General features: G+C 63.6%; 101 protein-coding genes, 1 tRNA gene and 1 pseudogene (1 of these 103 cut by a window edge). 52 read left to right on the forward strand and 51 right to left on the reverse strand.

Annotation, left to right across the window (positions count from 1 at the left end; translation table 11 throughout):
• The 5 genes from GDN70_RS11505 to GDN70_RS11525 form a co-directional block, all read left to right on the forward strand.
• Window positions 1–426, forward strand: partial view of an LLM class flavin-dependent oxidoreductase gene (locus GDN70_RS11505; protein ID WP_152102533.1) — the final stretch only. The gene continues 675 nt to the left of window position 1, outside the view; 426 of the gene's 1,101 nt are visible here — the last part of the coding sequence; its start codon lies beyond the left edge, outside the window; the stop codon is at window positions 424–426.
• The gene (locus GDN70_RS11510; RefSeq protein ID WP_152102534.1) at window positions 423–1,361 is read left to right on the forward strand and encodes an ABC transporter substrate-binding protein; all 939 of its coding nucleotides are present in this window, start codon (window positions 423–425) and stop codon (window positions 1,359–1,361) included. The genes GDN70_RS11505 and GDN70_RS11510 overlap by 4 nt, the downstream gene beginning before the upstream one ends.
• Window positions 1,362–1,602: 241 nt before the next feature.
• Window positions 1,603–2,448 carry a CmcJ/NvfI family oxidoreductase gene (locus GDN70_RS11515; RefSeq protein WP_038971181.1) on the forward strand — a complete coding sequence of 282 codons (846 nt, stop codon included), beginning with the start codon at window positions 1,603–1,605 and terminating at the stop codon, window positions 2,446–2,448.
• Window positions 2,449–2,551: 103 nt separating this feature from the next.
• Window positions 2,552–2,866, forward strand: coding sequence for a septal ring lytic transglycosylase RlpA family protein (locus tag GDN70_RS11520; RefSeq protein WP_038971180.1), 315 nt, complete (start codon window positions 2,552–2,554; stop codon window positions 2,864–2,866).
• A gap of 43 nt (window positions 2,867–2,909) precedes the next feature.
• Window positions 2,910–4,079, forward strand: a complete 1,170-nt coding sequence (locus GDN70_RS11525) for a Gfo/Idh/MocA family protein (RefSeq protein ID WP_152102535.1) — start codon at window positions 2,910–2,912, stop codon at window positions 4,077–4,079.
• Window positions 4,080–4,263: 184 nt separating this feature from the next.
• Here GDN70_RS11525 and GDN70_RS11530 read toward each other — a convergent pair whose 3' ends face one another.
• The 4 genes from GDN70_RS11530 to GDN70_RS11545 all read right to left on the reverse strand — a co-directional run bounded on the left by GDN70_RS11530 (window position 4,264) and on the right by GDN70_RS11545 (window position 11,135).
• A complete protein-coding gene (locus GDN70_RS11530; protein ID WP_028145396.1) occupies window positions 4,264–5,574 on the reverse strand; it encodes an ABC transporter substrate-binding protein in 1,311 nt (436 codons plus the stop codon).
• Between the two features lie 167 nt (window positions 5,575–5,741).
• Window positions 5,742–8,252, reverse strand: coding sequence for an excinuclease ABC subunit UvrA (gene uvrA, locus GDN70_RS11535; RefSeq protein WP_152102536.1), 2,511 nt, complete (start codon window positions 8,250–8,252; stop codon window positions 5,742–5,744).
• A 167-nt stretch (window positions 8,253–8,419) separates the two neighbouring features.
• Entirely contained in the window at window positions 8,420–9,604 is a 1,185-nt protein-coding gene (locus GDN70_RS11540) for a calcium-binding protein (protein WP_173015784.1), read from the reverse strand.
• A gap of 283 nt (window positions 9,605–9,887) precedes the next feature.
• Window positions 9,888–11,135, reverse strand: a complete 1,248-nt coding sequence (locus GDN70_RS11545; protein ID WP_038947578.1) for an SMP-30/gluconolactonase/LRE family protein — start codon at window positions 11,133–11,135, stop codon at window positions 9,888–9,890.
• Window positions 11,136–11,434: 299 nt separating this feature from the next.
• Between GDN70_RS11545 and GDN70_RS11550 the strand changes: the two genes are divergently transcribed.
• The 5 genes from GDN70_RS11550 (at window position 11,435) to GDN70_RS11575 (ending at window position 17,015) form a co-directional block, all read left to right on the forward strand.
• The gene (locus GDN70_RS11550; protein WP_038971177.1) at window positions 11,435–11,698 is read left to right on the forward strand and encodes a hypothetical protein; all 264 of its coding nucleotides are present in this window, start codon (window positions 11,435–11,437) and stop codon (window positions 11,696–11,698) included.
• Window positions 11,699–13,174: 1,476 nt separating this feature from the next.
• Entirely contained in the window at window positions 13,175–14,737 is a 1,563-nt protein-coding gene (locus GDN70_RS11560) for a 2-isopropylmalate synthase (protein WP_028144432.1), read from the forward strand.
• Window positions 14,738–14,959: 222 nt separating this feature from the next.
• Window positions 14,960–15,964: a TRAP transporter substrate-binding protein gene (locus tag GDN70_RS11565; RefSeq protein WP_028144433.1), complete on the forward strand. Its 1,005-nt coding sequence runs from the start codon at window positions 14,960–14,962 to the stop codon at window positions 15,962–15,964.
• A gap of 209 nt (window positions 15,965–16,173) precedes the next feature.
• On the forward strand, window positions 16,174–16,782 hold the full coding sequence (locus tag GDN70_RS11570) for a Spy/CpxP family protein refolding chaperone (RefSeq protein WP_028144434.1): 609 nt from the start codon (window positions 16,174–16,176) through the stop codon (window positions 16,780–16,782).
• 157 nt (window positions 16,783–16,939) lie between these two features.
• Window positions 16,940–17,015, forward strand: a tRNA-Lys gene (locus GDN70_RS11575).
• Window positions 17,016–17,490: 475 nt separating this feature from the next.
• Here the strand turns inward: GDN70_RS11575 and GDN70_RS11580 are convergent.
• The 7 genes from GDN70_RS11580 to GDN70_RS11605 all read right to left on the reverse strand — a co-directional run bounded on the left by GDN70_RS11580 (window position 17,491) and on the right by GDN70_RS11605 (window position 21,415).
• Window positions 17,491–18,279: a 3-hydroxybutyrate dehydrogenase gene (locus GDN70_RS11580; RefSeq protein WP_038973595.1), complete on the reverse strand. Its 789-nt coding sequence runs from the start codon at window positions 18,277–18,279 to the stop codon at window positions 17,491–17,493.
• Window positions 18,280–18,344: 65 nt separating this feature from the next.
• Entirely contained in the window at window positions 18,345–19,136 is a 792-nt protein-coding gene (locus GDN70_RS11585; RefSeq protein WP_038973596.1) for an acetoacetate decarboxylase, read from the reverse strand.
• A gap of 34 nt (window positions 19,137–19,170) precedes the next feature.
• Window positions 19,171–20,340, reverse strand: a complete 1,170-nt coding sequence (locus tag GDN70_RS11590) for a patatin-like phospholipase family protein (RefSeq protein ID WP_152102537.1) — start codon at window positions 20,338–20,340, stop codon at window positions 19,171–19,173.
• Window positions 20,341–20,491: 151 nt separating this feature from the next.
• The gene (locus tag GDN70_RS35365) at window positions 20,492–20,776 is read right to left on the reverse strand and encodes a hypothetical protein (protein ID WP_193374899.1); all 285 of its coding nucleotides are present in this window, start codon (window positions 20,774–20,776) and stop codon (window positions 20,492–20,494) included.
• Between the two features lie 40 nt (window positions 20,777–20,816).
• Window positions 20,817–21,035 carry a hypothetical protein gene (locus GDN70_RS11600; RefSeq protein WP_038951218.1) on the reverse strand — a complete coding sequence of 73 codons (219 nt, stop codon included), beginning with the start codon at window positions 21,033–21,035 and terminating at the stop codon, window positions 20,817–20,819.
• An 18-nt stretch (window positions 21,036–21,053) separates the two neighbouring features.
• The gene (locus GDN70_RS34900; RefSeq protein WP_167456562.1) at window positions 21,054–21,212 is read right to left on the reverse strand and encodes a hypothetical protein; all 159 of its coding nucleotides are present in this window, start codon (window positions 21,210–21,212) and stop codon (window positions 21,054–21,056) included.
• On the reverse strand, window positions 21,209–21,415 hold the full coding sequence (locus GDN70_RS11605; protein WP_038973599.1) for a hypothetical protein: 207 nt from the start codon (window positions 21,413–21,415) through the stop codon (window positions 21,209–21,211). The genes GDN70_RS34900 and GDN70_RS11605 overlap by 4 nt, the downstream gene beginning before the upstream one ends.
• Window positions 21,416–21,591: 176 nt before the next feature.
• On the opposite strand from GDN70_RS11605, the gene GDN70_RS11610 reads away from it, so the two are divergent.
• The 3 genes from GDN70_RS11610 to GDN70_RS11620 all read left to right on the forward strand — a co-directional run bounded on the left by GDN70_RS11610 (window position 21,592) and on the right by GDN70_RS11620 (window position 23,010).
• Window positions 21,592–21,885, forward strand: coding sequence for a hypothetical protein (locus tag GDN70_RS11610; RefSeq protein WP_038973600.1), 294 nt, complete (start codon window positions 21,592–21,594; stop codon window positions 21,883–21,885).
• A 4-nt stretch (window positions 21,886–21,889) separates the two neighbouring features.
• Window positions 21,890–22,327, forward strand: coding sequence for a hypothetical protein (locus GDN70_RS11615; protein WP_050995754.1), 438 nt, complete (start codon window positions 21,890–21,892; stop codon window positions 22,325–22,327).
• Between the two features lie 65 nt (window positions 22,328–22,392).
• Window positions 22,393–23,010 carry a TetR/AcrR family transcriptional regulator gene (locus GDN70_RS11620; RefSeq protein WP_240536551.1) on the forward strand — a complete coding sequence of 206 codons (618 nt, stop codon included), beginning with the start codon at window positions 22,393–22,395 and terminating at the stop codon, window positions 23,008–23,010.
• A gap of 19 nt (window positions 23,011–23,029) precedes the next feature.
• Here the strand turns inward: GDN70_RS11620 and GDN70_RS11625 are convergent, their stop codons facing one another.
• On the reverse strand, window positions 23,030–23,692 hold the full coding sequence (locus GDN70_RS11625) for a TetR/AcrR family transcriptional regulator (protein ID WP_038951224.1): 663 nt from the start codon (window positions 23,690–23,692) through the stop codon (window positions 23,030–23,032).
• Window positions 23,693–23,899: 207 nt separating this feature from the next.
• Here GDN70_RS11625 and GDN70_RS11630 point away from each other — a divergent pair, with 207 nt between their 5' ends.
• The 5 genes from GDN70_RS11630 to GDN70_RS35470 all read left to right on the forward strand — a co-directional run bounded on the left by GDN70_RS11630 (window position 23,900) and on the right by GDN70_RS35470 (window position 30,645).
• Window positions 23,900–24,760, forward strand: a complete 861-nt coding sequence (locus GDN70_RS11630) for a sensor histidine kinase (RefSeq protein WP_152103684.1) — start codon at window positions 23,900–23,902, stop codon at window positions 24,758–24,760.
• A complete protein-coding gene (locus GDN70_RS11635) occupies window positions 24,757–25,869 on the forward strand; it encodes an efflux RND transporter periplasmic adaptor subunit (protein ID WP_152102538.1) in 1,113 nt (370 codons plus the stop codon). Before GDN70_RS11630 ends, GDN70_RS11635 begins: the two co-directional genes overlap by 4 nt.
• The gene (locus tag GDN70_RS11640) at window positions 25,866–26,942 is read left to right on the forward strand and encodes an efflux RND transporter periplasmic adaptor subunit (RefSeq protein ID WP_097669176.1); all 1,077 of its coding nucleotides are present in this window, start codon (window positions 25,866–25,868) and stop codon (window positions 26,940–26,942) included. The genes GDN70_RS11635 and GDN70_RS11640 overlap by 4 nt, the downstream gene beginning before the upstream one ends.
• Window positions 26,939–30,091: an efflux RND transporter permease subunit gene (locus tag GDN70_RS11645; RefSeq protein WP_152102539.1), complete on the forward strand. Its 3,153-nt coding sequence runs from the start codon at window positions 26,939–26,941 to the stop codon at window positions 30,089–30,091. Before GDN70_RS11640 ends, GDN70_RS11645 begins: the two co-directional genes overlap by 4 nt.
• A 329-nt stretch (window positions 30,092–30,420) precedes the next feature.
• Window positions 30,421–30,645 (forward strand): hypothetical protein, encoded by a 225-nt coding sequence (locus GDN70_RS35470; protein ID WP_193374900.1) that lies wholly within the window; start codon window positions 30,421–30,423, stop codon window positions 30,643–30,645.
• Between the two features lie 422 nt (window positions 30,646–31,067).
• On the opposite strand, the pseudogene GDN70_RS11655 reads toward GDN70_RS35470, so the two are convergent.
• The 3 genes and pseudogenes from GDN70_RS11655 to GDN70_RS11665 all read right to left on the reverse strand — a co-directional run.
• Window positions 31,068–31,547, reverse strand: a pseudogene (locus GDN70_RS11655) (Lrp/AsnC family transcriptional regulator); the annotation flags it as partial.
• A 421-nt stretch (window positions 31,548–31,968) separates the two neighbouring features.
• Window positions 31,969–32,205 carry a hypothetical protein gene (locus GDN70_RS11660; RefSeq protein WP_038951231.1) on the reverse strand — a complete coding sequence of 79 codons (237 nt, stop codon included), beginning with the start codon at window positions 32,203–32,205 and terminating at the stop codon, window positions 31,969–31,971.
• A 977-nt stretch (window positions 32,206–33,182) separates the two neighbouring features.
• Window positions 33,183–33,524 (reverse strand): H-NS family nucleoid-associated regulatory protein, encoded by a 342-nt coding sequence (locus GDN70_RS11665; protein WP_083859405.1) that lies wholly within the window; start codon window positions 33,522–33,524, stop codon window positions 33,183–33,185.
• Between the two features lie 485 nt (window positions 33,525–34,009).
• Here GDN70_RS11665 and GDN70_RS11670 point away from each other — a divergent pair, with 485 nt between their 5' ends.
• The 16 genes from GDN70_RS11670 to GDN70_RS11750 all read left to right on the forward strand — a co-directional run bounded on the left by GDN70_RS11670 (window position 34,010) and on the right by GDN70_RS11750 (window position 59,114).
• Complete coding sequence (locus GDN70_RS11670) at window positions 34,010–34,726, forward strand: hypothetical protein (RefSeq protein WP_097669182.1); 717 nt, start codon at window positions 34,010–34,012, stop codon at window positions 34,724–34,726.
• A 2,409-nt stretch (window positions 34,727–37,135) separates the two neighbouring features.
• The gene (locus GDN70_RS11680) at window positions 37,136–46,339 is read left to right on the forward strand and encodes a VCBS domain-containing protein (protein WP_152102541.1); all 9,204 of its coding nucleotides are present in this window, start codon (window positions 37,136–37,138) and stop codon (window positions 46,337–46,339) included.
• Between the two features lie 486 nt (window positions 46,340–46,825).
• Complete coding sequence (locus GDN70_RS11685; RefSeq protein ID WP_038973515.1) at window positions 46,826–47,041, forward strand: hypothetical protein; 216 nt, start codon at window positions 46,826–46,828, stop codon at window positions 47,039–47,041.
• Between the two features lie 101 nt (window positions 47,042–47,142).
• On the forward strand, window positions 47,143–47,649 hold the full coding sequence (locus tag GDN70_RS11690) for a prepilin peptidase (RefSeq protein WP_038949703.1): 507 nt from the start codon (window positions 47,143–47,145) through the stop codon (window positions 47,647–47,649).
• Between the two features lies 1 nt (window position 47,650).
• Window positions 47,651–48,616, forward strand: coding sequence for a Flp pilus assembly protein CpaB (gene cpaB, locus GDN70_RS11695; RefSeq protein ID WP_152102542.1), 966 nt, complete (start codon window positions 47,651–47,653; stop codon window positions 48,614–48,616).
• Window positions 48,616–49,821 (forward strand): pilus assembly protein CpaE, encoded by a 1,206-nt coding sequence (locus tag GDN70_RS11700; RefSeq protein WP_038949701.1) that lies wholly within the window; start codon window positions 48,616–48,618, stop codon window positions 49,819–49,821. The genes cpaB and GDN70_RS11700 overlap by 1 nt, the downstream gene beginning before the upstream one ends.
• The gene (locus tag GDN70_RS11705) at window positions 49,818–51,242 is read left to right on the forward strand and encodes a CpaF family protein (RefSeq protein ID WP_152102543.1); all 1,425 of its coding nucleotides are present in this window, start codon (window positions 49,818–49,820) and stop codon (window positions 51,240–51,242) included. The genes GDN70_RS11700 and GDN70_RS11705 overlap by 4 nt, the downstream gene beginning before the upstream one ends.
• A complete protein-coding gene (locus GDN70_RS11710) occupies window positions 51,239–52,171 on the forward strand; it encodes a type II secretion system F family protein (protein ID WP_038949698.1) in 933 nt (310 codons plus the stop codon). The genes GDN70_RS11705 and GDN70_RS11710 overlap by 4 nt, the downstream gene beginning before the upstream one ends.
• Window positions 52,168–53,076 carry a type II secretion system F family protein gene (locus GDN70_RS11715; protein WP_152102544.1) on the forward strand — a complete coding sequence of 303 codons (909 nt, stop codon included), beginning with the start codon at window positions 52,168–52,170 and terminating at the stop codon, window positions 53,074–53,076. The genes GDN70_RS11710 and GDN70_RS11715 overlap by 4 nt, the downstream gene beginning before the upstream one ends.
• A 2-nt stretch (window positions 53,077–53,078) precedes the next feature.
• Window positions 53,079–53,726 (forward strand): isoprenylcysteine carboxylmethyltransferase family protein, encoded by a 648-nt coding sequence (locus GDN70_RS11720; protein WP_152102545.1) that lies wholly within the window; start codon window positions 53,079–53,081, stop codon window positions 53,724–53,726.
• Window positions 53,727–53,777: 51 nt separating this feature from the next.
• Window positions 53,778–54,209 carry a hypothetical protein gene (locus GDN70_RS11725; protein ID WP_097669187.1) on the forward strand — a complete coding sequence of 144 codons (432 nt, stop codon included), beginning with the start codon at window positions 53,778–53,780 and terminating at the stop codon, window positions 54,207–54,209.
• 9 nt (window positions 54,210–54,218) lie between these two features.
• Window positions 54,219–55,556 carry a TadG family pilus assembly protein gene (locus tag GDN70_RS11730; protein WP_152102546.1) on the forward strand — a complete coding sequence of 446 codons (1,338 nt, stop codon included), beginning with the start codon at window positions 54,219–54,221 and terminating at the stop codon, window positions 55,554–55,556.
• Window positions 55,553–55,972, forward strand: a complete 420-nt coding sequence (locus tag GDN70_RS11735) for a TadE family protein (RefSeq protein WP_152102547.1) — start codon at window positions 55,553–55,555, stop codon at window positions 55,970–55,972. The genes GDN70_RS11730 and GDN70_RS11735 overlap by 4 nt, the downstream gene beginning before the upstream one ends.
• Window positions 55,973–56,405: 433 nt before the next feature.
• The gene (locus GDN70_RS11740) at window positions 56,406–58,085 is read left to right on the forward strand and encodes a type II and III secretion system protein family protein (RefSeq protein ID WP_152102548.1); all 1,680 of its coding nucleotides are present in this window, start codon (window positions 56,406–56,408) and stop codon (window positions 58,083–58,085) included.
• Window positions 58,086–58,097: 12 nt separating this feature from the next.
• Window positions 58,098–58,496: a hypothetical protein gene (locus GDN70_RS11745; protein WP_038949689.1), complete on the forward strand. Its 399-nt coding sequence runs from the start codon at window positions 58,098–58,100 to the stop codon at window positions 58,494–58,496.
• Window positions 58,497–58,664: 168 nt separating this feature from the next.
• Window positions 58,665–59,114 carry a tetratricopeptide repeat protein gene (locus GDN70_RS11750; protein ID WP_240536539.1) on the forward strand — a complete coding sequence of 150 codons (450 nt, stop codon included), beginning with the start codon at window positions 58,665–58,667 and terminating at the stop codon, window positions 59,112–59,114.
• Window positions 59,115–59,151: 37 nt separating this feature from the next.
• Here GDN70_RS11750 and GDN70_RS11755 read toward each other — a convergent pair whose 3' ends face one another.
• From GDN70_RS11755 to GDN70_RS11805, 11 genes are all read right to left on the reverse strand, one after another.
• Window positions 59,152–59,922 carry a hypothetical protein gene (locus tag GDN70_RS11755; protein WP_038949688.1) on the reverse strand — a complete coding sequence of 257 codons (771 nt, stop codon included), beginning with the start codon at window positions 59,920–59,922 and terminating at the stop codon, window positions 59,152–59,154.
• A 244-nt stretch (window positions 59,923–60,166) separates the two neighbouring features.
• Window positions 60,167–63,319, reverse strand: a complete 3,153-nt coding sequence (locus GDN70_RS11760) for an efflux RND transporter permease subunit (protein WP_152102549.1) — start codon at window positions 63,317–63,319, stop codon at window positions 60,167–60,169.
• Entirely contained in the window at window positions 63,316–64,554 is a 1,239-nt protein-coding gene (locus tag GDN70_RS11765) for an efflux RND transporter periplasmic adaptor subunit (RefSeq protein ID WP_038973525.1), read from the reverse strand. Before GDN70_RS11765 ends, GDN70_RS11760 begins: the two co-directional genes overlap by 4 nt.
• Window positions 64,555–64,618: 64 nt before the next feature.
• Window positions 64,619–64,864 carry a hypothetical protein gene (locus GDN70_RS11770; RefSeq protein ID WP_028143801.1) on the reverse strand — a complete coding sequence of 82 codons (246 nt, stop codon included), beginning with the start codon at window positions 64,862–64,864 and terminating at the stop codon, window positions 64,619–64,621.
• Window positions 64,865–65,196: 332 nt separating this feature from the next.
• Window positions 65,197–65,754, reverse strand: a complete 558-nt coding sequence (locus GDN70_RS11775; RefSeq protein WP_028143800.1) for an HdeD family acid-resistance protein — start codon at window positions 65,752–65,754, stop codon at window positions 65,197–65,199.
• A 172-nt stretch (window positions 65,755–65,926) separates the two neighbouring features.
• Window positions 65,927–66,412 carry a DUF992 domain-containing protein gene (locus GDN70_RS11780; RefSeq protein WP_028143799.1) on the reverse strand — a complete coding sequence of 162 codons (486 nt, stop codon included), beginning with the start codon at window positions 66,410–66,412 and terminating at the stop codon, window positions 65,927–65,929.
• Window positions 66,413–67,003 (reverse strand): hypothetical protein, encoded by a 591-nt coding sequence (locus GDN70_RS11785; protein WP_038973527.1) that lies wholly within the window; start codon window positions 67,001–67,003, stop codon window positions 66,413–66,415.
• Window positions 67,000–68,130, reverse strand: coding sequence for an AI-2E family transporter (locus tag GDN70_RS11790; RefSeq protein WP_349643857.1), 1,131 nt, complete (start codon window positions 68,128–68,130; stop codon window positions 67,000–67,002). Before GDN70_RS11790 ends, GDN70_RS11785 begins: the two co-directional genes overlap by 4 nt.
• A 21-nt stretch (window positions 68,131–68,151) precedes the next feature.
• A complete protein-coding gene (locus GDN70_RS11795) occupies window positions 68,152–68,394 on the reverse strand; it encodes a hypothetical protein (RefSeq protein ID WP_028143796.1) in 243 nt (80 codons plus the stop codon).
• A gap of 30 nt (window positions 68,395–68,424) precedes the next feature.
• The gene (locus tag GDN70_RS11800) at window positions 68,425–69,864 is read right to left on the reverse strand and encodes a basic amino acid/polyamine antiporter (RefSeq protein ID WP_028143795.1); all 1,440 of its coding nucleotides are present in this window, start codon (window positions 69,862–69,864) and stop codon (window positions 68,425–68,427) included.
• 131 nt (window positions 69,865–69,995) lie between these two features.
• Entirely contained in the window at window positions 69,996–70,199 is a 204-nt protein-coding gene (locus GDN70_RS11805; RefSeq protein ID WP_028143794.1) for a hypothetical protein, read from the reverse strand.
• Window positions 70,200–70,431: 232 nt separating this feature from the next.
• Between GDN70_RS11805 and GDN70_RS11810 the strand changes: the two genes are divergently transcribed.
• The gene (locus GDN70_RS11810) at window positions 70,432–71,142 is read left to right on the forward strand and encodes a Bax inhibitor-1/YccA family protein (RefSeq protein WP_028143793.1); all 711 of its coding nucleotides are present in this window, start codon (window positions 70,432–70,434) and stop codon (window positions 71,140–71,142) included.
• 20 nt (window positions 71,143–71,162) lie between these two features.
• On the opposite strand, the gene GDN70_RS11815 is transcribed toward GDN70_RS11810, so the two are convergent.
• On the reverse strand, window positions 71,163–71,666 hold the full coding sequence (locus tag GDN70_RS11815) for a DUF1269 domain-containing protein (protein ID WP_028143792.1): 504 nt from the start codon (window positions 71,664–71,666) through the stop codon (window positions 71,163–71,165).
• Window positions 71,667–71,878: 212 nt separating this feature from the next.
• A complete protein-coding gene (locus GDN70_RS11820) occupies window positions 71,879–72,079 on the reverse strand; it encodes a DUF3551 domain-containing protein (protein ID WP_152102550.1) in 201 nt (66 codons plus the stop codon).
• A 290-nt stretch (window positions 72,080–72,369) separates the two neighbouring features.
• On the opposite strand from GDN70_RS11820, the gene GDN70_RS11825 reads away from it, so the two are divergent.
• The 11 genes from GDN70_RS11825 (at window position 72,370) to GDN70_RS11875 (ending at window position 85,955) form a co-directional block, all read left to right on the forward strand.
• A complete protein-coding gene (locus GDN70_RS11825) occupies window positions 72,370–73,458 on the forward strand; it encodes an efflux RND transporter periplasmic adaptor subunit (protein ID WP_173015942.1) in 1,089 nt (362 codons plus the stop codon).
• Window positions 73,455–76,520: an efflux RND transporter permease subunit gene (locus GDN70_RS11830; RefSeq protein ID WP_152102552.1), complete on the forward strand. Its 3,066-nt coding sequence runs from the start codon at window positions 73,455–73,457 to the stop codon at window positions 76,518–76,520. The genes GDN70_RS11825 and GDN70_RS11830 overlap by 4 nt, the downstream gene beginning before the upstream one ends.
• A gap of 143 nt (window positions 76,521–76,663) precedes the next feature.
• Complete coding sequence (locus tag GDN70_RS11835; RefSeq protein ID WP_152102553.1) at window positions 76,664–78,097, forward strand: basic amino acid/polyamine antiporter; 1,434 nt, start codon at window positions 76,664–76,666, stop codon at window positions 78,095–78,097.
• 26 nt (window positions 78,098–78,123) lie between these two features.
• A complete protein-coding gene (arcA, locus tag GDN70_RS11840; RefSeq protein ID WP_028143788.1) occupies window positions 78,124–79,386 on the forward strand; it encodes an arginine deiminase in 1,263 nt (420 codons plus the stop codon).
• A gap of 145 nt (window positions 79,387–79,531) precedes the next feature.
• The gene (locus tag GDN70_RS11845) at window positions 79,532–80,353 is read left to right on the forward strand and encodes an outer membrane beta-barrel protein (RefSeq protein WP_152102554.1); all 822 of its coding nucleotides are present in this window, start codon (window positions 79,532–79,534) and stop codon (window positions 80,351–80,353) included.
• A 586-nt stretch (window positions 80,354–80,939) separates the two neighbouring features.
• Complete coding sequence (locus GDN70_RS11850) at window positions 80,940–82,148, forward strand: ATP-binding protein (protein WP_152102555.1); 1,209 nt, start codon at window positions 80,940–80,942, stop codon at window positions 82,146–82,148.
• A gap of 60 nt (window positions 82,149–82,208) precedes the next feature.
• Window positions 82,209–82,832: a response regulator transcription factor gene (locus tag GDN70_RS11855; protein WP_018318087.1), complete on the forward strand. Its 624-nt coding sequence runs from the start codon at window positions 82,209–82,211 to the stop codon at window positions 82,830–82,832.
• A 168-nt stretch (window positions 82,833–83,000) separates the two neighbouring features.
• Window positions 83,001–83,636 carry a response regulator transcription factor gene (locus GDN70_RS11860; RefSeq protein ID WP_028143785.1) on the forward strand — a complete coding sequence of 212 codons (636 nt, stop codon included), beginning with the start codon at window positions 83,001–83,003 and terminating at the stop codon, window positions 83,634–83,636.
• Window positions 83,637–83,766: 130 nt separating this feature from the next.
• Window positions 83,767–85,113, forward strand: a complete 1,347-nt coding sequence (locus GDN70_RS11865) for a hypothetical protein (protein WP_173015786.1) — start codon at window positions 83,767–83,769, stop codon at window positions 85,111–85,113.
• Window positions 85,114–85,125: 12 nt separating this feature from the next.
• A complete protein-coding gene (locus tag GDN70_RS11870; RefSeq protein ID WP_028143783.1) occupies window positions 85,126–85,635 on the forward strand; it encodes a DUF2249 domain-containing protein in 510 nt (169 codons plus the stop codon).
• Complete coding sequence (locus tag GDN70_RS11875) at window positions 85,632–85,955, forward strand: metal-sulfur cluster assembly factor (RefSeq protein ID WP_028143782.1); 324 nt, start codon at window positions 85,632–85,634, stop codon at window positions 85,953–85,955. Before GDN70_RS11870 ends, GDN70_RS11875 begins: the two co-directional genes overlap by 4 nt.
• 17 nt (window positions 85,956–85,972) lie before the next feature.
• Here the strand turns inward: GDN70_RS11875 and GDN70_RS11880 are convergent, their stop codons facing one another.
• Both GDN70_RS11880 and GDN70_RS11885 read right to left on the reverse strand, forming a co-directional pair.
• The gene (locus GDN70_RS11880; protein ID WP_028143781.1) at window positions 85,973–86,569 is read right to left on the reverse strand and encodes a UbiX family flavin prenyltransferase; all 597 of its coding nucleotides are present in this window, start codon (window positions 86,567–86,569) and stop codon (window positions 85,973–85,975) included.
• Entirely contained in the window at window positions 86,566–88,089 is a 1,524-nt protein-coding gene (locus GDN70_RS11885) for a UbiD family decarboxylase (protein ID WP_028143780.1), read from the reverse strand. The genes GDN70_RS11880 and GDN70_RS11885 overlap by 4 nt, the downstream gene beginning before the upstream one ends.
• Window positions 88,090–88,255: 166 nt before the next feature.
• On the opposite strand from GDN70_RS11885, the gene GDN70_RS11890 reads away from it, so the two are divergent.
• Genes GDN70_RS11890 through GDN70_RS11900 form a run of 3 tightly spaced genes read left to right on the forward strand, consistent with a single transcriptional unit; the run spans window position 88,256 to window position 90,672 of the window.
• Complete coding sequence (locus GDN70_RS11890) at window positions 88,256–88,735, forward strand: SCP2 domain-containing protein (RefSeq protein ID WP_244429168.1); 480 nt, start codon at window positions 88,256–88,258, stop codon at window positions 88,733–88,735.
• Complete coding sequence (locus tag GDN70_RS11895; RefSeq protein WP_028143778.1) at window positions 88,735–89,712, forward strand: peptidase U32 family protein; 978 nt, start codon at window positions 88,735–88,737, stop codon at window positions 89,710–89,712. Before GDN70_RS11890 ends, GDN70_RS11895 begins: the two co-directional genes overlap by 1 nt.
• Window positions 89,713–89,739: 27 nt before the next feature.
• On the forward strand, window positions 89,740–90,672 hold the full coding sequence (locus tag GDN70_RS11900; protein ID WP_028143777.1) for a U32 family peptidase: 933 nt from the start codon (window positions 89,740–89,742) through the stop codon (window positions 90,670–90,672).
• Window positions 90,673–90,693: 21 nt separating this feature from the next.
• Here the strand turns inward: GDN70_RS11900 and GDN70_RS11905 are convergent, their stop codons facing one another.
• The 20 genes from GDN70_RS11905 to GDN70_RS12000 all read right to left on the reverse strand — a co-directional run bounded on the left by GDN70_RS11905 (window position 90,694) and on the right by GDN70_RS12000 (window position 113,024).
• Window positions 90,694–91,320, reverse strand: coding sequence for an FMN-dependent NADH-azoreductase (locus GDN70_RS11905; RefSeq protein WP_038973245.1), 627 nt, complete (start codon window positions 91,318–91,320; stop codon window positions 90,694–90,696).
• Between the two features lie 3 nt (window positions 91,321–91,323).
• Window positions 91,324–92,898 carry an isochorismatase family protein gene (locus tag GDN70_RS11910; RefSeq protein WP_028143775.1) on the reverse strand — a complete coding sequence of 525 codons (1,575 nt, stop codon included), beginning with the start codon at window positions 92,896–92,898 and terminating at the stop codon, window positions 91,324–91,326.
• A gap of 21 nt (window positions 92,899–92,919) precedes the next feature.
• Entirely contained in the window at window positions 92,920–93,768 is an 849-nt protein-coding gene (locus tag GDN70_RS11915) for an N-acyl homoserine lactonase family protein (protein ID WP_028143774.1), read from the reverse strand.
• Between the two features lie 31 nt (window positions 93,769–93,799).
• Window positions 93,800–94,684, reverse strand: coding sequence for an amidohydrolase (locus tag GDN70_RS11920; RefSeq protein WP_028143773.1), 885 nt, complete (start codon window positions 94,682–94,684; stop codon window positions 93,800–93,802).
• A complete protein-coding gene (locus GDN70_RS11925; RefSeq protein ID WP_152102556.1) occupies window positions 94,681–95,802 on the reverse strand; it encodes a VWA domain-containing protein in 1,122 nt (373 codons plus the stop codon). Before GDN70_RS11925 ends, GDN70_RS11920 begins: the two co-directional genes overlap by 4 nt.
• Entirely contained in the window at window positions 95,799–96,680 is an 882-nt protein-coding gene (locus tag GDN70_RS11930) for a MoxR family ATPase (RefSeq protein WP_028143771.1), read from the reverse strand. The genes GDN70_RS11925 and GDN70_RS11930 overlap by 4 nt, the downstream gene beginning before the upstream one ends.
• A gap of 10 nt (window positions 96,681–96,690) precedes the next feature.
• Window positions 96,691–97,713 (reverse strand): xanthine dehydrogenase family protein molybdopterin-binding subunit, encoded by a 1,023-nt coding sequence (locus tag GDN70_RS11935; protein ID WP_028143770.1) that lies wholly within the window; start codon window positions 97,711–97,713, stop codon window positions 96,691–96,693.
• A gap of 1 nt (window position 97,714) precedes the next feature.
• Window positions 97,715–99,307 (reverse strand): xanthine dehydrogenase family protein molybdopterin-binding subunit, encoded by a 1,593-nt coding sequence (locus GDN70_RS11940; protein ID WP_038973243.1) that lies wholly within the window; start codon window positions 99,305–99,307, stop codon window positions 97,715–97,717.
• Window positions 99,308–99,315: 8 nt separating this feature from the next.
• A complete protein-coding gene (locus tag GDN70_RS11945; protein ID WP_038949659.1) occupies window positions 99,316–99,792 on the reverse strand; it encodes a (2Fe-2S)-binding protein in 477 nt (158 codons plus the stop codon).
• A 4-nt stretch (window positions 99,793–99,796) separates the two neighbouring features.
• Window positions 99,797–100,615 carry a xanthine dehydrogenase family protein subunit M gene (locus GDN70_RS11950; protein WP_152102557.1) on the reverse strand — a complete coding sequence of 273 codons (819 nt, stop codon included), beginning with the start codon at window positions 100,613–100,615 and terminating at the stop codon, window positions 99,797–99,799.
• Between the two features lie 2 nt (window positions 100,616–100,617).
• A complete protein-coding gene (locus tag GDN70_RS11955) occupies window positions 100,618–101,061 on the reverse strand; it encodes an SRPBCC family protein (protein WP_038949657.1) in 444 nt (147 codons plus the stop codon).
• 2 nt (window positions 101,062–101,063) lie between these two features.
• Window positions 101,064–101,501, reverse strand: a complete 438-nt coding sequence (locus GDN70_RS11960) for an SRPBCC family protein (protein WP_018318067.1) — start codon at window positions 101,499–101,501, stop codon at window positions 101,064–101,066.
• A gap of 9 nt (window positions 101,502–101,510) precedes the next feature.
• Window positions 101,511–104,426: a flotillin family protein gene (locus tag GDN70_RS11965; RefSeq protein WP_028143765.1), complete on the reverse strand. Its 2,916-nt coding sequence runs from the start codon at window positions 104,424–104,426 to the stop codon at window positions 101,511–101,513.
• Between the two features lie 26 nt (window positions 104,427–104,452).
• Window positions 104,453–105,286, reverse strand: coding sequence for a phosphoenolpyruvate hydrolase family protein (locus tag GDN70_RS11970; protein WP_028143764.1), 834 nt, complete (start codon window positions 105,284–105,286; stop codon window positions 104,453–104,455).
• Window positions 105,287–105,289: 3 nt separating this feature from the next.
• Entirely contained in the window at window positions 105,290–107,500 is a 2,211-nt protein-coding gene (locus tag GDN70_RS11975; RefSeq protein ID WP_152102558.1) for an ABC transporter permease, read from the reverse strand.
• Window positions 107,493–108,275: an ABC transporter ATP-binding protein gene (locus tag GDN70_RS11980; RefSeq protein WP_028143762.1), complete on the reverse strand. Its 783-nt coding sequence runs from the start codon at window positions 108,273–108,275 to the stop codon at window positions 107,493–107,495. The genes GDN70_RS11975 and GDN70_RS11980 overlap by 8 nt, the downstream gene beginning before the upstream one ends.
• Entirely contained in the window at window positions 108,268–109,350 is a 1,083-nt protein-coding gene (locus GDN70_RS11985; RefSeq protein ID WP_038973241.1) for a branched-chain amino acid ABC transporter permease, read from the reverse strand. The genes GDN70_RS11980 and GDN70_RS11985 overlap by 8 nt, the downstream gene beginning before the upstream one ends.
• Before the next feature lies 1 nt (window position 109,351).
• Window positions 109,352–110,362, reverse strand: coding sequence for a branched-chain amino acid ABC transporter permease (locus GDN70_RS11990; RefSeq protein WP_028143760.1), 1,011 nt, complete (start codon window positions 110,360–110,362; stop codon window positions 109,352–109,354).
• Window positions 110,363–110,820: 458 nt separating this feature from the next.
• On the reverse strand, window positions 110,821–111,648 hold the full coding sequence (locus tag GDN70_RS11995; RefSeq protein WP_028143759.1) for an AraC family transcriptional regulator: 828 nt from the start codon (window positions 111,646–111,648) through the stop codon (window positions 110,821–110,823).
• A 125-nt stretch (window positions 111,649–111,773) separates the two neighbouring features.
• Complete coding sequence (locus GDN70_RS12000) at window positions 111,774–113,024, reverse strand: ABC transporter substrate-binding protein (RefSeq protein ID WP_028143758.1); 1,251 nt, start codon at window positions 113,022–113,024, stop codon at window positions 111,774–111,776.
• A 233-nt stretch (window positions 113,025–113,257) separates the two neighbouring features.
• Between GDN70_RS12000 and GDN70_RS12005 the strand changes: the two genes are divergently transcribed.
• Entirely contained in the window at window positions 113,258–114,115 is an 858-nt protein-coding gene (locus GDN70_RS12005) for an SDR family oxidoreductase (protein ID WP_038949650.1), read from the forward strand.
• 86 nt (window positions 114,116–114,201) lie between these two features.
• Here the strand turns inward: GDN70_RS12005 and GDN70_RS12010 are convergent, their stop codons facing one another.
• Window positions 114,202–114,717 carry a ferritin-like domain-containing protein gene (locus tag GDN70_RS12010; RefSeq protein WP_038973240.1) on the reverse strand — a complete coding sequence of 172 codons (516 nt, stop codon included), beginning with the start codon at window positions 114,715–114,717 and terminating at the stop codon, window positions 114,202–114,204.
• A gap of 87 nt (window positions 114,718–114,804) precedes the next feature.
• Here GDN70_RS12010 and GDN70_RS12015 point away from each other — a divergent pair, with 87 nt between their 5' ends.
• Window positions 114,805–114,999 (forward strand): hypothetical protein, encoded by a 195-nt coding sequence (locus tag GDN70_RS12015; RefSeq protein WP_038973239.1) that lies wholly within the window; start codon window positions 114,805–114,807, stop codon window positions 114,997–114,999.
• The gene (locus GDN70_RS12020) at window positions 114,996–115,307 is read left to right on the forward strand and encodes a hypothetical protein (RefSeq protein WP_131233148.1); all 312 of its coding nucleotides are present in this window, start codon (window positions 114,996–114,998) and stop codon (window positions 115,305–115,307) included. Before GDN70_RS12015 ends, GDN70_RS12020 begins: the two co-directional genes overlap by 4 nt.
• Window positions 115,308–115,343 lie beyond the last annotated feature (36 nt).

Genomic DNA, 115,343 nt, shown 5'->3' on the forward strand with positions numbered 1-115,343 from the left:
AGCCTGTCGGTGCGTCCGATCATTGCCCCCACCGAGAAGCAGGCCTGGGAAAAGGCCGAGGAAATCCTGGCGCGCGCCACCGCGCTGCAGGACAAGACCGGCTATCGCAAGCCCGCCGACGGCCACGCCACTGCCGGCGCGCGGCGCCTGCTCGCGCTGGCCGACCAGGGCAGCCGCATCGACAAGCGGCTGTGGACCGAGATCGCAAAGCTCACCGGCGCCAACAGCAACACCACCGCGCTGGTCGGCACGCCCGAGCAGGTCGCCGAAGTCTTCGGCGATTATTACGATCTCGGCATCAGCCATTTCCTGATCCGCGGCTTCGATCCCTTGATCGACGCGATCGAGTATGGTCGTGAGCTGATCCCGCTGACGCGAGAGCTGGTCGCCAGGCGCCAGGCCGTGCGTGGCGAGGCCGCGGAATGATCCGTCTCATGCTGGCTGGCGCGCTGCTGTTCGGCTCGTTCGAGCTGACGCCAGCGCAAACCACTTTGCGCGTCGGCGACCAGAAGGGCAATTCGCAGGCCGTGATGGAAGCGGCCGGCGTGCTCAAGGACGTTCCTTACAAGATCGAGTGGAAGGAGTTTCCGGCGGCAGCCCCGCTGCTGGAGGCGCTCAGCGCGGGCGCGATCGAGACCGGGCTCGTTGGCGACGCGCCCTTCACCTTCGCCGCCGCCTCGGGCGCGCCGGTCAAGGCGATCGCCGCCATCCGGCAGACGCGCGAGGGGCTCGCGATCCTCGTGCCGGAGAATTCGCCGATCAGGAGCTTTGCCGATTTGCGCGAGAAGAAGATCGCAACCGGCCGCGGCTCGATCGGCCATCAATTGATCCTCGCGGCGCTGGAGAAGAACGGCTGGAGCGCGAGCGACGTGCAGATCGCGTTCCTCGCGCCGTCCGATGCCAAGATCGCCTACACGCAAGGTTCGGTCGATGCGTGGTCGACCTGGGAGCCCTATGTCAGCCAGGAGGAGGTGCTGTTCAGATCGCGGCGCATCATCACCTCGGAAGGCCTGACGCCGGGCCTCAGCTTCCAGGTGGCGCGGCCTGACGCGATCAGGGACAAGCGCGCCGAGCTGACCGACTTCATCCGCCGCCTCACCGCGGCGCGCGCATGGTCGCTGAACAATGTCGACAGCTATGCCGCGACCTGGGGCAGGCTGATGAACATCCCGGTCGCCGTGCCGCAGAACTGGCTCTCGCGCGCAAAAATCCGCATCGCGCCGATCGACGACGGCGTCGTCGCGGACGAGCAGGGCACGATCGACCTCTATTTCCGCTGGGGCCTGATCAAGCAGAAGCTCGATGCCGCCGAGATCGTCGATCGCTCCTTTGTGGATGCGATTGCGAAGGCGGGGTTGTAGCGAAGTCCTCGTGTCCCGGACGCGGTGCAAGCTGCTCCGCAGAGCCGGGGCACGATATATCACCAACACTCAAGCATCCGTGAAGTAGGAAGAACCCGTTCCAGCGCAATCGTCTTGCGCGACACGTTCCTTCTGCATTCTTCGCTCCCGACAACATCCTCATTGCTATTTGCATCGCACCTCTTGTGCCACGTCGCGCGCCCTCAAAAATCAATCCGACGACCACATCGGGAGACCGGCCATGGGCCTGCAAGAAACAAAAATCGAATCGCTTCCCTTCGTCACTGCCGAGCTCAACTATCTCGCGCCGACATCCGCCAAGCCGCGTACCTACGCCTTCGATCCGCCGCCCGGTGAGCCCAGGAGTACGTCGCTGCCGGAGCCGCATCAGGTTCCGATCTTCGATGCGCGTCTGATCGCGAACAATTTCTCGCTCGATCGCGAAGGCTTTGCGCTGGTGCGCCATCCGACCCGGGTGAAGGATTTCTACGACGACGCAGAGGTGAGGGCGGTCTACTATCCCGCCGTCGAGGCGTTCCTGCGCGCGACGCTGAAGGCCGACCGCGTCGTCATCTTCGACCATACCGTGCGCAAGCGCGTCGAGGGCGCGGCCGACATCCGCGGCGGTGGCCCGCGCCAGCCGGCGACACGCGTCCATGTCGACCAGACCGCCATCTCCGGCGCCAACCGGGTGCGCGAGCATCTGCCTGACGAGGCCGAAGAGCTGCTGAAGGGCCGCGTCCAGGTGATCAACCTCTGGCGTCCGATCCGAGGTCCGTTGCGCGATTCACCGCTCGCCATGGCCGACGGCACCACGGTTGCGCCCGGTGATCTCGTGGCGTCAGACCTGATCTATCCCAACCGCCGCGGCGAGACCTATTCGGTGAAATACAATCCCGATCATCGCTGGTTCTATTTCCCGGAGATGACACCGGACCAGGCGCTGCTGCTCAAATGCTACGATTCCGCAACCGACGGCCGCACCCGCTTCGGGCCGCACACCGCCTTCGTCGATCCGACCACGCCGCTGGACGCCGCGCCGCGCGAAAGCATCGAGGTGCGCACGCTGGTTTTTCACAAACAGTAACAATCTTTGATGGCGCTGCCGGGATCCGTCCCGGCAGTTCCAGGAACTGAAGGGAACAAACTGACGTTTGCGGGACGGGTCTGGGCCAACCCGGAGCGGTGCAGTGCGCGCGCAGCCGACGCTATTGTTTTGTCTCGCTACTTTCTCGTTTTCACCATTTTCTGTTGCCCATGCCGAAAACGGGCTCGCCTCCTATTACAGCTACGCAAAAGCCGGCAAAGGCGGTGAACTGACCTGTGCACACCGCACGCGCCCGTTCGGCAGCGTGCTCAGGGTCTCCTATGGCAGCCGCACGATCCAGTGTCGCGTCAACGATCGCGGCCCGTTCATCCGCGGCCGTATCGTCGATCTCTCGGTGCCGGCCGCCCGCGCGCTCGGCATGATGAGTGCCGGCGTGGTGCGAGTCTCCGTGGAATAGGCCGGCCGGCGCGCTATAGTGCCGCCCAAAGCAAGGGGGCACTATGGCTGGGATCAGGATCGGACTCGTCGGCTGCGGCTTCGTGTCGGAGCTGCACATGTATGCGTTCCGGCGCGTCTATGGCGTGGACGTCGAAGTCGCGGCGGTGGCCGCGCGCGGCGACCACGTCGTCGAATTCGCTGGCCGTCACAACATCCCGCGGGTCCATCGCAGCTTTGCCGATCTGATCGCCGACCGCGAGATCGACGTGGTCGACATCTGCACCCCGCCCAATCTTCATGCCGAAATGATCGTCGCGGCGATGCAGGCCGGCAAGCACGTGATCTGCGAAAAGCCGTTCGCCGGCTATTTCGGCCGCGACGGCGACCAGCCGCCGATCGGCAAGCACGTGCCGAAGGCGCTGATGTATGAGCGCGTGCTGGAGGAGATGGACAAGACGCGCGCCGCGATCGAGCGCACCGGAAAGCTCTTCATGTACGCCGAGGACTGGATCTACGCGCCCGCGGTGACCAAGACCGCGGAGATCATCAGGGCGACCAAGGACAAGATCCTGTTCATGAAGGGCGAGGAGAGCCATTCCGGCTCGCACGCGGCCCACGCCGCGCAATGGGCGATGACCGGCGGCGGCTCGCTGATCCGCATGGGCTGCCATCCGCTCTCCGCCGTGCTCTACCTCAAGCAGGTCGAAGCGAAGGCGCGCGGCGAGAGTATCCGCGTGGCCAGCGTCACCGGCGATGTCGGCAACGTCACAGCCGGCCTCAAGCCGGAGGAGCGCACCTACATCAAGGCCAATCCCGTCGATGTCGAGGACTGGGGCACGCTGACCGCGACCTTCTCGGACGGCACCAAGGCCACCGTGTTCTCCGGCGACATGATCATGGGCGGCGTGCGCAATCTGGTCGAGACCTATACGTCGGGCGGCTCGCTGTTCGCCAACATTACCCCGAACAACCATCTGATGAGCTACCAAACCTCCGAGGAGAAGCTCGCCAGCGTCTACATCACCGAGAAGGTCGACCGCAAAACCGGCTGGCAATATGTCTGCCTCGAGGAGGAATGGACGCGCGGCTATCTGCAGGAGATCCAGGACTTCATGGAATGCGTCGCGACCGGGCGGCAGCCGCTGTCCGACCTTGCGCTCGCCTATGAGACGATCAAGGTGAACTACGCCGGCTATTGGGCCGCGGAGGAGGGGCGACGGGTGGTGTTGTAGGGTACGCTTCTCTTACCCTCCCCTGGAGGGGGAGGGTCGATCGCGCGCAGCGCGAGCGGGGCGGGGTGATCTCTCCACACGGGCAGTGTTCATGTGGAGAGATCACCCCACCCCGCCACGCATTCCGCTTCGCTGCATGCGTAGCGACCCTCCCCCTCCAGGGGAGGGTGGGAGCAAGCCGCCTCTACGCCCCGTAGGTCGAGCCCTTCGGCAGCGGGAATACCGGGTCTTGCGTCCTGATGTTCGTCGGCCACACCACCGAGATGTGCTCGCCCGCGTTCTGCATCACCACCGGCGTCGAGCGTTCGTTCTGGCCGGACAGCGGCGTGCCCGGCGGGAAGAATTTGACGCCATAGCCCTGGATGGTGCCGCCGGCGGGGATGTCGACGTCGAGCGCGGCCTTGCGGATCGCCTCCGGCTCGAAGCTGCCGTACTTCTCCTTGGCGACAGGCAGCACGTTGTTGAGCAGCACCCAGGTCTGGTTGAAACCCATCGAGCAGTGCGGCGGCACGTCGGTGGCACCGGTCTTGGTCTGGTAGCGCGAGACCATGGTCTTGATCAGCTCGCCCATGCCCGGCGCGAGTTTCGCCGCATCGAGCAGCTGCGCCGGCACCGGGTCGATGTTGCAGAAATTGTCGATGTCGGGGCCGAAGGTGGCGCGCAGCTTGTCGAGCTGGCTGTAGCCGGCGCCGGCGCCGAACAGCATCTTGAAGCGCAATCCGCTCTCGCGGGCCTGGCGCAGGAACAGGGTGATGTCGGGGTTGTAGCCGGCATGCGAGATCACATCGACCTTGGCCCGCTTGAGCTTGGTCACGAGCACCGAGAGGTCGGGCGCGGACGCCGAATAGCCCTCGCGCATCACCACCTGGATGCCGGCCTGCTTGGCATAGGCCTCGTCGGCGGCGGCGACGCCGACGCCATAGGGGCCGTCCTCGTGGATCAGCGCGACCTTGACGTCCTTTGCCTCCATGCCGAGCTTGGCTTGCGCATGCTCGGCGATGAAGCCGGCAAAGGCCTGGCCGTACTGGTCGGAATGGATCTGCGCGCGAAACACGTATTGCAGATTCTTGTCCTTGAACACGGCGGTCGAGACCGCGGTCGTGATCCAGAGGATCTTCTTCTGCTGCTCGACCTTCGCCGCCATCGGCACCGCATGCGCGCTGGAATAGACGCCGTTGATGATGTCGATCTTTTCCTGGCTGATCAGCCGCTCGGCCTCGTTGATGGCGACGTCGGCCTTGCTCTGGGAATCCGCCGCGACCGGCACGATCTTGGTCTTGCCGCCGATGCCGCCCTTCTCGTTGACGAGGTCGATGGCGATCTGCGCGCCGACCGAGGAGGCGACCGAGCCGCCTGCGGCGAAGGGACCGGTGAGGTCGTAGATCAGGCCGATGCGCAAATTCTCGGCCTGCGCCTGGGCCCTGGTCCAATCGAGGCTGAGTGTGGCGGCGGCAGCCGCCGTACCCTTCAGCAGCTGCCTGCGTGAAGTCGGCATCCTATCCTCCCTCAAAAACCGTCTTATGATTGGTTGTTATCTTTTTGCGAAGTATGGGGAGCGGGATGGCGGAAAGTCAACATCGCGAAAGTCGGGTCTGTCAGCTGCGCCATGGAACGCAATTGCGAAATGACCGCGAGGCGACCGCATCCGACAATCGTCGCGCGCTACTGCTTCAAGCGCCGCGCCAGATAATGCGCGGTCTTTCCGCCGGCCTTGGCAACCTGGTCCGGTGTTCCCGATGCGACGATGCGGCCGCCCTCGTCGCCGGCACCGGGGCCGAGATCGATGATCCAGTCGCTGTGCGAGACGACGTCCATGTCGTGCTCGACCACGACCACGCTGTTGCCGGTGTCCACGATCCGTTCGAGCTGGGCGATCAGCCGCTCGACGTCCCGTGGATGCAGCCCGGTGGTCGGCTCGTCCAGCACATAGAGCGTATGGCCCCGTTGCGGACGCATCAGCTCGGTCGCCAGCTTGATCCGCTGGGCTTCGCCACCGGACAGTTCGGTGGCGGACTGGCCGAGGCGGATATAGCCGAGGCCGACCTCGCGCACGACCGAGAGCGACCGGTTCAGCGCGGCATCGCCCTCGAAGAACTCGAAGGCCTCGTCGACGCGCATCGCCAGCACATCCGCGATGGATTTGCCGCGGATTGTCACCTCGAGCGTCTTGTCGTTGTAGCGGGCGCCCTTGCAGGTCGGGCAGGGCGCGTAGACGCTGGGCAGGAACAAGAGCTCGACACAGACGAAGCCTTCGCCCTCGCAGGTCGCACATCGTCCTTTCGCGACATTGAACGAGAAGCGTCCGGCATCGTAGCGGCGGGACTTTGCCTGCGGCGTTGCCGCGAACAGTTTTCGGACATGGTCGAACAGGCCGGTATAGGTCGCAAGATTGGACCGCGGGGTGCGGCCGATCGGCTTCTGGTCGACGACGACGAGGCGGTTGATTTGGTCAAGGCCGGCAACGATCCTGCCGCCCAACGTCTCGACCGTCGGGGCCAAGCTGTCGTCATCGGCGTCAGCGGCCAGCGTATGGCCGAGATGCGCGGCAACGGTATCGACGAGGAATTGGCTGATCAGGCTCGATTTGCCGGAGCCCGACACGCCGGTGATGCTGGTGAGAATGCCGAGCGGAATATCGACGTCGAGACCACGAAGGTTGTTGCGGGATACGCCGCTGAGCTTCAGATGGCCCTTCGGCTCGCGGCGCGCCGTCGGCAGCTTCTTGCGCGGACGTCCGAGGTAATGCGCGGTTCGCGATTGCTCGATGTTACCGAGCCCTTCCGGCGGCCCGCTGTAGAGGATGAGCCCGCCGCCGTCGCCGGCGTCGGGGCCGACATCCACCAGCCAGTCGGCGTGGCTGATCACCTCGATCTCGTGCTCGACCACGAAGATCGAGTTGCCGGCGTGCTTCAGCCGGTCCAGCGCCCGCAGCAGCGCCTCGGTGTCGGCGGGATGCAGGCCTGCTGACGGCTCGTCGAGCACGTAGACGACGCCGAACAGGTTCGAACGAACCTGCGTCGCAAGGCGCAGCCGTTGCAATTCGCCCGGTGACAGCGTCGGCGTGCTGCGCTCGCAGGCGAGATAGCCGAGGCCGAGGTCGAGCAGGACGGCGAGCCGCGCCAACAGATCCTCGCAGATGCGCCTGGCGACGACGGTCTTCTCCGTCTTGTCTGTCGAGGCCTTTGCGAACGGCTCGACCAATTCCTGCAATTGCTTGAGCGGCAGGTGCGACATCTCGGCGATGTTGAGGCCGGCGAACCTGACCTTGAGTGCCTCGGGCTTGAGCCGGGTGCCGTGGCAGGTCGGGCAATCCCGCGTGATCATGAATTGCGCGACGCGGCGCTTCATCATCGCGCTCTCGGACTTGGCGTAGGTTTGCATCACGTAGCGCTTGGCGCCGGTGAACGTGCCCTGATAGCTCGGCTCTTCCTTGCGGCGCAGGGCGCGTTTGACCTCGGCGGCGTCGTAACCGGCGTAAACAGGCACGGTCGGCTGCTCCTCGGTGAACAGGATCCAGTCGCGGTCATTTTTGGGAAGTTCGCGCCAGGGCTTGTCGACGTCGTAGCCGAGCGTCGTCAGGATGTCCCGGAGGTTCTGCCCTTGCCAGGCGCTCGGCCAGGCCGCGACGGCGCGCTCTCGGATCGTCCTGGTGTCGTCGGGCACCATCGACTTCTCGGTCACGTCGAGCATCCGGCCGATGCCGTGGCAGGTCGGGCACGCCCCCTCGGGCGTGTTCGGCGAGAACGCTTCCGCATAGAGCATCGGCTGTCCCCGCGGGTAATCGCCGGCGCGGGAATAGAGCATCCTCAGAAGGTTCGAGATGGTGGTCACGCTGCCCACGGATGACCTTGTCGTCGGCGCCCCGCGTTGCTGCTGGAGCGCGACGGCGGGCGGCAGGCCCTCGATGTCGTCGACTTCAGGGACTTGCATCTGGTGGAACAGTCGCCGGGCGTAAGGCGACACCGACTCCAGATAGCGCCGCTGCGCCTCGGCGTAGATCGTTCCAAAGGCGAGCGAGGATTTCCCGGAGCCCGACACGCCCGTGAACACGACGAGGGCGTTGCGGGGAATGCGAACGTCGACGTTCCTCAGGTTGTGCTCGCGCGCGCCCCGGACGTGAACGAAGCCGTCGTCCTGGGTCAGGCTCTCAGTCTGCTTTGGTCGATCATCCATCTCGCGCCTCTAACCCAGACGGGGGGTAACGACAAGATCGCAGGATGGGTCCTCCGGTGCCAGCGTGGGCTTTGGTTTCTGCACAAAGCGAAGGCCCGCCGCGGTAAATGCGACGGGCCCTGCTGGATGTGTTGGCTTGCCGGTGCCGACCGGACTCTCGCCGCACCTCAGACGATGAAATCCCTGGCGTTGAGATCGGCGGCGTGGATGCCGTCCAGCGTGATCGTGTCGTTGGCGGTCAGGTGGATCACCGCATTTCCGGCGTTGTCGTCGCTGATCAGGCTTTTCAGCTCGGCCCAGCCTGCAAAGTCGTAAGCGTGGACGTCGATCACATCGTGCTCCCGCGCCGTGCTGCCGGCCGCCTTGTTGCCCTGGTTGAAATCGTTGATCACGTCCTGGCCCGAGCCGGCGTTGAACACGAACAGATCGTTGTTCGGCCCGCCCCAGAGCTGATCATTGCCGCCTCCGCCGTTCAGGAGGTCGCGGCCGCCGGTGATCGAGCCGGCCGCGGCGGGAGTGTAGATGCGTGCATCGCCATACATCCAATCGCCGCGATCGCTCCCGTAGAGGGTATCATTGCCACACTGTGCGTTGCCGGACATCTGCGAGGCATCGCCGACGAGCGCGATGGAGGTCGAATCGGGATTGCCGGCGACGGCTGCGATCAGGATGTCGTCCCCGCCGCGGGCATTGTCGCTCATGTAGCCGCTGTCGCCGAGGAGCGATGCGCCGCCGGACCGCGCAGCGGCGCCGACGGTATAGATGAGGATGTCATTGCCGCCGCGTGCATCGCCGCTCATGGTCACCAAGGCATCACCGGATATCGACGCGTTGCCAGAGAATCCGGCCTGGACCACGCTGACGATGTCGTTGCCGCCTTCAGCGTTGCCGCTCATGAGCGATCCGGAATCGCCGCTGAACGCGCCATACGATCTGTCGCCCATCTCTGCCGTGATGAGGTCATTGCCGCCCTTGGCATCCCCGGTCATGGCGATCTCGGCGTCGCCCGAGAGATAAACGTTTGCATAGGTCGCGTTCGACGCCTCAACATGCAGCATGTCGTTGCCGCCATGGGCTTGATCTGACATGATCTGCGCGTCGCCATCAAAAGACACATAGGGCAAGCGACCCTCGACCGTCGCAACCAGAAGGTCGTTGCCGCCATGCGATCGGCCGTTCAGGATCGCCTCGTCACCGACAAACAGCAGGCTGCTGGGCCCGTCATCGACCGTTGCGATCATGATGTCGTTACCGCCGTGGCCGCCGACCGGCAGGCCGGGGTCTCCGAACGCGATCACGAGTTCCTGGCTTCCAACGCTGACGATGATCGTATCGTTTGGCATACGGCGCATCGCGTAGGCTCCCGGTCCATGTCAGGCGCGGATCGCGGCGGACATCATGTCCGCGCACCGCGCTGCGGCCATGCCGCGTCACGTATCTTCTTTGGTTTGATGGCGGAGATTGGCCCGCGGCGCAGCTTGATTGCGGCCGAGGAGCCGCATCGGAGGATGCGCGTCCGCAGTGCCGTAGGGTGGGCAAAGCGAAGCGTGCCCACGATCCCTTTGATACGGAACGAGATGGTGGGCACGGCGCTTTGCGCCTTTGCCCACCCTACGATAGCGGTGCACTCTCGCCTCAGCCGGGCCCTGCGCCTTGCGTCGCCGTGAACACCGCGTAGAGCGACTGGCTCGCGGCCATGAACAGGCGGTTGCGCTTGGGACCGCCGAAGGTGATGTTGCCGCACACCTCCGGCAGGCGGATGCGGCCGAGCAGCTTGCCCTCCGGCGACCACACCGTCACACCGCTGTAGCCGACGGCGCGGCCGGCATTGCTGGAAGCCCAGACATTGCCGTTGACGTCGCAGCGCACGCCGTCCGGCCCGCACTTCACGCCGTCGACCACGCAATCGCTGAACTTCTTGAGGTTGGAGAGCTTGTTGTCCCCGCCGACATCGAACACGAAGATCTCGCCCTTGCCGCCGGGGCCGGTATCGCCTGGCCCTTTGCCGGTCGAGGCGACGTAAAGCTTCTTGTAATCAGGCGAGAAGCACAGTCCGTTCGGATCGGGGACCTGCTCCTCGGTGACGACGAGATCGACGCGGCCGGAGGGGTCGATGCGATAGCAATTGGTCGGCAGCTCGCGCTTGCCTGGCTGGAAACCGGCCGGCTGTCCGATCCGCGGATTGAGCTTGCCGCCCGCATTGCTCGGACCGCCCGCCGCATCCGGCTCGCCTTCGTAGAGCTGACCGCCATAGGGTGGATCGGTGAACCAGTAACTGCCGTCGGGATGCGCGACGACGTCGTTCGGCGAGTTCAGCTTCTTGCCGTTGTAATTGTCGCAGAGCACGGTGGCGGTGCCGTCGTGCTCATAGCGCGTCACCCGGCGAGTCAGGTGCTCGCAGGAGAGCTGGCGGCCCTGGAAGTCGAAGGAGTTGCCGTTGGAATTGTTGGACGGCGTGCGAAACACGCTGACGCGGCCGTCGTCCTCGCTCCAGCGCATCTGGCGGTTGTTGGGAATGTCGCTCCAGAGCAGATACCTTCCTTGCGCGCTCCACGCCGGGCCCTCCGCCCACAGCACGCCGGTATAAAGACGCTTGATCGCGGTGTTGGGCTGCGCGAGATCGTTGAAGGAGGGATCGACCGCGATGATGTCGGGGTCCCAGAAATAAGTGGTCGGCGCGCCGTGGGGGCCGAAATCGCGCGGCGGGGTGGTGATGGTGGTCGGCGGTGCGGCGGGTCCGGTCTGGGCCAGCGCGGGGCCGGCGACCGTGGCTGCGGCGCCAAGCGCAAGCCCCCGGACAAGCGTTCGTCGTGAAAGCGCAGCATCCTGGTCATGCTGCTCGTGGTCACGAGCCGTGTGGTCACGAGCCTCTTGGCGTGTCATCGCGTCCTCCCAATGATGTTCGCTGGCCGGTTGATCCGGCCGAGCAACCGGAGGTTAATGCGGTCCGGCGCCGGTTGCGAGGGGTGGAATCGGATTCGCGCCGGTCTCAATCCTGTCATATTCGGATGCACTCCGCGTCCGCCTTGTGCCGTTTGCAAGGCGCGAAAATGTTCCGCGGATCGAAGCAAAAATTTGCTTGCGGCAAAGCGCGGCAAGCCGCCCATTCGGCGAAGTTCAAGCCTTGATTTTGCGCTGATTGCCACGCAGAACCCCTCCGGGGGCGATGGACGGAGTTGATTGTGGCTGGCGTCATCGTATTGATCGTGTTGCTGGGAATCGCGTTCGCGGCCGGCTATTTCACGCGTGAATTCATCTCCAACAAAAGACGCGCCGAAGCGCGTCGCTGGCGCGAATATACCGAGCCGGATTGGCTTCCCGCCAACGCGCCCGCCAACACCAACGAGATCCCCAGCGCCATCACGGCCATCCCCGTGGTCACCGGCGAGCTCGGCCAGATGCTGAACCGCTGGGAAAGCAGGGCCCGCGCCCGCCGCGCGGGATAGGGCGAAGTTCGGAAGTGCCAGTAGCCCCGATGAAGCGAAAGCGTAATCCGGGGCCGCTCGCCCGGCATTCGCACCGTCCCGGATTACGCTGGCGCTCCATCCGGGCTTCGCGACCGAGCCTGTGTCGCCCTCTGTCAATGCGCCTCGCCAAAAATATTCCACTTTACCGAAATTCGGTTTCGGCGTATGTGTTGCCCATCCCGGCTCACCAAGAGGGGCGATCATGTGTCGTCACGCGTCGCGAGCCGGGCTTGCGGTGGACGCGGCAGCGTCGGCACGAGAGGCGCGGGCAGGGCGGGTAGTCCCTGTGAGCCCGAGGCTTCGTGCGACGAGCGGCGCTGCTAGGCTTCGTCTCGTCTGTAAGTTTCCGGCTCCGTCGACGGGGCCAGGAAAAACTGCGGCGAAATGGCGGGCCGTGCGTACGGCAAAACCGTGTGGTCCTGGCCGTCGTTGCTACGGTCAAGCCTTTCGCGGAGATGCGAGCGAGCCCAACCGGGCGGACTGCATCATCCAATTCGCGGGGCGAGGGAGGCCAGAAGGAAAGTTCGGCTCCCGGGAGATCACGGCATAAGCCGTCCGACCATCGCGCAGGGAAGGCCGAGTGATCGGCACCACCTGTATGCTGCTGTGCGGTTCTTTCTGCGTGTGCATTTCGCGCAGCGGACCGCGGGTGCGAGCCAGCACCCGGCCTTCCCTGCGCCCTCTTGGATTGGAGGGTGGAGAGACCAAGCAAAGCTCGGGCGAAATCCGCCGCGAGGACGCGAAGGTGTGTTTGCGAGCTGAGCTGCGTGCCACAAACTCGATATCGTAGGGTGGGCAAAGCGCAGCGTGCCCACCATCCTCGCACCGCGATTGAATTGGTGGGCACGGCGCTGTGCGCCTTTGCCCACCCTACGGCACTGCACGCTGGGATGTGCATTGGAGCATCGCAATGACGGTGTCGAGAAAGCGTGCGCCAGATTCCGCTCTCGTGCCCCGGACGCAGCGCAGCACGAAGTGGTGCGCTGCAGAGCCGGGGCCCATCCATCCGCATCGTGCCGTGCCGCCCCTGGGTCCCGGCTCTGCGCAGCAACGCTTCGCGTTGCAGCGCGTCCGGGACACGAGACCCTGCAACCAGGTCAGGTTCCCTGACCATCTTTTGGCGTTGCAGTTGCTGCTATTTCTCGTCTAGAAACGGGTCACTGAGCCTCCCGGCAACCAACCGTCAACGGTTTTGACCGAGGATTTGGGGCTCAAAAGGGTCTGGCAATGCTGATTCGCGGCCAAATTGATGGGATTTCGGGGGAGGTGGCTCTGGCCGCCGCCACGATCCCGGCCGCGCTGCTGCCCACCCTCCTTATTGGCGGCCTTCTTCTTACTTGCCCCTGAGGGCCGGCTGGGCGCGACGCGCCTGGGCACTCAGGGGTTGGTCGAGATCACCGGACACCTCAAGCGCCCAGCAGACTGACGGCGCAAAAGCTCAAAAGGAAATTTGCAATGGTCCCCGCGAACAAGTCCGACAAGGACCGCGTCATCATTTTCGACACCACCTTGCGCGACGGCGAGCAGTGCCCCGGCGCCACCATGACCTTCGAGGAGAAGCTCGAGGTCGCCGAGTTGCTGGACGATATGGGGGTCGACGTCATCGAAGCCGGCTTCCCGATCACCTCGCAGGGTGACTTCGAAGCTGTGAGCGAGATCGCCCGCCGCTCGAAGAATGCCGTCATCGCCGGCCTGTCCCGCGCCCATCCGGCCGACATCGACCGCTGCGCCGAAGCGGTGAAGTTCGCCAAGCGCGGCCGCGTCCACACTGTGATCGCGACCTCGCCGTTGCACATGCGGGTGAAGTTGAACAAGACGCCGGAAGAAGTGCTGGAGACCTCGGTCGCCATGGTCGCCCGCGCCCGCAACCAGATCGACGACGTCGAATGGTCGGCCGAGGACGGCACCCGCAGCGAGATGGACTACCTGTGCCGGATCGTCGAAGCCGTCATCAAGGCCGGCGCCACCACGGTGAACATCCCCGACACCGTCGGCTACACGGTGCCGGAGGAATACACCCACTTCATGAAGACGCTGATCGAGCGCGTGCCGAACTCGGACAAGGCCGTGTTCTCCGTGCACTGCCATAACGACCTCGGCATGGCGGTCGCGAACTCGCTGGCCGGCGTCGTCGGCGGCGCGCGCCAGGTCGAGTGCACCATCAACGGTATCGGCGAGCGCGCCGGCAACGCGGCGCTCGAAGAGATCGTGATGGCGATCAATGTCCGCAACGACAAATTCCCGTACTGGAACAAGATCGACACCACCCAGCTCACCCGGGCCTCCAAGGTGGTGTCGGCGGCTACCTCGTTTCCCGTCCAGTACAACAAGGCGATCGTCGGCCGGAACGCGTTCGCGCATGAGAGCGGCATCCACCAGGACGGCGTGCTGAAGGACGCCTCGACTTACGAGATCATGCGGCCCGAAATGGTCGGCCTGAAGCAGTCCTCGCTGGTGCTGGGCAAGCACTCCGGCCGCCATGCCTTCGTGCACAAGCTGGAGGAGATGGGCTACAAGCTCGGCCCGAACCAGCTGGAAGATGCGTTCACGCGGATGAAGGCGCTGGCCGACCGCAAGAAGGACATCTACGACGAGGACATCGAGGCGCTGGTCGACGAGGAGATGGCAGCGTCCCACGACCGCATCAAGCTGACCTCGCTGACCGTGATCGCCGGCACCCACGGTCCGCAGCGCGCGACCATGAAGCTGGACGTCGACGGCCAGATCAAGATCGAGGAAGCCGAGGGCAACGGTCCGGTCGATGCGGTGTTCAACTGCATCAAGCGCCTGGTCCCGCACGAGGCCAAGCTGGAGCTGTATCAGGTCCACGCGGTGACCGAAGGCACCGACGCGCAGGCGGAAGTCTCGGTGCGGCTGTCGCAGGAGGGGCGTGCGATGACGGCGCGCGCGGCGGATCCGGATACGCTGGTGGCTTCCGCCAAAGCCTATCTCGGCGCGCTCAACAAGATCGTCATGAAGCGCCAGCGCGACACCGTGACGACCGCGGCGGCGAGCTGACGAACATAGTTCGTCATTCCGGGGCGATGCGAGAGCATCGAACCCGGAATCTCGAGATTCCGGGTCTGGTCCTTCGGACCATCCCGGAATGACGGTATTTATGATGAATACCTGCCCTGCTAACGGCCAATAGCGGCTGCGTCTCCCAGCCGCTATTGATGCTGTCGGCAAAAGGATTGGCCGCCCGCGCGCGGGCGGCTTAGATAATAACAGGGAGAGATTATGCGCACCTTCGCGATCGCCGCGTCCATCGCGGCACTGGCACTCGGACTTGCCGGGCCGGCATCGGCGCAATCGCCGATCATCATCAAGTTCAGCCACGTCGTCGCCACCGACACGCCGAAGGGCAAGGGGGCGGAGAAGTTCAAGGAGCTCGCCGAGAAGTACACCGGCGGAAAGGTCAAGGTCGAGGTCTACCCGAACTCGACGCTGTACAAGGACAAGGAAGAGCTCGAGGCGCTTCAGCTCGGCAGCGTGCAGATGCTGGCGCCGTCGAACTCCAAGTTCGGACCGCTCGGCATTCGCGAGTTCGAGGTGTTCGATCTGCCCTACATCCTGCCCGACCTGAAGACGCTGCGGAAGGTGACGGAAGGCCCGCTCGGCACGCGGCTTCTCAAGCTGCTGGATGCCAAGGGCATCACCGGCCTTGCCTATTGGGACAACGGCTTCAAGCAGATGAGCGCCAACAAGAAGCTGATCGCGCCCGTCGACTATCAGGGCGTCAAGTTCCGCATCCAGTCCTCGCGCGTGCTGCAGGCCCAGTTCAAGGCGCTCAGCTCGCTGCCGCAGGTGATGGCGTTCTCGGAAGTCTACCAGGCGCTCCAGACCGGCGTGGTCGACGGCCAGGAGAACACCTGGTCGAACATCTATACCCAGAAGATGCACGAGGTGCAGAAGTACATCACCGAGACCAATCACGGCTACATCGGCTACGTCGTGATCGTGAACAAGAAGTTCTGGGACGATCTGCCGGCCGACATCCGCGAGCAGCTCACCAAGGCGATGAAGGAAGCGACCGACTTCAGCAACGCGCAGTCGCAGAAGGAAAACGACGACGCGCTCGCCGAGATCAAGAAGAGCGGCAAGAGCGAGATCATCAAGCTCACCGGCGAGCAGGACGAGGCGATGCGCAAGGCGATGGAGCCGGTCTACAAGGACGCCGCAGGCCGCATCGGCCAGCCGCTGATCGACGAATTCCTCAAGGAAGCCAAGAGCACCACGAATTGAGCGCGACGAACTGATCGTTTCGAACGATGAACGAAGGCTTCCGTGCGGTCTGCACGGAAGCCTTTTTGTTGCGAATGATGTCCGATTGCGGCTGGAGGTAAAATCGGGCGTTACAGTCCTGGTAAGGGCGCGCTTCCTGTCCAAGTTGTAAGTTGCGGGTCAGCCGCGTCGGGCCCATCTTCAGGGACATCCTTCCAGAGGAGGTCCGGATGAGGAAGTTCACCATCGCCGCCATCGCCGTGCTCAGCATCGCCGGCTCGGGCGCGGTCTATGCCCAATATCATCGTCCGTGGATGGAGCACATCCGCCACATCCGCATGAACCCGGAAGACCGCGCCGCTTTTGTCGACGCGCGGATCGCCGCCGTCCATGCCGGGCTGAAGCTCAACGCCGACCAGGAGAAGCTGTGGCCGCCGGTCGAGGCTGCGGTGCGCGAATTCGCCAAGCTGCGCATCGACCGCGCCAATGCGCGGATGAATGCCGGCCCCGGCGATGCCGGCAAGGACGCCGACAGGCCGGAGGATCCGGTCGCCCGCCTGCGCCAGCGCGCCGAGGACATGGGCGCGACCTCGGCGGCCCTGAAGAAGATCGCCGATGCCGCCGACCCGCTCTACAAGACCCTGGACGAGGGCCAGAAGCGGCGCCTCGCCGTGCTGACCCGCCACCGCGGCCCGTTCGGCGGCGGCGAAGACGGCCCGCACCGCCACTTCATGGAACGCGGCATGGACCGCATGATGGAGCGCGGCATGGAGCACTTCCATCGTGACCGTTTCGACCGCGACGGCGGCGAGGGCCGGGATCGCGAGGGCCGGCTCTGAACGGGACTGGATTTTGCGACGATTGACCCTGGAGAAGCCGCTGGAATCCAGCGGCTTTTCGCTTTCTGGGGACTGTGGAAAAACCTTCATTGCATCGCTTGCCAGACCCGGATCGCTTTGCTAAACGACCGACCTCGCAAGGCACTAGCCGCCTTTCGGGCGCATAGCTCAGTTGGTAGAGCAGCTGACTCTTAATCAGCGGGTCCCAGGTTCGAGCCCTGGTGCGCCCACCAAATCAACGACTTAGCCAGCAAGACCGTTTGAGCAACTGATTTTTCAAACGGTCCTTTTGGAAAATGTGACCCACCAGCACTCGATGCTGTGGGGCGCGGCCTCGCTCCATAGATTAGGCAGTTCGCCCGCCTGAATTGCTACCGTCGCAGCAAAAAACGGTCTTGCGGCCCGAGCCCCGGCCTCAAGAGATGGCGACCGGGAAGGCGCCGCGATGTGTCCAATGATGGACTGGAGCGAGAGTTCAAGTGTTTCAATTGGTTAGGACGCGGCGCGTGCACGACGTGTGCACCGGGAGATCAAGAAAAAGCTTGCGAGAGCCAGTGTTAGCAGACGCTCAGAAGCGGAGCAGGGCACGTGAACTTGGCCGACGTGCGCGAGAAACGACTCGCCAGGGCGCGGGAGCTACGGGTGCGGGGACGAGCGGCCGCTGGTGCTGGCTTCAGGTTGGCGGCCTCCGATGCAGGACAGGCAGCCCTATGCGGCCGTCCAGCCGCCATCGATGGCGAGATTTGCGCCGGTGATCTGCGCGGCGTCGTCGCTGCACAGGAACAGCGCGAGCGAGGCGACTTGCTCAGCCGTGACGAACTCTTTCGTGGGCTGCGCTGCGAGCAGGATGTCACTGATGACCTCATCTCTCCTCAAGTTGCGCGCCTTCATCGTGTTCGGGATCTGCCTCTCCACCAGCGGGGTCCAGACGTAACCCGGGCTGATGCAGTTGCAGGTGATCTTCGACCGGGCAAGCTCCAGCGCTGCCGTCTTTGTGAGGCCCGCGATGCCATGCTTGGCAGCGACATAGGCCGACTTGAAGGGGGAGGCGACCTGCGAATGAGCCGAGGCCGTGGTGATGATGCGGCCCCAGCCGCGCCTCTTCATGCCGGGCACCGCTGCTCGGATGGCGTGGAATGCGGCGGACAGGTTGATCGCGATGATCGCATCCCACTTCTCGACCGGAAATTCTTCAATGGGAGAGACGTGCTGGATGCCGGCGTTGTTGATGAGAACGTCAACACTGCCGAAGGTGCTTTCGCCGAGCGCGATCAGGTCGACTACTTCTTTCGGCTTCGCCATGTCCGCGGGCGAATAGATCGCCTGGACCGAAAATTCGCTCTCGATTGCGGAGCGCTCCGTCTCGACGTCGGCCGGAGCGCCCATGCCGTTGAGCACGATGTTGGCGCCGGCGCCTGCGAACGCACGCGCGCACGCAAGGCCTATGCCGCTGGTCGAGCCGGTCACGACTGCCGTTTTGCCTTTCAGAATACTCATCTCAATTCGCTTGTTCTGTATGTTGGGTTAAAGCTCACGGGGGTGCTTGGTTGCGTGGAGCTTGGTCAGGTGACCAGACTTCGCTCCGAGGCCCGGAACGCACGTCGGCTTGGTTCCTGCAGATAGTCATGGGCCACTCTGCCGAGGCCGAGCGTGAGATCCGCACGGATGTGAGTTGCGGAGACGATTTCGAGCACCGGCAGATCAGCCACCGGTGCCAAGGCATGCGGCGTCAGCGATAGGGCTGCGGGCCCGGTCCAGGCCCCCTTCAGCGCAATCTGCTCAAGATGGTATTCGACGAGCTCGCAGATCCGCGGGCTGCCGTCGACATGCGGGATGATCTTGAGCAGGAAATTCGGCTCGCTCAGCGCGGCCTTGACCTGGCAAAGGTCGGCCTCCCGGTGCTTGTAGCCCATCGTACCCGTTGCAACCCGCAAGGGGCCGTAGTCCAGCGTGCCGATCAGGGTGTCGATTTCGGTTCGTAATGTCGGCTGGGCCAGCTTTTTCGGAAAGCCCCAGAGTTCGCGCCCGCCTGCAATCGGGCCTTCGTCGTTGAGGAACATGCAGTGCGTGTACCCGCCCTTGCGCCCTCGGAAGGAGACCGGGATGACCTGGCCACTTTCGGTGTAGTCGCCAAAGCCGTTCGAATCCGGCATGCGGATGAATTCATATTTGACGAGCGCTTCGCGTGCATCGAGCTCCAGTGGTTCAGGCACCACGGCGCGCAGCTTTGCCGGGTCGGTGCGATAGGTGATGATCAGGTATTCGCGGTCCACAAACCGATACGGTCCTGGCGTATAGGCCGGGCTGGTAAGCGGCATTGCAAAGGCACGCTTTCGTACTTCACTCTCACGCATTTGGTTCTCCCTGCAGCGGCCATGACGGCCGGACCTATTCGCGACCATCGTTCTCCAGGTCGAATGTAAAAACGCCGTCCGCGCTGGCGGGGCGTGTGAGCACCTCGGGATGTCGCAGCGTGCGGAGTGCATCGTGGTAACCGGCGCGCCAGTGATCCTGCATCGAAAGCCGGGAGAACTCGTAGTCCTTCGAGTGCCCTTCGTGATTGCGTGCGCGATAAATCAGGTGGACGATGTTGTAGACGTTGTGAGAGACCGCGGTGCTGAGGAGCTTCACGTCGTCATGTTCCTGAAGCTCTTCCGGAAGCCGGCCCAACAGGGCGGTGAGCGCACGTCGCAGGCGCTGCACACGCTTGAACTGATCGGTGCTTGCGCGCGTGCGGCTCGAATATTGAACCTCCTTTTGACGCGTGACGACCTCGGCCATGTTGCCCGGGAGCTGACCTTTCGCGCTCCAGAGATCGACCTGAAAGGCCAGCATGTCCTGCGGCGCACCCCAGTCGATCACCCATTGCAGCGGCGTATTGGACACCAGGCCGCCGTCCCAGTAATGCTCGCCCTCGATCTCCACCGCGGGAAAGCCCGGCGGCAGCGCGCCGCTCGCCATGATGTGCTCCGGCAGGATCGTATGGGTGCTGTTGTCGAAATAGACGAAATTGCCCGTTCTTACGTTGACCGCACCTGTACTGAAGCGCGTCATTCCCTCGTTGAGACGATCGAAGTCGACCAGGCGCTCCAGCGTGCTCTTCAACACACTTGTGTCGTAGAAGCTGGTCGCCTCGGTCGTTCCGCCGGAATGTAACCAGGGCATGAGGGGGCGCGCCGAGAAAAATCCGTTTGCGCCGCATGCCGCGGCAAGGCCGGCGCTCATCTGGTTGAGGACATTGCGTGCATTGTCGTTGCGCCGATCGAGAAGTGGATTTCCGGACCAATCCCAGGGCGCAGTGGAAGTCACTTGCGTCCAGAAATCGCGGAGCCGGTCAACACGGGACTCCGGCGGGTTGCCTGCGATGATCGCGGCGTTGATTGCGCCGATCGAAATGCCGGCCACCCAATCTGGATGGATGCCGGCTTCGGCGAGCGCCTCATAGACGCCCGCCTGGTAGGCCCCCAGAGCGCCGCCGCCCTGCAGCAGCAGGGCAATGCAATCGAATGGTAGCCGCCGTTGGGCGGCGGGCAGATGGGGGCGAGGCTGGAAGTTCATGACTTGGCTTGCTCTCGGGTGTGTGTTGATCGAGGCTGACGTCGTGCGAAGGCCTCGATAAAAAGAAACTATACGGTATAGTGTATATACGTGCGCATCGATCAAGCAACTCACGAGATCGTGCTTCAGCGGCAGATCAGCCAGTTGTCGGTTAGTGCTGAGTTGATCGCTGTCCGACCTTGGGCGGCTCGAGCATCACTTCCTTCAAGCGATCACCACTGGCGACCGGTCCTCTCAGCTCTGTGTGGATGCGGATCGGCGGCAGCGCAGAATGCGAGTCCGTGAGCCGGCTCGGCAAAGGTGCGGGCAGCACCCAATCGGCGGCCAGCAGCAGCAGGAGCAGCGCTCCTCCAACCGACAGAAAATAGGCCCGCAACGGAAGCTCGGGTTCGACAAGACTGTTCGCGTGTCTCGACAGCGCAGATTTCCTGCTCACGGCAGCCGGCTCCTGGACATGGACTGATTTCGTCTCACCGTCAGATGCCCCAGGGGCGGGGATGCCGGCGCGCGAGTTCGGCATCGAGATAGCCGCGCTCGTCGATCCAGTCGGCCGGGCAATAGGCCATCGCCTTCGGGTCGATCAGGTGCCCGTCGCGTTCGAGGGCCGTTCGCGTGCCGGTGAGTCCGGTCCACACTGAAGCGCCGGTGGCCGGCTCCACGTGCATGATGTCGAACACTTCGATGAAGTTGAGCATGTCGAAATTCCAGGATGCTCAGGCGGCGGAGGGGGAAGGGTGCTCGACCCCTTCAAGCGCGATGCCTCTGCGGACGAGTTCCAATTCGATCATGTCGAACATGCATTCGACTGGCGCGAGCCAGACGTTGACCGAATAGATGATGCAACCGCGAGCGAGCAGCAGTGCCGCGGTCATGCGAAGCTCCGTGGGCTGGCCGCATGCCGTACCGGGGCGGGCTCGCGATCGGCGAGCGCGTGCACCCAGGCGAGCACCGAGATGGTGAGACCCACCAGCAGGCTCACGCCCACGAGCGACACGGCCACGATCAGATTGAGCGACGCGACGGCAATCCCCGGCCAGGGATTTTCCCGTACCAGCGCCAAGAACAGGCTTGACATCTTCGACCTCCTAAATACACTACACCGTATATTTCAGATACAGCGCGGATCGCGGGATGTGTCAAGAGCTGAGACTCACAAGCCCGTGTTCGTCCTGGTTGGACGATGGGGACTTCGGAATGAGGCCGGGATTCCCCTTTCGGACAGCAGTGCCTCAACTTGAGAAGGGATTCGATATGTTCAAGAACCGACTGGTGCTCGCAGTCCTGGTGTTCGTTGCGCTGGGCGCCGAGGCTGCTTTCGCGCAGGAGGACCGCGGCACAGCCGAGCAGAGGGCGGCATGCGCGCCTGACGCGTTTCGCCTGTGCGCCGGCTACATCCCCGACGCCACGAATGTGGAAGCCTGTCTCAGGCAAAAAAAGTCAGAGCTGAGCGAAGCTTGCGGAGCCGTCTTCGAGCACGCAGCGGCCGCTGCTTCGGTCAAGACCGTGGGGTCGCACCGGTATCGTGGCACAAAAGATGAGGAATGATCGCATGAACACGATCTATTTTCCCGCTTTCGCCGCGTTCGGGGGCTCTGCCTTCGGAGCGATTTCCACGATCGTGACGGGATGGGTGACCCGTCGCCGCAGGGTCCGGGAGCGCCATCATGCCCACGCGGTCTCCAAGCGTGAAAAGCTGTATCGATGCTTCATCGAGGAGGCGTCCCGGCTTTATGCGGACGCGCTGACCAGCGACAAATCCGAGATCCCGGCATTGGTGAATTTGTATGCGCTGATCGGGCGCATGCGGATCCTGTCCAATGATGAGGTTGTCCATGCTGCGGAGCGGGCAGGGCGGCTGATCATCGAGACCTACCTTGCGCCGAACACATCGTTCGTCGACCTGCCGGGCTTCTTGGAGGAGATGGACCCGTTGCGCGAGTTCGGCGAGGCCTGCCGGCGTGAAATGCAGGCGTCCCCGTCACGTTGAGGCCGAACGTGCTCCAGGCACAGACTACCCGTCAGGTTGGATCGTCGTGCACCCACGAAAGAATTGTGCAGGCTGCCATTCGGCTGTACCGGGCCATCGGCTATCGGAAGACGACGGTTGCCGACGTCGCCCGCGGCGCGTCCATGTCCCCGGCAAACCTCTACCGGTTCTATCCTTCCCGCCAGGCGCTCGAAGAGGCAGTGGTGGCAGAATTGCTTGATGAGGTGTCGGCGGCAGCCGCAAGTGCACCTCGCCGCGGCGGCTCCGGCCTGGACCGCCTGAGCGCGACTCTCATCACGATCTCCCAGCGACATGAACACAGGCTGACACACGATCTCAGGCTGCACGAATTGGTGGTTGCCGCAGGACAGGCGAATTGGCCGATCGCCCTGTCCCACGCCGACGGGGTCCGCGGTCTCGTGCAGTCGATCATCGCGGCTGGGCAGGCGAGCGGCGAATTTCGAGCAGGGAGCCCGATGGTGCTCGCTTGCTGCCTGCTCGATGCGATGGATGCATACCTCAATCCGTCGCGCATCAAAGCGCATGCTCTTCGGCCGGCCTTCGGCGAGATGATGAGCTTTTGCGCCGAAGCGCTCAGCAACGCAGCGTCCGTTAACGCGGCGTCCTCTCAAGTGACCGGCATCCGGGTCGATTTGCTTTACAAGCCTGCCGGTCGAACCTAGCGCTCGACGGGTTGCCGGCTCACGGCGTCCAGTCCGCCTCACAGGCCGCAAGGAAAAAGCCGACCCGTTCGCGCACGAAAGACGGCAATTCCCGTCTCAGCTCCTTCGGTGTTTCTCCCACCAACGAACGAAACAGCATCGGCAACAGGATCAGATCCAGAAAGATCTGAGCGGTGGCAAGGCTTCGCTTCCCGGTGAAGGGACCTTTTGGAGAGCGCGCCAGCTTCTGCGTCGCTTCATTCAAGAGTTGGGAAACGGCGTTGACGGAGCGATCGCGCGCGGCATCGTGGACGTTGCGGCTCAATTCGGGGAAACGCTGCGCCTCGGCAATCGTGGCGCGAACCATGCCCAACGATTCTTCGATGACCTTCTCCACGACCGCGGTGCCGAGACTTGAGAGCTTGTCCTGAAGGGTGCGGCCCTCAGGCTCGAAGCCTTCGAAATCCGTCAGCCCAGTGATGGTGCGGGCCACCACCGCCGCGAACAGTGCGTCCTTGCCGGGGAAATGAGCATAGATGGTTGGCTTGCTCGCCGGCGCCAGCTCGGAGATGTCATCGATGCTGGCGCTGCGGTAGCCCTTCTCGAGAAAGAGTTGCTGAGCTGCATCGAGGATCCGAGCCTGGACGTCACCGGCCAGGTCTTTCGTTGGTCTGCCCCGTTTCGGGCTGCTCTTTTTTGTCATCCGTCGGTCTCCCAATCACGAGTCTGTGCGCACGCAGATCGCACTTGACACGCCCGGCGGGAAAAGGCAAGAAAAAGAAAATATACGGTATAGTTTATTTAATCGTCGCTGGGTCGGCAAAGACCTGCGACGGCTCCCGGATGGTCGAAGCCGCAAGGTGCGTTGGCCTCGCGATCGTCCGGTCCACCTCAGGAGATCACAGTGACCATGTTGAGCCCGGACCCGTACCGCCCACAAGACGGCATCCTGCTGCGCGAATTGCATCACAGGGTCGATAAAGGGATCGCCTCGGCGATCGATCTGGTCGCGGCTGCGGCCATCCGGGCCGACGGGGCGGAAGCAAAGGCCGCTTTGAGCGATGTGGTCGAGCTGCTCCACGGACATGCGGAGTTGCATCGGGCGCTTGCGGTGCCACAGCGCGATGCCCTCAATGACGCCGCGACATACGTTCGCAGACTGGGCTGCGCCATGCGCCAATCCTTGTTGGATCGAATGGGGATCCGGCTGGCATTCGCAACTGAGGCTCTCCCGCTTCAATCAGAGCGGTGCGGGCGGCTTGGCCTGATCGTCCACGATCTGATTGTAAACGCAGCGAAGCATGCGTATTTCGGCGCGCGCGCCGGCGAGATCAAAGTCAAGCTGACGCGCATTGGCTCGGTCGCGAACTGCGTCGTGCTGGATAACGGCTCGCGGCCGGGGCGGGCGGCCCCGGGCCGGGAGCTCCAGATCAGCAATGATCTTGCCAAGGGGCTCGGCGGACGGATCGAGCACGGCATAGCCGCCGAGTTCACGTCCGTCATTTTCTCATTTCACCTGAGCGAGCGGGAGCAGCAGGCGAGCTGGTCGATGGCGACGCGCCGCATGAGGTCGCCACGTCGGCTGAAGGCCAGGTCGTCCGTGGCGCCTGGCCCTAGCTCCGGCCTCTCGGATCAGATCGAGCGTCCGGCCGCCATGCGAACGGATCCAAATCTATTGCGAGCGCATCCGAGCGAACCGGTCTCGCTCAGCGGGGCCTCGGACGTCTTGGGCGGACTGCTATCACCCTCTCCCCGAATGGCCGCGCTATGAAACCGCGCTATTTCAACCATTCCAAGATCGGTCTGAAACCTCTCGGCGCCTTGGCGCTCGCGCTTGTCGCCGGCCCGCTCGGCGGGTGCGATAATCACGCCGCCATGCCCCCCGCGCGCGCGGCGTTCGTGCGCACGGAAATCGTGCAGCCCAGGGATCGGCAGTCCTTGATCACCTTGACCGGCGAGGTGCAGGCCCGCTTTCGGGCGGATCTCTCATTCCGCGTCAGCGGGCGTGTCCTCGCGCGCTATGCCGATGTCGGGACCCACGTGAAGGCCGGCGAAGTGCTGGCGCTTCTCGACCCGGCCGAACAAGAGGCCGATGTCGATGCCGCGACCGCCGCTGTTCTCGCCGCAGAATCGCAGCTGCGCGTGGCGAAGGCGACTTTCGAGCGGCAGAAGGCGCTGATCGCAAGCGGCTTCACCACGCGCACGGCCTACGACCAGGCGCAGGAGGGATTGCGCACCGCGGAAGGCGCGCTCGAAGCGGCAACAGCGCAGCTTGGAACCTCAAAGGACGCCCTCGGCTATACCGCGCTGCGAGCCGGAGCGGACGGCGTCGTCACCGGGCGCAGTCTGGAAACGGGTCAAGTCGTACAGGCTGCGCAACCCGTATTTTCGTTGGCGCAGGATGGGGAGCGGGATGCCGTCTTTGACGTCTATGAGTCCATTTTCCTCAGCAATGCCGATAGCCGCGACGTTTCGCTGGCGCTCGTCTCCGATGCGGGCGTGACCGCAGGCGGCCAAGTTCGGGAGGTTTCGCCGGCCGTCGACGCCAAGAGTTCGACCATTCGGGTCAAGGTGGCCATCGAGGATCCGCCTGCCGCAATGACGCTTGGAAGCCCCGTCGCGGGAACCGTGAAAGTAAAGGCCGAGCGGCAGATCGCATTGCCTTGGCGTGCATTGATGGCGGCCGATACCAGGCCCGCGGTCTGGACCGTCGATCCGGCGACGCGGACAGCCTCGCTGAAGCCGGTAACAGTGAGCGGCTACGAGGCCGGAGAAGTATTGATCAAAGCGGGCCTCGAGCCGGGCGAGCGCGTCGTCGTCGACGGCGGCAAGCTTTTGAGCGTGGGCCAGTCCGTGACTTATGAAGGAGACCGGTCATGACGAGCCGCGCAATGATCGTGGCGGGCCCACTTGCATGTGCGTTGGCACTTGCCGGATGTCAGCAGGAGACAAAGGCGCCCGAGCCCGTGCGGCCAGTCCAATCGGTGCTTCTCGAAGCGGACCGCGCAGACGATGCGGTGGCGGTGGGCGTCGTCGAGCCACGCTACAAAACAAATCTCGGTTTCCGCGTACTGGGACGCCTGACCACGCGACCTGTCTATGTCGGTGATCTCGTGAATGAAGGACAGACGGTGGGCGTCGTCGACCCCACGGTCCTTGAGCTCGCCGTTCGCGCGGCCAAAGGGCAGCTTGCCAAGGCCGAGGCGCAGTTCGCGACCATGAGAGCGACGGAAGAACGGCAGCGAACGCTCATCACGACCGACGCGACCACAAAGCAGACGTTGGATAACGCCGAGCAGGCGCGTGCCGGCGCCGAAGCAACGGTAGCTCGCGAACAGGCAAATCTGACCAAGGCGATCGAGCAGCTCGGCTATTCGCAGATCAAGGCCGATTTCGCCGGTGTGGTCACCGCAGTGGGGGCTGAAGTTGGCCAGGTGGTATCTCCCGGCCAAAGCGTGGTGACGATCGCAAGACCCGATATTCGCGAAGCTGTCGTCGACATCGGACAGGACTTTCCGTTGCCGCTGGAGGTCGGCCTGCCATTCACGGTCAGCCTGCAGCTCTTGCCCTCCGTTCAGGTGCAAGGGAGCGTTCGCGAGATCGCGCCGCAAGCCGATCCGGTGACGCGATTGAGGCGGGTCCGCATTGCGCTCAGTAATCCGCCCGAAGGATTCCGCCTCGGCGCGACTGTCACCGCGAAACTTGACAAGAGCCAAGGCGGGATATTGCGTCTGCCCAGCTCGGCGCTGCTCGCCAAGGACGGCGCAAATTTTGTCTGGATCGTCGATCAGCCCGCCAACACGGTCTCGCTGCACAGGATCGATGTGGCCGCAGACCAAACCGGCGCGCGCGTCACCGGCGGGCTCGCTCCCGGCACACGCGTCGTCACCGCGGGGATCCACAGCCTCAAGCAGGGACAGCAAGTCCGCATTGCACAGGATGAAATGCCATGAAACCGTTCAACCTTTCCGACTGGGCGCTCGGCCATCGTTCGCTCGTCTGGTATTTCATGATCGCCTTCATGGCGGCGGGCCTTTTTGCGTACCTTCAGCTGGGACGGCAGGAAGATCCTGACTTCACCATCAAAACCATGGTGATCCAGGCGCAGTGGCCGGGCGCCTCGCCTGAAGAGATGACACGCCAGGTCGCCGACCGGATCGAGAAGAAGCTGGAGGAGCTGGAATCGCTCGACTACACCAAGATTGTGACGGTTGCGGGCCAGACCACCGTCTTCGTTTATCTGCGCGACACCACAAAGGCTGCCGACGTTAAGCCGACATGGGTTCGCGTCCGCAACATGATCGCGGATATCAAGGGCGACTTCCCGCAAGGGGTGATCGGGCCCGGCTTCAACGACCGCTTCGGCGATGTGTTCGGCAACATTTATGCGTTCACCAGCGACGGGCTGAGCCAACGACAGCTGCGCGATGAGGTCGAGGACATCCGAGCCAAGGTCCTGACCGTGCCCGATGTCGGCAAGGTCGACATCCTGGGCGCGCAGGACGAGGTCATTTATCTCGAATTCTCCACCCGCAAGATCGCAGCCCTCGGTCTCGACGTCCACTCCATCATGGCGTCTCTGCAAGGGCAGAACGCGGTCACGCCGCCCGGCGTGTTCCAGGAAGGACCCGAGCGGATCAGTGTGCGAGTGAACGGCCAGTTCACGTCAGAGGCAAGCCTGAAGGCAGTCAATCTGCGCATCAACGATCGCTTCTTCCCCCTGACCGACGTCGCAACCATCACGCGCGGATATGCCGACCCGGCCAGGACGTTGTTCAGGTACAATGGCGAGCCGGCGATCGCGCTTGCCATCGGCATGAAGTCCGGCGCAAATCTGCTGCACTTCGGCGAGGCGCTGAAGGAGGAGATGTCGAAAATCACGGCCGACTTGCCGGTCGGGGTCGGCGTTCAACTCGTCGCCGATCAACCCATCGTGGTCGAGCATGCCGTGTCCGGCTTCACCGAGGCGCTGTTCGAGGCCGTGATCATCGTCCTCGGCATCAGCTTTCTCAGCCTGGGCATGCGCGCCGGACTCGTCGTTGCGATTGCGATTCCGCTGGTTCTCGCCATCACCTTCGTCGTGATGGCCTATGCCGGCATTTCGCTGCAGCGAATCTCGCTTGGCGCCTTGATCATCGCGCTCGGCCTCCTGGTCGATGACGCCATGATAGCGGTCGAAATGATGGTCGCGCGGCTCGAGGTCGGCGATCCCCTGGAAAAGGCGGCAACCCACGTCTATACCTCGACCGCCTTTCCCATGCTGACGGGCACGCTGGTGACCGTCGCCGGCTTTATTCCGATCGGGCTCAATAACAGCAATGCGGGTGAGTTTACCTTCACGCTGTTCGTTGTCATCGCGGTTTCCCTGATCGTCTCCTGGATCGTGGCAGTGCTGTTCACGCCGTTGCTCGGCGTCACCATCCTGCCCGCAAAAATAAAGGGCCATCATGAAGAGAAGGGGCGCGTAGCGCAGCTGTTCGCGCGTCTCTTGCTCTTCTGCATGCATTATCGCTGGATGACGATCGGCGTCACGGTTGCGGCCTTTCTGCTGGCGCTGTTCGGCATGAACTTCGTGCAGCAGCAGTTCTTCCCGTCGTCCGATCGCGCCGAGCTGGTGATCGACTGGAACCTGCCGCAGAACGCGTCGATCGCCGACTCCAATGCGCAGATGGCGCGCTTCGAACGCGAACAGCTTCAGGGCAACAATTCGGTCGATCACTGGTCAACCTATGTCGGCACCGGCTCGCCGCGTTTCGTCCTGTCCTTCGACGTGCAGACCGCCAACACCTGGTTCGGCCAGATGGTGGTTGTGACCAAGGGCGGCATCAAGGCGCGCGACCAGGTCAAGGCACAGTTCGAGGACTACCTGAAGAAGACGTTCCCCGGGACCGACACCTACGTCAAGCTGCTCGAAGTCGGACCGCCGGTGGGTCGTCCCGTGCAGTATCGCTTGAGTGGGCCCGACATCGCGAAGGTGCGAGATCTCTCGCAGAAGCTCGCCGGCATCGTGCGAAGCAATCCCGATCTCGGCAATGTCGTGTTCGACTGGATGGAGCCGGCCCGCGTCGTCAAGGTCGACGTTCTCCAGGACAAGGCGCGCCAGCTCGGCGTGACCTCGGAGGACATTGCCACGACCTTGAACTCCGTGCTCGAGGGCACACCGATCACGCAGGTGCGCGACAGCATCTATCTCGTCAATGTCACCGGACGTGCAACCGCGCCGGAACGTGCTTCCATCAACACGCTGCGCGATTTGCAGTTGACGGGGCTCGGCGGTCAATCCGTGCCGCTCGGAGCCGTCGCCAATCTGCGGTACGAGCTCGAGCAGCCGACGATCTGGCGGCGCGCACGGATCCCCACCATCACGTTGAAGGCCGGCATCGTCGGCAACGTGCAGCCCAAGACGATCGTGGACCAGCTCGCGCCGAAGGTGGCGGAGTTCAGCAAAGCGCTACCGGCCGGCTATTCGGTGATGATCGGCGGCTCCGTGGAGGAGAGCGCCAAGAGCCAGGCGCCGATCATGGCCGTCGTTCCGCTCATGCTCTTCGTCATGGCCACGGTGCTGATGATCCAGTTGCAGAGCTTCCATCGCTTGTTTCTGGTGTTCGCCGTTGCGCCGCTCGCCGTCATCGGCGTGGTCATGGCGCTCCTGCCGAGCGGCGCCCCGCTTGGCTTCGTGGCTATCCTCGGCGTGCTCGCCCTGATCGGCATCCTGGTGCGCAACTCCGTGATCCTGATCGTCCAGATCGAGGATTTGAGGAAGGAGGGGCGCCCGGCCTGGGATGCCGTTGTGGAAGCGACCGAGCATCGCATGCGACCGATCCTGCTGACCGCGGCCGCGGCAAGTCTCGCGCTGATTCCGATCGCGCGCGAGATCTTCTGGGGCCCGATGGCTTACGCGATGATGGGCGGCATCATTGTCGGCACGCTGCTGACGCTGCTGTTCCTGCCTGCGCTGTATGTGGCCTGGTTCCGCATTCACCCTGATCACAGCGATCACTCGTCCACGCATGAGCCCGCGGTGCCTTCTCACGATGATGCGCCTGCGTCGGAGCGGATATCCGTACTCAAACCCGAGCCCGTTCTCGAAACGCAGTTTTGACAAGAGGAAAGACCATGTCCCGCAAGACACTCCTGATACTGTCCCTCACTGCGACGCTCGCAGCCGTGACGCTGTCGCCACATGCAGCCTTCGCGCAGTTTCCTCCGCCGCCCCCCATGGCCGGGCCTCCGCCGATTGCGGCCGGCGGGCCGCCTCCGCTGGCAGCCGGAGGTCCTCCTGCTTTCGCAGCTCGTCCTCCGATAGGGCCTGGCGGTGCCCCCCGTTCCGGCCTTGGCGGCCCGGCGCCTCGTCTCGGTGCTGGACCTGCACCGCGCGGTGATCTCGCGGCGGCTGGGCGTGTCGGCGCCGCTGGTCGGGGCGGACCGACGGTGGAGAGTGCGGTTCGCGGCACATCGGTCACTTACAACCGCTTCGGAGACCACGGCCGCTACGGCGGATATCAATACGGCCATCGCGCCGCCTATGTTGCAGGCGCCTATGCTGCCGGAGCCTCTGCCGGCTACACCTATGGCCGTTCGCGCGATGACTATTCCTCGGACAGTGACTGCCACTACGTCTACGGGCGATACCGGCGCGTGATGGTGTGCAATTAGCGCATCGCGATTGTGCTCAGAAGCGACTTCATCCTGCGAGGCGCGTGAGTCACTTGTCCCCTTTAAGCAACTCAACATTGGCCTCCGCCTTCCGGAGTTTCGCCGCGCCGGTAAGGTTGCGATCGTGCGACGAAACCGTTCTCGGTCGGATAAGCCCGGGGCTGCGACCAGTAAGTCAGAGCAGGCGAACAATGGGATCGAAGTTCGAGGCGCTCCGCGGCCGCGTTGCGTATGATTTCACGCTAGCCTACGATCTTGTGCGATGTTTGTACGGATCGCGCTTGGCGCTGATTGCGTTCTATGCGCGAGGCTTGAGATGGGCAGGTATTGGAGCAAGCCGTCCGCTAAACAACAGCGCAAGTCAGCCTGGGGTGTGATGCGGAAGCGTCAGCAGCGAGTTGGTCGCCTGACCACTGAGGATCGAGCAGTGTCTTGAGCGGAAGGGCATGCTTCACGATGGGAGATTTCAGCAAGATATAGCTGAAGTATTTCTCGATGCCGACGTTGCGTTCAAGTAGGTTTTCCATTCGCTCTTGATAGTGGTTGATGTTGCGGCACACGAAGCGCAGCAAATAGTCGTAACCGCCGCTGATAAGATGGCATTCCATCAGCTCGTCGACGTTGCGCATACAGGACTCGAACTTGACGAAATCTTCCTTGCGGTGATCGACTAAGGTGATTTCGGTGAAGACCGTTATGCTCTCGGTCAGCTTCGCAAGGTTGATCTGCGCACCATAGCCCCTTATGTACCCGGCCGCTTCCAGCCGCTTGACACGTTGCAGGCACGGGCTCGCCGAAAGGCCGACTGCCTCGGCCAGATTGGCGTTGGTCATCCTGCCGTCCTTCTGCAGCTGGACGAGGACGTTCAAGTCGATTCGATCGAGCTTCGGGATGCCGTTCAATGGTCTTGAACTCTTAATCCGCGGGTCCCAGGTTCGAGCCCTGGTGCGTCCACCACCTTTAAAAGATTGGCCCGCAAGAGCCTTTTTAAGCTCTTCGACAGAACAATGCACGTCTCGTGCGACGTTCTTTGTATGGGGTGGACACGGCCAGATTGCCGTTCGGCTTTTTCCTGGTCTCTATATCGTCACCCATTCGATAAAGCGCACAGATCCGATGGGATAAGTCGATTACGTGCTTGTCGTAGCGCTCGTACGGATTGTCTCAGCCGCGAAAAGGGCGGCGAACCTTCTGAAAGTCAGGTGGATGCCACAAGCGGGGCGTTGCGGGACAGCTGGCCCGAAGAGGGGGCGTGGGGCGGCGCAGCGATCGCTGGCGGAGCCGCAAAGATCCGTCGTGCACGCACGATCTAGCTCTTCCGCGTCAGCCGCGCTTTCGCTGAGAGGGTGGCTTGAACTCCACGACCTCGTGCTGGCCGCACGGATTAGGTGGCTCATTTTTCTTCACGATTAGCTCAAGCTCGAGAGCCTCGAAGGCGAGCTCATCCGCCAAGCGCTTAAACAGCTCGCGCTTTTCCATGTCCGTCGCCTGCTGACTCATCAGCGTAAACTCTCTGGCGTCAGCGCGGACCTTTTCCAAACGTCGTCGGAGGTCCTTCATGTGTGCCGGCTTAGCTTTTAAACTTATCCTCGGCCCGAACAATCAGTTTGCTTGTTCGGATCCACCGGGAGTCAACTGCCGAAACTCGAATTTGGTTCTATGCGGACCGCCAAATTCGCCGCTCATCGTGCTGCGAAATTTGGTCATGCTCCATGACCCGGCCCCTGTTCAGGGATTGCGGGCTGAGGACCTGGCTGATGAGCCATCCCTGTCCGGCTCTCGCCGGATGATGCATAGAATTAGCATACCTGAAGGGCCATGAATGTTCGAAAGCGCACAGACGCGAGTGTTGCGCCCGACTAGGCTGCGAGCGATCCTGGACGCTTGCGAAGCGCTCAGGACCCAACGGCCTCGGGGCACGCCAAATGTGCCGGCTGCGCTGAAGCGGCTCCGTCCGTGAACGCAGTGTTGCCGGCTGCGCGCCGGGTTATGAGGCAGGAGTAAAGCTCGGCGATTTTAGATCAACGATGGTCGTTCTCGTGCGTACTTTCCTTCTCATTGTGGGAATATGGCTACTGGTGAACGTTCTGTTCGTTGTAGTTGTCCTGCCCTCGCGCAGACGGGCACCTACTCGGCGAGCAGGAACCCCATCTCCGGTGACGATCAACACGACGGCCGGCCGCTCGGTCGATCACGACCCACCACTCCTGCGGCGCGGAATGACGCCGGTTGCAATCAGAGTTTTTTTCGTCGCCCTCCTCCTTCCAGTCCTTCGAGCGTGGAATGCGGCTAGGCGGCACTTCAGAGGGCGCCCCGACTAGACGCGGACCATCGCGCGCTTGAGATTCTCGTCGATGTCTTCACTGCGCCGCGGGCCCCCCCGAGCGATTCAGCTAGACCATCAGACAGATCGCAAGTGCGCTCGCTATGGCCATGCCTCCAAGCATGGTTATGACCCCGCGTTCAAACTATGATGTGAAGAGCTCAGAGCCCCAGGAGGTAGCAACTGGCGCCGTCTCAAATGCCGCAATCGGCGCTCAATTTGTCTGCCGCTTTTGAGCTGAAGCCCCATCGATCAGGAAATCGTCCAAATCTCGGCCGCTTCGAAGCTGCGGACGCAGCCATCGCGGCTGCCTGCCGCGACCCGACCATGTCTCCGCTGGGTTCTTCGGATTGCGATATTTGGGACGGACAGGCGGGTATGGACGGCGGCGCTTACGATTGAGCCGTGTGGCCTCGTTGGCCAGTGCAATCCTGTGGAGCCTTTCCTCCAAATGTGCTTTTTGCACCAACATTTTCTGAGCGAGTTGGGCGGCGACCTCTTGGTGAAGTATCCAGAGCTCGTCAATGGAGAGCGAATTAAAATGCGCGGTGTTCATGGCTCCATCCGAATCTTGGGCAGAAGGCCCAGGCAGACAAGTCGGGAATCCGGGAGCAGACAAGCCGTCAGTTAAATATTGATCCTGCAATCCACATTTAAATGTGAGAGGTGGCAGGGAGAAAGGCGCGACAGTGGTAATATCGTGGCGAAGTATTTAATTCGCTGCGAGGGGTAGCCACGTCTCGTGACATCCACAGACTCATTCCTCGGCGAGTTGCGCTTTCGTGTTTCGACGAGCGCAACGATGGCGATCGACCGGCGGCCGCGGCGCAGATCGTGGGCGGGAGCGAGGGCCGGCGCAACTCAGATGGATCGATGAATCGATCGCGCTGCCTCGTGTTGCACCCCTGGAGTGCTGGGCCGGCACATTAATTAGGTGGTCAAGAGGACAATTAATTCATCGCGCCGCCCGATTTAAGCCGTATGGGAGCCGTTGTCGCCGCTAAGGCTCAAGCGGGGGGAGGGCGCACCCGGGAGTTTTCGATGTCCGGTCAATTGCGATTGTATTTCGCCAGTTTGGTCCTTGTCGGAGGTTTTTCGGCGGCGCCCGCGTCCTCCAATCCTGTTGCCGACTTCTTCAATACTGCTACGTCCCAACCGGCGGTAACCTCTCCGCCGCAAGCCGAATGCGTGCCGCGTCCCGGTACCTCGACCAGTGGCGGACAGCATTGGGTCTACCGAACGGACGGTCGCCGCAAATGCTGGTTCCTGGTCGAGGGCATCGCGACGGTGAAGAAGCCCATTCGGGCTCGCGTGGCCAAAGACCGCAGCGCCAGTTTGGACGGAAACGGGACCACGCAGGCCAGGCGGAGCGCGGTCGTTGATGCGCGCGCGGAGTTGCTGCGCTCCGCGCCGCCCGAGCGATCTCGGACGACTGTACCCGAAATGCAGGTAGCAGATGCCGCTCCCGATCTCGGCACGGGCTCTACCCTCATGTCGGCGGCCGCCATCGTAGATATTCCCAGCAACCAGCTCACGCCCGAACACTCCGTGCCGGGCCAAGTCGACGCTGGGCAGCTTCTCGCCGCCGCGCCCGCCAACCCACCTCAAGATATGCCGCTGGGCGCGCGCATGGCAGAGGCGCACGACGAAGCGCGCAGCTGGACGGCCTGGTTCGGTGTGCTGCTGATGACGCTTGGTGGCCTCTCGCTCTTGAGCTCGAGCCGCACGCTTCGGCACGCAGTGAGATTACGCCACTGAGGTAGCGACATATAAGGTGCTGCCGCCGCGCGGCCGAGGGATTGAACGAGCAGGCACGGCCGAACTGCTACACGTACAAAGGTTCGGTGCGTCGCTGGTTTGGCACTGCCTCAGACGGACAATCGGGTACGATGGTGGTCACCCTTTTGGATCGGACTGCATCATGCGGTACAAGGTGTTCGTGGTGGACGGCAGCCGGCAAGTGATCTGCGCTGCAAAGCTCGACTGCATTGACGAGCAGGCGGCGAGACGACGAGCCGAGCAAATGCATGACGAGCACGACGTTGAGCTTTGGGAAGGCGATCGACTCGTTGCAGTGTTCCGAAGTGCAACGTCGAATGAAAGTCGGAGCTAACGCGCGATCCTGAATAGCTGGCCGGTCTCGCCGCCGAGTTTAGTTCACACCCCGGCCTGGCTGGTTGGCGACATGTCGCAGCGACGTCATCGCGGAGGCTCGCTACTGTGGGGATGAAGGCGCCCAGTCCCCTCTCAAAGTAGTGGCAGATGCGAGGAGCGCGGGCATCCGTGCATCGAACCGCGCGAGTGAGCCAACGCCGGTCAACCTTCGGACCCGGCGGGTCTTTAAACGGCTCTTGCTCTGCCGCTCGCTTTGGTACGCCGTCTTCTGCCGATTGTTTTTGCCTCTACATGTCGGAGCTTACTTCGAAGCTTCTCCACCTCTCTAAGCTCCTCCAGAAGCGCCTGGTGCCGTTCGCTCAGAACAGCACTAGAAAAGATCTGACGCGTACTCGACATCACATGCCTCAGAAAATGACTTGAAGTAAGAAGTCGACGAAAAGCGAAAGACAAAGAACGCTCGACGAAGCTCAATGAGCTAAGGCCGCAGCCGCCAGATGTTCCCAATACTCTGCCTCTGCAAGCAGTTTCCAGCTTCTCTCAGGTTGGAGTGCGGCAGTCTGTCGGCAAAGTAACGCCATTGCGCGAAAGCGGCGGGCAGCTTCCATTTCAACCTCCCATGTTTTCTTTTCCCCAACATATTTTTCAATTTTGCGATGGAGTCATCATGATTATACACAATAATCAAATATATCATTTAATGGCGGTCGATTTGGCCGCGTTCGCGCGTCAACCGGGAACTGGTTTCGGTTTTAGCTTCACATGGATTTCGAACGCGGCTTGCCGAGGCCCTGTTGCGCGTTAAAGCGAACGAGAGACGTGCGGGACAGCAACAGGAGATGCGAAGCTTCGTGCGAGAGCATCGAGGACTCTTCTCGCCGCACCCCAGGACACATGCGCCGGCTACCGAGCCATAACCCAGCCATTGGATAGCATCAGCGCTCTGGCTACGCGTCTCGCTCTTAGAGCGCACCACCATCGGATCCCCCGCGATGGTCTCACGCTCTGGAACGTACGCCCGGGCGACAAGGACGGCTACATTGACCCGATGGGATGACCAGCAACACATTGAAGGCCTCGTCCGCCGCTTCACGGTGGGCCTGGATCGTCGGATGCGCAAATTAATAAGCACAGGTTGGTGCAAAGTATTGCGAGACTGCTGCTTTCATGCCTCGTCTTCGTGAATGGGGCTGAGTTTCGGCTCCAATTGCTCCCTGCGAGTTGCCGATCTGCGCGAGGCAAAGATCATCTCGCGAACCGAGTGCATCCGGGAGGCAAGCCGTAAAATTCCGGTGTCGCCTCGCAAGGAGGGACGCAAGAGCCTCTTTGTTATTGATTTCGATGTATTAATTATTAAATCGATCGCGTAAATAAATAAATGGACTGATGCTTTAATTTAAAATAGGCTTATTTAATTAGGGGCGGGCGGCCGTGGCGCTTCTCGATCACGGTCGTCGCTTCTGGAGCTGCGAATATTGCAAGATCAAATAATTGCCAAAACGTGGGCGGCTAAGCACCGGCCACGTTGGGCAGGGGGATACCGCTCTAGATCTTTTCGAGTAACTTGGCAGCAGTCTGATGGACTGTCGCTGGCTGGCGGACCTATCGCCGTCCGAGCGAGCGCTACCAATTGCGTGAATTGATTTGCGGCGACGCTCTCTGCTCTGCATTGGCAGACGAGGGTTGCGAATGACGTGCACGCATTTTGTAGCAATGTTCGGCTGGGCTCGGGCAAGTTCGAATTCTTCGTCAATTTGCGATCTTCCGATCCAGCCAAGTTTGCGGTTTGCGAACATGGCGGCTGTCAGGCGCGCGACCGTGCGCACGACATCCGATCGCGAGCCCGGATCGACTCCAGCCCCAAACAGGCTTGAGCGGCACGTGTTCTGTTTACACCTTTTCGAAGCGCTGAGCATGACGGCAGGCATGCTGAGCAGCTCGGCATTTTTCTTCAGCAGCATAGGCAAGGCAACGGCCGATCATCCCCGCGCCATTGTGCAATTTGTGCCGGTCCGTGAATGCGGAAGGCGCATCATCCAGAGGATTTAAGCTATGGCGACGCAGACAACGGGCGGCGGCAGCACGGTTTCGTTCGGCAATACTCCGCAAGCCAACACGGACATTTTCTCGTTTACGGAAGACGCCAGCAACATTCTCATCTTGAATGTGCTGGCAAATGACCTTGGGGGCGCGGCCAAGACGCTGTTCTCCCTGGACAATGGAACGAGCGCCTCCGCGTCCACCAAGAACTACGCACCTGCAGATCTGCTGGTCAAAGATGTGGCGTACAGCAGTGATGCCGCCGGAATGGCTGCAACCGGTGACCGCAGCGCCCTCGGTGCACGCATCTGGATTGAAGCGGACGGCACCGTTCATTACGACAAGGGCGACATCAACGTTCAGCTTCAGGCGCTGGCGACCGGGCAAACGCTGACTGACACATTCACCTACGCTATCCAGCTGGGCAATGGCACGCTCAGTTGGGCGACCGTGACACTCCAGTTCAACGGCGCAAACGACTCGGTCATCATCACATCGAGTCCGCAGAGCGGCTCGGTGGTAGAAGACGCGAACACCACGCCGAATATCTCGGATTCGGAGAGCGCGGCGGGCACCATCAGTTTCAACGATGCCGATCTCGGCGACACGCATTCGGCCTCGTTCGCGGCAGCCTCTTCCAACACCACGTCGCTCGGCGCCTTCTCGCTTGATTCTGTCAACGAGACGGCCAATGCCGCCAACGGCTCGGTGCAATGGCATTACAATCTGAACAACGCCGCCGCGCAATACCTCGCTGCGGGCCAGACGATCACCGAGAGCTTCGTGGTGACGATCAATGACGGCCACGGCTCGACAGCTACCCAGACGGTGACGGTCACGATCACAGGCACAAACGATTCAGCTACGGTCTCTTCCGAGGCGAAGTCCGTCACCGAGGGTGATGCCGCCGCCGCCCTCAACACGAGCGGCCAACTCAGCATCATCGACCCGGATACTGGCCAGGCCCATGTCGTGGCGCAATCGAACGTCCACGGGACCTACGGCGACTTCAGCATCGATGCCAACGGCGCCTGGAGCTACACCGGCAACGGCGCGCATGACGAGCTCACCGCCGGCCAGCAGGTGCAGGATCAGTTCACGGTGACCAGCCAGGACGGCACCGCGAGCGGCACGGTGACGGTGACCATCACCGGCAGCAACGACGTGGCGACGGTCTCGTCGGACTCGAAGTCCGTCAGCGAGGGCGACACCGCGGCGGCGCTCAATACCGGCGGCCAGCTGACGATTGTGGATCCCGACAGCGGCGAAGCCCATGTCGTCGCGCAGACGAACGCGCACGGGACCTATGGCGACTTCAGCATCGATGCCAACGGCGCCTGGAGCTACACCGGCAACGGCGCGCATGACGAGCTCACCGCCGGCCAGCAGGTCCAGGACCAGTTCACGGTCACCAGCCAGGACGGCACCGCCACCGGCACGGTGACGGTGACCATCACCGGCAGCAACGATGCGGCCACGGTCTCGTCGGACTCGAAGTCCGTCACCGAGGGCGACACCGCGGCGGCGCTGAACACGAGCGGCCAGCTCAGCATCACCGACCCGGATACGGGCGAAGCCCACGTCGTCGCGCAATCGAATGTCCACGGGACCTACGGCGACTTCACGATCGATGCCAGCGGCGCCTGGAGCTTCACCGGCAACGGCGCCCATGACGAGCTCACTGCGGGCCAACAGGTCCAGGATCACTTCACGGTGACCAGCCAGGACGGGACCGCCTCCGGAACGGTGACGGTCACCATCACCGGCACGAATGACGCGGCGACCGTCAGCTCGGACTCGAAGTCCGCCACCGAGGGCGACACCCCGGCGGCGCTCAACACCTCGGGCCAGCTCACGATTGTGGATCCCGACAGCGGCGAAGCCCATGTCGTGGCGCAATCGAACGTCCACGGCACCTACGGCGACTTCAGCATCGATGCCAACGGCGCCTGGAGCTACACCGGCAACGGCGCGCATGACGAGCTCATCGCAGGCGAGCAGGTCCAGGACCAGTTCACGGTCGCCAGCCAGGACGGCACCGCGAGCGGCACGGTGACAGTGACCATCACCGGCAGCAACGATGCGGCCACAGTCTCATCGGACTCGAAGTCTGTCACCGAAGGCGACACGGCCGCCGCACTTAACACCTCAGGCCAGCTCACCATCACCGATCCCGACAGCGGCGAAGCCCACGTCGTCGCGCAATCGAATGTCCACGGGACCTACGGCGACTTCACGATCGATGCCAGCGGCGCCTGGAGCTACACCGGCAACGGCGCCCATGACGAGCTCACTGCGGGCCAGCAGGTCCAGGACCAGTTCACGGTCACCAGCCAGGACGGCACCGCGAGCGGCACGGTGACGGTGACCATCACCGGCAGCAATGATGCGGCGACAGTCTCATCGGATTCGAAGTCCGTCACCGAGGGTGACACGGCGGCGGCGCTGAACGCCAGCGGCCAGCTCAGCATCACTGACCCGGATACGGGCGAAGCCCATCTCGTGGCGCAATCGAACGTTCACGGGACCTATGGCGACTTCACGATCGATGCCAACGGCGCCTGGAGCTACACCGGCAACGGCGCCCACGATGAGCTCACCGCGGGCCAGCAGGTCCAGGACCAGTTCACGGTCACCAGCCAGGACGGGACGGCGAGCGGCACGGTGACGGTCACCATCACCGGCACGAATGACGCGGCCACGGTCTCGTCGGACTCGAAGTCCGTCAGCGAGGGCGACACCGCGGCGGCGCTCGATACCGGCGGCCAACTCACGATTGTGGATCCCGACAGCGGTGAAGCCCATGTTGTCGCGCAATCAAACGTCCACGGGATCTATGGCAACTTCAGCATCGACGCGAACGGCGCCTGGAGCTACGCCGGCAACGGCGCGCATGACGAGCTCACGGCGGGCCAGCAGGTGCAGGACCAGTTCACGGTCACCAGCCAGGACGGCACCGCGAGCGGCACGGTGACAGTGACCATCACCGGCAGCAACGACGCGGCTACGGCCTCTTCCGACTCGAAGTCCGTCACCGAGGGTGATACCGCGGCGGCGCTGAACACCAGCGGCCAGCTCACCGTCACCGACCCGGATACGGGCGAAGCCCATGTCGTCGCGCAATCGAACGTCCACGGGATCTACGGCGACTTCACGATCGATGCCAGCGGAGCCTGGAGCTATACCGGCAACGGCGCGCATGACGAGCTCACGGCGGGCCAGCAGGTGCAGGACCAGTTCACGGTCACCAGCCAGGACGGCACCGCGAGCGGCATCGTGACGGTCACCATCACCGGCAGCAACGACGTGGCGACGGTCTCGTCGGACTCGAAGTCCGTCAGCGAGGGCGACACCGCGGCGGCGCTGAACACCAGCGGCCTATTGACGATTGTGGATCCCGACACTGGCGAAGCCCATGTCGTGGCGCAGACGAACGCGCACGGGACCTATGGCGACTTCACGATCGATGCCAACGGCGCCTGGAGCTATACCGGTAACGGCGCCCACGATGAGCTCATCGCCGGCCAGCAGGTGCAGGATCAGTTCACGGTGACCAGCCAGGACGGCACCGCCACCGGCATCGTCACGGTGACCATCACCGGCAGCAACGATGCGGCCACGGTCTCTTCGGACTCGAAGTCTGTCACCGAAGGCGACACGGCCGCCGCACTCAACACCTCAGGCCAGCTCACCATCACCGATCCCGACAGCGGCGAAGCCCATGTCGTGGCGCAATCAAACGTCCACGGGACCTACGGCGACTTCACGATCGATGCCAACGGCGCCTGGAGCTACACCGGCAACGGCGCCCACGATGAGCTCACCGCCGGGCAGCAGGTGCAGGACCAGTTCACGGTCACCAGCCAGGACGGCACCGCGAGCGGCATCGTGACGGTCACCATCACCGGCACGAATGACGCGGCGACGGTCTCGTCGGACTCGAAGTCCGTCACCGAGGGCGACACCGCGGCGGCGCTCAATACCAGCGGCCAGCTGACGATTGTGGATCCCGACAGCGGCGAAGCCCATGTCGTCGCCCAAACCAATGCTCACGGGACCTATGGCGACTTCACGATCGATGCCAGCGGAGCCTGGAGCTATACCGGCAACGGCGCGCATGACGAGCTCATCGCCGGGCAGCAGGTGCAGGACCAGTTCACGGTCACCAGCCAGGACGGCACCGCGAGCGGCACGGTGACGGTGACCATCACCGGCAGCAACGACGTGGCGACGGTCTCGTCGGACTCGAAGTCCGTCAGCGAGGGCGACACCGCGGCGGCGCTCAATACCGGCGGCCAGCTGACGATTGTGGATCCCGACAGCGGCGAAGCCCATGTCGTCGCGCAGACGAACGCGCACGGGACCTATGGCGACTTCAGCATCGATGCCAACGGCGCCTGGAGCTACACCGGCAACGGCGCGCATGACGAGCTCACCGCCGGCCAGCAGGTCCAGGACCAGTTCACGGTCACCAGCCAGGACGGCACCGCCACCGGCACGGTGACGGTGACCATCACCGGCAGCAACGATGCGGCCACGGTCTCGTCGGACTCGAAGTCCGTCACCGAGGGCGACACCGCGGCGGCGCTGAACACGAGCGGCCAGCTGACGATTGTGGATCCCGACAGCGGCGAAGCCCATCTCGTGGCGCAATCGAACGTTCACGGGACCTATGGCGACTTCACGATCGATGCCAACGGCGCCTGGAGCTACGCCGGCAACGGCGCCCACGATGAGCTCACCGCCGGTCAGCAGGTCCAGGACCAGTTTACGGTGACCAGCCAGGACGGCACGGCCACCGGCACGGTGACGGTGACCATCACCGGCAGCAACGATGCGGCCACGGTCTCTTCGGACTCGAAGTCCGTCAGCGAGGGCAATGCCGCCTCCGCGCTCAATGCCAGCGGCCAGCTGACGATTGTGGATCCCGACAGCGGCGAAGCCCATGTCGTCGCCCAAACCGATGCTCACGGGACCTATGGCGACTTCACGATCGATGCCAACGGCGCCTGGAGCTACGCCGGCAACGGCGCCCACAATGAGCTCACCGCCGGGCAGCAGGTCCAGGACCAGTTCACGGTGACCAGCCAGGACGGCACCGCCTCCGGCATCGTGACCGTGACCATCAGCGGGACCAATGACGCGGCCACGGTCTCGTCCGACTCGAAGTCCGTCACCGAGGGTGATGCTGCCGCCGCACTCAACGCCTCAGGCCAACTCACCATCACCGACCCGGATACGGGCGAAGCCCATCTCGTGGCGCAGAGCAATGTGCACGGCAGCTACGGCGACTTTAGCATCGATGCCAACGGCGCCTGGAGCTACACCGGCAACGGCGCCCACGATGAGCTCACCGCCGGCCAGCAGGTCCAGGACCAGTTCACGGTCACCAGCCAGGACGGCACCGCCACCGGCATCGTGACGGTGACCATCACCGGCAGCAACGACGCGGCGACGGTCTCGTCGGACTCGAAGTCTGTCACCGAGGGCGCCACCGCGGCGGCGCTGAACACGAGCGGCCAGCTGACGATTGTGGATCCCGACAGCGGCGAAGCCCATGTCGTGGCGCAATCAAACGTCCACGGCACCTACGGCGACTTCAGCATCGATGCCAACGGCGCCTGGAGCTACACCGGCAACGGTGCCCACAATGAGCTCACCGCCGGCCAGCAGGTCCAGGATCAGTTCACGGTCACCAGCCAGGACGGCACCGCCACCGGCATCGTGACGGTGACCATCACCGGCAGCAACGACGTGGCGACAGTCTCATCGGACTCGAAGTCCGTCAGCGAGGGCGACACCGCGGCGGCGCTGAACACCAGCGGCCAGCTCAGCATCACCGACCCGGATACGGGCGAAGCCCACGTCGTGGCGCAATCGAACGTTCATGGGACCTACGGCGACTTCAGTATCGATGCCAACGGCGCCTGGAGCTACACCGGCAGCGGCGCCCACAATGAGCTTACCGCCGGGCAGCAGGTCCAGGACCAGTTCACGGTCACCAGCCAGGATGGCACCGCGAGCGGCATCGTGACGGTGACCGTCACCGGCAGCAATGATGCGCCGGTGCTGAACGCCAATGGCGGTTCACTGTCCTATACCGAGGGTCAGGCCGCGACCGCGATCGACACGGCGCTGATCCTGTCGGACGTTGACAGCACGAATCTGACCGGCGCGACGGTCGCGATCACAGGAAACTTCGCCTCCGGCCAGGATGTGCTCGGTTTTTCCAATCAGAACGGCATCACCGGCAGCTATAACGCCAGCACTGGGGTGCTGACCCTGACGGGTTCGTCGAGCGTGGCGAACTACCAGGCGGCCCTGCGCTCCGTGACGTATTCGAACTCGGGTGACAATCCGTCGGGCGCGACCCGCACCATCAGCTACCAAGTTGACGACGGCCAGACGGCCAGCCACGCCAGCAATATCGTGAGCTCGACAGTCGCGGTCATCCCGGTCAACGACGCGCCCGTGAATACGGTTCCGGGAGCACAGACGACAAACGTCAACACGACAAAGGCGATCACGGGACTCAGCATCTCCGATGCCGACTCGGGCGGCGCCAGCGAAACGATCACGTTGTCGGTAACCAACGGCACCTTGACCGTTTCAGGAGGTACCGCAGGGATCAGCGGCAGCGGAACGTCGACGGTGACGCTGACCGGAACAGTCAGCGCCATCAATTCTACCCTGGCCTCGACGGTCAACTACGTTCCGACATCGAATTTTGCCGGAACCAGCACTCTGACCATGACGACAAGCGACAATGGCCACAGCGGAGCGGGTGGCGCATTGACCGATGTGGATACGGTGACCATTTCGGTCACGAGCCCCAGTCCCTTCGCTCTCACGACCGGCACCGATACGGTCTTCTATGCATCGGGCACCAATACTGTGACCGGTACCCAATCTCCCCTAACGCTAAACAACGGTGACATGCTGACTGGGGGAAGCGGTACGGATACTCTCGCCGTCAGTGGTGGTGGTCTGGGGCCATTCACCTTCGGCGATGGTGCAGGAAGCATTGGCCTGACAAATTTCGAAACAATCAGTTTAAGTGACAGCAACAGCGGAAATCACACCGACACCCTGACATTCCTTTCGACATTCCAAAATGGAGGAACGCTCACGATTGACGGATCCGGCATCACGGGTAACGGCGACCTGGTCGTAGATGCTAGCGCAGTCACGTCTGGATCGTTTGTGATCATGGGCAGCTCAGGAAACGGCGGCGATGATACCCTCAAGGGCGGTTCAAGTAACGACACCATCAACGGTGGCGCAGGCACTGGCGCGGACAGGATCGTGGGTGGTGGTGGCGCAGATGCGCTGACTGGTGGTGGCGGGAACGATACATTCGCCTATCTCGCTGTCACCGACGCGGGTGACCACATCACCGACTTCAGCACCTCAGGGGATAAGCTGGAATTTACCGTAACCGCCGGACGGTTCGTCATTGGTGATGTCGATACGACCGTTGAAAATGTCAGAACGGGCAACAACGCTGCGCTAAATCTCGCCAACACGGAGGTCGGCATCAAAACAGACGCATCCGTGACGACGGCGACAGTTCAATCAACGATCAATAGTTACTCCAATATCACCACAGGAGCCCTGTTCGTATTCCACAATTCGACAGTCGGCCACGCGCAGGTTTACTACGATCCCAATGCAAGCATCGCAGGCGGCGCAACACTCGTCGCCGATCTGGACAACCTGACCACTCTGGCGAGCATAACCGGTACTTTCAGCGCGGCGGACTTTGCGTTTGGAACGGCGCTTGCTCCTGCGGGCGTGTCGGGGCAGCCCATCAATCTCGGTCTGACGGACTCGTCCACCAATCAGGGGCAAATCGCCACGGTCACTGTTGCCAGCATGCCCGCCGGCTGGACACTAAATGGTGGGATGCTGCTCCCCGATGGCAACTGGACGATCGAGACGACTGACGTCAGCTCGCTAATGGTGACATCGCCAGTCGATTTCGCCGGAGCATTGCATCTCGACGTGACCGTGACCTGGATGCAGCCGGATGGCTCGGCTGTAATCGAGACATTCGCCGACAATGTTGAAGCTTTTGCAGCGGGCTCCGCCATCATCGCCATTTCCGGCGACGACTATCTCACAGCGTCAAGTGGCAGCGATCTGCTCGTATTCTCCCAGCCGATCGGCCACGACGTCATCTATAATTTCGAGATTGCGCATGATCAGATCGACCTGATTGGCTACGCCGGCTTCAAGACCTTCGCGGACGTCCAGGCGCATCTGTCTGCCAACAACGACGGCAACGCCGTCATTGCGCTGGCCGACGGTCAAACGATCACTCTGGATGGCGTCGATGCCGGCTCGCTCGCAGCGGACGACTTCGTATTCGACTTCAAGCCCATGGTCGACAATTCAGGCACAATGACAATCGGCAACGGCGCATTGCTGCCGTTATCCGGTAACATCCACAATACGGGCACGATCTCGTTGAACTCGACGGGCGCCGAGACCGACCTCCAACTCGTCGGGCACGGAATTTTGCTCGAAGGTGGCGGTCAGGTGCTGTTGTCCGACAACAGCGAGAACACGGTCAGTGGAACTGTTTCCGACGTCACGCTGACCAACATCGACAACACCATTTCGGGAGCCGGACAGCTTGGCGGGGGGACATTGCTCCTTGTCAACCAAGGTACAATCGACGCGACGGGCACCAACGCGCTCGAGATCGACACCGGTAGCAACACCGTCGTCAATTCCGGAACGATTGCGGCCAGCGGCAGCGGCGGACTGGTCATCGACAGCAACGTGGATAATTCAGGGCTGCTGTGGGCGCATGGAGCCAACATCACTCTCAATGGCAGTGTAAGCGGCAGCGGCACCGCGCTGATGGATGGCGTGGCTACGGTCGAGTTCGGAGCGGCTTCATCTGCGCATGTCGCGCTCGATGCCGCAGCGACCGGGACAATCGTGCTCCATGACTCCTTCGACTTCAGCGGAATCGTGTCCGGGTTTGACGGAGATGACCAGCTGGATCTCCTCGACGTCGCGTTCGGGGACGGCACGACCGCTAGTTATGTCGCAAATCAGGCCGGCACTGGAGGAATCCTTTCGGTGACTGACGGAGTTCATACCGCCAATATCAGCCTGTTGGGCCAGTACGACCCCGCGAGCTTCCAGACTGAGGCAGACAAGAACACGGGAACGCTTATCAGCTACCACGAGTATCTCGTCTGAGGCGCTGCGAGGAGGTGGCTAAAGGCGCTGACTGCGAAGTCGGTACTTGGTTCGCAGCTCCATGCGCGCCGGCCTGGTCGCAGCATCCGCTCGATTATATGTGCGTGGATTAATCGGTCGACGCAGCACCGCAGTTCAATGCCATCACATAATTACTGTATCTCCGATAAATAAAATTATACCGCCTGATTTACCCGTATAATTCCGGTGATTTCCGGTCGACCCAGCCGTAGCTCAGCCTGAGATTCGATTATGGCGGTCAGCTAACGTCTTTTTATTACGACGTTTTCGCTGATTGTGATTTCCATCTTTGATTTTCACGGGCTCGTTCCGGTAGGGTTAATTCAAAATACATTATATATTAAATGTTGACGGTAATAAACATTTAATGGATAGTTTACCGCTGGCGGGGCCGGACATAAATCCGCAGCCGCTGGAAGTCGCCGAGGTGTCTGCAAATTCATCTTGAAAGAAGGGATTCTTCCTATGTTGCATCATTTCATCGAGACCACGGAAACGTTGAAGCGTCTGCGAACTGACCAGGATGGCGTGGTGTCATTCGAGTACATCATCGTCGCGGTTTGTATCGTCGGCGCGGTGGGTGCCGTGTTCGGTGGCGGAGCCGGTGGGCAGATCGGGGCGGCGCTGACGACCGGGATCACCGCAATCACCACCGCTTTCACGACCGCGATCGCTGGTTGATACCGCCATTTTGGCGCCAGAGGGGGGCAATCCAAGCTGCCCCCCTCCTGCAGAAGTGCTCCCGCCAGTTTGCCTTCCACCTTTTTTGAAACGTGCATTTCATGAGTTGGATTGCTCCCACAGCCTCGATCCTGGAAATCCTGTTGTTGCTCTATGTCGCAACGATGGACGTTGCGACGCGCTTGATCCGAAACGAATTTTGTCTTGCGCTGGCGCTGCTCGGGATCGCCGGTCAATTGCCCAGCCCGATTCAAGTCGCTGTGTCGCTGATCACAGCCGGGATCCTCTTTCTGCTGCTTTTTGTCCTGTACGCGCGCGGAGGAATTGGTGGCGGCGATGTCAAGCTGCTGGTTGCCCTGGCGGTTGGTCTCCCGCCGAGCGGCGTGATGCAGTTGCTGACCGTCACCGTGCTGGCCGGCGGCGTTCTTGCCTTGGTGCATCTGATGATGCGTCACCTGCCATATCCCAGACTGGCACCCGCCGGATCGTCGCTCGCGCGCCGGATCTACGCGATCGAGCGGTGGCGCCATTTGCGACACGCCCCGCTGCCTTACGGAGCCGCTATCGCCTGCGGCGGTATCTGGACCATTTTGAGCAAAGGATCGTGAAATGTCATCCGCGCTGCGTCTGTCGATCATCGTGGTGCTCTTGCTTGCAACCACAGCGTTCGGACTGATCGCCTACAGCATGAACCTGCCGAAGGCGCAGCCTCCGGTCCCGGTACAGGTGACAGAGGCGCCCCTCGCGCCGGCGGCGCCGACGACCGCCGGATACTTCGTCGCGGCACGGCCATTGCCGAGGGGGACGTTGGCCCGCGAAGAGGATTTCGCCGTCCGCTCGGTGCCGCCGGAGCGCGTTCCCCAAGGGGCTATCCTTGAAACCCCCGAGTCCAAGGCCGGACTTGCCGGTTCACTCATCCGCAACTTCGTCGAAGCGGGCAGTCCCGTTACGTTGCAGGATATCCTGCGCCCGCGGGATCGGGGTTTCCTCGCCAGTGTCCTGGCGCCAGACAGCCGTGCCATCAGCATCAAGGTTGACGAGGAGGCCGGTGTCTCGGGTCTCATCAGGCCAGGCGATCACGTGGACGTCGTGTTGACCCAGGTCTTCGAGAAAGTCGATACCGCGCGCCGCGCCCTCAGCGAAACCGTTCTGCGTAACGTTCGAGTCATCGCGATTGATCAGGAGATCGTGCAGGGCGCGCGACCCATCAGCGGGATGGCAGGTAAGCAAACGCAGACCGTGTCACTGGAGCTTACGCAGGTGCAGGTCAAGAAAGTCACCGTCGCAAAGCAACTCGGGACGCTCTCGTTCGCCGTACGCGCAGCAGTCGATCAGTGGGACAAGGCAGACACCGGCGCGATGTCGAGCTGTGACGTGTCGCCAGAACTTGCCCGCCAGTATGCAATTTCCGCACAGAGAACGGCAGTGTTCGTTCATTCAGGCGGTGAGGTCAAGCAATACACGGTCAGGAAGCAAGAGGAAGACGCTCTCGTCAGCTGCGACGGTGCATCGGAAGCCGTGCGCCCGACTGCGACGGCGGCGGGTTACGATAACAGGTTGTCGGAGAAACGTTGATGAGCATCGCCATAGCCACTCCGCCTGAAGAAACGACGTCAATCGTTACGCGTAACCGCATCGTCGGTTTCGTAAACGATGAGCTCAGCGCTGCGGCGTTGCGCAAGGGGCTCGAAGGCGCCAATCTCTCGATCAGACGCGGCACGATCCGCAATGCCATACGGATGCTCGAAACCGACACGGATCTGTTCGCGCTGGTGGTAGACATCAGTGGCGTCGATGATCCCTTTACTGAACTGGAAAGGCTGGCCGGCGTCTGTCCACCCGATGTCCGCGTAGCCGTGATCGGCGACAACAGGGAGATCACGTTCTACCGTGAGCTCCTGGAGCTTGGCTTGACCGAGTATCTGCCGCGGCCGCTCACGCGCGATCTGGTGCTGGACAAGCTGCGCCCCAAGCTTCTCGGCGACGTCGCAGCCAACCAGATCGATCGTGGCGGGCACGTGGTCTCGATCTGCGGGGCGCAGGGCGGCGCCGGCGCCACGAGCATTGCGATCAATCTGGCGCTGCAACTTGCCGAGACGACCAAGGCCAAGGTGGCGCTGCTTGATCTTCATCTGCAGGGCGGCGAGGCCGCCGTGATGTTGGGTGTTCGTCCCGGGCCAGGGCTGCGTATCGCTCTGGAAAATCCGATGCGGGCGGACACACTCTTCCTCGAGCGCGCGGCAATCGAAGTCAACGAAAGGGTTTGCCTGGTCTCGGCCGACGAGGACCTCGATGCGCAGCTTGAAATTACGGAGGCTGGCGTACGACACGTGCTTGGTCTGCTGCGTCAACGGTTCAACTACATCGTCGTCGATGTACCCGTCCCGTTTCCGCCGTCGATCTATCCCGTGATTGCGCTTTCCCGTCATGTGATGGTGCTGCTCGAATCCGAGGTGACCGGACTTCGCAATGCCCATGCGCTACGCACCGCAGTGATCAACATCGCGGGCAAGGACCGGGTCTTTACCTTGCTCAACCGGGCCGGTCGTCCCGGGGGCCTTCCGAGGGCGGCGGTTGTCAAGGCGTTGGGTGCAGAGCCCGACATCGTCGTTCCCGATCTCGGCAAGGGCATGACCGAGGCGCTCAATCTCGGAATTCCAGCTCTGAAGCACGTCAGAAAATTGCGGCGTCACCTGGCGCCGATCGTACGGGAGATCAGCGGTGTCGCTGCCGAGCGAGGTAGCTGGTGGAGGAGGGTGCTCACAGCACATCTGCGATGAAGAAGTTTGGTAGGCGCGAAGACGACGCACCAGCTCACGTATCCGCCTTGGCGGCAGGCCTCCCTGCATCTGCGATAGGCTTGCCTTTGCCGTCGCCCAGCGCGATTGCAGCCGCACCGAACTTGCCTTCACCTGCGCCAAGGCGCGACGAACCAGCGATCCACCAACCCATCATTCCGCCTTCGCTGCGTGAACGGGTGATTGAGCAGATCGAACCCGCGGTGGCCGCAACCGTCTCGCGGGAGGTTCTCCGGCGGCAGATTGAAGAGATCATCCATCACATTGCCAACCAGGAACGGCTCGAGCTGTCGGGCCGCGAGCAGCTGCAGCTCGCGGACGAAATTGCCGACGACATGACGGGTTACGGGCCGCTCCGTCCGCTACTGCTGGACCAATCGATCAACGATATCATGGTGAACGGTCCAAGTAATATCTACGTGGAGCGAAGCGGCAGGCTGGAACGAGTGGCGGTGCGATTCCGCGACAATGATCACATCGCCTCCGTCGCTCAGAAGATTGCCGCGCAGGTCGGTCGGCGCGTCGACGAATCCAGTCCGATGGTGGATTGTCGCCTGCTGGATGGCAGCCGGGTCAACATCATCCTCCCGCCGCTGGCGATCCATAGTCCGTGCATTTCCATCCGCAAATTTCCAAGCCGTCGTTTGGACATCGCCGGATTGATCGAAAACGGCTCGATGACCCCGGCCATCGGACAATTGCTGGAGATCGCCGCCCGCTCGCGGCTCAATGTTCTGGTCTCCGGCGGCACCGGATCCGGCAAGACGACGCTCCTGAACGCGATGAGTCAGTTCATCGATCACACCGAACGTATTGTCACGATCGAGGACGCGGCGGAGCTGCAGCTTCAGCAGCCCCACGTGATCAGCCTGGAGACCCGGCCTCCCAGCCTCGAAGGCACAGGGCAGGTGACACAACGAGATCTGCTGGTGAATGCCCTGCGCATGCGTCCCGACCGGATCGTCGTCGGCGAGGTGCGCAGTTCCGAAGCATTCGACATGCTGCAGGCGATGAACACCGGCCATGATGGTTCGATCTCCACGGTACACGCGAATAGTACCCGGGATGCCCTGACTCGCATCGAAAACATGGTGCAGATGGGACAGGTCAATCTACCGTCGCGCGCCATTCGAAGTCAGATCGTCGCTGCGCTGGACCTCATTGTGCAGGTCGAACGCATGCGGGACGGACAGCGCCGCATCGTTCAGATCAGCGAGGTGATCGGCCTTGAAGGGGAGGTGATCACCACCAATGACATCGCAGCCTTCGAGTATCAGGAGGAGGATGTGAACGGGCGGATATCGGGCAGCTACAAGTCCAACCTTGCAACCCCGAAGTTCAAGAGCCGGCTTGTCTATTTCGGGCTGGATGGTGCTTGGGCCGAGGCCATGAGGCAAATATGACGCTGGAGTCCGTGATCGTCACTGTTCTGGCGCTCGCGATGTGCGCAGCAGCCGTTTCGTTGTGGCTCGACGCTCGGGAAAGACGCATCAATCGTCGGTTGGCGGTTGCTTTGCCAACGTCGCATCCGGCTAACCTGCCATCCATTCGCCGCTTGGAGGCCGGCTCTCAGGATCAGTTTCTCAATCGGCTGTCCAACTACAATCCCGATATACCTTACGTGTTGCGTCCCGCCTACGTGCTGCTTGCCGGTGCATTCGGAGCAGCGGCGATCCTCTATGCGAACAGCCAGCTGGGATATTCCATCGTCTACGCGTCCATTGTCGCGGCAATCGCGGCCCTCATTGTGATACGAGGCCTGTTCGGATGGCAGCAACGTCGCTTCGCTCTTCAGCTTTTTCGACAGCTGCCTGATGCGATCCAGCTGGTGACAAGTACCGTGCGATCGGGTCTGCCTGTGCACGAGGCATTTCGTGCCCTCGCGCGGGATATGCCGCAGCCAACGGCCGGGCAGTTTGCCATCGTATGCAGCGAAGTGAATCTGGGAAGACCTGCAGAGGAAGCTGTCCAAGCTGTCTATCGGCGAACGCAGGTGGCAGAGTATGCGATCTTTGCGGTGACACTTGCCGTGCAGTTGAAGTCCGGTGGCAGCCTGGCCGAGACCTTGCAGAACCTGGGAGACACTGTCAGGCAACGTGTTGCGCTGGCTGCCCGCGCCAAGGCGCTGGCAGGAGAGGTGATCTTTTCCTCACGGGCGCTGACAGTCTCGCCCTTGATCGCAGGTGGGGTCCTGTACGCAGCCAATCCGCAAACGGTCGATCTGTTGTTCACCGATCCGGTTGGAAACAAGCTGCTGGCTTACGCAGTCCTTTCGGTGCTTGTCGGAGCCCTGGTGATAAGCTGGATGGTCAGAAGGGAAACAGAACTATGACTTCTGGTCTCAGTCTGGTGGCCCTTGCAGTCGTGGCTGCGACTGCGTCCTGCATGTTGATCATCCGCGAAATACACATTCGTACATTGGACGCCCGGGTATCAAACGCCGTGATGGGCGTTGCTGGCCGGTCTGCGCCCTTCCAGGATGTGACCGGTTGGTTTTCGTCACTCGGCATGCGCTACCGTCGCTTCTATGCCGAGGAAAATCTGGATCAGCTACGAACCATCCTTCAATCGTCGGGTTTCAATCATCATCGAGCCTTGCCGACCTGGATCGGTGTCAAAGCCGTCAGCATGGCGCTATGCCCGATCATCGCCGGGTGTGCCGCTCAGCTTCTCGGGAAGCCGCTGCTGGATGTGCTGGTCTTCACACTTATTGGCCTGGCGATCGGAATTTTAGCGCCGCGATTGATACTGGCGGTGCTGAAGCGGCGGTTTGATGCCGCCATTCGACTGGGCACGCCGGACATGATCGATTTGCTGGTTGTGTGCAGCGAATCGGGAATGGGACTGGAAAGCGGGCTGGCACGCGTAGCGCAAGAAATGCAAGAGACCAATCCCGCCATAGCCAGGGTCATGACCGGACTTCTTGATGATCTCCGGATCCTGCCAAGCCGCAGCGACGCATTCGAGAAGCTGGGAGCTACATCGGATGGGCTTCGCCGATTCGGAATCATGGTCGGCCAAAGCCTGCAATATGGAACTCCGGTGGGCCAGGCGCTGAGGAGCATCGCCGTCGACCTCCGGCGCGAACGAATTACCAAGCTTGAAGAAAGAGCACACAAGTTGGGCGCCAAGCTGACCATTCCGATGGTGTTGTTCCTGCTTCCAGCCATGTTCGTCATTTTGGGAGGAAGTCCCATTCTGCATCTCGTGCGTTCGTTCGCCAGCTTCGGTAAGTAGCCATGAGCACGATTGCCCTGTCGAAAACGTCCTCTTACGATCGGACAATGCAACTGTTCGGCGGCATGTGGTTCATGTTGCTGGCGCTTGGCGTCGCCATCAAGATCGGATCATCGGCTCATGATCCCTGGCCATCGCTCCTGTCGAGTGTCTGCCTCGCTGTCTTCTACGTGCTCCTGGCGCTGTTGATCATCACGCGGCCCCCGGCGAAGGCGCAAGCGAAGGGCCGTCTCCCAAGGATAGCGGCGTTCGTCGGCACCTATATGCCGTGGACGATCGCTTTCTTCGGCGAAACCGACAAGGCGTTGCCAAACCTGGCGTCCACCGCGTGCGTGTTGATCGGCATGATCATGATGCTGGTCACCATCCGACATCTTGGCAGGTCGTTCAGTCTGGTGCCACAGGCGCGCAACGTGGTGCAAACGGGTCCGTATAGGTGGATCAGGCACCCGCTCTACCTCGCGGAAGAAATCGCGGTGCTGGGTGTGGTGCTGAGAAGCCCGACGCCGCTGACAGCGGCCTTGCTCGTCTTGCATATCGGCATCCAGGTTTGCCGGATTTATTACGAAGAGGACCTGCTTCGGCGCAACTGTCCTGAATATTCCGCTTACGAAGCATCGCGCTGGAGAGTGATTCCTTACGTTTGGTGAGTGCTGTTCCGGTGGACGACCGGAAGGGTGAGTATTGGTCGAGGTCAACTCATGAGCCGCAAGAAGTCGTTCAACGTGGATCAGCGCGGCGCCGTCGCATTTGAGACATTGCTCGTCTACCCGGTTTTGGTGGCGTTCCTGCTCATGCCGCTCGCCGACCTGGCTGCTGCGGGCTTCCAGTTTATCTCCGCATGGAGCGCATTGCGCTCCTTCGGACAGTATGTGCAGTACGCCAATCCGCTCGCCCCTGACGGCACCGTGAGCTGGAAGACAGGGCTACAGACGACAGTCGCTGGTCATGCGATCAGCAACCTTCAGGTTTTGTGCGGAGACGCAGGGGCCAGCTGTTCGCCAGGCAATCTAGCTTCTCCCAAGTACATTACATTCTCGACAACCATCACCTTGGCTCCAATTGTGTGGAGAGGGGTGCTGTGTCCCACCACCTGTACCTACACGCTGCCTTACTCAGAACGCTTCCAGTAGGGGGCTTCCATGCGTAGTCTGCTCCGTTCCCAACGAGGCTCCGTCGCATTCGCAACGGTCATCGCTCTCGTGCCGCTCATCGGAGTAGTCGCACTCGGGGCGGAGGCCGGCTCGTGGTACGTCACCCGCCAACATGCGCAGAACGCCGCCGACTCGGCCGCCTATTCGGGCGCATTGCGGCTTTCATGTACAATGGCGGGTGCGGCCTGCGAAACCCAGACAGTGGATTATCGCGGCAAGGAATTCGCGGCACAGAACGGGTTTTGCAACTCGAGTCCCAACGACGCTACCGGCTATCCGGGCAGAAACTGTCCGACAAGCCTACCGACCAGAGTCTCGCGGGCCGTGCAGATCGATATCGGCGATTACAATGGGACCACGTTCACAACGCCAGCTGCAGGTACCGGCAATGCCGTTCGCGCCAGAGTCAGTCAGCAACAACCGGCGTACTTGGCAGCAGTGCTGGGTTTGGCCAACATCAACATCCCCGCCCAGGCCATTGCAGTGGTCCAGCAGCCGACCAAGGCCTGCGTCCTGGCGCTTGGACCTGACTCCGGCGCACTCAAGCTTGCTGGTAACCTCAGCAACAACGGAACTGGCTGCGCGCTGATGTCGGATACCAGCGTTCAACTTGCCAGCACTCCATCGTTCACCGGCTCGGGATGGGCAGTCTATGGTGTAAGTGGCTGCGCCCCCTCAGGCACCTGTAGCAATCTCAGCGTGCCGTACAACTATTTCATGACCTACGCCAGCAATCCGCTCAGCAAACTGGACACCGCATCGTTCAACAGCAGGACGGGCAATACAAATATGCCATGCACCCTTCAGGCGGATGGGTGGAAGCATTGCGCGCCAAATAGCGCCGGGACTGGAGCTTACGGCAGTTTCACGGTGCAGAACGGGGACAAGTACGTTTTGGACCCGGGAACATACTTCTTCTACAAAGCAAATATAAAGATGACCGGCGGACAACTGAAGGGCACAGGCGTAACCCTCGTCCTGCTCGGAGACTCGCAGCTTACCATCAACGGCGGTACGGCTGATCTCTCCGCACCTACCACTAACGCGTTCTCTTCTGATCTGGATGGCGTCCTGATTGATGATCAGGCTCCGAGCAAGACCAGCAACAAGGTCACCATAAACGGTGGCGGTCAGGTTAGCCTGGGCGGGGCTATCTACTTCCCCAAGGTCGACGTTAGCTGGGCCGGTACGACTTCCAGTGCGAATACGACCTGTTCACAGGTGATTGCGAAAACGATCGACATGAGCGGTGGCGGCTACCTCAGCACACAAGGCTGTGCGCCGGCCACCATCGTTTACACCCAAGTTGTCGCTTTGGTGCAATGATGAGAAAGCTCGACAATCGCGGGATGGCGCCGTTTGAATTTATCATGGTGTCCGTGGCGCTTTTCACGTTGATGTTCGTCATCTTCGATCTCGGGCGCTATGCCATCACGATGCAATCCTTGCGGACGCTCGCGAGTGCCGGCGCCCGTGCGGTCATGATCAGCTGCTATACGCCTGCCTTGCTTCAAAGCCCGCCGCAGTCGCCGGCCGGCTGCATCGGGGATCCCCTGTCCACCGCCGCCAAGCAGAACGCGGCCCCCTTCCTGTTTTTTGGAGGTCTCACGCCAACGCTGACCGTGGGTGCCAACAGCAACAGCTTGAGTGTTACAGCTTCCCAGGCAAACTTTAAGATGCTGATGCCCATATGGGGCACAACGCTCAATGCGCCGATCGCCTCCAACCAGATTCCCTTCTAAGGCGAATATGGCAGCACGCCTGACATGTTTCGCTCGACAGCTCTTTGTCGCCGCGGCGTGCGGGCCAGACGCGCGGGTGCGGGATTACTCGGCCAAGCGAATCGCCAAGCGTGCGACCGATTGTCGTTCCATCGCAAGGCCACGACCGGAGCGCGCGCCAAGAGCGGTCGTGCTGCGGGATAGTTCCCCACAACCAGTGAGAATGATGCGCGCTGGCAACATCGAAGGGTTTTCTTTCTGCTTGCGGCGCTGCGGTAAGTATCTCGTCTTGCAAGCTGCCTGCATGAAGGAGGATGATCTTGGAAACACGAAGTAACGAATTGTAGTGGGACAGATTGTAAACTCTGCGACGTGGTGCGCAGAGGGGAAATGTTGAGGACGTCGAGCACGTAGATTTGCGGGGATCTCCGTGGATCGCAGTGGGGGGACTCGGATGAGTGGCGATCGCGTTTCGGGTAACAGGGTCGGGAGGCTTCTCGCCTTCGGCGTGATGGGTCTGGGCGCGGCGCTCGCCTCCTCTGGGGTCACGGAGCGCGCGACGGCTGCAGACCGGCGCGGCTCCTCCGGCGGCGTCATCGTCAGCGAGATGAATGACGTCCAGCGGGTCAAGCTCGTCGTCAACAAGTCACGTACATTCAAGGTCGACACGGCCTTTGCGACGATCGTGGCGGGGTCGTCTGACATCGTCGACGTGAAGTCGCTGAGCGATCATCTCATCTACGTGCAGGGCAAGCAGACCGGCACCACCAACGTCATCCTGTTCGACAGCTCGATGAAGCAGATCGGGATCCTCGACGTCGAGGTCGTGATCGATACCGGCAATCTGCAGCAGAACATCCGGACCAGCACCGGCGGGCAGGGTATCCGCGTGTCGGCTTCCGAGGGCCAGGTGGTGCTCAGCGGGGTCGCCGCCGACGCAGTTACCGCCGAGCGGGCCATGGCGATCGCCACCAGCACGGTCGCGAAAGGGGGCGTCGTCGTCAACGCGATGAGCGTCGCGGCGCCGCAACAGGTGATGCTCGAGGTGCGCTTTCTAGAGGTGAGCCGGGAGGCTGGACGCAACTTGGGCGTCAATCTGTATGCGGCTAATGCTAACGGCACCAATGTGGGCAATAGCGGACTTGGTTCGACGACGGCCGTCGGGCGGGCACCCATCGGTGGCATCAATAGTCTCACGAGGGTACCCACCACCGGCGGCACTAGCAACCTTAGTCCCAGCAGTACTCCTGTTGGCGCCAATCCTGCTGGCAGCCTTCCGATACTCGGAACTCTTGGGACGCTGGCCGGTACTGCTGGAGGCATTGCGCCGGCGCCGTTCGGAAGCTTGTTGACCAGCATTATCAGGACCAGCAGCGGGGGCTCGGTGGACCTGTTGATCTCGGCGCTGGAAACCAAAGGATTGGCACGCCGGCTGGCGGAACCAAATCTGACCACGCTGTCCGGCGATGCTGCCCGCTTTCTCGCCGGCGGTGAATTTCCAGTGCCGATCCCGACCCAGACGCAGAACGGCTTTCCCACCATCACAATTGACTACAAGAAGTTCGGTGTTGAGCTCGCCTTCGTCCCCACCGTGCTCTCGCGCGGTGTGATCAATCTTCGGGTCGAGCCGTCGGTCAGCGAACTTGATTTCGCCAACGCTGTGACGATCCAGGGGACGACCGTTCCTGCGCTGACCCGCCGCGACGCGCGAACCACGGTTGAGTTGCGCGATGGCCAGAGCTTTGCCATCGCCGGCCTGTTGCAGACCCGCAATCGCCAGGACGTCTCGCAACTGCCCTGGATCGGCTCGGTGCCGGTGATTGGAAGCCTGTTCAGCAGCAAATCGTATCAGCAGGAGGAAACCGATCTGGTGATCATCGTGACGCCGCGCCTGGTCGCGCCGGCGGCACCCGGTCAGCAACTGGCATCGCCACTCGACTCCCGCCTGCCGGCCAACGACGTCGATTTCTTCCTCAATGGTCAGATGGAAGTCCGCAAGCGGTACAATGACTACGTCAATTCCGGAGGCGAGGTGAAGGGACCGTATGGCCACATCATCGCGCCTGAAGTCCGGACCCCCGTCGTCGTCCCGGCCGCGAGTGCCGATCAGACGGTCGTCAAAACTCTAAACTAGAGGACGCGCGAGATGACGATCAGGTATCTGGCTCTGTTTGCGCCCTTACTGCTCGGGGGATGTTACGGCGTCGCCGGTCATGACGAGGTGGACCGCTACTTTCAGCGTTCCGACAGCATCACGATGACCGCCGGCGATGCCAAGCAGGTCAACGCCGTGACTCATACAATTCATCCATGGCCGCGATACGTCGGTGATCGCCGGATCGCATACGATGCTCGACGTGTGGGCTCGGCCGTGACGCGTTACGGCAACCAGCAACAGCCGGTGGATCAGCTTCCCGACATGGGCGATCCGACGAAACTCATCGGCCAGCGGCCTCCGGTCACGCAGAATGTCAACGTAACTGGATTGGGTGCGGGAGCATCGGCGGGAGTATCGGTGCCGGTCGGCGGGGCAGGGGGCAGGTAGCGGCTTCTGGTAATTGAGTTGAGGGACGGGACATTTGAGTGCGGTGCAGTGCGTCCGCTGGGCCGGGCGGGGGACAAGATTATGCGACGTGCCATTCTACTGTTGACCTGTTGCTGGCTGGCGCCAGGCCTTGCGGCATGTGACTATACCACGAGGGAGGCTGCCATCGTGGCTCCGGTCGAGCCACCGGGTGGGGACCCGGTGCAGGAGCCGACCGACGTCAAGTACTACCCGTCGGACGAGCCTGTGCGGCTGGGCCTGGAGCATTACAATCGCGGCAGTTACGGACTCTCGCAGCGCTATTTCAAGGACGCCGTCGAGAAATCACCCAAGGACGTCACGGCCTGGATTGGCCTCGCAGCGAGCTACGACAAGCTGCGTCGTTTCGACCTGGCCGATCAGGCCTATGCCCAAGCGATCCGGCTGGGAGGCGAAACCGTTCAGATCCTGAATGACCAGGGATATTCGTACATGCTGCGCGGCAATCTGAATGCGGCGCGACGGAAGTTCGAGAAGGCTTATTCGCTCGATCCGGGTAATCCGGTCATCGCCAATAACCTCGAGCTTCTCAATGGCAGCCGGCGGTTCATTGAAAGACCACCCAACAACCAGCCATAAGTGCTCGACCGGCTACCGCGATCGCGGCCAGTTCTCGTCAATTTGGCCCAATCACAGCATCAGCGTGACGGCTGCCGCTGCGGATGATGACAACAAGGCCATTGCGAACGGTAAATCGCGCGCCGAGCAGTTTCCGCACCTTCTCCGTGATCGGAGAGGGAAAGGGAACGGTCTCTCCCGCGACGGGATCGCCGACTTTTATCGTCTCAGTCGCGGGGCCTGCAACTGGTGCAGGCTTGATATAGTCTCGGATAAGCTGAATCTCTTCACGTGACAGGATGAACGGAGCCGGGTCAGGCTGGGTCTCCGACGGCGGCTTGGGTGTTCCACTGCTTGCCTTTTCACGTATCTCATTGGTGCTTGCGATCTGATCGAGCCTGGCTACGCGTAGCTTGAGCGCGATGATGTCACGTTGCAGTGCTGCGATCTCCAGTTTGCGCGCGTTGACCTGCATGAAGACAATGATCGCGCAAACGCAGCTCACGACGAGGCCGACGCTCAGCAGTGCGATCAACCACCGCTCAAAGTTTCCCATCGACCCTCCGGTCGTCCGGGGGAGTCGATCGCGCTGGAGATGGCGCCGCCAGATGCGACGTCCTCGATCGATCCAATCGGTAGAGCCCGTTCCGCCGGTCGCCGCCTGGCCCGACCCAAAATGCGCGGGCGACGAGGTGGCTTCCTCTCGGTCCGGATCAACTGACGACGCCGTATCGACTTGCTCAAGCCCTAGATTCTCGGGGACGCGATCCCCCGTAGCCAGATGAGCGGCAGGGTGGAAGGGATCCATCTGCTTATCGAGCCGGCCCATCTCCGCTCTCCATGCCGCCATCTATCAACGCAGTTCCGCCGACGCGGCTAGAACAGGGTACCCGAGGATTCGATCAATCGGAACGGAAAAGGCTCCAGGCCCCCGGCGTGAGCCGCTCTAAGGGTAGCTTCAAGAGATCGGGCACCAACTGGATGCCAAGGTTCACCCGCGCGGATGCCGACCACGAGGACGGTAGCCGGTGAGGCGAGGATTGCCGGATGCAAGGGACACCTCCGAAGCCTGCCTAGACTGCATTGCGGTCGGGCGAATTCGGCTGACGGCTTGACTTGAAGGCTGCCTTCGCGCGCTCACGCAGGCGCTGGAAAACCACGTAGAGCATCGGCACCATGAATATTCCGATCGAGCTTGCGGCCAGCATGCCGGCGAAGACGGCCGTGCCGACGGCGCGCCGGCTGAGGGCGGCTGCGCCGGTCGCGATCACGAGCGGCAAGAGGCCCAGGATGAAGGCCGCCGAGGTCATCATGACGGCGCGAAAGCGCATATGTGCGCCCTGGATCGCGGCCTCGTCGAGCGGCACACCGGCCTCGCGTTGCTCCTTGGCGAACTCGACGATCAGGATGCCGTTCTTGGCGGCAAGCGCGATCAGGACGACGAGGCCGATCTGGCCGTAGAGGTCGAGATTGAGGCCAGCGATCTTGATGCCGAGATAGGATCCGAGCACGCCGACGACGACCGAGAGCAGCACGGGGATCGGGATCACGGTGCTTTCATAGAGCGCGACCAGGAACAGATAGGCGAAGAGGACGGCGAGCATGAGCACGATGCCGGTCTGGCCGGCCGCCTGCTGTTCCTGGTAGGCGGTGCCGGTCCACGCGAAACCGTAACCCGACGGCAGAACATCCTCCGAGATCTGCGTCATGGCGGCGATCGCGGCCCCGGAGGAGATGCCCGATGCCGGGCTGCCGTTGACGGTCACCGAACGATAGTTGTTGTAGCGGGTGATGACCTGCGGCCCGGTCACGATCTTGAGGCCGGCGAGGGATCGCAGCGGCACCATCTCGCCCGAGTTGTTACGCACATGGATGCGCCAGACATCGGACGTATCGCCGCGATCGAGTGCTTCACCCTGCAGATTGACCTGCCAGGTGCGACCGAACAGGTTGAAGTTGTTGACGTAGATGCCGCCAAGCGTGGCCTGGAGCGCAGTGAAGATGTCGTTGACCGTGACGCCCAGCGCCTGGGCCTTGCGGCGGTCAATATCGAGATAGAGCGATGGATTGGTCGCCGTGAATGTCGAGAACACGCGCGCGAGCCGAGGATCGGCATTGGCCGCGCCGATCAACGCGTTCGTGACGCTGGAGATCGCGGCCGGAGCCTGACCTTCCAGGGCCTGCAATTGATATTCGAAGCCACCGCCGGTGGAGAGCCCGATGATCGGCGGCAGGTTGAACGGCAGCACGTTGGCTTGCCGGATCTGCGCGCCGGCGGCGAAGGTCTTGGCGATCAGCGCCTGTGCGGAATCCGTTGCCGTCTTGCGGTCGGCGAACGGCTTCAGTCGCGCCACCACCAGCGCACTGTTCGGCTCGGAAGCTCCGTCGAGTAGCGAAAAGCCGATCACCGCGAGGACGTGATCGACGGCCGGCATCTGTTTCAAGATGTCCTCGATCTGCCGGGTGATCTTGCTGGTCCGAGCTACCGATGCGCCGTCCGGCAGCTGAACCGAGGTGAAGAAGGCGCCCTGGTCTTCCTCGGGCAGGAAGCCCGTCGGGGTCACCAGCGACAGGCCGAAGATTGCTGCGGCAAAGGCGGCCACCAGGAGAAGCGACAAGGCTGCCATGCGCACGAGCCGGCGGACCGCGCCGCTGTAACGATCCCGCACCCAGTCGATGCCGGTGAGGATGCGGCCGATGATGCCGCGACGCTGTCCGGTGTGACGCAGCAACAGCGCGCAGAGGGCCGGCGACAGCGTCAGGGCATTCAATGCCGAGATCATCATGGCGGCGCTGATCGTCACCGCGAATTGGCGGAACAGCGTGCCCGAGATGCCGGGAATGAAAGCGATCGGAACGAACACCGAGAGCAGCACCAGCGTGATCGCGACGATCGGCGCGGTGATCTGGCTCATGGCTTTCTTGCTGGCCGCGGCCGGAGACAGATCAGGCTCCTCCGCCATGACACGCTCGACATTCTCGACCACGACAATGGCGTCGTCGACCACGATGCCGATCGCGAGCACCATTGCGAGCAGGGATACGGTGTTGGCGGAATAGCCGAGCGCGAGCAGAACGGCGAAGGTGCCTACGAGGCTTACCGGGACTGCGACGGCCGGAATCGCGGTGGCCCGCATGTTTCCGAGAAACAGATAGACCACGATCACAACCAGGACGAAGGCCTCGCCCAATGTCCACAGCACCTCCGTGATCGTGTCCCGGACAAAGGTCGTGGAGTCGTATTGCACGAGATAACCGAGCCCTGCCGGAAACCGGCCGGACAGCCGCTGCATCGTGTCCGCGACCGCGCGCGCGGTGGTCACCGCGTTGGCGCCGGGGGCGAGGTAGATCGCAATCGGAACGGCGGCTCGCCCGTCGATCCGGGCTTCGCTGTCGAGATTTTGCGCGCCCAGCTCGACGCGGGCGACGTCCCTGACCAGCAGCGAGGATCCGTCCCGATCGGCGCGCAGCACGATGTTGGCGAATTGATCGGCGGTGGCGAGGCGGCCCATCGTCTGCATGTTGAACTGGAACTGCTGATCGTCGCTGATCGGCCGCGCGCCAATGCGGCCGACGGGAGCCTGGACGCTCTGTGCGCGAATGGCGGCGACCACGTCCGAGGGGGTCAGGTTGAGGCTGGTGAGGCGCTGCGTATCGAACCAGATCCGCATCGAATAATTCATCTTGGCGAACAGATTGGCCTGGCCGACGCCCGGCGTGCTCGCAATCGCGTCCAGCACGTTGATGATGGCGTAATTGGTGATGAAGAGCGGGTCCTGCCGACCATCTGCACTGTAGAGCACCAGGAACTGCAGGATCGAAGAGGATCGCTTCTGGACGGTCACGCCCTGCTGTTGCACTTCCGTGGGCAATTGCGACAATGCGCTCTGGACGCGATTATTGACGTTGACCGTGTTGATGTCGGGATTGGTGCCGAGCGCGAACGAAACCGTCAGCGTGTAGCTGCCGTCGTTGCCGCTGGTCGACTTCATATAGAGCGCGCGGTCGACGCCGACCACCTGCGCCTCCAACGGCTGTGCGACGCTGCTCTCCACGACCTCGGCGGAGGCGCCGGGAAAGTTCGCGGCTACGGTGACTTGCGGCGGCACGATATCGGGAAACTGCGCCACCGGGATCTGCGTGAGCGCCAGTGCGCCGGCGATGGTGATGACAAAGGCGATCACCATCGAAAGACGCGGCCGGTCGACGAAGACGCTCGATATCATTGGCTGCCGCCCTTGGGGGTTCGGGGCAGGGGAGCGCGCGCCCCTTGCGGAGCCGCCTCGCCGGTTGAATCCTTCATGCTCGACAAGATCAGTGGACTTGCCGGCTCTGGAGAGATGGTTTGTCCGGCGCGAACACGCTGCAAACCTTCCGCGATCACCTTGTCACCGGCCGTCAATCCGCTGATGACGGCAGCGATCGTGGGAGTCGATTGCCCGAGCTGAATGCGCCGCTGCTCCGCCTTGTCGTTTGCGCCGACGACGAGAACGTAGTCGCCGCGCTGGTCGGACAGCACTGCTGAGCGCGGGATCGCCAGCACCTCGATAGGCTGGACTCCTTCGAGGACGACGGTGACGAATTCGCCGTTGGTGAGCTCGTGGACGGTAACGCCCGCCGCCGAGGGAGCGCGCAGGATCGGGTTGGCGATCTCTCCGCGCACCGTGATCGTGTCGGTGTTCTGCGCGATGGTGTTGTCGACGAAATTCAGCTTGCCGGATTGCCCATACATGCGCCCGTCGGGCAGCCGCAATCGGATCGTCACCGCTTCGAGGCCGCCTTGGGGGCCGTAGCGTTCGCGCAACTCGAGCCCCTGGCGCAGCGGCACCGGGAACGTGACATACATTGGATCCTGGCTGACGATCGTGGTCAGCACGCCCGAATTCGGACTGACGATGTTGCCTTCCGTCACGGCCGTGCGTCCGATCTTGCCGTCGATCGGCGCGCTGATGATGGTGTAGTCGAGGTTGATCTGCGAGGCCTGGACCTGCGCCTGTGCAGCTTTGACCTGCGCCTCGAGGCTGCGCTGGCTCGCGAGGGCGGCATCGTAGGTCGATTGCTGCCCGGCCGGTCCGCCAAGCAGGGTGCGGGCGCGCTCGGTGGTCAATTTGGCGTTCTCGAGCGTCGCTTCGAGCTGTGCTACCTGCGCCTGCTTGGCGGCGACATCCGCCTCGAACGGGCCGCGTTCGAGCCGGTAAAGCTGCTCGCCTTTCCTGATTTCCGCGCCCTCGGTGAACAGCCGCTGCTCCAGAAAAGCGGTGACGCGAGCGGCAATATTAACCTGGTTGATGGCCTCGATCCGGCCGAGAAACTCACTGCTCTCGGTGATCGGCCGCCGCGCCGCTTCGACGACGCCGACGGCAGGTGCGGGTGGAGCTGGCTGCGGCCGCGCGGGTTCGCCGGCCAACAATGTCACGAGGCTCGCCGCCAGCAGTCCGAGCCGGACGTCAGCAAGGTTCATCGTCCGCTCCCTGCACCAGGCTCGGAACTGCCGGCGTCAGGCCTCCGCGATTCGACCAGCCGAGCTAGTCCCGCGCGGTTCGGTTACTGCGCGCCGGCTCGTCGTAGCCCTTGCGATGGCTATAGAACATCAGCGCGATCAGGCCGCAGCCGAGCACCAGAACGAGGATCGCAGCCGCCGCCAGCACGATGTTCCCGTATGGCGGCATCGAGGGCGTCGCCCTCCAGACTGACACGCAGAACCAGCTCGCGCCGAGGAAAAGCACTGCCAGCACGGCGACGAGGAGCCATTGGTTCTTGTTGCGTACCATTTCCTCATCCCCTTCGGACTACCAGCGCCATCCGCAATGACGGCGCCCACGATGCCACCAGCAAACCCAGCGGCGGCGTCGGCGCGGGCGCGGGCCCCAGCCAGGACGAGACGGGCCCCAGCCGGGTCGCGGCGGAGGTCCCCATTGCACCGGGATGGCGCGATCCTCCGGTGCCCGGCCGGCCCGAGAGAGATCGGGATCGACCGGCATTGCGTCCGCAACACCGATGAGGTGCGCGCCGGATGCTCCGATCGCGGCGGCGGCAATAGCGTTCATCGCAAGGCTGAGGAAGACGCGGCGACTGGGAGCATCCATGGTTGTTCTCTCCTCTGTTATCCGGTCGTTCGCACCGATTGCAGCGCATAGAGCAGCCATGCCAGGCCATGGGCAATCAGGTCGACGCCCAACAAGAAGCCGAGAGCCCAAGCGCTGATGGTGGGGAAGCCGAACAGGACCAGCACGCCGGCGATCACCGCGAAGACGCCCGAGATCAGCATCATCCATCCGTTCTGCCGCCAATAGGCAAAGCTCAGCACGCATCGAATGACACCCGAAGCGAACAGCACCGCGCCGAGGAAATAGGTCAGGATCAGCGCGCCCGAGACCGGCTGGGTGAGCAGCACGACACCGAAGGCGAGGTAGAGCGCGCCGAGCACGACTTGCCAAAGGAACCCGCCCCATCCCTTGGTCCAGAAGGCGTGGGCAATCTCGAATGCGCCGGCGGCGATCGCGATGAGCCCGATGAGCTTGACACTGACGACGGTGGCGAAGGCAAGGTCGCCGAGCGCGAGCAGGCCGGCGGCGATCAGGACGACGCCGAGGAGTGCACAAACCCACAGCGGCGGAGCAACCACGGCATCGAGACTCCCGCGACTGTCATACACTGTCATGCGATCCTCCTGGGCGGTTACGGCCCGATCGAGCATGCATCGGATCCTAACGTCGAACACCCGACGCCGACATCGGACGAAACCCTGAGCGGCTGGGCGGGAATGTTCTCATCCTCTCCCTGCGCGGACCGGCATCAAGAGCAGACCGAACCGCGGGACCGAGACGGCGGGATCAGAGACCGCCTCGCGGTCCCAATGTCAGATGAGTCACGCCAGCCGCGAGATTGAGCCCGATCGAGCGTTCGACCGAGATCGGCTGCAGCATCACGCTCCTCCGCGAGCCGCCGACCAGGACGTTGGCGCCGAGGCCGGGACCGAATGCAAAATTGCCGCTCGCGCCGACATAACTGCCGCGCAACGTGCCGGGGCCTATCCGCGAGTTCCTGGCGAAGACGGCCCAGGATAGCGCGCCGGCGCTGGTCACACCGATATCAACGCCGACGCGCCGTATCCGTCCCTCGTAGACGTACTGCCGGGGCGGGCGCAGCGCGTTGAACACGCAACGCAGCGCCTGCGTCGATCCAAGCACCAGTCCGACGCGTGGCTCCGAGGAGCACAGGAGCCTGCCGACCCTGAATCTCTCGGCTTGCGCGGGCGAGGTGACGGCGCAAAGAACGACGGATGCGCCGATGGCGGCAAGATATCTCAACGCTTGCATTCAATCCTCCCGTTGGCTCGTGATGTCCCTGGCGGCGCTCTGCGAGGGGCTGCCGTCCTGGCGCCACCAGAACGAGATGGCGAGGCCAATCAGCAGCACCGCCCCGAGCAGGAAGAAGAAGATGGATTGCTTCAGCCAGGATATCGCCGGAACGGCGGCGCCCATCGCAAGGCCAAGGAAGGCGATCTGCAACGACAGCAGGCTCAGGCCCGCAAGGAACGTGCCGAGCGCGAGCAACGTCAGCAGGACGAGTCCCGTTGCAGGGGTCGGAAGCAATTGCTGCACGCCGGAGACCAGCATGATGTTCATCGTGATCAGGACCGCGATCCAGTGCAGGGCCTGCGTCCAGATCAGCCGGATCTGGCCCTCCTTGCCCTCTATCTCCGGCCACTTGGTGACAACGCAGACCACGCCGATGGCGAGCGCCAGGAACTCCCAATAGCCGGTCAACGGCTGGTGCGAGACGTTGGTGTAGGCAACGCCGACGATGGCGAGCAGCAGCGCGACGATATAGGGAAGTTGCTGCCACAGGAAACGGGCCGTTGTCGAACGCGCCGGGGCATCATTCGAATGCGCTTCGAACTCGCTCATGGCTGCTCACCCGCAATCGATCGTGGCTTGGGTCCGCCACCCAGATAGTCCTCGACATAAAACCTGACGATCGCAACCCGACCGATCGCAACCAGCGGCATCGCGACCGCGACGCCCATGACGCCGAACTGAGCGCCGAGAAGGACGATCGCAACCAGCGTCCACGCCGGAGGGGTCTCGACCGCCTGGCGCTGGATCAGTGGGCCGATCACGTAGCCTTCGATCGACTGGATGATGGTGTACACGGCGACCGCCCAGATCAGGAGCGATGCGCCGAGCGGCATCGCGACGAGCGCGATCGGGATCGCGGCAACGATCGGCCCGAGATAGGGAATGAAGTTCGACAGACCGGCTTGAAGTCCGAGCACGAAGGGACCGGGCAGCCCGATGAGATAGAGCGCGAGCCACACGCACAACGTCATCAGCATGATGCGGATCAATTGTCCGACGAACCACAGCCGCATGACGTTGCCCATCTCGTCCATCACGGCGCGCGCACGGGCGCGATGGGAATGCCTGACCAGCGCGATCACGCTTTCGCGGTGGCCAGTGGGATCGAAAGCGAAGAGAATGCCGAGGAAGAGGATCACCAGCACGGCGGTCAAGAGGCTTGACGCTCCGCCGAGCAGAAACTGAGCGTGGCTGAAGAACCGGCCCTGATCGGCGAACAGCCATTGTGCAAAGTCGCGGCCCCATTCCGGGCCGAGCAGGTCCACGCCATACGACAGCAGGTGTTCTTGGAGCAGATCAACCTGCGCATCCATCACTTTCAGAAGCAGGCGTGTCTGTTCCGGCAGCTTGCGCGCGCCCCAGGCGAGGCCGAAACAAGAGAGCGCGGACAGAAGCAAGACAACGAGCGTCAACCGCCAGGCTCGTTTGAGTGGAAGGACCGGCGCCAAAGCTCGCGCCAAGGCGTCCAGAAAGGCGGCGAACAGCACCCCGGCAAAGACAATCAGAAGGCTGGAGACCATTTGCCAGATCAGGAATAAAGCGACGCCGGCGGCGAGGAGGGTGAGACCGACGGCTAGCAGGCTTGGCCGTCCGGCCTCGTCGGCAGCGTTCTCATGCCGAGGGAGCTCTCGGTATTCTTCGGAGCGCATGCCGGAATCGCTGTCAGGTTGATCCATTGAAGGGGCCACTAGGATGTCTCAGGTGCGAAGGCGGCGGCTGCCATAATGCGGGTGTCTGCCGCCGCGATGACGCCAGTACCGGTGCTTTGTCGGATTGGTGTTGGTGTTCGGGGGCGCCTCCTTTTTGGATGTGGCGGTCCCGATCTGCTTTGCCATCGCCGCGCTGTCGTCTTTCGATTGCGCGAGCGTGACGGCGGGCGGCGCCGCGACGGCCAGCAACCCGGCAAGGAGCAAGCTGCAACGCGTGATCATCATGTTCATGTTCGCCTCCCTACAATCAAAGACGCTGGGTCAGATCGAAATGGCACCGACGGCGAGCCCGTAGACTCCACCGCCCGCCGCGATTGCGACCGCCGCAAACAGGATGGCTTCGGTTCTCGTGAATGTGCTTTCCTTGCGCTCGCGTTTGGCCATCAGGAACAGCAAGGTCCCGGGCGCGTAGAGGATCGAGGACAGCAGGAGAAACTTTGGTCCGCCGGCGTAGATCATCGCGGCGGCGTAGAGCGTCGCAACGGCGGCGCGGATCCAATCGGTCGTGCGGGCGCGCTCGCCGGCGTAATAGGTCTCGCCGGTCGATGCGAGCTTGAGGCCATAGGCCGCGACGAGAACGTAGGGAATCAGCGTCATCGCGCTCGTCATCTTCAGTGCGAGCGTGAAGGCATATTCGGCGAACCAGCTGGCGAGCAGAAACGCCTGGATCACACAGTTGGTCAGCCAGAGCGCACCGACAGGAACCTTGTTCGCATTCTCACGCGCGAGAAAGGACGGCATCGTGTGGTGCATCGCCGCCGAATGCAGGATCTCCGCGGCGAGCAGCGACCAGGACAGATAGTTGCCGAGGATCGAGATCAACAGGGCCAGGCTGATGAACACGCTGCCCCAGCGCCCGACCATTGATTCCATCACGCCTGCCATCGACGGCGTCGAAAGATCCGCCAGCTCGCTCCGCGGCAACACGCCGTAGGACAGCAGCGTCACCAGGACGAGCAGGCAGAGAACGCTCAGAAAGCCCACCACCGTCGCAATGCCGATGTCGGCGCGATTCCTGGCGTAGCGCGAATAGACGCTCGCGCCCTCGACGCCGACGAACACGAATACGGTAAGCAGCATCGTAGAGCGCACCTGGCTCAGCACCTGCTGGAGATTGGGCGGCTCAGTTCCCCAGAAATTCTGCACCAACAGGTCGCGATCGAGGACGAACGCGGCCACGACGATGAACAGGAGTATCGGAACGATCTTTGCGAAGGTTGCAATCGTGTTGAGCCTGGCCGCGCCCCTGATGCCCCGCAGCACGAGAAAGTGCACACTCCACAAAAGCAGTGTCGCCGATGCAATGGCCGTCGGCGTCGTGCCGTCGCCAAAGATCGGAAAGAACTGCCCGAGTGTGGCCTTGATCAGAATGAGACAGGCGACGTCGGCAAGACAGCAGCCGATCCAGTAGCCGGCCGCCGACGCGAATCCGATGTAGTCGCCGAATCCGGCCTTGGCGTAGGCATAAATGCCGGCATCCAGCTCCGGTTTGCGCTGCGACAGCGACTGGAAAACGAGCGCCAGCATGAGCATGCCCGTCCCTGCGATGATCCATGCGATGATCGCACCGAAGGCGCCGGTGGCACGCCCGAACGCCGCAGGCAGGGCGAAGATGCCGGATCCCACCATCGATCCGATCACAAGCGCGATCAACGCGTTGCGCGAAAGCTCTTGATTGGCCTCGTTCGACGAAGACGCCATGACGGAGAATGGTCTCCCAATCCGCAACGCGGCGATGGTCGCATCTGCCGACCGCCCCCTGCGGACGACCTTAGAAGTGTCTGCCGCATGCGCACATCAGGGATTCTCTGTAGGTGGTGAGGGCAGAAAAATCAGCCGCCGCCCGGGGCTCCGCATGCCGTCTGCGGCGGGCTGGCCACAAGCACGACGCTGCCGCGGCAGAATTCACCGGCCTTGGCGAGCTCGGCGGCAAGGCGTCTGGCGTGCAGGATGGCTGCATCCTGATCTCGGCAGTCCTGTCCGATCCCGTCGGGAAAGAGGCCGTATCTGTCGGCGATGTGAAAGAAGAAGCGCATGGCATGGGTTAGATCGCGACCCGCGCCGGCTTCCAAGTGACAAAGCCGTAAGGAGCATACGCCAAAGGGCTTAGACGTCGTTCCAAGCTCTCGCATCGGTAATGTGCGGCATCCCTGCGATGCCTGCGACAGAGGGTAATTTCCACGGGCGGCATTCGGGTGATTGTCCGATGCCGTTCCGGAAGCCCGAGGATTAGCGTCGTCTCCCCGGCGAAGTCCAAAGGAGGCGGATGTGTCAAATTTCGATCAGAACCTGACTGCGGCAGAGCCGGCTGGCGGCGCGTCTGCGGTGGACGCTGGCCTGCATGAATACATGCTGCGCATCTACGCACACATGGCCGCGGGCGTCGGCTTGACCGCTGTCGTGGCCTGGCTGACCTATCAGCTCACCGGCCCGGCGCTGCTGCAGAGCCCATTGATGTGGGTCTTCATTCTGGCGCCGCTGGGGCTGGTTTTCTTCATCGGCTCGCGCATCAATACGCTGTCCGTGTCGACGGCGCGGCTGCTGTTCTTCCTCTACGCCGCCTTGGTCGGCGTATCGCTCTCGACGTTGTTCCACATCTACACGAACTCGTCGATTGCCCGGGTCTTCTTCATTGCGGCCGCGAGTTTCGGAGCGCTCAGCGCCTTCGGGTATACGACGCGACGCGATCTCTCCGGGCTGGGCACGTTCCTGTTCATGGGGTTGATCGGCGTCATCATCGCAAGCCTGATCAACATCTTTCTGTCCTCGAGCGCACTTGACTGGCTGATCTCGATCGTTGGCGTCGGCGTATTTGCCGGGCTTACGGCCTACGACACGCAGCGTATCAAGGCGATGTACGACAGCGCGGATGACCATACCGCTGCGGGTCGCAAGTCGGTCATCGCGGCGCTGTCGCTCTATCTGAACTTCATCAACCTCTTCATGATGCTGCTGCGGCTTGCGGGCGGCCGGCGCTGAGACAGGGAGGAACGGCGGCTTCAGGCCGCTGGCCGCTCTACTGCACTCGTCAGCGCATCGCGGAGGAGTTTTTCCTTCGTCTCGTCGAGTGACGTCTTGAGCACAACGCCGCCGGCGCTCTTGATCTCGTTGATCACCTTGTCCGCCGTCATGTGCTTGATCAAGACGAACAAGGCCGCGTTGCCGGGCTGGAGGCTGGTCGACAAGCTCTTCATGAAGGCGTCGTCGATGCCGAAGTCCGAGAGCGCACCGCCGAGCGCGCCGGACGCGGCGCCCACCGCGACTCCGAGGATTGGGTTCAGGAACAGGACGCCGATGAGAAGGCCCCAGAAGCTTCCCGTCATTGCGCCCATCGCAGTGGTATTGACGAGTTGATTGAGCTTGATGCCGCCCGCGTCCGTCTTCACGGCAATCACGGCGTCGCTGATTGTGATCAGATATTCCTTCTGCAGCTTGAATAGCTGCTGGCGCACTTCTTCTGCCTTTGCTTCCGACGGATACACGATCGCGACAAGATCGGACATTGACACCTCCCGTTGATCCAAATGCGAACCGGAGCAGTCGAAGCTACCGTGCAAGGAGACCCGCCGCGATTGGAGGAAACCCCGGACGTTGGCGGAGGAATGTCCCGATGGGGCAGGCACAGTTGCGGCATTCAGGCCGAATCCGGGTGGCGTACGACAACCAGCAGCACGTCATTTACGCCGCCCGGCCGATATCGGACTGGGCGCTGCCGTCAGCGGCGGCGGTTCTGCACGCAGGTGCCCTGCCGTCCGCTCACCGATGCGCGGCATTGGGAACGGGTCTCATACATGCAGTTGAGCATTCCCTTGATCTTCGAGCACCATGCCAGATCCTGCGCTTGTACGGGCGTCGATGGGCCCATCGCGCTGAGCGCAATGAAGATGGCGGCGGACAGCAAAGCCAGCTTTCTCATGTCGATCCTCCTAAGGTCGTGTGAATCATTCGGAGCCTGAGCGGCCGGTTCCCTTGCCACCTGCTGCTTTGGCGAGAGCGCCGCGGCGGGAGCAGGTGCAGCCTTAATGCACCGCTTGCGGCGTCCCCGGTATCGGGTGATTGCCTGACGTTGCCCTGGGAATCTTCTGACCGCTGCTGGAAGGTTATCCGGACCACGATCGCATCTGTGATGCTCAGTAGATTTACCGATGGAAGGGAGATGATCTATCGACAAGATCGTCAGCGGAGCAGTTGACCGATGATCAAGTCATGCCGATGCGGCCGCTGAACATCGCGCTTGTCGCAGCGGTCACCACGCTGCTGGTTGCCGCTTGTGAAAGGGACCCGGTGGAGGATACGTCCCCGGCGCCACGTCCGGTTCGCACGACCACGGTCGAGAAGCGCGAGCAGCTGACGCCGTTCACGTTCACCGGGCGCATCGAGGCGGAGGACGAGGTAAGCATTGCATTTCGAATCGGCGGGCGGCTGCTTTCGAACAGCACCCGGCTTGGTGATCGCGTCCAGGCCGGCCAGCTTCTGGCGCAACTGGAATCGCAGAACGAAGCGAACGCGCTACGCCAGGCGCAGGCGGCGCTTGCTGCTGCGCAAGGCCAGCTCATTCAGGCCCGCAATCATTTCGAGCGTCAGCAGACGCTGCTGGCACAGGGCTGGACCACCCGCGCCAACTTCGAAGCCGCGACGCAGGCGCAGCAGACCGCCCAATCGCAGCTCGATATGGCCGAAGCCCAGTTGAGCGCCGCCCACGATCAGGTCGGCTTTACCGAGCTGCGCGCCGATGCGCCGGGCAAGGTCACCGAAACCGGCCCCGCCGCCGGCGAGGTCGTCCAGGCCGGACAGACGATCGCGAAGATCGCTCGCCAGGACGGTCGCGATGCGGTCTTCGATGTGCCCGCCCAACTGGTGAGAGCGGCGCCTGCCAATCTGCAGGTCACGGTCGCGCTCACGGACGATCCGGTAGTGACGGCGCAAGGGCGCGTCCGGCAGGTCGCCGCCCAGGCCAACCCGGTCACGCGGACCTTCGAGGTCAAGGTGGGCCTTACCGATCCGCCGGCTGCGATGCGGCTCGGGGCGACCGTGGTCGGGCGCGCCGAGGCGAGCTCCGGCCCGATGATCGGCATTCCCGCAACCGCGCTGACCAGGATGAATCAACAGCCGGCCGTCTGGGTCTTCGATCCCTCGGCCAATACGGTCTCAGTGCGGAACGTCGACGTGCTGCGGTTCGACCAGGCGCAGGTGATCGTCGCGCAAGGGCTTGATGCCGGCGAGATCGTCGTGACTGCAGGCGTTCAGGCACTTCATCCAGGCCAGAAGGTGCGCGTGCTCGGGTCGGGGCGATGAGCGGATTCAACCTTTCGGAATGGGCACTGGGGCGACGCTCGCTGGTCGTCTACCTCATGCTGATAGCGGTGGCCGCCGGCGTCCTGTCATATTTCCGGCTGGGCCGGAACGAGGATCCGGCGTTCACGATCCGGACCATGATCGTTCATGCCGTCTGGCCGGGGGCGACGGCTGACGAGACGATGAAGCAGCTGACCGAACGCCTCGAGCGCCAATTGCAGGAGACCCCGCATCTGGATTTCCTGCGCAGCTTCACCCGGCCGGGCCTCACGACCATCTTCGTGAACCTCAAGGGAAGCGCCAATGCGCGGGATGTCTCCGATACCTGGTATCACGTGCGGAAGACGATCGGCGACATTCGCCATACGCTGCCTGCCGGTGTCGTCGGGCCGTTCTTCGACGACGATTTCGGCGACACTTTTGGCATCGTCTACGGCTTTACCAGCGATGGCTTCGCGCAACGCGAGCTGCGTGACCGGGTCGAGGCGATCCGTTCGCAGCTCCTGGCTGTACCGGATGTCGCGAAGATCGAGCTGCTGGGCGCACAGGAGGAAGTGATCTTCGTCGAGTTCTCCAAGCAGGAGCTTGCAAATCTCGGCGTCGATCGCACGGCCCTGATCGCGGCGTTGCGGGCGCAGAACATCGTGATGCCGGCGGGAACGATTCAGACCGGCACGGAGCGGATATCGTTGCGGGTGTCGGGCAGCTTCCTGTCCGAGCAGGACATTGCCGATATCAACTTCGCCGCCGGCGGTCGCATGCTGCGCCTGAGCGACCTTGCGATGGTGCGGCGGGGCTACGCCGATCCACCCCAGCCACTGTTCCGGATCAATGGCCGTCCGGCGATCGGGCTTGCCATTGCCATGCGCGACGGCGGCGACATCCTCGCGCTGGGCAGGAACGTCAAGGCGGAGATGGCGCGGATCACTGCTGATCTGCCGATCGGGATCGAGCCGAGCCTGGTGGCCGACCAGGCCGTCGTCGTGGGCAAAGCGGTCGGCGAGTTCATGACCTCGTTGTTGCAGGCGATCGCCATCATTCTGGTCGTGAGCTTCATCAGCCTCGGTGTTCGTCCGGGTCTGATCATCGCGCTGGCGATCCCGCTCACGCTCGCGATCGTGTTTCCGGTCATGGCGGTCCTTCACATCGACATGCAGCGCATATCGCTCGGCGCCCTGATCATTGCGCTTGCCCTGCTGGTCGATGACGCCATGACGACGACGGACGCCACGCTCATTCGCCTGGCGTTGGGCGACAGCAAGGTCGAGGCCGCCAGCTACGCGTTTCGGACCCACGCGCTTGCCATGCTTGCGGGGACGCTCGTGACAATCGCGGGCTTCGTTCCAGTCGGCTTTGCCGCCAGCGCCGCGAGCGAATACACGTTCTCGCTGTTCGCAGTGGTCGCGATCGCACTGCTGGCGTCCTGGTTCGTCGCGGTGATCTTCGCGCCACTGCTCGGCGTTGCCATCCTTGTCCCGCCAACGCAGAAGGGCGCTACGACTCCCGGACGGGTGTTCCGGCTGTATCGACGATTGCTGATATCGGCGATCCGCGCCAAGTGGTTGACCCTCGGTGGGACGGCCGCGCTGTTCGCCGCCTCCGTGCTCGCGCTGCCGCTCGTCCCGCAACAGTTCTTTCCGTCCTCCGATCGGCCGGAACTGCTGGTCGATCTCAGCCTGCCGCAGAATGCATCGATTTTTGCCAGCGAAACCGCGGCAAAGCGTCTGGACAAGATGCTCACGGGCGATCCCGATGTCGCGCATTGGAGCACCAATGTCGGGCGCGGTGCGATCCGGTTCTATCTGCCGCTCAGCGTCGAATTGCCGAACGACTTCTTCACGCAGGCGGTCGTCGTCGCCAGAGACATGGGGGCGCGTGAGCGGCTCCACGGCAAGCTGGAACGATTCCTCGCCGACGAGTTTCCGAACGCGATCTCGTCGGTGTCTCCGCTCGGCCTCGGTCCCCCGGTCGGATGGCCACTGCAGTATCGCGTCAGTGGTCCTGACGTCGAGCGGGTGCGCGATATCGCACTCGACGTCGCACGGATCGTCGGGGCCGATCCGGCCGCCAAGAGCGTGAATTTCGACTGGATGGAGCCCGATCGCCAGGTGCGGATTCGCGTCAACCAGGACGAGGCCCGCCTTCTCGGCCTCAGTTCGCAGACGATTTCCACCGTTCTGAACACCGTGATATCCGGCACGCCGGTCACGCAGGTGCGGGACGATATCTACCTGGTCGATGTGGTGGTCCGCGCAACCGACGAACAGCGCGTCTCGCTGGCGAGCTTGCGCACGTTGCAGATGCCGATCGCGGGCGGGCGAACCGTTCCACTGAGCCAGTTTGCATCGTTCGAGTATGATCAGGAGTTTCCGCTGATCTGGCGACGAGATCGCGTGCCCACGCTCACGGTTCGGGCCGCCATTGCCGACCGCGTGCTGCCGGAGACGGTCGTCAACAGGCAGGCCGCGGCCATGGCAAAGTTGAAGACGGCGCTGCCGGCTTCGTACCGCGTCGTGGTCGGCGGCACGGTGGAGGAAAGCCGGAATTCGCAGGCGTCCGTCATGGCGGAGGTGCCTGTGATGCTGTTCGTCATGTTCACGGTCCTGATGGCCCAGTTGCAGAGCTTTCCGCGATTGTTGATGGTCGTCAGTGTTGCGCCGCTCGGTCTGATCGGCGTCGTCGCAGCGCTGCTGTTGTCGGGCCGGCCGTTGGGCTTCGTCGCCATTCTCGGTGTGCTTGCGCTGCTCGGCATGATCAGCAAGAACGCGGTCATCCTGATCGGTCAGATCGAGGCGGAGCGTTCACTGGGGAAGGGGCCCTGGCTGGCCGCGGTGGACGCCAGCAGTTCCCGCTTTCGTCCAATCATGCTGACGGCCATCTCCACCGTTCTCGGCATGATCCCGATTGCTCCGACGGTGTTCTGGGGGCCAATGGCCTTTGCGATCATGGGCGGCCTGCTGGTTGCGACCGGTCTGACCCTGGTCTTCCTGCCGACACTGTATGTCGCCTGGTTCGGCGGAAAGGAGCAGGCCGAAGCGTCCGGCTCTTCGTCCGCGGCCTGAGAGCGCGTGGGCGGTGAGGGTAATCCCGGACCTCGACTAGGTAATCACCTGATTGGCCATGCGTGCCCCACGGCGCATCGTCCGGGTCGCAGCGAGCGAAGCGGCCGCAACGCCAACCATCACTCGCGGTTCGAGGCCTTCACATGAGCGCGACGCCGTCGATCCAGAAGCTCTCGCTGTTTGCTCTGACGGCCATGGTGGTCGGCTCCATGGTCGGTTCCGGCATCTTCTCACTGCCGCGCACATTCGGCATCGCAACCGGTCCATTCGGCGCCATCTTAGCCTGGTGCATCGCCGGCGGTGGCATGTACACGCTGGCGCGCGTGTTTCAGTCGTTGGCGGAGCGAAAGCCTGAACTCGATGCTGGTGTCTACGCCTATGCGAAAGCAGGTTTCGGCGATTATCCCGGCTTCTTGTCGGCGCTTGGATATTGGATGGGAAGCTGCATTGGCAACGTGTCGTATTGGGTCCTGATCAAGTCGACCTTGGGCGCGTTCTTTCCTGTGTTTGGTGACGGCAATACCGTCATCGCGATCATCGTTGCCTCGATCGGGATCTGGCTTTTCCACTTCATGATCCTGCGTGGCGTGCAACAGGCCGCCGCGATCAACACCATCGTGACCATCGCCAAGATCGTGCCGATCCTGGTCTTTATCGTCATCCTGATCTTCGCCTTCAAGGCCGACCAGTTCCGCGACAATTTCTGGGGCGGCGAGGGCATGCCGGACAAGGGCCTCTTCGAGCAGATCCGCGCGACCATGCTGGTCACGGTGTTCGTGTTCCTCGGGATCGAGGGCGCCAGCGTCTATTCCCGCTATGCCAAGGAGCGATCCCATGTCGGCGCGGCGACGATCATCGGCTTTGTGATGGTGACCAGCCTGATGGTGCTCGTCACCATGCTGCCCTACGCCGTGCTGCCGCGTCCCGACATCGCCGACATGCGTCAGCCGTCCATGGCAGCGGTGCTGGAGGCCGTGGTGGGACATTGGGGAGCGGTCTTCGTCAGCATCGGACTTCTGGTTTCGGTGCTCGGGGCGTATCTCGCCTGGAGCTTGATCTGCACCGAAGTTCTTTCTGCCGCGGGCCGCACGAGGGATATGCCGGCCCTGTTCGGCACCGAGAACGAGAACAAGGTCCCGGCGGCGGCGCTGTGGCTGACCAACATCGTCGTCCAGCTCTTCGTCATCAGCACTTACTGGTCGCGGGACGCCTTCTCGCTGATGCTCAATCTGACGAGCGTCATGAATTTGATCCCGTTTTTCCTGGTCGCGGCCTACGGGCTCCTGCTGGTCAAGCGGGGCGAGACCTATGAGAAGCGTCCGGACGAGCGTCGAAGCGGGCTGGTCTTTACCGGAATTGCGCTGATCTACACGCTCTTCCTGATCTATGCGGCCGGAATGAAATATCTGCTGCTGTCGGCCATCCTCTACGCGCCCGGCACGGCACTGTATTTTTGGGCACGCCTCGAGCAAAAGGCGAGAGTCTTCACCTTCGTCGAGTGGATCATCTTCATTGTCGTCGCGATCGGCGCGGTCATCGGCATTCATGGCCTGGCCACGGGCTACATCACGATCTGAGCGGAGCAATTCCGGAGATAGGCCTCATGACAAAGCAGACATCGGATGCAGGGATTCCCTTCGGTGTTCATTCGGAAGTCGGCCAGCTGCGCAAGGTGCTGGTCTGTTCGCCGGGCCGGGCTCATCAACGTCTGACGCCGACGAACTGCGACACGTTGCTGTTCGACGACGTCCTATGGGTGGACAATGCCAAGCGCGATCATTTCGATTTCGTGCAGAAGATGCGCGACCGCGGTATCGAAGTCGTCGAGATGCACAATCTCCTCGCCGACACGGTCGCCATTCCGGAGGCGAGGACGTGGATTCTAGACAACCAGGTAATCCCCAATCAGGTCGGCCTCGGCCTGATCGACGAGCTGCGCGGCTATTTGGAAAGTCTCAAGCCGCGCGAGCTGGCGGAGACGTTGATCGGCGGATTGTCGACCCAGGACTTTCCGGAAGCCCGCGGCGGCGAGACGCTCAGGCTCATCCGCGAAGCGGCCGGCATGACCGAGTATCTTCTGCCGCCGCTTCCCAACACCCTGTACACGCGCGATACGACCTGCTGGATCTACGGGGGAGTTACGCTGAATTCGCTGTTCTGGCCGGCGCGCCACGAAGAGCCTATCCTCGCCGCCGCCATCTATAAGTTCCATCCGGATTTCGCCGGCAAGGTCAATGTCTGGTGGGGCGATCCGACACAGGATCACGGCCTTGCGACGCTCGAGGGCGGCGACGTGATGCCGATCGGAAAAGGCAACGTGCTGATCGGATTGAGCGAGCGCACCTCGCGGCAGGCCATCAGCCAGCTCGCTGCCGCCCTGTTCAAGAAGAAGGCGGCCGAGCGCGTGATCGTGGCCGCCATGCCCAAGCTTCGAGCGGCGATGCATCTGGATACGGTCTTCACATTCGCCGATCGCGATTGCGTGCTGCTTTATCCGGACATCGTCAACAATATCGCGGCATTTTCCTACCGTCCGGCCGACAGCTCCGCAGGCATCGAACTGCGCAAGGATGAAAAGCCCTTCGTCGAGGTCGTCGCAGAGGCGCTTGGGCTGAAGAAGCTGCGCGTGGTCGAGACAGGCGGAAATGCCTATATGCGCGAGCGAACCCAGTGGGATAGCGGCGCCAATCTCGTCTGCGCATCCCCGGGCGTCGTGTTTGCCTATGACCGCAACACCTACACCAACACGCTGCTGCGCAAGGAGGGCATCGAGGTCATCACCATCGTTGGTGCGGAACTCGGACGTGGTCGCGGCGGCGGTCATTGCATGACCTGTCCGATCATCAGGGACGCAGTCGACTATTAGGCCCGCAGCAGCGGCCCTTGCGGCTGTTTGCGAAACGATGATCGATCTCATCAACCCATGATTTAATCGAATAACATTAACACGCCACAATCGTGTCACAGCCTGACGCGAATCCCGATGCACGCGACAGCCATCGAGGGACGCCATGCGAAGGTCCAGAATTCTTCTGCCGATCTTTGGTCTGTTCGGCGCAAGCACCGCAGGTGCAGCCGACCTTGATGTCACCGAGTTCAAGACGATCGCGGACCCTGTACCGTACACCTCCGCACCATCCTGGAGCGTCGTCGGTTCCATCGCGCCCACCTTCACCGACAACGCCCTGTTTACCCGGGACAACCGCAAGTCGGATGTTTACTACGTGCCCGACGTGAGCGTCCGGCTGGACGGGAACCTTAGCAACGACCTGTCGTACCGCCTCTATGCACGCGCGCAATATGAAGCGTTTTCGCGTGAGAAGGACGGCAACTTTGCCGTCGCGCGGATGGGCGGGCGCCTGACCCAAAACTGGGACGGCTGGCGTTTCTCCGCCATTTACGAGCATCGCTACGATTTTGACGGTATCTACCGCGACCTGGCCTTCACCTCGAACGATGTGATGGGCTCGGTTGCGCGTGACTTCCGCTTCAACAACGCGACGTTTTCGCCGTTGCTGCTCCTGACCTATCGATTTTCCGACCTAGCGGAGGCGCGCCGCTGGCGCTTCGACGCCGTGCTCGGTATCGAGGTCAAGCTCGATTCCAAATGGTCGATTGTCAGCACGCCACTGTTCGAGGCTTACTGGTTCACCGATGGGCTCAATCGCGGGCGGCGCGATCAGCTCTATTCGGCAGACGTCGGCCTGAAGTATAATTTTGCGAGCAATGTGTCGCTCACGACGACCGTGCTGTACGAGGCGCGAACGTCGAACGTACCGCTACGGCGATACAGGGACGTTCGCATCGGCCCTCGTCTGGATTTCGCATTCTGAGAGGTATCCGATCGATGCACGCAAGAGGCTTGTCGCTGTTGATCGGCATTGTTGTGGGCATAGCGGCGGTATCCCTTGCCGCCGCCGATCCACGCGATGCCGTCGATCGAAGCCAGCGTCTTGATACCGATGCGCTTCGGGACGATGCTGCGACAAACCGTTTGACGCTGCCATCGCATCCCCTGCAGATTGCGCCACCTCCGACAGCTCCAAAGGCAAGGACGGAACCCAGGAGGAAGTCCGGCGCAAATGGTGGCGGCAGCCGCTAGCGCCTCGCTACGTTGGTAGGCATGGCCGCCTATCGGCGCGGGAGTTCGCTGTCTCGGAATTCCGCATTTTTAATCTCTGTTGCGCCAAATTCGAGCGCTTGCGCAGGACACGAACCGCTTCGCCGCGCAGACGCCGCGTCGCGGATTCGAGATTTTAATCCTAGGGAAATGCTACCTCTTGTTGTGCGGCGATTCCAGGGTGTATAATTGGATCGGCTCCAAGGCGCCGCGGGCCGGCGAGGGGACATGTCCCCGAACAGGCGAGCGGACACAGGTGATGCTGTTGTCAGCGTCGCGATGTCGCCGGAGAAGAGTGAGTGCGTATCGTGAAGGTACATGTCTCCCCCGCCAGCGCGTCGCATCGAACCGGCCTCGGGAACTGGCTTAGGACAGGTTCGGAACAATCGATCGAAGCGCTCTATTGGACGTTTTCGACTGATCTCCTCTTCGTCGTGCGCCCGTCTCCTGAAGGGCGCTTCGTCTATGAGGCGATCAATCCGGAGTTCGGGTCCCGGCTCGGTCTCTCGCCGGAAGACGTTTACGACATGGATGTGTTCGATTGCATGAACGCAGACGACGCTAGAATCGTCTGCCAGGCGCTGGGGGCGTGCGTTGCGGAAGGAGCGGAAATCAGGATCCGGCAGCGTCTCGCGTTCGGCGGCTCGCCCCGGAACGTCGAAACCGTAGTAATTCCGGTCGTTCAATCTTCGTGTGGTGGTGCGGTTCGCTTGATCGGCAGCCACCGCGCCCTGCGCAGCCGCGCGTTCGAGAGCGGGGTCAGACAGGGCAACGGGCTTGACGTGAACCTCGGCCTGGTATCGATCCAGGAAGGCATCCAGCAGCGGATAGCGTCCGATCTCCACGATTCGACCTGCCAGCACCTGATTGCCGCGAGTCTCGGTCTCATGCGGATCCGAAGCAGCATCGGCGAACCGGATTTGGCCGAGCGGCTCTGCGACGAAATCGATGCATCGATCGATGAAGCCCTCCGGGAAATCCGCGCCTTTGCCTATCTGCTGCATCCCCGGAACCTCGCCGGTGAGGGCCTGAAGGCTGCGATCGAGCGGTACGCGGAGGGATTTGCGGCGCGCACGTCGTTGCGCGCGAGTGTCAACATCGTGCCGGATGTGGATCGGTTGCCTTACGAGACGAAACGAACGTTGCTACGGGTCGTCCAGGAAGCGCTGACGAACGTCTTCCGTCATGCGAACGCGACCGAGGTGGCCATCGTTATCGACACCGGGGACGGCCGGTTTCACCTGACGCTCAGCGACAATGGACGTGGGCTCCCGCCGGGTTTCGGCAGGAGCGCGGTCTCTGTTGGTGTCGGAATTCCGGCGATGCAAGCACGGCTGCACGAGATCGGGGGTACGCTCGATATCCAATCCAGTCGCGCGCCCCGGCATGCCGGCACGGTGCTGTGTGCAGTATTTCCGTATGCTCCCTCGGCGAACAGGGCCAATCGCCGCGGGGCCACGACAAATGCAAGGGCCCGCGCAGGCGCACAATCAGCGAAAAAACACTAACTGCGGGGCGGCGGGCCGGGGTCACGGCCCATCGCCGATGCGGATTCGGAGTGCTCTGCCATGAAGCGAATTCTCATCGCGGACGATCATGAGGCGGTACGGTCGGGCTTGCGGGCGGTGCTCGAGCAACGGGTGGATTGGGAGGTGGTCGCCGAGGTGAATGACGGCGGCATGGCGGTAGCAGCCGCGATCGAAAGCCGGCCCCATGTCGCCATCGTCGACTTCTCGATGCCGCGCATGACTGGTGTCGAGGTGGCGCGGCGGATCAGAGAGTATCCGCTGCAGACTGAGGTGCTGATCTTCACGGTGCACAATTCGGGCTTGCTTGCCCAGCAAGCATTCGAGGCGGGGGCGCGTGCATTCCTGGTGAAATCCGACGCCAACAAGCTGCTTGTCGCAGCTGTCGAAGCCTTGTTGCTGCACCGGCCGTTCTGGCCCCGGAAGACCGAACTCGACCATGCGCCGCGGACCAACGGCGAGCGGCATCACGAACTCACGGCCCGCGAGCAACTGGTCGTCAAGCTGGTCGCGGAGGGATACAGCAACAAGGGCATCAGTGCGATCCTCGACCTCAGCGTCAAGACCACCGAGGCCCATCGGGCAGCAGCGATGCGCAAGCTGGAGGTGAACTCGACGGCGGGGCTGGTCCGGTACGCCGTTCGGACCGGGCTGGTCGAGGCGTGAAACGGCGATATTAGCGAGCAATACGGGCGTCGGTACCTTCGCCGGGAGATATCAGGGTTTTGTGGGATAACGATTCCAGCCACGCTCCCTATGATCGTTCGACTGTGCTGCCGGTTTGCTGCCGGTATCGGCCCGGAAGCGCAAGGGTCGGCCAACAGGAACGACACGGTGAAACGCATCTTGATTGCGGATGATCATGAAGTTGTGCGTTCCGGGCTGCGTGCAATCATCGAAGCGCATTCCAGCTGGATCGTGAGCGGCGTGGCGACCGATGGCGAGCAGGCGGTCGCGCTGGCGCTCGAGACCAGGCCGGACATCGTGATCGTTGACTACTCTATGCCGGTCATGAACGGGTTGGAGGTCAGTCGCCGCCTCAAGGCACTCCACCTTGGCGCGCAGGTCCTGATCCTGACCATGCACGAGAGCGAAGAGCTTCTGACCGAAGCCATTCTGGCCGGGGTGCGCGGCTTTCTGTTCAAGTCAGACGCGCGCAAGCACCTCATCTCCGCCATCGAGGCCCTGCTCGACGGCAGGCCCTACTTCACCAGCATCCTGCTGGAGAGGCTGCTGCACGACTACCAGGGCAACAAGGAGAATCGGGCCGACATGCTGCTGACTTCACGCGAGCAGAGCGTGGTCCAGCTGATCGCGGAGGGGCATACCAACAGGTCGATCAGCTCCATCCTGAAACTGAGTGTGAAGACCGTCGAGACCCATCGCGCCTCGGCCATGCGCAAGCTCAGGATGTCGTCCACCGCTGAGCTCGTCCGCTACGCGATCCGCAAGAAGTTGGTCTTGCCCTGAACAGATGCTGACGTCGGCAGTCGCGAAAGGCGCCGGAGTTTGCGCCTCGACAAAGTGGTCGTGACTGCAACCGCTTACCTTTTCGGGTGCTGACACGGGGTTTCGTGTTGCACGCGATGGGAAGCAAGCCGTGATTGGAACCAGCCTCTGTAAATGGGCCATCAGCTACTTCGCGGTCGCAATCGTATGGCTGCTGCTCGCGGAAGTGCTTGTTGTCGCCGGGTTCGGCTTTCCGAACCACGACATCGGCGGGCCGGACACGCTCGTCATCGTGCACATGGTTAGCATTGGCTGGTTGAGCACGGTCCTGTGTGGCGCGCTGTTCCAGTTCGTGCCGGTGCTGGCCGCAAGGCCGCTCTATGCGGAGCGCGGGACACTGCCGGCTCTGGTGCTGCTGACGCTTGGGCTGACCATCCTGCTCGCGGGCTTCCTGACGCTTGGCGGGCACTTCAACGGGTCGCCCCGGCTGCTTCCGGTCGGCGCGAGCCTGCTGATTGCCGGCTTCGCGTTGGTCGTTGCCAATCTCGGCATGACGCTCTGGTCGGCCCGTCCGCTGCCGGGGCCGGCGCGCTTCGTCGCAGCCGGGCTGGGCTGCATCTGCGTCACGGCGGCATTCGGCGGCATGTTCTCTCTGGTGCTGTCCGGAACCGCTATCGGCGCGCAATGGCCGGACCTGCTGGTATCGGGCGTTCCGATCCACGCCATTGCCGGGATTGGTGGATGGCTGACCTTCACGGCCATGGGGGTCAGCTATCGCCTGCTGGCGATGTTCATGCTCGCGCCCGACAGCGACGCGCGGCTGGGCCGGCTGGCCTGGCTTGCCGGCATTGCCGCGCTGGCCGCCGGAGCTGTCGGCGGGGTGCTCGCACTCTGGCGTGCGACCGGGGTGAATTTGGCGCTTCTGCTGGCAGGAGCCGCGGCGCTGCTGTCGCTAATCGCCTACGGCCGCGATATGCTCGGCCTCTACAGAGCCCGCAAGCGTCGCGCGCTCGAGCTCAACACGCGCATGAGCCTCGTTGCGCTGGCGAGCCTCGTCGCAGTCGCAATCCTCGGCGCCGTGTTCCTTGCGACCGGTTCTCTCCAATCGCATGTCGGAGCGCTCGCGTTCCTGGTCGCGTTCGGCTGGCTCACTGGCCTCGTGCTCGCCAATCTCTACAAGATCGTCCCGTTCCTGACCTGGCTCGAGACCTACGGTCCGGTGATGGGCAGAGTGCCGACGCCCCGCGTGCAGGATCTCGTTGACGAGCGCCGCGCGTTGAAATGGTTCATGCTGTTCTTTGCCGGAAGCTGGGCGGCAACGTTGATGCTCCTGGTCGACGAGGCACCCGGTTTCCGCGTCGCCGTCGCGGTCGTGACGCTTGCGACGCTCGGCCTGGGCGAGGAGCTCATCAGGGCAAGGCGGCTTGCGGACGTGTCGGAGCCGCTGCGCCTGCCGACGGGAGCAGTCGTGCCCCATCTGTTGGTCTCGCGAAACTGAAAGGAGACTGCAATGACCCAATTCATCGACGTCGATGTCCGGCCGATCCTGCGTGCAGGCGGCGAGCCGTTCTCGATCATCATGGCCGCGCTCGCGCGGCTCGAGCCCGGGGAGGGGCTGCGGCTCTATGCCCCCTTCAAACCGGTTCCCCTGTTCGACGTCATGGCGAGCAAGGGCTTTGCGCATCGGGAGGCCGAGCTCGAAGGCGGCGAATGGGAGATCCGGTTTCTGCCGGACGACGGCTCGTCCGATGCGGCTGAACCGGCGCCCGCGGTGGCGAGTGGTGGCGATTGGCCGGAGCCCGTGGTTCATCTCGACAACCGCGACCTCGATCCACCGGAGCCGATGGTCCGGATTCTGGCTGCAATGGAGCGGCTCGCCCCCGGGCAGACCCTCTTCGCCTTGCTCAGTCGTGAACCGGTCTTCCTGTTTCGGGAACTGACCAAGCGCGGCCATCAATGGCGCGGCGGCTTCACACCGCAGAACGACACCTATCAACTGACCGTGAGGGTTTGCGCATGACGATCAACGACGACGATCTCGTGGCTCAGATAAGGCAGGCGCTGAAGGTCGTGATCGATCCGGAGCTCGGGCACAACATCGTCGACCTCGGCTTCGTCTATGACGTGTCGATCGACGACGGCGTCGCGCACATCACCATGACGGCGACGACACCAGGTTGTCCCGCCGCATCCTTTCTCAAGGAGGGCGTCGCCAACAGCGCGTGCCTGGTTCCTGGCGTGGAATCGGTCGACGTCACCATGACGTTCGAGCCGCCCTGGCAGCCCTGGATGATCTCGCCAGGCGTCAAGGCGTCGCTCGGTTTTGCTGAGGTGAACTGACCCGGCGAGGCGGCCGGCTAGACGCCTTCGCCGCCCGGGCCGGACCAGGTCCTTGCGGGTGCGCGAAGCTTTGTCAGGTCGAGCAGGTTGATCGCCCGGGCGGCGATCTGGTCGATCACCTCATCCAGCGACTGTGGTTTCAGATAGAAGGCCGGCATCGGCGGGGCGATGATCGCGCCGATCTCGGTAGCTTGCAGCATCGCTCTGAGATGGCCGAGATGCAGCGGGCTCTCGCGGACCAGCAACACCAGCCGGCGCCGTTCCTTGAGCTGCACATCGGCCGCGCGCGTCAGAAGGTTGTCGAGCTGCCCCCAGGCGATGGCCGAGAGCGTACGGATCGAGCACGGTGCCACGATCATGCCCGCGACCGGATACGAGCCGCTGGCGATCGCGGCGCCGATGTCGGAATGAAGATAGTGGCGGAAGGCGAGGGCGCGCAGCCGCGCGAGCGCATCGTGCCCGACTTCTTCGCTCAGCGTACGCTCAGCCGCGGGCGAAACCACGAGATGCACCGCGTAGTGTGGATTGTCGGCCAGCAGCTCGACGATGCGCAAGCCGATCGCGGCACCCGAGGCGCCGCTGATGCCGACGATGATGCCTTGCCGCCCGCTCATGTGAGGACCGGTGCCGGCATGCCGGACAGGCCGAGGTTCGCCCACATCGCATCGACACGCGCGACCACGGCGGGATCCATGGCCAGCGGAACGCCCCATTCCCGATCCGTCTCCGGCGGAATCTTCGTGGTGGCGTCGATGCCGAGCTTGCCGCCGAGCCCTGATTTCGGCGAAGCAAAGTCGAGATAGTCGATCGGCGTGTCGGTGAGCGTCACGAGATCGCGCGAGGAATCGCTGCGCGTCGAGACCGCCCACATCACGGCACGCCAGTCGCGGATGTCGATGTCGTCGTCGACCACGATCAGCAGCTTGGTGTAGCTGAACTGCGGAAGCATCGACCACAGGCCGAGCATCAGCCGCCGCGCCTGGCCGGGATAGCGCTTTTTAATGGCCGCAATCGCGATGCGGTAGGAGCAGGCCTCCGGCGGCAGCCAGCAGTCGGTCACCTCAGGGAATTGCTGCCGGATCAACGGCACGAACAGCTGGTTGAGCGCCTCGCCGATCCGCGACGGCTCGTCCGGCGGCCGGCCCGTGAAGGTCGAGAGGTAGATGGGCTGGCGCCGGCTCGTGATCGCGGTCACGCGCATCACGGGGAACTGTTCGACGGAATTATAATACCCGGTGTGATCGCCATAGGGTCCTTCGGGCGCGGTTTCGGTCGCGGAGACGAAGCCCTCGATGACGATTTCGGCCTCGGCCGGGATCGCGAGCGGGACGGTGAGGCATGGCGCGAGGTCAGGCCGCTCGCCGCGCAGGATGCCCGAGAAGCGCAGCTCGGACAGCGTCTCGGGCAGCGGCAGCACCGCGGCAAGGATCGTGGCCGGATCGGCGCCGATGACGATCGCGACCGGCATGTCGCGCCCGATCGCCTTCCATTGCTGGTGATGCCTGGCGCCGCCGCGATGCGCGAGCCAGCGGATGATGGCGCGGTCGCGGCCGAGCACCTGCATGCGGTAGACGCCGACATTCTCCTCCTGGTCCGCCGTCGCGGATTCCGGCGGCACGGTGATCACGAGTGGCCAGGTGATCAGCGGCGCCGGCTCGCCGGGCCAGCAGATCTGGACCGGCAATCTTGCAAGATCGACGTCGGGCCCCATCGCGACGCAGTCCTGCACCGGGGCCGCCGGGCGTGTGCGCGGGCGCGTCGCCAGCGCAGCGCGCGCAAGCGGGATCTTCTCGAAAGCATCCCTGATGCCGTGCGGTGGTCGCGGCGCGCGGAGCTCGGCCATCAGCGCGCCGAGCTCTCCGAGACGGTCGGGCGTGATGCCCATGCCCCACGCGATCCGCTCGACCGTTCCAAACAGGTTGGTGAGGAGCGGCATCTCCGACGCGTTGCCATCGGCCCTGACGGGCTGCTCGAACAATAATGCCGGTCCGTGTGCCTCAAGCACACGCCGGTGGATTTCCGTGATCTCGTGGACGACGGAGACCTTCTCGCGAATGCGTCGCAACTGCCCCCGGCTTTCGATGAAGCGCAGGAAGTCGGACAGGTCGCGAAAGCGCGGCACATCACGTTGCAACTGGACGAGCTCCCAAAAAATCAGAGCTAGCCGGGTTGTTTTCGGTCTTCATTGTTCCCGCTCAAATACAGCGGCGTGCAATCCGTCCAGATGTGGGGCCATGAATGATCCGTCCGCCGCATCGCCCGGCCCGTTGCCGACGATTCCGCCCCTTGTCGCATTGGCCATGCGTCCCCTGCCTCTGCTGCCGCTGCAGCTCGTTCTCGCCGGCGTCCTGCAGGGGATCCACCGGCGCAACCCCGCAATATTCGACCGGCTCGGTGATCACGCGCGCGCGCGGTTCGGTATCAAGCCGATCGATCTGCCGTTCGCCTTCGTGGTCGAGGCCAGGCCGCCGCGCCTGTCCGTGGTGCGCGACTTGCCGCGAGGTCTGGATGCGCGGATCTCAGCCTCGCTCGCCAATCTGCTGGCGCTGCTCGAAGGCAAGGTCGATGGCGATGCCCTGATGTTCTCGCGCGAGCTCGTGGTCGAGGGCGATGTCGAGGCAGTGCTGGCGCTGCGCAATGCGATCGACGACGCCCAGCTCGATCTGGCCGAAGAGCTGTCCTCGCTGTTTGGCCCGCTGGGCGCGCCAGCGAGGCGCGCCTTCGAAGCCGCCCGTGGCCGCGTGATCGGCTCCTCAGGCCATGGCGAGCAATCGAGATGATGGAGCTGATCTGTCCTGCCGGCACGCCGGCGGCGTTGAAGAGCGCCATCGATGCCGGCGCCGATGCGATCTATTGCGGCTTCAACGACGAGACCAATGCGCGCAATTTTCCGGGGCTGAACTTCAGCCGCGACGAGCTGCGCAAGGGGATCGCGCTGGCGCATGGCCGCGGCGCGAAGATCCTGGTGGCCATCAACACCTTTCCGCGCGCCTCCGCCGTCGACATCTGGCATCGCGCGGTGGACGATGCGGCGAGTGCGGGGGCCGATGCGCTGATCCTCGCGGATATCGGATTGATGGACTATGCGGCAAGGCGCCATCCCAACCAGCGTCTGCACGTCTCGGTTCAGGCTGCGGCCGCCAATCCCGATGCCATCGCCTTCTACGCCGAGACTTTCGGGGCGCGGCGCGTCGTGCTGCCGCGTGTCCTGAGCGTGCCTGAGATCGCCGAGATCACCCGGGAGTCGGCCTGCGAGACCGAGGTCTTCGTGTTCGGCGGCCTCTGCGTCATGGCCGAAGGGCGCTGCTCGCTGTCGTCCTATGCGACCGGCAAGTCGCCGAACATGCAGGGCGTCTGTTCGCCGCCGAGCCATGTGACCTACGAACAGACTGCGGAGGGGACGAAGTCCAGTCTCGGCGGCTTCGCCATCAACCGGTTCGCCGTGAGCGAGCCCGCGGGCTATCCGACGCTGTGCAAGGGCCGCTTCTCGACCTCCCAGGGCTCCGGCTATATTTTCGAGGACCCGGTCAGCCTGGACGCCACGGCGTTGCTTAAAGGCATGCGCGATGCCGGCGTGACCGCGCTCAAGATCGAGGGCCGCCAGCGCGGCCGTGCCTATGTCGAGAGCGTGGTGCGCCACTTCCGCCAGGCGCTCGCCGCGCTCGAGACCGGCAGCGAGGCCGACATCGCGAGCCTGAAGCCGTTCACCGAAGGTCAGGCCTCGACGGTTGGCGCCTATCGCAAGACCTGGCGCTAATCCGTTCGACGATGTGAGATCCGAAAGATGCAACTCAGCCTCGGTCCAGTTCTGTACAATTGGGCGCCGGAACGCTGGCGCGACTTCTATTTCCGGATCGCCGATGAAGCGCCGGTTGACGTCGTGTCCGTCGGCGAGATCGTCTGCTCGAAGCGCTCGCCGTTCTTCGCAGATCACATCCCGGCCGTGGTCGAACGGCTGCAAAGCGCCGGCAAGCAGGTGCTGCTGGGCTCGCTGATCCTGGTCTCGCTGCGGCGCGAGCGCCGCCAGACCGAGGAGCTCGCGGCGGTCGAGGGCGCCATGGTCGAGGTCAATGATCTGACCTGTCTCAGGGCGCTTGCGGGCCGGCCGCACGCCATCGGTCCGTTCGTCAACATCTACAACGAGGCGAGCGCGGATTTCCACGCGGCAAGCGGGGCGAGGCGCATCTGCCTGCCGCCGGAATTGCCGCTGGCCTCGGTGGCGACGATCGCGAGGGCTGTTCCCGATGCCACGATCGAAGTGTTAGCGTTTGGCCGGGTGCCGCTGGCCATCTCCGCGCGATGCTACCATGCGCGACTTCACAAGCTCGCCAAGGACAATTGCCGCTTCGTCTGCGAGAAGGACCCGGATGGTCTTCTCCTCAACACGCTGGAGCAGCAAGACTTCCTGACCATCAACGGCGTGCAGACGCTGTCGCACACCTGTGCCAATCTGCTGGGTGAGGCCGGCCTCTTGCACGAGAGCAACGTCGGATCACTGCGCCTGTCGCCGCAGGATTGTGACATGGTCGTCGTCGCCAGGACCTTTCGCGACGTGCTGGACGGTCGCGACGATGTCGAGGGTGGAAATCGCCGGCTTGCCGCGGCCTATCCGGGCGTGCCGTTCTCGAATGGCTTCCTGTGGGCCGAGCCGGGGCACGTCTACCGTCAGGCCCGATCAGGGGATGCGCAAGGCGCGGCGCAGATCGGGACTCGCTAAACGGGGCGACGCTCCGAGCGCTCAGAAAGTCGCGGCCATTGCGGCCAGCCGTCGATGGGCCCTGTCCCGCGCGGCCTCGATCGGCTGTTGCGGTCCCGTGGTTGGCCCGATCGGCACGAAACGGACATTGTCGATACCGATGAAGCGCAGGATGTCGCGCAGGTAAGGCGTTGCCATGTCGATGCGGCCGCGGTTCATGCCGGTGGCGAAGTCGCTGCCACTGGCGAGAATCACCAGCGTCGGCCGGTCCTTGAGCAGTGGGAGATAGCCCTGTGACGGGTCGAACCGGAACGTCAGCCCGGGCTGGACGATGATGTCGAACCACTGCTTGAGCTTGTAGGGAATGCTGAAGTTCCACATCGGCGTCGAGATCAGCACGCGATCGGCCAACGAAAACCGCAGCGCCATTCGCTCGGCCTCGGCAAAGCTGTCGCGTTGCGTGTCGTTGAAGGCTTGCCCGTTCATCCGAGCATATTTGGCCTCGGCGATGGGGCCTGAGAATTCCGGCATCCGCTCCCGCCAAAGGTCCACGACATCGAGGTCCCAGTCCGGCCGGGCCTGGCGAAAGCCGTCAAGAAAGACGCGCGCGCCGGCACTCGACTCGGAGTCAGGGCGCGGCGAGCAGGAGAGGTGCAAAATCTTTGCCACCGCTCATCCCAACGCCCTGATGACGGCATCCGCCCTCGTGACGATCGCCACGTTCTGCATGGCAAAATTAATCGACGCATTGTGCCAATCGGCGTTCATGGTCGAGCAGCAATCTTCGGGAACGATCATGAAGTAGCCCTTGTCTGCCCCGGTGCGGGCGGTGTGCTCGACCGACATGTTGGTCCAGGCACCGGTGTTGATGATCATGTCGCGCCCGGTCGCCTTGAGGATTGTCTCCAGCCGCGTGCCCTCCCACGCGCTCATCCGCATCTTCTCGACGACGAAATCGCCGGGCCGGGGCTCGAGGCCGGAGACGGGCGCCGCGCCCCAGCTTCCACGCACCATCGCCTTGCTGTCGACGAGGCCTTCGAACAGCGGTGCGTTCAGCGTGACACCCGGCGCACCCGGCTCGACGACGAACCAGACGTGGATGATGGCGACGCCGCGGGCCCGAGCGGTCTCCGCGAGACGGCGGACATTCTCGACGACATGCTGCTGTTTCGCATGACCGGGAGCGCCGGACTCGGCGAACGCGCCGCCGTCCACGATGACGTCGTTCTGCAAATCCTGGATGATCATCGCGCAGCGCTGCGGATCAAGCCGCATGTCGCCGTCAGCGAGGATAGGCGCCGCCGGCGAGGCGCTTGCCGCCTGGCCGCCGCCGCTTCGCCGGCCACTCATATAAGGCTCATGCCGCGGACCGACCTTGGTCGGGATCGCATAGACCGAGTGCGTCGCGGTCAGATACAGCGTGCGGAAATCCGGCCCGCCCCAGGCGAGGTTGGCGACCATCTCGGGCACACGGACCTTGCCGAGCAGCTCGCCGCGCGGCGAATAGACCCAGACGCCGCCGGGCGCGGTGACCCAGACATTGCCGTGCTGATCGCACTTCATGCCGTCGGGCAGGCCGGCTTCGAGCTCGGAGCGGATGCCGCTTGCGAACACCCGCGCATTCGACAGCGAGCCGTCGGCGTTGACGTCGAAGACGCGGATCAGCGCCTGCACGGTGTCGTTGACATAGAGCAGCTTCTCGTCCGGCGAGAAGCACAGGCCGTTCGGCTGGTCGAACAGATTGCGCTCGACCACGAGCTTCGGTTCGCCGCCGGGCACGAGGCGATAGACGCCCTGGAAGCCGAGCTGGCGCGGCCGCTCCACGCCATAGACCGGCATGCGGCCGTACCAGGGGTCCGAGAAATAGATCGCGCCGGAGGAGTGCACGCAGACGTCGTTCGGGCTGTTCAGCTCCTGGCCCTGGAAGTGCGAAGCCAGCACCTCGCGCCGCCCGTCCGGCCGTTCGCGGACTAGCTGCGATGTCGCGTGCTCGCAGACGATCAGATTGAGCTCGGCATCATAGGTCATGCCGTTGCACTTGTTCGAGGGACGCTTGACCTCGGCCACGCCGCGCCGCGCATCCCAGCGCCGGCGCACGTCACCCGGCATGTCCGAGAACAGCAGATAGTGATCGACCGGATGCCAGATCGGTCCCTCCGTGAAGTCAAAGCCGGTGCCGACCTGCGCGACCGGCGCATAGGGGTCGATCAAAGTTTCGAATTCGCTTCGCAAGGTGACGTGCGTCATCGGTCGATCCCCAAGATCATCTCAAGCCGGGAACCAGTTGCGTGCGGGCAAGGACTGCACGATCGGTCCGGGGACCTGATCGTGCAGGCGCCCGACGACGTTGCCGCCTTCGATCTTGGCCGGGCGGTCGTGCACCGGCAGCAGATAGCGCGAATTGCTCAGCAGCTTCTTGATCGAGGCTTTCTCGGCACGCTTGCTGGTGCCATGATTGCCCGTCGTGCGCGGCTCCCAATCGTGGATCTCGTTGAAGGGCGTCACGATCTGGTCGTTGAAATCGTAGATCACGTCGCCGCAGATGGTCGCAATCCCGTCGGCCGTCTCGACGATGACGTTCATCGAGCCCTCCGTATGCGCATTGGCCGCGTCGCAATAGACGCCGGGCATCAGCTCGACCGGGCCGGTGATCTCGAGGTCGAGGAAGCGCAGCGCGCTCTTGGTGTGCAGCCGGTCGATCAGGTGCTTGATGTCGGGCGCCGGATATTGCGGATGCATCAGGCCGGAGACGGAATACTCGAGTTCCTTGCGGTTGAGCACGACGGTCGTGTTCATCGGGAACAGATCGTCCTTGCCGGCGTGGTCGATGTGCAGATGGGTGTGGCACACGAAGCGGACGTCGCCCATGCGCACGCCGTGGCGCGCGAGCTGGTTCTCGATCATGTTCTCGTGGTACTGCAAGCCCCGCATGCCCAGCGTCTCCATGATCTGGTTGGAGCGGTAGCCGGTGTCGACCACGACCGGATATTTCCCCCCGAGGATCAGGAAACCGAGGGTGAGGACGCGGCGGGTGCGACCGCAGTCGCGGCCGAGAACCAGAAAGCTCGATTCCAGCTCGATATCGCCATAGTCCAGGATCTTGATCTCCAGCGCCATTCGTTGCCCTCCCTCATCTGTTTCTTGTCTGTCAAAGCCGGTAGACGCGCCTCGCCGTCGTCTTGAAGATAGCGTCCTGCTGCTCCGCGCTGAACGGCGCGGCGGCCGTGCGAAAGGCGCCGACGAGCTCGCGATAGCTGGTCCACAATTTCTCGATGGGGAAATTGGAGCCGAACAGGCAGCGCTCGGCGCCGAAGATCGCGACGGTGTCGATGAGAACGGCGGCGATGTGCGCGGGATCGTTGCGATGGATGAAGGTGCCGAGCCCGGAGAGCTTTGAGACCACGTTCGCGCAGGCCGCGAGCCGGGCCATGCCGCTGCGCCAGGCGGCGCGGCCACCAGGAGAGAGATCCTCCAGCATGCCGGCATGCTGGAGGATGAAGGTCACGTCGGGGCAGGCTTCGGCCAGCGCTGCGGCATCCGGCATCTGCGGGGTGAACACCTGCAGGTCGAAGCTCCAACCATAGTCGGCGAGGCGCGCGACGTTGCGGCTGATCATCGGATCGGTGCAGAGATCCGGGCGGGCGGCAAAGCGATAGAGCGGGTTCTCGTGCCAGTGCAGCTGCATGCGCACGCCGCGCACCAGCTTGTAGCGCTTCAGGCGATCGAGCTGCGGACGCACGTCGTCCACGGCGAAATTGGCATAGGCGACGATCGCGTGCGGCCAGCCGTGTTCGTCCGCAGTCTGCTGCACCCACGCGGCCTCGTCCTCGAAGCGGTCGTTGGCCCAGTTGGTTTGCACATAGACCGAACGCGTGACGCCGGTATCCTTGAGGTCGTCGAGATATTCCTGGATCGGATAGTCGCGCCGGATCGGCTCATAGGGTCCGAAGATGCGCGGCTGCATGGGGCCGGTCAGCCAGGGCAGGTCGGCCTGCCGCCAGATGTGATGATGGCCGTCGACAATGTCGGTCACGCCGCTCTCCTTCGTCCCAGCGCCAGAATATGCGCGACGATCGACGCGCTCGAATCGCCATCCACGAGGTCATCGACGAAGCGCTCGATGGCGATGAGCGCCTCGGTCTGCGGGTGGAAGCCGGGGCTTGTCGCCAGCGGCGTCAGCCAGCTCAGGCGCCAGGCCCGCCGCGACAATTTCGCGACGGCGTCGCGAAGCGCATCGGTCTCCCCACGCTCGAGTCCATCGGAGACGATGACTACGGCGGCGCCGCGCGCATAGCCGCCGAAGCGGGGCACGGCGAGGAAGGCCTGGAGTGCGTCGCCGATGCGGGTGCCGCCGTCCCAATCGCTGACCAGATGCGCGGCGGCGTTCATGGCCTGCTCGCGGCGCTTCAGTCGCAGCGGGCGGGTGATGCGGGTCAGCCGCGTGCCGAAGGTGAAGACCTCGACACTGGGCGCGGCCTGCACCAGCGCATGCGCGAGCTTCATGTTCTCCTCGGTGCGGCCCTTCATCGAGCCGGAGACGTCGATCAGCAGGAGCATCTTGCGCGGACGCTGGCGCCGCTTCATGTGACCGAGCCGCAGAATCTCGCCGTCGCTGCGGACACTGTCGCGCAAGGTGCGGCGGAGATCGGCAAACGGTCCGCGGCGGGCGCGCATGCGGCGATGGCCGCGCCGTCGCGGCAGGCGCCGCGGTGCCTCCCGCGCCAGGCGGCGCAATGCGTCCGTGCTCGAGGCCGCCCTAAAGCGGCGCTCGACCAGCGCCTCGCTTCGGGTCGCGGTGAGGCCGGACTCATTGGCCTCGTCGGAGAGCAGGGGGGCCTCGTCGCCGCGGCCCTCTTCCTGGAGGCGGACTGTCTCGTCGTCCTCGTCCTCGTCGGCTCGCGCGATGGCCTCGCTGCCGCGGAAGTGGAGATCGAACAGCCGGTCGAAGGTCGCACGGCGCTCGGGCGGCGGCGCCAGCGTCGCGAGGGCGGCTTGCCTGACGTGCTCGATGTCGCGCGGGCCGAGCAGCTCGATCGCGGCGAGGAACGTGGTGGTTTGCTCCGGTGCGACGGCAAAGCCGTTCGCGCGCAGCAGCGGGACGAAGGCGACGAAGATGCGCGCGGCGCGCGGGAGCTGCGGTTCGGCGCTCATGCGGTCGCCTCCGCGAGCATGGCGTCGAGCCGCGGCGAGATGAAATGCAGATCCTCTTCGTCCTTCAGCGCCACGCCGATCGAGCGCTTGAACGCATCCGGCCAGCGGGCGCCGCCCTTGTGCAGCAGCGTCGCGGCCTCGGCCCAGTCGACGGCCTCGGCAATGCCGGGCGCCTTGCTCAGCGGCTCGCGCCGCAGCCTCTCCACGGCTGCGACGACGGCGCGGGCCGTGGCCTCGGCGACGCTGGAGGCGCGCATCATGATGATCCGCGCCTCGCGCTCCGCGGTCGGATAGTCGATCCAGTGATAGACGCAGCGGCGGCGCAAGGCCTCGTGCAGATCGCGCGTCCGGTTCGACGTCAGAACGACCACGGGGCGCTCCGCCGCGCGAACCGTGCCGCGCTCGGGAATCGAGATCTGGAAGTCGGAGAGGAATTCGAGCAGAAACGCCTCGAACTCCTGGTCGGCGCGGTCGATTTCGTCGATCAGCAGCACGGTGGAATCGGGCGCGCGGAGCGCGGCCAGCATGGGACGCTCGATCAGGAAGGTCTCGCCATAGATGTCGATGCTCTCGTCGCCGGCCTGGCGGATCGCCAGCATCTGGCGCGGGTAGTTCCACTCATAGAGTGCGGCAGAGGCGTCGATGCCCTCGTAGCATTGCAGGCGGATCAGGCGGCGGCCGAGCACGGCAGCGATTGCTTTTGCCGCCTCCGTCTTGCCGACGCCTGGCGCGCCTTCCAGCAGCAACGGCTTGCCGAGCGCGAGGCCGAGATAGGCGGCGGTCGCGAGACCCTCGTCGGCGAGATAATAGGCCGCGCGCAGCGCCTTCTCCAGCGCCTCGGGGCTGTCGATGCCGACGATGTTGCTGCGAACCGCCACGGCCGTTCCTCTAGCGCCGTGCCTGCGGCCGCGCGCCGCCCTGGGCCTTGATCGCGCGCAGCACCTTTTCAGGCGTGATCGGCAGGTCGTCGATGCGCACGCCGACGGCATTGAAGATCGCATTGGCGACGGCCGGCAGCACCGGGTTGGCGCACATCTCGCCGGGGCCCTTGGCACCAAAGGGGCCATCGGGAGCGGGACGTTCCAGCACCGCGATATCGTGCGGGCAGATGTCGCCGGGGCCGGGCATCAGATATTCGACGAAGTCGCGGGGGCCGTGAATGGGATCGGGATAATAGGGCTCCGGGGTCTCATAGAGCGCGTGGCTGACGCCCATCCAGGCACCGCCGACCAGTTGCTGCTCGACCAGACGCGGGTTCAGCGCGCGACCGAGCTCATAGGCGGAATCCATCCGGACCATCGCGACATCGCCGGTCTCGTCGTCGACCTCGACCTCGGCGACGAGGCAGGCATGGGCGTAGCAGGTCGCCGGCGACATCTCGCCGGTCTCCGGATCGACGTTGGAAAGGGGAACCAGAAAGATGCCGCGGCCCGAAATGGTCTTGCCCTGCTTGAACTGCGCGGCAATCGCGACGTCCTTGGTCGAGATCGAACGGTGCGGCGCGCCCTTGACGTGAATATTGCCGCGGCCGTCGGTGTCGAGATCGGCGGCATTGACCTCGAGCTCTTCAGCCGCCGCTTCCATCATCACGCCGCGGGCCTCGCGCGCCGCGGCCATCACGGCATTGCCGACCCGATGGGTGCCGCGCGAGGCGAACGAGCCCATGCAGTGCGGGCCGGTGTCGGAATCCGCCGTGTCGACATAGACGTCCTCGACCGGCACGCCCAGCGTCTCGGCGCAGATCTGCCGCGTCACCGATTTCATGCCCTGGCCGAGGTCGATCGACGACAGCGCCACCGTGAACTTGCCGCTGGGATTGGAGTGAACCAGTGCCTGGCTCGGGTCGCCGCCAAGGTTCATGCCGATGGGGTAGTTGATCGACGCCATGCCGCGTCCGCGATGCCTGGTCATGTCAGCGTCTCCTGGTGCCGAACACCGACGAGAACCGCGTCGCGCCGTGCGATGGTGCGGCCGGGCGTGGTGGGGGAGGCGGCGGTGCCGGCGGGGGTGGATCGCGCGGCGGCTCCCGTGTCGTGGTTACGGGTGCACGGTCGTAGCTCGTGCGCTGCTGTGCAGACGCAGCCGGACGTGCGCGGGACTCCGTTGCGGTCGGCGGGATCACCGCGCGGCTGCCGCCGCCGTCCTTGCGCGAGGAGGCGCGCTTGAACTCGTCGCGGATCGGCCATTTGGCCTTCTCGGCCGCGACCTGAACGCATTCGATCAGCGCGGTGTTCTTGGCCTCGCGCCGGTGCGCCTTCATGTCGCCGTCGCGATAGGCGTTCAGAATGCGAAACTCCATCGGGTCCATGCCGACGAGGTTTGCGAGCTTGTCCATCTGGCATTCGATCGCGAAGTCCATCGCGGTGACGCCGAAGCCGCGCATGGCGGTCGCGGGCGTGCGATTGGTGAAGACGCAATAGACGTCGCCATAGACGTTCGGGATGGTGTAGGGGCCTGGAAGATGGGCGGCGCACTTCACTGCGGCGTAGCTGGAGAGTCGCGTATAGGCGCCGCTGTCGAAAAAAGCGCGGATCTTGCGCGCGACGATGCGGCCGTCGCGCATCACGCCGTCCTTGATGTAGATGCGTTCGGCGCCGCGCGGCGGGCCGTACTGCATCTCCTCCTCGCGCCCGAACACGTAGCGGACGGGGCGTCCGGTCAGCATCGCGCCGAGGATCGCAAGTGGCTCGGTCAACGTGTCCACCTTGCCGCCGAAGCCGCCGCCAACGGTGCCGCCGATGAAGTGGAACGTATTGGAAGGCACGTCCAGAATCTTGGCGCAGGTGTCGACGGAGAAGAACAGCGCCTGGGTCGAGGTGTAGACGACGTAACGGCCGTTGGTGTCGGGTGCCGCAATGGCGCCGTTGGTCTCGGTCGGCGCGTGCTCGATCGGGGACATCTGGTAGCGCTGCTCCAGCACGTGGTCGGCGCTGGCGAGCGCCGCGTCCGCATCGCCGAAGCGCAGGCGCTGGTGATCGTAGACGTCGTGATAGATGAAGGCGTTCTTCGGATAGGTCTCGTTGACCACGGGCGCGCCGGGCTTCAGCGCGTCCTCGACATCGAACACAGTCGGGAGCGGCTCGTAGTCGACCTTGACCCTCGCGATGGCCTCGAACGCTTCGCGCTCGCTGTCGGCGACGATGGCGAGGATCGGCTCGCCCTTGTAGCGGACCTTGTCGACCGCCAGCGACGGCTCGTCATCCTTGCCGAAGTTGATCAGGCTGAGCAGCGTGTTGAGATTGACCGGCACGTCGGTGCCACGGATGATCCGGCGAACGCCGGCCGAACGTTCGGCCTCGGTGGTATCGATGCGACGGATCCTTGCATGGGCCTGGGTCGAGCGTACGACCTTCAGGTGCAGCATGCCTTGCAGCTTGTGATCGTTGAAGTAGCTCGACGTGCCCGTGACATGGCCGAGCATGTCCTGGCGCTGGGTGCCCTTGCCGATTTCCTTGAGGTTATCGTCGCGCTCGTCGGCGAAAATGTCCTTGCGCAGTTCCAGCATGGTTGACCTCAGGCGCTGACCCGGCCGCTCGCTGCGGCCAGGATGGCATTGATGATCGGCTCGTAGCCGGTGCAGCGGCAGATGTTGCCGGAGATGGCTTCAATGACCTCGTCGCGGCTCGGCGAGGGATTGCGGTCGAGCAGCGCCTTGGCGGCCATCAGCATGCCCGGCGTGCAATAGCCGCACTGGGCCGCGAAATGGTCCGCGAAGGCGCGCTGCAGCGGGTGCAGGTTCGGGCCCTGCTTCATGCCGTCGAGCGTCTCGATGGAACGGCCGGCCACCGTCTCCGCCAGCGTCAGGCAGGAGAGATGAAGCTCGCCGTCAACAAGCACACTGCACGTGCCGCAGCCGCCCTGGCCGCAGCCGAATTTCGGCGTCATGTCGCCGATCAGCTCGCGCAGCGCCACCAGCAGATTGGTGCCGCCGTCGACGAAGATCGCGACATCGCGGCCGTTGTGACGAAATTGCAGGGGTATCTTGGACATGGCTCTATTCCTGGCCTGACAGCAGGCGCCGCAGATGGACGCCGACGATCTCGCGGCGATACCACGCGCTGCCGAGCGCGTTGTCGGATGGCGATGTTCCCTCGGTCGCCGCCGATGCGGCGGCCGCGATGGTTGCAGCGTCCAGCGAGCGGCCCTCCAGCGCGCGCTCGGCGGCACGGGCGCGGATCTGGGTCGGCGCCATCGATCCCAGCGCGATCCGTGCGCCCGCGATCCGGCCGCCGCTGATCGGCAGATGCGCGGCAAGCGTGACGACCGAGCCGCCCTTCGGCTTGATGCGGGCGATCTTGCGATAGCGGAACGCGTCGCTGCTCGCCGGCCGGGTGCAGGAGACCGACAGCACCAGGGTTCCGGCCTGACGTTCGCGCGCCTGCAAGAACTCCTCGATCGGGATGTCGCGGGCACCAAAGCCGCCCGCGACGGCGACGGTCGCATCGAGCGCCAGCAGCGCCACGGTGAAATCGCCGTAGGGAGCTTTGGCAAAAAGATTGCCGCCGACCGTGCCCATGTTGCGCACGGCGGGACCGCCGATCGAGCGGGCGGGCGCGTGCAGGAAGGCGAGGTCCCCCTCAGCAAGGATGCGCGCGAAGGTGACGCCGGCGCCGAGCGTGATGCGCGGTCCCGAGGCGTCGATCCGGGTCAGCGCCTGATCGTTGGCGCGGACCACGATCGAGATCGCGACATCGCCCTCGTTCAATGCCCGCATCACCAGCGTGCCGCCGCCGAGATAGCGCGCGCTGCGGTCCGAGGACAATGCCCCCGCCGCCTCGCTGGCGCTTGCAAACGTCTTCACTGTCACGGCCATGACTATGCGGCCTCCCTCAGATGCCGGCGGATTGCCTCGAATCCAGCCTGGTAAATGTCTTCCGCGACCATGTGGGTGATGCGGTCCCGATCTTCCGGCTTGGTGGTGAAACGGGATTCCCAGTGCCAGAAGGTGCGGTCGCCGTCGGTGACCGGCAGCAGCCTGACATGGGCGACGTAGTTGAACATCGGCACCGGCGTGTCGAGCAGGCAATAGCTGAAGGACTGCTCCAGGTCCGACAGCGCCAGCAATTGCTCGCGCAGCTCGGAGCCGTCGTTGAGCTTGAACCGCCTGATGCAGCCGATCCTGTCGGAGGACTGCGCGCGTTCGATCGACGAGGTCGCGACAACCGGATGCCAGCGATCGTGCCCGTTGAAATCGCGCAGCACGGTCCACACCGTATCGGTCGGTGCGTCCAGGATCGTGCTCTTGACGACATGCGGCACGGTCAGCCTCCGAACACGCGCTTGAGCGCATCAAATCCGCCCTGGAACACGCCGCCGCCGATATTGCTGACGAGCTCGGTCTCCCGCTCCGGCGCGCAGTCGAATTCGGCGGTCCATTCCATGAAGGTCTGGTCGCCGTCGGTGACGGGGGTGAGCCGCAGGGTTGCGACATAGTTCTCGACACCCATCGGCGATTCCAGGATCGAATAGGTGCAGAACATGTCGTAGTCGGAGAGGCCGAGCAGCTTCTCGCGGATGCGGTCGCCGTTGCGCAGGCGAAAATCTCGCACACAACCGATCTTGTCGGCGGGCTCGCCGCCCTCGATGCGGCTTTCGGCGATCGCCGGATGCCAGTTCGGCAAGCCATTGAAATCGCGCACCCGCGCCCAGACGCGGTCGTTGCGGGCATTGACGACGGTGGAGACGTAGACGCGAGCCATGGCGCGACCTCAGCTCTTCTTCCGCGGCCCGCGCTCGGCCGGCGGTTCCCCACCTTCGGCCGAGGGGGCCGGCGAGGCCGCCGGCTTGTCGCCGCCACCTCCGCCTCCGCCGCTCTTGCGCGCGGACTCCTTGATCCCCTGCATGTCACGGGCTTCGCGGATCAGGCCCGGCATTTTGGAGAGACTGCCGCCTTCGACGCCGATGTCCGACAGGATCGAGTCGATTAGCGGCGCCTGGACGCGATAGCGCAGGGCGGAGTCGATGACTTCGTCGGTGGCGCTGCGGCCGCCATTGCCGCCGTGGCCGTTGCCGTTGAGGCCGTCGACCTGGAGGATGCGGATGCCCTCGATCTTCTCCATCGGCTTGACGCTCTCGCGGACGATGCCCTCGATCCGGTCGAGCAGCTTGCGGCGGAACAGCGAGTAGCGCGCCTGATCGGTCAGCACGTTCTCGGCCTCGTTCAGCATCCGCTGCGCTTCGGCCTCGACGGCGGCGCGCACGCGCTCGGCTTCCGCGGCGATCCGGGTCTCCTCGGCCTGTTTCTCGGCGAGCAGCACCTCGACCGTCTTGCGCCGCTTGGCGATCTCGCTCTCGCGCGCGGTAATGACGCGCTCGGTGGCTTCGGTCGCGCGCATCCGCGCTTCCTCGGCCGACGCCTTGGCGGCGGACTCTTCGAGAGACTTCAGATGGATGGCGATGGCCTTCTCCATCAGGACGGTCTCGACCTCCTTCTCGCGGTTGACCTCGAGCTTGCGCAGCTCGCGCTCGCGGCCGACGCGGGCTTCGTCGAGGCCGCGGTCGGATGCGATGCGCGCGCGCTCGACCTCCTCGCGAGAGGCGATCTCGGCCTCCTGCAGCGACTGCACCCGGGCGACTTCGAGCTGCTCGATCGAGCGCCGCCGCTCGATCCGGGCCGCTTCCAGCGCCTGCTCGCGCGACACGTCCGTGGTCTCGACCTCCTTGCGCGCGACGATCTCGGCCTGCCGGACCTGGCGATCGGCATCGATCCGCTCGGACTTCTTGGTCGACAGTGCGATGACGCGGTCCTCGTCGGCGATCTCGATCGCCTTCTTCTGCTCGATGTTGAGCACCTCGCGCTTCTTGGAGGAATTGATGCGCTCGGCCTCGAGCGCCAGATCGACCGTGATGCGCTGACGCTCGATGGCGTCGCGCCGCTTCAGCTCGGCCGCCTCCAGCACGCCGGTGCGCTCGATCTCGAGCGAACGCGTATCGCGCTCGGCCTGGATGCGCTCGGCCGCGACCGCCTTCTCCTGGGCGATGCGGGCCGCCTCGATCGCCTCGCGCGAGGCGATGTCGGCCTCCTCGACGGCGCGGTTGCGGGCGATCTCCAGCGAGCGCACGCGCTCCTCCTGGGCGATCCGGCTGGCCTCGGTGGTCTCGCGCGCCGCAATGCCGGCGACGTCGAGTGCCTGGTTGCGCTCGATCTCCAGCTGCCGCGTGTTCTGCTCGGCGGCGATGCGCTCGGCGGCGAGCGTCCGCTCGCGGGCGATGCGGGCGGCCTCGACCGCGCGCTGCGCCTCGATCTCGGCCTCCTGGATGGTGCGAACCTGCTGGATCTCCAGCGCGCGGGTGCGCTCGTCCGAGGAGATGCGCTCGACATTGACGATCAGCGTCTGGGCGATGCGGGCCTTCTCGGTGGCCTCACGGGCGGCGATCTCGGCCTCGTCGACCGCGCGGGTGCGCTCGATCTCGCGGCGGCGCGTTTCCTCCTCGTTGGCGATGCGGGCATCGGTGACGACGCGGTCCTGCTGGATCCGCGCCTTCTCGATGGCTTCGCGCGCCGCGATCTCGGCTTCCTCGACCGTGCGCATCCGCTCGATCTCGCGCTGGCGCACCTCGCGCTCGGATGCGATCCGCGTGGTGTCGATCGAGCGCTGGTTGGCGATCCTCGTCTTCTCGATCTCCTCGCGTGCCAGCAGCTCCTTTTCCTCGATGGTGCGGGTCCGCTCGATCTCCTTCTGGCGGGTTTCGCGCTCGGAGGCGATGCGGGCTTCCGCAATCGCCTGGTCGTTGGCGATGCGGGCGCGCTCGATGGCTTCGCGCGCGGAGATCTGCGCCTGCTCGGCCTCGGTTTCGCGCAGCGCCCGTTCGCGGGCGACTTCCGTGCGCTGAAGCGCGCGGCGCATCTCGATGTCGCGTTCCTGCTCCAGCCGCGCGGTCTCGCTCTCGCGCTCGATCTCCAGCGCCTGCCGCTCGGCCTCCAGGTTGCGGGCGCGGATCTTGATCATCGAGTCCTGCTCGATGTCGTTGCGCAGCTTCCGCTTGGCCTCGATGTCCTGCATCAGCTGGGTCAGGCCTTCGGCGTCGAACCGGTTCGAGGGGTTGAAGAATTCGAGATCGGTCTGGTCGAGATCGGTGATGGCGACCGACTCCAGCTCGAGGCCGTTCTGAGCGAGGGCCTCCGCCGCGTTGGCCTTGACGCGGGCGACATACTCGCCGCGCTGCTCGTGCATCTGCTCGAGGGTCATTTCGGAGGCGATTGAACGGATCGCCGAGATGAACTTGCCGGCGAGGAGGGCATGCAGTTGCCCCGGCTCCATGGTGCGGCGGCCGAGGGTGGCGGCCGCGATGGACACCGCTTCGCGGGTCGCCTGGACGCGGACGTAGAAATCGGCCTCGATGTCGACGCGCATGCGGTCGCGGGTGATGACGGCGTCCTGCCGGGAGCGCACGATGCCCATCGGCAGCACGTTCATGTTGACCGGCGTGTAATCGTGGATGAACGGCAGCACGAACGCGCCGCCATTGATCACCACGCGCTCGCCGAGGAAACCGGTCCGGACGAACGATGTCTCCTTGGAGGAGCGGTGATAGAGCCAGTTCACGATATAGACGCCGACCACGATCACGACGATCGCGACGATCAGCCAGAGGATCAATTCACCGACGAGCATCCCCGACATCTTTTCCTCCCTCGAACCTTCAGGCGTTATCGCGCGCCGATCGCCTTGAATTGACGTACCTGCTCCGTCAACGCCCGCTCCACGGGAAGCCGTTCCATCGAGGAGGCCCCGTAGAAGCCGTGGCAATGGCGGGTGTTCTTCATGATGAAATCGGCGTCGGCGGGATCCGCGATCGGGCCGCCATGCGCCAGCACCAGGATGTCGGGATTGACGCTGAGCGCGGCGGAGGCCCAGGTGTCGATCTGCGCCGGACAGTCCTTCAGCTTCAACGCGGTCTGCGCGCCGATCGAGCCGCCGGTCGTCAAGCCCATGTGGCAGACGACGATGTCGGCGCCGGCGATCGCCATCGCGGCGGCTTCCTTCTCGCTGAACACATAGGGCGTCGTCAGCATGTCCTTGTCGTGCGCCTTGGCGATCATGTCGATCTCGAGCGCGTAGGACATGCCGGTCTCCTCGAGATTGGCGCGGAAGGTGCCGTCGATCAGGCCGACGGTCGGAAAGTTCTGCACGCCTGCGAAGCCGAGCGCCTTCAGCTGGTCGAGAAACGCGTCCATGTCGCGGAACGGATCGGTGCCGTTGACGCCCGCGAGCACCGGCGTCCTCGTGACCACGGGCAGCACTTCGCCGGCCATCTCCAACACGATGGCGTTGGCATCGCCGTAAGCCATCAGGCCCGCGAGCGAGCCGCGTCCGGCCATGCGGTAGCGTCCGGAATTGTAGATCACGATGAGATCGACGCCGCCGGCCTCCTCGCATTTGGCTGACAGGCCGGTGCCGGCGCCGCCGCCGACGATCGGCTCGCCGCGCTTCGCCATCTCGCGGAACCGCCTCAGAAGTGCTGCGCGTTCAAACCTTGGCATCGCTCACCTCGCTAGTCTCCGCCGCGTGCCGGTGCGGCCGAACAGAGTTCGGAACGCACCGACGATGGCGGCGGCGAAATCGGGATCGTTGATGTTCTTGGGCGTGCGGATGAGCTGGCGATGGCCGGTCTGCCGCACGGTGCGCTCCAGCGTGCGGAATAGCGCGGCATCGGCGTCCGGATCCCAGAACGGCTGGCCCCGCGCGTCGAGCGCGGAGACGCCGCCCTCGGGCAGGAAGAAGCGCACCGGGCCGTCCATCTGGTTGAGCCGCTCGCCGATCCAGCGGCCCATGCGCTCGTTCTCCTCCACGTTCGTCCGCATCAACGTCACCTGCGGATTGTGGACGTGGAATCTGCGGCCGCGGTAGCGCTCGGGAATGGTGTCGGGCGCGCCGAAATTGACCATGTCGAGTGCGCCGACCGAGCCGACATAGGGGATACGCGTGCGGATGATCGCACCGAAGCGGTCCTCGGTTGCGGGAAACACGCCGCCCATCAGGAGATCGCAGACCTCCGTCGTGGTGAGGTCGATGACGCCGGCGAGCTGGCCGGACTCGACGAGTTTCTCCATGGAACGGCCGCCGACGCCGGTGGCATGGAAGACCAGGCACTCGAAATCGTCGCGCAGCTCGGCGGCGATCTTCTGCGCCGCCGGCGTCGTCACGCCGAACATGGTGATGCCGACCGAAGGCAGGCCGCCAGCCTCCCGTGCCGTCGCGGCGCGCGCATCCAGCCGCGCCTTGACCATGCCGGCAAGCGCATGGGCGCCGTTGGCCAGCACCGCGCGCGAGATCGAGTTCAAGCCCTGCACGTCGGTGACCGAGTGCATCATGGTGATGTCGGCCGGGCCGACATAGGGCCCGACATCGCCGGATGCGACGGAGGAGATGATCAGCTTCGGGACGCCGACCGGAAGCGCGCGCATGCCGGGGGCAACCAGCGACGCCGCGCCCGAGCCGCCGGCCGTGATCACGCCGGCGACATTGCCCTGGCGCCGCAGCCAGTTGGCGAACGCATCGGCCATCGCGGTCACGGCCGCGCCGCGGTCGGGGCCGAACACGGCTGAGCCGCCACGGCCATGGTTGAGCGCGATCTCCTGCGCGGAGACGTCGCAGCTGGAATGCCTGCCGCCGGTCGAGACGTCGACCAGCCGCGTACGCAGGCCGGTTTCGGCGATGATGTCGCGGATGAAGCGCAGCTCGAGGCCCTTGGTGTCGAGCGTGCCGACGACCAGGACGACAGGCGGGCCCGCGGTCTGCGCCGCCATCGGATCGCGCTTGCGCCTTGCCGTCTCGTCGAGCCGCGCGATTTGCGTCGAGAGCGTGCGGGCTGCGGCCTCGATGCGGGCGATCGGCACCGGCTGCGACCACCGCGTCGGCAATGTCGGATTGGAGACGTAGATGCGGATCGGCCCGTCGCGGCGTGGCGCCGGCGCAGGTTTAGCTTCCGGGCCGGTCGCCGAGATCTCGATATCCGGCTCGAGCTCGGCGTGAAGCCCGACGCCGAGCAGGCGTTGCTGGAGCTCGCGGTCGGCGGCGAGCCGCGCGGAGTCGATGATGCGATTGATGCGGCCGTTGACCATGATCGCGACATTGCGCGAGACCGCGGTGGCAACCCCGATATTCTGCTCGATCACGAGCACGGACATGTCGCCGTCCTCACCGAGCCGCAGCAGCATCTCCTCGACCTGCGCCACGATGACGGGCGCAAGTCCCTCGGTCGGCTCGTCCATGATCAGCAAATGCGGATTGGTGAGCAGCGCGCGCGAGATCGCCAGCATCTGCTGCTCGCCGCCGGAGAGCTGGCCGCCGCCGTGATCCCTACGCTCGGCGAGGCGCGGGAAGGTGTCGTAGATGCGCTCGACCGTCCAGGCGCCGGAGCGCATGCCGCCGGCGAGCTGCAAGTGCTCGTCGACGCTGAGCGAGCGCCACAGACGGCGTCCCTGCGGCACGTAGCCGACGCCGAGCCGGGCGATCTGGGCGGGCGGCCGCCTTGTGATGTCCGTGCCGCGGACACGGATCGATCCGCCGCTGACGCCGACCAGCCCCATGATCGCCTTGCACAGCGTGGTCTTGCCCATGCCGTTGCGTCCGACCACGGAGAACACGCCGCTCTCGAGCGTGAGGTCGACGCCTTGCAGCGCGTGCGAGTGCCCGTAATAGACGTCGAGCCCGCGGACCTCGAGCGCGGCGGCAGAGCGACGGGCCTCATTCATGGCCGCCTCCGAGATAAAGCTCCTGCACCTCGGGGTCGGACTGGATCTCCTCCGGCAGGCCCTCCTTGAAGATGCGGCCGTTGTGCATCATCGTGACGCTCTCGACGACGCGCAAGGCGACGTCCATGTCGTGCTCGATGATGATGTAGCCGATATGCGCCGGCAGCGAGGTCAGGATCTCGATCAGCTCCGCGCGCTCGGTCGGCGACAGGCCCGCGGCCGGCTCGTCGAACAGGACGAAGCGCGGCGCGCCGGCGAGCGCGAGCGCGATCTCGAGCTGGCGCTGCTGGCCGTGCGCGAGCTCCGCCACGCGCTGGTCCTTCACGGCGGCCAGATGCACGGCCTGGACGAGGTTGTCGGCCGCATGCATCAGGGCATCGTTCTGTCCCGGCCGCAGCAACGAGAAGCGTCCGCGCGAGACGCCGCGGCAGGCGAGATAGACATTGTCCTGCACGGTGAGGCCGGGAAACAAGGCCGAGATCTGGTAGGTCCGGCGCAGCCCGCGGCGGATGCGTTCGTAGGGCGGGAAATGCGTGACGTCCTCGCCGAAGAAGCGGATCGTGCCGGAGGAGGGCGCGAAGTCGCCGGTGATGCAGTTGAACAGCGTGGTCTTGCCGGCGCCGTTGGAGCCGAGCACGGCGCGGCGTTCGCCGGGGCGCACGGTGATGGTGACGTCGGTCAGCGCCGCGAGCGCGCCGAACAACCGCGTCACGCCGCGCAGCTCCAGCGCGGCGCCGGCGCCGACGGCCGAGAGGCGTTGGGCGACGCTATCCATGGCCGCGTCCTCCGCCCGGTCGATTTGCGGCAGGACGCCGGCTCTGGCGCCAGCGCTGCCACAGGCCGATGACGCCGTCCGAGGACCAGAACACGATGGCGAGGAAACCGAGACCGATCAGCAGGCGGAAGCGGTTGCCGTCGAGGCCGAGCCTGACAAGGAAGTCGAGCGCGAAGGTGCGCAGCAGCACGAAGATCAGCGCGCCGATGAAGGGACCGATCGGACGCGTGATGCCGCCGACGACGGCGATGATCAGCACGTCGATGCAGGCCCCGACGCTGACCGAGCCCGGCGAGATCTGGCGGTAGTTCCAGACCTGGAGGACGCCGGCGAGGGCGGCCACGAAGGAGGCGAAGGCATAGGCGGCGACGCGGTGCGCATTGACGTTGAAGCCGAGCGCCGCCATGCGCCTGGGATTGTCGCGCACGCCCTGAAGGGCGAGGCCGAACGGGGCGCGCGAAAGATATTCGACGGCGAAATAGCACAGCGCGGCAACCGCGAGCACGATATAGTAGAAGGGAATGTCGGCGCGCCAGTTCACGCCCCAGAAGTGCGGCGTCGCCACGGTGTTGATGCCGGTATGGCCGTTGAAAATCGCCCAGTTCTGGTTGGTGAAATAGTAGAAGGCCGCTCCGATCGCGAGCGTGATCATGATGGTGTAGATGCCTTCGGTGCGCACCGCGAGCGCGCCGCCGAGCGTGCCGAAGGCGGTCGCCAGCGCCAGCGCCATGGGGACCGCGAGCCACCACGGCCAGCCCAGGCTGATATTGGCGTTGCCGCTGACGCCGAACACGGCGACCATGTAGGCGGAGAAGCCCGCGATGGTGAGCTGCATCAGGCTGACCATGCCGCCATAGCCGGCAAGGAACATCAGGCTGAGCGCCATGATGCCGAGAATCAGCGTGGTCGCGAAGATCTCGATCAGGAAGAAGCCGCTCGCGATCAACGGCATGATCAGGAGAATGATCGCGACGATCCAGGCGGCGGGATTGTTGATCTCCGGCCATGTCCGCGCCGGGCGCTGCGCAACATCGGCGGGGCGAACGGTAACGCGGGCATCGTGGGCGAGCGACATGTCAGCGCCTCGCCAACAGGCCTTGCGGCCGGATCGCCAACACGAGCACCATGATCAGGAAGGTCACGACGATGGCATAGGTCGGGATGTAGACCGAGCCGAGCTGTTCGGCGAGGCCGATGATCAGCGCGCCGAGCGCCGCGCCGGGGATCGAGCCCATGCCGCCCACGATCACGACGACGAGGGAGGCGAGCAGGAAGCGGATGTCCTCGCCCGGGGATAATGACTGGAAGGTGCCGCCGACGACGCCGGCGATGCCGGCAAGTCCTGCGCCGAACGCGAACACCGCCACGAAGACGAGCTGGATGCGCACCCCGGTCGCGGCGAGGATATCGCGGTCGTCGACGCCGGCGCGGATGATCATGCCGGCGCGGGTGCGATTGAGCGCGAGCCACATCGCCACGCCGATCACGACGGAGGCGGCGAAGATCACCAGCCGCACCAGGGGATATCGGAGATAGACCGGCTCGCCCGAGGATTTGATCGCCGTGACCAGCGGCAGCTCGATGGGGCCGATCAGCCAGTTCGGCGTCTGGATCTGGTAGAAGTCGCCGCCACAGGCCCACAGCATGAGATCGGCGAACACGATCGAAAGCCCGATCGTCACCATGGTCTGCCTGAGGTCCTGTCCCTCCATCCGGCGGAACACGATCAACTGGAGCAGGACGCCGACCAGGGCGGTGAGGATGAAGGCGACGATGAAGCTGAGCAGCCAGGAGCCGGTCGCCGTGCTGATGGCGTAGCCGACATAGCCGCCGAATAGATAGAGCGAGCCGTGCGCGAGGTTGACGTTGCGCATCAGGCCGAAGATCAGCGTGAAGCCGCTGGCGACGAGGAAGTAGAGCCCGCCGAGCGTGATGCCGTTGAAGACCGCGTTGAGGAAGACGCGCTTGCGGCCGATGGCCTCTTCCAGGCCCGGCGGCCAGACCGCGAAGACCAGCCACAGCCCGACGGCAATGGCAATGATCGAGATCAGCGCCCAGGCCGGATGGCGTTCGACGAAGCGGCTCATGCTCTCGCCTCGTATCGCTTGCGGCGGGGCAATGGCATATCGTAAGCGGATTTTCCGCGGCCCATCCTTCGAGACGCTCGCTTTGGCGGGCTCCTCAGGATGAGGGCAGAGTATGCGGCAGCAATTCCAGCGGGGGCGATGCCGATTAGCCTCATCCTGAGGAGACCGCGCAGCGGTCGTCTCGAAGGACGAGGCGCTTGCTCAGGCGGCTCCAGGAGATCGTGTGCGATTGCGCTCGCGCGTGCGGAGAGAGGTCGCGCCGAACACGCGGGTTCACCCCAACCCTCTCCCTGCAAGCGGGGCGAGGGGGCATGCAAGCCGTTGCCGGCTGCTGCTGGCCCTGCCATGGACGCACGTCCTCCCTGGACTCGCGACCCTCTTTCGGGATCGCGTTGCCCGCATCCTAGCGGGGCTGCGAGGGCGACGTTTGATCGTGAGTATCTTTTCGTGGCCCGCGCTCAGGCGCGTAAAATCTTGGCTGCGCGTCGATAATCGGTCGGGGCCATTCCCACATTGGCGGCGAAGAAGCGGGTGAAGCCGCTCTGCGAGGAGAAGCCGAGATCGAAGCCGATATCGGCGATCGGCGTCTCGCTTGCCACCAGCGCTTCGAGCGCATGCTCCATGATCAGCGTGTTGAGATAGAGGTTCGGCGTCACGCCGGTCTGGACGCGGAACAGCCGGTAGAAATGCGGTCGCGACAGTCCGGATTCCCGCGCGATCGTATCGAGCTCGATCTCGGCGCCGGGGCTCTCCGACATCATCTTGATGCATTTGCGCACGCGGAAATCGGTGACGGAGCCGTTTGCGCGTGGATCGCGCGCGATCTCGGCCTGCTGCCAGCTTTCGTCGTAGCAGATGTCGATCAGCCGCCGCAGCTCGGAATCGAGGCTGGAGAGCGATGGTGCGCCGCACACGAGCGCGGCCGTCCGCCTGATGTGCTTGTCCAGCGCCGGCGTGCGCCGGAACTGGGTGCGGCCGAAACGCATCCGGTGGGTGCCGGAGGCATCGGGTGCAAACCATTCGGCATTGACATAGAGCACGAAGAAGATCGCGCCGCCGTCGAGATCGGCGGGCAGGAAATTATGCGGCTCCCAGGGATTGACCGCGACGACGGACGTCTCGTTGAGATCGTGGTGTCCCTCGGAGACGTCGATGCATGCCGGCATGCCGCCAACATGGAAGATCAGATGACCTTCACGATGGGCGTGGATATTGAAAGGGCGGTTCAACTGATAAACCGTCGCCCGGCCGAACCGGCCGTGGAAGACGGCGAGCGCACGGCTCATGCCTTCCCCTCCCGAATCTTCTTGTCTTTTCGCTCAGCGTTCAACAACGCCGACGAGATTGCAAGAGCGGAGAGCGACCGCGTCAGCAAGTCGCTCCCCGGGTTGTGCATCGCGGAGGTGATGCGTCAGTATTTCTTACATTCCGGCACGGTGCGGCTCGGCAGCCCGATCTTGGAGAAGACGGCCGGATCGTAGCCGAGCGTCTGGTTCACGTTCGGGATCACCTTCACGACCTTGCTGAACAGCGCGCCCTTGCCGTCATCAACGACTTCGGTGACGAAGTTGGTGCCGATCGCCTGCCGGTTGGAGTCGAGCTTGATCTTGCCGTTCGGCGCATCGATTTCGATTTTGGCGAGGGCTTCCTTGTACTTGGCCTGGTTGTTGGAGAGATCGCCATTGACCTCACGCAGCGCCAGGATCAGCGCCATGGTCGAGCCGTAATAGTTGGTGGCGAGCAGTGACGGGCTCGGGAAGCGCTTGTTCGGCGGGAAGGCGTCCTGATAGGCCTTCACGAATTTCTGCCAGCCCGGATCCTCCCAGGTATCGGCCTGGCCGCTCGCCGCGATGGTGCCGACCAGGGCGTTCTTGGCGTTGCCCTTCGACGACAGGATGGTCTGGTCGATCATGATGGAACCGCCCATCAGATGCGCCTTGCCGCCGGCCTGCTGGTACTGGTTGAGGAAGTTGACGGCATCGGCGCCGCCAAGCCCGAGATAGATCGCGTCGACGTCGTCGGGCAGTGCGGCGATGACCGAGGCGAAATCCTTGGTGCCGAGCGGCACCCATTGCCGGTTGGTGACCTGTCCGCCGGCGCCGCAGAACTCGAGCACGAGGCCGAACACTTGGGTGTAGATGAAGGAATAGTCCTCGCCGACGGTCGCGATCTTGCGATACTTCTTGTCCTCAAAGGCGTATTTGCCGAGGCCGACCTGCCACTGCGCGCCGTCCATGTTGTAGCGGAAGAAGTTCGGGGCAGGATCGACATAAGTGGTTTCCTGCGCGCCGGAGGCTGCGTTGATGAAGGTCAGCTCCGGATGGGTCTTTGCGAAGTTCTTCACCGCGATGCCTTCGTCGCCGGAGAGCGGCGACAGCAGGATCTGCACCTTGTCCTGCTCGATCAGCTTGCGCACGGCGCGCACCGCGCTGTCCGGCGTTGCGTCGGTCGAGGCGACGATGAATTCGAGCTCCTTGTCGCCGACCTTCTTGCCGAGGACGTTGAGTGCCGTCTGGTGGCCGCGCATGCCGTCCTCGCCGAGCACCGTGTAGGTGCCTTCGAGGGTTGCGGTTACGCCCACCTTGATCTTTTCCTGGGCGATCGCTGCGCTTGAAAGAAACAAGCTGCTCAGCGCGAGCAGTCCCACACTGCATTTCGACATTGTGCTCCTCCCTGTGTGTCGTCTTTTGTCGCCGCGTGGCTCTCGAAAGGCCCGCGGCTTTGATGGGAAGGCTAACCGAAGTCGGATGCGGTGCATCCGTTAGCGCCTCCTTTGGTTTGACGGGCAGTCTCATTTTTGAATGGTGCGGCGCAAATGGTTCCGCGGTGCAACAGGCTGTCACAGGAACGCTTCGGGCGGGGCTCCGTTAGCGGAGCGAATTGCTGGAGCTGTCCATGATCGAATACCCCAAGCCGCCTTATCCTTCGCAACAGCAGCCGATGCCTGGTTCGACGGGTGCGATGAATCCACGCCCCGATCATGGCGAGGAGAGCTACAGAGGCTCAGGACGTTTGGCCGGAAAGAAGGCGCTCATCACCGGTGGTGACAGCGGCATCGGCCGCGCGGTCGCGATCGCCTATGCCCGTGAGGGCGCGGACATCGGCATCTCCTATCTGAACGAGGACGAGGATGCAGCCGAGGTCAAGGCGCTGGTAGAGCAAGCGGGACGCAAGGCGATCCTGATTCCCGGCGACATCAGCAATCCCGAGCACTGCCGGTCCATCATGCGTCGCACGGTCGAGGAGCTCGGTGGGATCGATATCCTCGTCAACAATGCCGCCCACCAGGCCACGTTCAAGGACATCGCCGACATCAGCGACGAGGAGTGGCAGCGCACGTTCGAGACCAACATCCACGCCATGTTCTATCTGACCAAGGCCGCCGTGCCTCACATGCGGCCGGGCGCTGCGATCATCAACACGGCGTCGGTGAACTCCGACATGCCGAATCCGACCTTGCTGGCTTACGCCACGACCAAGGGCGCCATCCAGAATTTCACGGGTGGGCTGGCGCAGATGCTGGCCGAGAAGGGCATTCGGGTCAACGCCGTTGCTCCGGGGCCGATCTGGACGCCGCTGATCCCGTCGACGATGTCGGAGGAAAGGGTCAAGAATTTCGGCAAGCAGGTCCCGATGCAGCGCGCGGGCCAGCCGGCCGAGCTCGCGACCGCCTATGTCATGCTGGCCGATCCGCTATCGAGCTTCACCTCGGGGGCCACCTTGGCCGTCACCGGCGGGAAGCCGTTCATCTGATTGAAGGTGCCTCGTCAGCGTCTTGAGAGCACGAGGATCGTGGCGGCGCCGGAGGCCGGGCCGCCACGTCCTGGCCAGCAGATCGATCAGGCGGCGTTGGACGCCTTGGCGTTGACGCCCTTGCGGAGCGCCACCGTGTTCAGCTTGGTGTTGGCGGCCTTCTCTTCGTTCAAATTGGTCGTGAGGAAGCGCACGATGTCGTCGTGGCCGAGCTCCTGCGCCCAGGCGATCAGCGTGCCGTAGCGGCACATCTCGTAGTGCTCGACGGCCTGCGCGTTGGCCACGATCGCGGCATCGAGCACGGCCTTGTCCTCGATCTCGCCGGCGGTCGCGTCGGCTTCCTCGATGAGGCCGTCGATGGCGGGGCACTGCGTGCCGCTGGGCTCCTTGTCGAGCTTGGCGAACACCTTGTTGAGCCGTTCCACCTGCTTGTTGGTCTCGTCCAGATGAGCCTTCAGGCCGGCGACGAGATCCCTGTTGGTCGCCTTGTCGATCATCTTCGGCAGCGCCTTCAGGATCTGCTGCTCCGCGTAATAGATGTCCTGCAACCCGTGCAGCAGCAGGTCTTCCATCGATTTGATGTCCTTGGTGAAGAATCCCATAAAAGACGCCTCCTTTTCACAATGATGACACTGGAACGCTGCGCGGCCGCAGCTGTTCCATTCCTGTGTGCAGACCAGGAGGGCCGAATGAGCGACGGAATTGATCATCTTGCGGGCTTGCTCGGCCGCGCGGCGATGGACGTGTGGGGCGACATGCCTCGCGACATCCAGGAAGCGCTGTTCGAGACGGCCATGAAGGGGCGCGAGCCCGAGCGCGAGGAGCTCGCGCGGCTGTTGCACGAGCGGCACCCGCGTACGCTTCATCCGGCCCGGCCGGGATGATGCAGCGACTGGAACCAACACACGCGCCGCCGATTGGTAAATTGAGCGACGCGCCGCCGAATGGTCCGCATGAGGCCGCGGGAGGTGCATCGCTCGACGGTTGGAAAATTTGTGAGTCGATCGCCGTGACTGAGATGAACATCGGAAAATGGTACGACCCGATCTCGGAACGGTGGATCGCGCCGCGTGAAGCGCGCACCATCGCCGGCTATGGTCAGTCCGGCGCCGATAAGGTGACGGAGAGCCACGAGAGACGCGAGGCGCAGCGGATCTGGCAGCTGTTGGTGGATTGCTGCGCAGGTGAGTGATGCCGTCCTTGGCGGCAGGCGCCACTATTTATAGCG

The sequence above is a fragment of the Bradyrhizobium sp. TM102 genome, assembly GCF_009176685.1.
Lineage (GTDB): Bacteria > Pseudomonadota > Alphaproteobacteria > Rhizobiales > Xanthobacteraceae > Bradyrhizobium > Bradyrhizobium ottawaense.

Excerpts from the sequence above, each read along its gene's own strand:
- uvrA (WP_152102536.1), bottom strand. The coding sequence starts at position 8,252 with ATGGATGATCGACCAAAGCAGACTGAGAGCCTGACCCAGGACGACGGC.
- GDN70_RS12000 (WP_028143758.1), bottom strand. The coding sequence starts at position 113,024 with ATGTCGAAATGCAGTGTGGGACTGCTCGCGCTGAGCAGCTTGTTTCTT.
- GDN70_RS11765 (WP_038973525.1), bottom strand. The coding sequence starts at position 64,554 with ATGAACCTTGCTGACGTCCGGCTCGGACTGCTGGCGGCGAGCCTCGTG.
- GDN70_RS12005 (WP_038949650.1), top strand. The coding sequence starts at position 113,258 with ATGATCGAATACCCCAAGCCGCCTTATCCTTCGCAACAGCAGCCGATG.
- GDN70_RS11660 (WP_038951231.1), bottom strand. The coding sequence starts at position 32,205 with ATGAAGGACCTCCGACGACGTTTGGAAAAGGTCCGCGCTGACGCCAGA.
- GDN70_RS11705 (WP_152102543.1), top strand. The coding sequence starts at position 49,818 with ATGAAGAAGTTTGGTAGGCGCGAAGACGACGCACCAGCTCACGTATCC.
- GDN70_RS34900 (WP_167456562.1), bottom strand. The coding sequence starts at position 21,212 with ATGACCGCGGCACTGCTGCTCGCTCGCGGTTGCATCATCTATTCGGTC.
- GDN70_RS11900 (WP_028143777.1), top strand. The coding sequence starts at position 89,740 with ATGCAACTCAGCCTCGGTCCAGTTCTGTACAATTGGGCGCCGGAACGC.
- GDN70_RS11805 (WP_028143794.1), bottom strand. The coding sequence starts at position 70,199 with ATGCGCTTCTTCTTTCACATCGCCGACAGATACGGCCTCTTTCCCGAC.
- GDN70_RS11645 (WP_152102539.1), top strand. The coding sequence starts at position 26,939 with ATGAAACCGTTCAACCTTTCCGACTGGGCGCTCGGCCATCGTTCGCTC.
- GDN70_RS11690 (WP_038949703.1), top strand. The coding sequence starts at position 47,143 with ATGAGTTGGATTGCTCCCACAGCCTCGATCCTGGAAATCCTGTTGTTG.
- GDN70_RS11830 (WP_152102552.1), top strand. The coding sequence starts at position 73,455 with ATGAGCGGATTCAACCTTTCGGAATGGGCACTGGGGCGACGCTCGCTG.
- GDN70_RS11845 (WP_152102554.1), top strand. The coding sequence starts at position 79,532 with ATGCGAAGGTCCAGAATTCTTCTGCCGATCTTTGGTCTGTTCGGCGCA.
- GDN70_RS11545 (WP_038947578.1), bottom strand. The coding sequence starts at position 11,135 with ATGACACGCCAAGAGGCTCGTGACCACACGGCTCGTGACCACGAGCAG.
- GDN70_RS11515 (WP_038971181.1), top strand. The coding sequence starts at position 1,603 with ATGGGCCTGCAAGAAACAAAAATCGAATCGCTTCCCTTCGTCACTGCC.
- GDN70_RS11950 (WP_152102557.1), bottom strand. The coding sequence starts at position 100,615 with ATGGCCGTGACAGTGAAGACGTTTGCAAGCGCCAGCGAGGCGGCGGGG.
- GDN70_RS11745 (WP_038949689.1), top strand. The coding sequence starts at position 58,098 with ATGACGATCAGGTATCTGGCTCTGTTTGCGCCCTTACTGCTCGGGGGA.
- GDN70_RS11605 (WP_038973599.1), bottom strand. The coding sequence starts at position 21,415 with ATGTCAAGCCTGTTCTTGGCGCTGGTACGGGAAAATCCCTGGCCGGGG.
- GDN70_RS11910 (WP_028143775.1), bottom strand. The coding sequence starts at position 92,898 with ATGACGCACGTCACCTTGCGAAGCGAATTCGAAACTTTGATCGACCCC.
- GDN70_RS11565 (WP_028144433.1), top strand. The coding sequence starts at position 14,960 with ATGCGCACCTTCGCGATCGCCGCGTCCATCGCGGCACTGGCACTCGGA.
- GDN70_RS11670 (WP_097669182.1), top strand. The coding sequence starts at position 34,010 with ATGTCCGGTCAATTGCGATTGTATTTCGCCAGTTTGGTCCTTGTCGGA.
- GDN70_RS11580 (WP_038973595.1), bottom strand. The coding sequence starts at position 18,279 with ATGAGTATTCTGAAAGGCAAAACGGCAGTCGTGACCGGCTCGACCAGC.
- GDN70_RS11570 (WP_028144434.1), top strand. The coding sequence starts at position 16,174 with ATGAGGAAGTTCACCATCGCCGCCATCGCCGTGCTCAGCATCGCCGGC.
- GDN70_RS11970 (WP_028143764.1), bottom strand. The coding sequence starts at position 105,286 with ATGCCAAGGTTTGAACGCGCAGCACTTCTGAGGCGGTTCCGCGAGATG.
- GDN70_RS11915 (WP_028143774.1), bottom strand. The coding sequence starts at position 93,768 with ATGGCGCTGGAGATCAAGATCCTGGACTATGGCGATATCGAGCTGGAA.
- GDN70_RS11800 (WP_028143795.1), bottom strand. The coding sequence starts at position 69,864 with ATGGCGTCTTCGTCGAACGAGGCCAATCAAGAGCTTTCGCGCAACGCG.
- GDN70_RS11785 (WP_038973527.1), bottom strand. The coding sequence starts at position 67,003 with ATGAGCGAGTTCGAAGCGCATTCGAATGATGCCCCGGCGCGTTCGACA.
- GDN70_RS11880 (WP_028143781.1), bottom strand. The coding sequence starts at position 86,569 with ATGAGCGGGCGGCAAGGCATCATCGTCGGCATCAGCGGCGCCTCGGGT.
- GDN70_RS11795 (WP_028143796.1), bottom strand. The coding sequence starts at position 68,394 with ATGAACATGATGATCACGCGTTGCAGCTTGCTCCTTGCCGGGTTGCTG.
- GDN70_RS12010 (WP_038973240.1), bottom strand. The coding sequence starts at position 114,717 with ATGGGATTCTTCACCAAGGACATCAAATCGATGGAAGACCTGCTGCTG.
- GDN70_RS11615 (WP_050995754.1), top strand. The coding sequence starts at position 21,890 with ATGAACACGATCTATTTTCCCGCTTTCGCCGCGTTCGGGGGCTCTGCC.
- GDN70_RS11945 (WP_038949659.1), bottom strand. The coding sequence starts at position 99,792 with ATGTCCAAGATACCCCTGCAATTTCGTCACAACGGCCGCGATGTCGCG.
- GDN70_RS11895 (WP_028143778.1), top strand. The coding sequence starts at position 88,735 with ATGGAGCTGATCTGTCCTGCCGGCACGCCGGCGGCGTTGAAGAGCGCC.
- GDN70_RS11600 (WP_038951218.1), bottom strand. The coding sequence starts at position 21,035 with ATGCTCAACTTCATCGAAGTGTTCGACATCATGCACGTGGAGCCGGCC.
- GDN70_RS11820 (WP_152102550.1), bottom strand. The coding sequence starts at position 72,079 with ATGAGAAAGCTGGCTTTGCTGTCCGCCGCCATCTTCATTGCGCTCAGC.
- GDN70_RS11635 (WP_152102538.1), top strand. The coding sequence starts at position 24,757 with ATGAAACCGCGCTATTTCAACCATTCCAAGATCGGTCTGAAACCTCTC.
- GDN70_RS11760 (WP_152102549.1), bottom strand. The coding sequence starts at position 63,319 with ATGATATCGAGCGTCTTCGTCGACCGGCCGCGTCTTTCGATGGTGATC.
- GDN70_RS11680 (WP_152102541.1), top strand. The coding sequence starts at position 37,136 with ATGGCGACGCAGACAACGGGCGGCGGCAGCACGGTTTCGTTCGGCAAT.
- GDN70_RS11755 (WP_038949688.1), bottom strand. The coding sequence starts at position 59,922 with ATGGGCCGGCTCGATAAGCAGATGGATCCCTTCCACCCTGCCGCTCAT.
- GDN70_RS11685 (WP_038973515.1), top strand. The coding sequence starts at position 46,826 with ATGTTGCATCATTTCATCGAGACCACGGAAACGTTGAAGCGTCTGCGA.
- GDN70_RS11985 (WP_038973241.1), bottom strand. The coding sequence starts at position 109,350 with ATGTCGCTCGCCCACGATGCCCGCGTTACCGTTCGCCCCGCCGATGTT.
- GDN70_RS11625 (WP_038951224.1), bottom strand. The coding sequence starts at position 23,692 with ATGACAAAAAAGAGCAGCCCGAAACGGGGCAGACCAACGAAAGACCTG.
- GDN70_RS12020 (WP_131233148.1), top strand. The coding sequence starts at position 114,996 with ATGATGCAGCGACTGGAACCAACACACGCGCCGCCGATTGGTAAATTG.
- GDN70_RS11720 (WP_152102545.1), top strand. The coding sequence starts at position 53,079 with ATGAGCACGATTGCCCTGTCGAAAACGTCCTCTTACGATCGGACAATG.
- GDN70_RS12015 (WP_038973239.1), top strand. The coding sequence starts at position 114,805 with ATGAGCGACGGAATTGATCATCTTGCGGGCTTGCTCGGCCGCGCGGCG.
- GDN70_RS11935 (WP_028143770.1), bottom strand. The coding sequence starts at position 97,713 with ATGACCAGGCATCGCGGACGCGGCATGGCGTCGATCAACTACCCCATC.
- GDN70_RS11790 (WP_349643857.1), bottom strand. The coding sequence starts at position 68,130 with ATGGATCAACCTGACAGCGATTCCGGCATGCGCTCCGAAGAATACCGA.
- GDN70_RS11530 (WP_028145396.1), bottom strand. The coding sequence starts at position 5,574 with ATGCCGACTTCACGCAGGCAGCTGCTGAAGGGTACGGCGGCTGCCGCC.
- GDN70_RS11730 (WP_152102546.1), top strand. The coding sequence starts at position 54,219 with ATGCGTAGTCTGCTCCGTTCCCAACGAGGCTCCGTCGCATTCGCAACG.
- GDN70_RS11640 (WP_097669176.1), top strand. The coding sequence starts at position 25,866 with ATGACGAGCCGCGCAATGATCGTGGCGGGCCCACTTGCATGTGCGTTG.
- GDN70_RS11960 (WP_018318067.1), bottom strand. The coding sequence starts at position 101,501 with ATGGCTCGCGTCTACGTCTCCACCGTCGTCAATGCCCGCAACGACCGC.
- GDN70_RS11995 (WP_028143759.1), bottom strand. The coding sequence starts at position 111,648 with ATGAGCCGTGCGCTCGCCGTCTTCCACGGCCGGTTCGGCCGGGCGACG.
- GDN70_RS11590 (WP_152102537.1), bottom strand. The coding sequence starts at position 20,340 with ATGAACTTCCAGCCTCGCCCCCATCTGCCCGCCGCCCAACGGCGGCTA.
- GDN70_RS11665 (WP_083859405.1), bottom strand. The coding sequence starts at position 33,524 with ATGAACACCGCGCATTTTAATTCGCTCTCCATTGACGAGCTCTGGATA.
- GDN70_RS11735 (WP_152102547.1), top strand. The coding sequence starts at position 55,553 with ATGATGAGAAAGCTCGACAATCGCGGGATGGCGCCGTTTGAATTTATC.
- GDN70_RS11925 (WP_152102556.1), bottom strand. The coding sequence starts at position 95,802 with ATGAGCGCCGAACCGCAGCTCCCGCGCGCCGCGCGCATCTTCGTCGCC.
- GDN70_RS11940 (WP_038973243.1), bottom strand. The coding sequence starts at position 99,307 with ATGCTGGAACTGCGCAAGGACATTTTCGCCGACGAGCGCGACGATAAC.
- GDN70_RS11835 (WP_152102553.1), top strand. The coding sequence starts at position 76,664 with ATGAGCGCGACGCCGTCGATCCAGAAGCTCTCGCTGTTTGCTCTGACG.
- GDN70_RS11700 (WP_038949701.1), top strand. The coding sequence starts at position 48,616 with ATGAGCATCGCCATAGCCACTCCGCCTGAAGAAACGACGTCAATCGTT.
- GDN70_RS11875 (WP_028143782.1), top strand. The coding sequence starts at position 85,632 with ATGACGATCAACGACGACGATCTCGTGGCTCAGATAAGGCAGGCGCTG.
- GDN70_RS11630 (WP_152103684.1), top strand. The coding sequence starts at position 23,900 with ATGTTGAGCCCGGACCCGTACCGCCCACAAGACGGCATCCTGCTGCGC.
- GDN70_RS11525 (WP_152102535.1), top strand. The coding sequence starts at position 2,910 with ATGGCTGGGATCAGGATCGGACTCGTCGGCTGCGGCTTCGTGTCGGAG.
- arcA (WP_028143788.1), top strand. The coding sequence starts at position 78,124 with ATGACAAAGCAGACATCGGATGCAGGGATTCCCTTCGGTGTTCATTCG.
- cpaB (WP_152102542.1), top strand. The coding sequence starts at position 47,651 with ATGTCATCCGCGCTGCGTCTGTCGATCATCGTGGTGCTCTTGCTTGCA.
- GDN70_RS11725 (WP_097669187.1), top strand. The coding sequence starts at position 53,778 with ATGAGCCGCAAGAAGTCGTTCAACGTGGATCAGCGCGGCGCCGTCGCA.
- GDN70_RS11540 (WP_173015784.1), bottom strand. The coding sequence starts at position 9,604 with ATGCGCCGTATGCCAAACGATACGATCATCGTCAGCGTTGGAAGCCAG.
- GDN70_RS11560 (WP_028144432.1), top strand. The coding sequence starts at position 13,175 with ATGGTCCCCGCGAACAAGTCCGACAAGGACCGCGTCATCATTTTCGAC.
- GDN70_RS11980 (WP_028143762.1), bottom strand. The coding sequence starts at position 108,275 with ATGGATAGCGTCGCCCAACGCCTCTCGGCCGTCGGCGCCGGCGCCGCG.
- GDN70_RS11890 (WP_244429168.1), top strand. The coding sequence starts at position 88,256 with ATGCGTCCCCTGCCTCTGCTGCCGCTGCAGCTCGTTCTCGCCGGCGTC.
- GDN70_RS11990 (WP_028143760.1), bottom strand. The coding sequence starts at position 110,362 with ATGAGCCGCTTCGTCGAACGCCATCCGGCCTGGGCGCTGATCTCGATC.
- GDN70_RS11740 (WP_152102548.1), top strand. The coding sequence starts at position 56,406 with ATGAGTGGCGATCGCGTTTCGGGTAACAGGGTCGGGAGGCTTCTCGCC.
- GDN70_RS11710 (WP_038949698.1), top strand. The coding sequence starts at position 51,239 with ATGACGCTGGAGTCCGTGATCGTCACTGTTCTGGCGCTCGCGATGTGC.
- GDN70_RS11775 (WP_028143800.1), bottom strand. The coding sequence starts at position 65,754 with ATGACAGTGTATGACAGTCGCGGGAGTCTCGATGCCGTGGTTGCTCCG.
- GDN70_RS11965 (WP_028143765.1), bottom strand. The coding sequence starts at position 104,426 with ATGTCGGGGATGCTCGTCGGTGAATTGATCCTCTGGCTGATCGTCGCG.
- GDN70_RS11610 (WP_038973600.1), top strand. The coding sequence starts at position 21,592 with ATGTTCAAGAACCGACTGGTGCTCGCAGTCCTGGTGTTCGTTGCGCTG.
- GDN70_RS11855 (WP_018318087.1), top strand. The coding sequence starts at position 82,209 with ATGAAGCGAATTCTCATCGCGGACGATCATGAGGCGGTACGGTCGGGC.
- GDN70_RS11975 (WP_152102558.1), bottom strand. The coding sequence starts at position 107,500 with ATGAATGAGGCCCGTCGCTCTGCCGCCGCGCTCGAGGTCCGCGGGCTC.
- GDN70_RS11780 (WP_028143799.1), bottom strand. The coding sequence starts at position 66,412 with ATGCAAGCGTTGAGATATCTTGCCGCCATCGGCGCATCCGTCGTTCTT.
- GDN70_RS11870 (WP_028143783.1), top strand. The coding sequence starts at position 85,126 with ATGACCCAATTCATCGACGTCGATGTCCGGCCGATCCTGCGTGCAGGC.
- GDN70_RS11825 (WP_173015942.1), top strand. The coding sequence starts at position 72,370 with ATGCCGATGCGGCCGCTGAACATCGCGCTTGTCGCAGCGGTCACCACG.
- GDN70_RS11510 (WP_152102534.1), top strand. The coding sequence starts at position 423 with ATGATCCGTCTCATGCTGGCTGGCGCGCTGCTGTTCGGCTCGTTCGAG.
- GDN70_RS11770 (WP_028143801.1), bottom strand. The coding sequence starts at position 64,864 with ATGGTACGCAACAAGAACCAATGGCTCCTCGTCGCCGTGCTGGCAGTG.
- GDN70_RS11585 (WP_038973596.1), bottom strand. The coding sequence starts at position 19,136 with ATGCGTGAGAGTGAAGTACGAAAGCGTGCCTTTGCAATGCCGCTTACC.
- GDN70_RS11815 (WP_028143792.1), bottom strand. The coding sequence starts at position 71,666 with ATGTCCGATCTTGTCGCGATCGTGTATCCGTCGGAAGCAAAGGCAGAA.
- GDN70_RS11715 (WP_152102544.1), top strand. The coding sequence starts at position 52,168 with ATGACTTCTGGTCTCAGTCTGGTGGCCCTTGCAGTCGTGGCTGCGACT.